The 115343-nt window shown below is 67.3% G+C and carries 95 protein-coding genes, 7 tRNA genes and 1 riboswitch (1 of these 103 running past the window's edge); of the genes, 40 read left to right on the top strand and 62 right to left on the bottom strand.

Annotated elements, in window-relative coordinates; translation table 11 throughout:
• Both ASG86_RS10245 and ASG86_RS10240 read right to left on the bottom strand, forming a co-directional pair.
• Positions 1 to 238 carry the start of a 3-hydroxyacyl-CoA dehydrogenase gene (locus ASG86_RS10245; protein WP_056333439.1) on the bottom strand. It extends 617 nt beyond the left edge of the window, so 238 of the gene's 855 nt are visible here — the first part of the coding sequence; it begins with the start codon at positions 236 to 238; its stop codon lies off the left edge, out of view.
• 24 nt (positions 239 to 262) lie between these two features.
• The gene (locus ASG86_RS10240) at positions 263 to 895 is read right to left on the bottom strand and encodes a TetR/AcrR family transcriptional regulator (RefSeq protein ID WP_056333436.1); all 633 of its coding nucleotides are present in this window, start codon (positions 893 to 895) and stop codon (positions 263 to 265) included.
• Positions 896 to 964: 69 nt separating this feature from the next.
• Here ASG86_RS10240 and ASG86_RS20995 point away from each other — a divergent pair, with 69 nt between their 5' ends.
• Positions 965 to 3373 carry an alpha/beta fold hydrolase gene (locus ASG86_RS20995; protein ID WP_082566748.1) on the top strand — a complete coding sequence of 803 codons (2409 nt, stop codon included), beginning with the start codon at positions 965 to 967 and terminating at the stop codon, positions 3371 to 3373.
• Positions 3374 to 3827: 454 nt separating this feature from the next.
• Here the strand turns inward: ASG86_RS20995 and ASG86_RS10230 are convergent.
• Positions 3828 to 3909: transfer RNA gene (locus ASG86_RS10230), tRNA-Leu, on the bottom strand.
• 201 nt (positions 3910 to 4110) lie between these two features.
• Between ASG86_RS10230 and ASG86_RS10225 the strand changes: the two genes are divergently transcribed.
• On the top strand, positions 4111 to 4716 hold the full coding sequence (locus ASG86_RS10225; RefSeq protein ID WP_009358190.1) for an ANTAR domain-containing response regulator: 606 nt from the start codon (positions 4111 to 4113) through the stop codon (positions 4714 to 4716).
• Positions 4717 to 4786: 70 nt separating this feature from the next.
• Here ASG86_RS10225 and pyk read toward each other — a convergent pair whose 3' ends face one another.
• The 11 genes from pyk to hisI form a co-directional block, all read right to left on the bottom strand.
• Positions 4787 to 6283 carry a pyruvate kinase gene (gene pyk, locus ASG86_RS10220; protein ID WP_056333433.1) on the bottom strand — a complete coding sequence of 499 codons (1497 nt, stop codon included), beginning with the start codon at positions 6281 to 6283 and terminating at the stop codon, positions 4787 to 4789.
• A 64-nt stretch (positions 6284 to 6347) separates the two neighbouring features.
• Positions 6348 to 7805: a glutamate synthase subunit beta gene (locus ASG86_RS10215; RefSeq protein WP_056333430.1), complete on the bottom strand. Its 1458-nt coding sequence runs from the start codon at positions 7803 to 7805 to the stop codon at positions 6348 to 6350.
• On the bottom strand, positions 7798 to 12411 hold the full coding sequence (gene gltB, locus ASG86_RS10210; protein WP_056333426.1) for a glutamate synthase large subunit: 4614 nt from the start codon (positions 12409 to 12411) through the stop codon (positions 7798 to 7800). The genes ASG86_RS10215 and gltB overlap by 8 nt, the downstream gene beginning before the upstream one ends.
• 264 nt (positions 12412 to 12675) lie before the next feature.
• Positions 12676 to 13830, bottom strand: a complete 1155-nt coding sequence (gene lgt / locus ASG86_RS10205; protein ID WP_056333424.1) for a prolipoprotein diacylglyceryl transferase — start codon at positions 13828 to 13830, stop codon at positions 12676 to 12678.
• A gap of 3 nt (positions 13831 to 13833) precedes the next feature.
• Positions 13834 to 14631 carry a tryptophan synthase subunit alpha gene (trpA, locus tag ASG86_RS10200; protein WP_056333421.1) on the bottom strand — a complete coding sequence of 266 codons (798 nt, stop codon included), beginning with the start codon at positions 14629 to 14631 and terminating at the stop codon, positions 13834 to 13836.
• A gap of 11 nt (positions 14632 to 14642) precedes the next feature.
• Complete coding sequence (trpB, locus tag ASG86_RS10195; RefSeq protein WP_056333417.1) at positions 14643 to 15962, bottom strand: tryptophan synthase subunit beta; 1320 nt, start codon at positions 15960 to 15962, stop codon at positions 14643 to 14645.
• Between the two features lie 128 nt (positions 15963 to 16090).
• Positions 16091 to 16912 (bottom strand): indole-3-glycerol phosphate synthase TrpC, encoded by an 822-nt coding sequence (gene trpC, locus ASG86_RS10190; RefSeq protein WP_056333414.1) that lies wholly within the window; start codon positions 16910 to 16912, stop codon positions 16091 to 16093.
• Positions 16912 to 17199: an HGxxPAAW family protein gene (locus tag ASG86_RS10185; protein ID WP_056333411.1), complete on the bottom strand. Its 288-nt coding sequence runs from the start codon at positions 17197 to 17199 to the stop codon at positions 16912 to 16914. The genes trpC and ASG86_RS10185 overlap by 1 nt, the downstream gene beginning before the upstream one ends.
• A 104-nt stretch (positions 17200 to 17303) precedes the next feature.
• Positions 17304 to 17993, bottom strand: coding sequence for a Trp biosynthesis-associated membrane protein (locus ASG86_RS10180; protein ID WP_056333983.1), 690 nt, complete (start codon positions 17991 to 17993; stop codon positions 17304 to 17306).
• Between the two features lie 14 nt (positions 17994 to 18007).
• A complete protein-coding gene (locus tag ASG86_RS10175) occupies positions 18008 to 19570 on the bottom strand; it encodes an anthranilate synthase component I (RefSeq protein WP_056333408.1) in 1563 nt (520 codons plus the stop codon).
• A gap of 105 nt (positions 19571 to 19675) precedes the next feature.
• A complete protein-coding gene (hisI, locus tag ASG86_RS10170) occupies positions 19676 to 20104 on the bottom strand; it encodes a phosphoribosyl-AMP cyclohydrolase (protein WP_056333405.1) in 429 nt (142 codons plus the stop codon).
• 112 nt (positions 20105 to 20216) lie between these two features.
• Here hisI and ASG86_RS10165 point away from each other — a divergent pair, with 112 nt between their 5' ends.
• Positions 20217 to 20861, top strand: a complete 645-nt coding sequence (locus tag ASG86_RS10165; RefSeq protein ID WP_056333402.1) for a TIGR03085 family metal-binding protein — start codon at positions 20217 to 20219, stop codon at positions 20859 to 20861.
• An 81-nt stretch (positions 20862 to 20942) separates the two neighbouring features.
• Here ASG86_RS10165 and hisF read toward each other — a convergent pair whose 3' ends face one another.
• The 14 genes from hisF to ASG86_RS10095 all read right to left on the bottom strand — a co-directional run bounded on the left by hisF (position 20943) and on the right by ASG86_RS10095 (position 32353).
• On the bottom strand, positions 20943 to 21719 hold the full coding sequence (gene hisF / locus ASG86_RS10160) for an imidazole glycerol phosphate synthase subunit HisF (protein ID WP_056333399.1): 777 nt from the start codon (positions 21717 to 21719) through the stop codon (positions 20943 to 20945).
• A gap of 40 nt (positions 21720 to 21759) precedes the next feature.
• Positions 21760 to 22620, bottom strand: a complete 861-nt coding sequence (gene hisG, locus ASG86_RS10155) for an ATP phosphoribosyltransferase (protein ID WP_056333397.1) — start codon at positions 22618 to 22620, stop codon at positions 21760 to 21762.
• 84 nt (positions 22621 to 22704) lie between these two features.
• Positions 22705 to 22968: a phosphoribosyl-ATP diphosphatase gene (locus ASG86_RS10150; protein WP_009358176.1), complete on the bottom strand. Its 264-nt coding sequence runs from the start codon at positions 22966 to 22968 to the stop codon at positions 22705 to 22707.
• Positions 22969 to 23076: 108 nt separating this feature from the next.
• Positions 23077 to 23565 (bottom strand): 6,7-dimethyl-8-ribityllumazine synthase, encoded by a 489-nt coding sequence (ribH, locus tag ASG86_RS10145; protein WP_056333394.1) that lies wholly within the window; start codon positions 23563 to 23565, stop codon positions 23077 to 23079.
• Positions 23566 to 23582: 17 nt separating this feature from the next.
• On the bottom strand, positions 23583 to 24317 hold the full coding sequence (gene ribA, locus ASG86_RS10140; RefSeq protein ID WP_056333392.1) for a GTP cyclohydrolase II: 735 nt from the start codon (positions 24315 to 24317) through the stop codon (positions 23583 to 23585).
• Complete coding sequence (gene ribB, locus ASG86_RS10135) at positions 24314 to 25072, bottom strand: 3,4-dihydroxy-2-butanone-4-phosphate synthase (RefSeq protein ID WP_082566746.1); 759 nt, start codon at positions 25070 to 25072, stop codon at positions 24314 to 24316. Before ribB ends, ribA begins: the two co-directional genes overlap by 4 nt.
• Complete coding sequence (locus ASG86_RS10130) at positions 25069 to 25731, bottom strand: riboflavin synthase (protein WP_056333389.1); 663 nt, start codon at positions 25729 to 25731, stop codon at positions 25069 to 25071. The genes ribB and ASG86_RS10130 overlap by 4 nt, the downstream gene beginning before the upstream one ends.
• Positions 25731 to 26870 (bottom strand): bifunctional diaminohydroxyphosphoribosylaminopyrimidine deaminase/5-amino-6-(5-phosphoribosylamino)uracil reductase RibD, encoded by a 1140-nt coding sequence (ribD, locus tag ASG86_RS10125; RefSeq protein WP_056333388.1) that lies wholly within the window; start codon positions 26868 to 26870, stop codon positions 25731 to 25733. Before ribD ends, ASG86_RS10130 begins: the two co-directional genes overlap by 1 nt.
• Before the next feature lie 169 nt (positions 26871 to 27039).
• Positions 27040 to 27187: riboswitch (FMN riboswitch) on the bottom strand.
• Positions 27188 to 27226: 39 nt separating this feature from the next.
• Positions 27227 to 27904 carry a ribulose-phosphate 3-epimerase gene (gene rpe / locus ASG86_RS10120; RefSeq protein WP_056333386.1) on the bottom strand — a complete coding sequence of 226 codons (678 nt, stop codon included), beginning with the start codon at positions 27902 to 27904 and terminating at the stop codon, positions 27227 to 27229.
• A gap of 105 nt (positions 27905 to 28009) precedes the next feature.
• A complete protein-coding gene (locus ASG86_RS10115) occupies positions 28010 to 29722 on the bottom strand; it encodes an RsmB/NOP family class I SAM-dependent RNA methyltransferase (RefSeq protein ID WP_056333383.1) in 1713 nt (570 codons plus the stop codon).
• Positions 29719 to 30639, bottom strand: a complete 921-nt coding sequence (fmt, locus tag ASG86_RS10110; RefSeq protein ID WP_056333381.1) for a methionyl-tRNA formyltransferase — start codon at positions 30637 to 30639, stop codon at positions 29719 to 29721. The genes ASG86_RS10115 and fmt overlap by 4 nt, the downstream gene beginning before the upstream one ends.
• Positions 30636 to 31238, bottom strand: coding sequence for a peptide deformylase (gene def, locus ASG86_RS10105; protein WP_056333379.1), 603 nt, complete (start codon positions 31236 to 31238; stop codon positions 30636 to 30638). Before def ends, fmt begins: the two co-directional genes overlap by 4 nt.
• A 77-nt stretch (positions 31239 to 31315) precedes the next feature.
• The gene (locus ASG86_RS10100) at positions 31316 to 32176 is read right to left on the bottom strand and encodes a cytochrome (RefSeq protein ID WP_056333377.1); all 861 of its coding nucleotides are present in this window, start codon (positions 32174 to 32176) and stop codon (positions 31316 to 31318) included.
• A gap of 105 nt (positions 32177 to 32281) precedes the next feature.
• Positions 32282 to 32353: transfer RNA gene (locus tag ASG86_RS10095), tRNA-Val, on the bottom strand.
• A 328-nt stretch (positions 32354 to 32681) separates the two neighbouring features.
• Between ASG86_RS10095 and ASG86_RS10090 the strand changes: the two genes are divergently transcribed.
• From ASG86_RS10090 to ASG86_RS10060, 7 genes are all read left to right on the top strand, one after another.
• Positions 32682 to 32754: transfer RNA gene (locus ASG86_RS10090), tRNA-Gly, on the top strand.
• 47 nt (positions 32755 to 32801) lie between these two features.
• A tRNA-Cys gene (locus ASG86_RS10085) sits at positions 32802 to 32872 on the top strand.
• Positions 32873 to 32910: 38 nt separating this feature from the next.
• Positions 32911 to 32982 (top strand) — tRNA-Val (locus tag ASG86_RS10080).
• Positions 32983 to 33036: 54 nt separating this feature from the next.
• Positions 33037 to 33109 (top strand) — tRNA-Gly (locus ASG86_RS10075).
• A gap of 33 nt (positions 33110 to 33142) precedes the next feature.
• A tRNA-Val gene (locus ASG86_RS10070) sits at positions 33143 to 33214 on the top strand.
• 142 nt (positions 33215 to 33356) lie between these two features.
• A complete protein-coding gene (locus ASG86_RS10065; protein ID WP_056333980.1) occupies positions 33357 to 33620 on the top strand; it encodes an antitoxin in 264 nt (87 codons plus the stop codon).
• A 175-nt stretch (positions 33621 to 33795) separates the two neighbouring features.
• Positions 33796 to 35013, top strand: a complete 1218-nt coding sequence (locus ASG86_RS10060) for a benzoate/H(+) symporter BenE family transporter (RefSeq protein ID WP_056333373.1) — start codon at positions 33796 to 33798, stop codon at positions 35011 to 35013.
• Between the two features lie 9 nt (positions 35014 to 35022).
• On the opposite strand, the gene zapE is transcribed toward ASG86_RS10060, so the two are convergent.
• Positions 35023 to 36060 carry a cell division protein ZapE gene (zapE, locus tag ASG86_RS10055; RefSeq protein WP_056333370.1) on the bottom strand — a complete coding sequence of 346 codons (1038 nt, stop codon included), beginning with the start codon at positions 36058 to 36060 and terminating at the stop codon, positions 35023 to 35025.
• 215 nt (positions 36061 to 36275) lie between these two features.
• Here zapE and ASG86_RS10050 point away from each other — a divergent pair, with 215 nt between their 5' ends.
• The 3 genes from ASG86_RS10050 to ybaK are packed head-to-tail and all read left to right on the top strand — an operon-like array spanning position 36276 to position 38208.
• On the top strand, positions 36276 to 37202 hold the full coding sequence (locus ASG86_RS10050) for a sulfurtransferase (RefSeq protein WP_056333367.1): 927 nt from the start codon (positions 36276 to 36278) through the stop codon (positions 37200 to 37202).
• 30 nt (positions 37203 to 37232) lie between these two features.
• Positions 37233 to 37685 carry a SufE family protein gene (locus tag ASG86_RS10045; RefSeq protein WP_056333364.1) on the top strand — a complete coding sequence of 151 codons (453 nt, stop codon included), beginning with the start codon at positions 37233 to 37235 and terminating at the stop codon, positions 37683 to 37685.
• A 10-nt stretch (positions 37686 to 37695) separates the two neighbouring features.
• Complete coding sequence (gene ybaK / locus ASG86_RS10040; RefSeq protein WP_056333361.1) at positions 37696 to 38208, top strand: Cys-tRNA(Pro) deacylase; 513 nt, start codon at positions 37696 to 37698, stop codon at positions 38206 to 38208.
• Between the two features lie 24 nt (positions 38209 to 38232).
• Here the strand turns inward: ybaK and ASG86_RS10035 are convergent, their stop codons facing one another.
• The 4 genes from ASG86_RS10035 to ASG86_RS10020 form a co-directional block, all read right to left on the bottom strand.
• A complete protein-coding gene (locus tag ASG86_RS10035; protein WP_056333357.1) occupies positions 38233 to 40020 on the bottom strand; it encodes a multicopper oxidase family protein in 1788 nt (595 codons plus the stop codon).
• Between the two features lie 89 nt (positions 40021 to 40109).
• Positions 40110 to 40955 (bottom strand): SDR family oxidoreductase, encoded by an 846-nt coding sequence (locus ASG86_RS10030; protein WP_056333355.1) that lies wholly within the window; start codon positions 40953 to 40955, stop codon positions 40110 to 40112.
• A complete protein-coding gene (locus ASG86_RS10025; protein WP_056333352.1) occupies positions 40916 to 42493 on the bottom strand; it encodes a succinic semialdehyde dehydrogenase in 1578 nt (525 codons plus the stop codon). Before ASG86_RS10025 ends, ASG86_RS10030 begins: the two co-directional genes overlap by 40 nt.
• Position 42494: 1 nt before the next feature.
• Positions 42495 to 43766, bottom strand: coding sequence for an alpha/beta hydrolase family protein (locus ASG86_RS10020; protein ID WP_056333350.1), 1272 nt, complete (start codon positions 43764 to 43766; stop codon positions 42495 to 42497).
• Positions 43767 to 43936: 170 nt separating this feature from the next.
• On the opposite strand from ASG86_RS10020, the gene ASG86_RS10015 reads away from it, so the two are divergent.
• From ASG86_RS10015 to ASG86_RS09975, 9 genes are all read left to right on the top strand, one after another.
• Complete coding sequence (locus ASG86_RS10015) at positions 43937 to 44428, top strand: hypothetical protein (RefSeq protein WP_056333347.1); 492 nt, start codon at positions 43937 to 43939, stop codon at positions 44426 to 44428.
• 14 nt (positions 44429 to 44442) lie between these two features.
• The gene (gene msrB / locus ASG86_RS10010) at positions 44443 to 44979 is read left to right on the top strand and encodes a peptide-methionine (R)-S-oxide reductase MsrB (RefSeq protein ID WP_056333343.1); all 537 of its coding nucleotides are present in this window, start codon (positions 44443 to 44445) and stop codon (positions 44977 to 44979) included.
• Between the two features lie 171 nt (positions 44980 to 45150).
• The gene (locus tag ASG86_RS10005; RefSeq protein WP_056333340.1) at positions 45151 to 46518 is read left to right on the top strand and encodes a DUF6421 family protein; all 1368 of its coding nucleotides are present in this window, start codon (positions 45151 to 45153) and stop codon (positions 46516 to 46518) included.
• Positions 46515 to 47276 carry an SDR family NAD(P)-dependent oxidoreductase gene (locus tag ASG86_RS10000; RefSeq protein WP_056333337.1) on the top strand — a complete coding sequence of 254 codons (762 nt, stop codon included), beginning with the start codon at positions 46515 to 46517 and terminating at the stop codon, positions 47274 to 47276. The genes ASG86_RS10005 and ASG86_RS10000 overlap by 4 nt, the downstream gene beginning before the upstream one ends.
• A 40-nt stretch (positions 47277 to 47316) precedes the next feature.
• Positions 47317 to 48414, top strand: a complete 1098-nt coding sequence (locus ASG86_RS09995) for a threonine aldolase family protein (protein WP_056333334.1) — start codon at positions 47317 to 47319, stop codon at positions 48412 to 48414.
• Between the two features lie 58 nt (positions 48415 to 48472).
• The gene (locus ASG86_RS09990; RefSeq protein WP_056333331.1) at positions 48473 to 49156 is read left to right on the top strand and encodes a DUF3000 domain-containing protein; all 684 of its coding nucleotides are present in this window, start codon (positions 48473 to 48475) and stop codon (positions 49154 to 49156) included.
• A 12-nt stretch (positions 49157 to 49168) separates the two neighbouring features.
• On the top strand, positions 49169 to 50503 hold the full coding sequence (locus ASG86_RS09985) for an HRDC domain-containing protein (protein ID WP_056333328.1): 1335 nt from the start codon (positions 49169 to 49171) through the stop codon (positions 50501 to 50503).
• Between the two features lie 120 nt (positions 50504 to 50623).
• Positions 50624 to 51901: a thiolase family protein gene (locus ASG86_RS09980; protein ID WP_056333325.1), complete on the top strand. Its 1278-nt coding sequence runs from the start codon at positions 50624 to 50626 to the stop codon at positions 51899 to 51901.
• Positions 51898 to 54060 carry a 3-hydroxyacyl-CoA dehydrogenase NAD-binding domain-containing protein gene (locus tag ASG86_RS09975; RefSeq protein WP_056333321.1) on the top strand — a complete coding sequence of 721 codons (2163 nt, stop codon included), beginning with the start codon at positions 51898 to 51900 and terminating at the stop codon, positions 54058 to 54060. Before ASG86_RS09980 ends, ASG86_RS09975 begins: the two co-directional genes overlap by 4 nt.
• 64 nt (positions 54061 to 54124) lie before the next feature.
• On the opposite strand, the gene ASG86_RS09970 is transcribed toward ASG86_RS09975, so the two are convergent.
• The 11 genes from ASG86_RS09970 to ASG86_RS09920 all read right to left on the bottom strand — a co-directional run bounded on the left by ASG86_RS09970 (position 54125) and on the right by ASG86_RS09920 (position 69286).
• Positions 54125 to 55693, bottom strand: a complete 1569-nt coding sequence (locus ASG86_RS09970; RefSeq protein ID WP_056333978.1) for an ABC transporter ATP-binding protein — start codon at positions 55691 to 55693, stop codon at positions 54125 to 54127.
• Positions 55694 to 55763: 70 nt separating this feature from the next.
• Complete coding sequence (locus tag ASG86_RS09965) at positions 55764 to 56552, bottom strand: energy-coupling factor transporter transmembrane component T family protein (RefSeq protein WP_056333318.1); 789 nt, start codon at positions 56550 to 56552, stop codon at positions 55764 to 55766.
• 10 nt (positions 56553 to 56562) lie between these two features.
• Positions 56563 to 57453: a hypothetical protein gene (locus ASG86_RS09960; protein WP_056333315.1), complete on the bottom strand. Its 891-nt coding sequence runs from the start codon at positions 57451 to 57453 to the stop codon at positions 56563 to 56565.
• A gap of 186 nt (positions 57454 to 57639) precedes the next feature.
• On the bottom strand, positions 57640 to 58665 hold the full coding sequence (locus tag ASG86_RS09955) for a nucleoside hydrolase (protein WP_056333312.1): 1026 nt from the start codon (positions 58663 to 58665) through the stop codon (positions 57640 to 57642).
• 6 nt (positions 58666 to 58671) lie between these two features.
• On the bottom strand, positions 58672 to 59649 hold the full coding sequence (locus ASG86_RS09950) for an aldo/keto reductase (protein WP_056333309.1): 978 nt from the start codon (positions 59647 to 59649) through the stop codon (positions 58672 to 58674).
• A gap of 9 nt (positions 59650 to 59658) precedes the next feature.
• Complete coding sequence (locus tag ASG86_RS09945; RefSeq protein WP_056333306.1) at positions 59659 to 60219, bottom strand: hypothetical protein; 561 nt, start codon at positions 60217 to 60219, stop codon at positions 59659 to 59661.
• The gene (locus ASG86_RS09940) at positions 60216 to 60833 is read right to left on the bottom strand and encodes a DUF402 domain-containing protein (protein ID WP_200946238.1); all 618 of its coding nucleotides are present in this window, start codon (positions 60831 to 60833) and stop codon (positions 60216 to 60218) included. The genes ASG86_RS09945 and ASG86_RS09940 overlap by 4 nt, the downstream gene beginning before the upstream one ends.
• Positions 60830 to 62803, bottom strand: a complete 1974-nt coding sequence (gene dxs, locus ASG86_RS09935) for a 1-deoxy-D-xylulose-5-phosphate synthase (RefSeq protein ID WP_056333303.1) — start codon at positions 62801 to 62803, stop codon at positions 60830 to 60832. Before dxs ends, ASG86_RS09940 begins: the two co-directional genes overlap by 4 nt.
• Before the next feature lie 130 nt (positions 62804 to 62933).
• The gene (locus ASG86_RS09930; RefSeq protein ID WP_056333300.1) at positions 62934 to 65759 is read right to left on the bottom strand and encodes an aconitate hydratase; all 2826 of its coding nucleotides are present in this window, start codon (positions 65757 to 65759) and stop codon (positions 62934 to 62936) included.
• Positions 65760 to 65924: 165 nt separating this feature from the next.
• Positions 65925 to 67313, bottom strand: coding sequence for a class I SAM-dependent RNA methyltransferase (locus ASG86_RS09925; RefSeq protein WP_056333297.1), 1389 nt, complete (start codon positions 67311 to 67313; stop codon positions 65925 to 65927).
• A complete protein-coding gene (locus ASG86_RS09920) occupies positions 67310 to 69286 on the bottom strand; it encodes an APC family permease (protein ID WP_056333293.1) in 1977 nt (658 codons plus the stop codon). Before ASG86_RS09920 ends, ASG86_RS09925 begins: the two co-directional genes overlap by 4 nt.
• Before the next feature lie 118 nt (positions 69287 to 69404).
• On the opposite strand from ASG86_RS09920, the gene ASG86_RS09915 reads away from it, so the two are divergent.
• Positions 69405 to 70079 (top strand): potassium channel family protein, encoded by a 675-nt coding sequence (locus ASG86_RS09915; protein WP_056333290.1) that lies wholly within the window; start codon positions 69405 to 69407, stop codon positions 70077 to 70079.
• Complete coding sequence (locus ASG86_RS09910; protein ID WP_056333288.1) at positions 70076 to 70831, top strand: potassium channel family protein; 756 nt, start codon at positions 70076 to 70078, stop codon at positions 70829 to 70831. The genes ASG86_RS09915 and ASG86_RS09910 overlap by 4 nt, the downstream gene beginning before the upstream one ends.
• Before the next feature lie 37 nt (positions 70832 to 70868).
• On the opposite strand, the gene ASG86_RS09905 is transcribed toward ASG86_RS09910, so the two are convergent.
• The 4 genes from ASG86_RS09905 to dut form a co-directional block, all read right to left on the bottom strand.
• Positions 70869 to 71639 (bottom strand): DUF3159 domain-containing protein, encoded by a 771-nt coding sequence (locus ASG86_RS09905; protein ID WP_056333285.1) that lies wholly within the window; start codon positions 71637 to 71639, stop codon positions 70869 to 70871.
• On the bottom strand, positions 71636 to 71914 hold the full coding sequence (locus ASG86_RS09900) for a hypothetical protein (protein ID WP_082566744.1): 279 nt from the start codon (positions 71912 to 71914) through the stop codon (positions 71636 to 71638). The genes ASG86_RS09905 and ASG86_RS09900 overlap by 4 nt, the downstream gene beginning before the upstream one ends.
• Before the next feature lie 76 nt (positions 71915 to 71990).
• Positions 71991 to 72704 carry a DUF3710 domain-containing protein gene (locus tag ASG86_RS09895; RefSeq protein WP_056333283.1) on the bottom strand — a complete coding sequence of 238 codons (714 nt, stop codon included), beginning with the start codon at positions 72702 to 72704 and terminating at the stop codon, positions 71991 to 71993.
• A 105-nt stretch (positions 72705 to 72809) separates the two neighbouring features.
• Positions 72810 to 73328: a dUTP diphosphatase gene (gene dut, locus ASG86_RS09890; RefSeq protein WP_056333279.1), complete on the bottom strand. Its 519-nt coding sequence runs from the start codon at positions 73326 to 73328 to the stop codon at positions 72810 to 72812.
• 116 nt (positions 73329 to 73444) lie between these two features.
• Between dut and ASG86_RS09885 the strand changes: the two genes are divergently transcribed.
• From ASG86_RS09885 to ASG86_RS09875, 3 genes are all read left to right on the top strand, one after another.
• Positions 73445 to 73933 carry a DUF3093 domain-containing protein gene (locus ASG86_RS09885; RefSeq protein WP_056333276.1) on the top strand — a complete coding sequence of 163 codons (489 nt, stop codon included), beginning with the start codon at positions 73445 to 73447 and terminating at the stop codon, positions 73931 to 73933.
• Between the two features lie 148 nt (positions 73934 to 74081).
• On the top strand, positions 74082 to 75404 hold the full coding sequence (sepH, locus tag ASG86_RS09880; protein WP_056333273.1) for a septation protein SepH: 1323 nt from the start codon (positions 74082 to 74084) through the stop codon (positions 75402 to 75404).
• Positions 75405 to 75512: 108 nt separating this feature from the next.
• Complete coding sequence (locus ASG86_RS09875) at positions 75513 to 76097, top strand: dihydrofolate reductase family protein (RefSeq protein ID WP_200946236.1); 585 nt, start codon at positions 75513 to 75515, stop codon at positions 76095 to 76097.
• 56 nt (positions 76098 to 76153) lie between these two features.
• On the opposite strand, the gene ASG86_RS09870 is transcribed toward ASG86_RS09875, so the two are convergent.
• From ASG86_RS09870 to ASG86_RS09855, 4 genes are read right to left on the bottom strand one after another with little or no spacing between them, the layout of a single operon-like run.
• The gene (locus tag ASG86_RS09870) at positions 76154 to 76894 is read right to left on the bottom strand and encodes a thymidine kinase (RefSeq protein ID WP_056333268.1); all 741 of its coding nucleotides are present in this window, start codon (positions 76892 to 76894) and stop codon (positions 76154 to 76156) included.
• Positions 76887 to 78125 carry an alkaline phosphatase family protein gene (locus ASG86_RS09865; RefSeq protein WP_056333968.1) on the bottom strand — a complete coding sequence of 413 codons (1239 nt, stop codon included), beginning with the start codon at positions 78123 to 78125 and terminating at the stop codon, positions 76887 to 76889. Before ASG86_RS09865 ends, ASG86_RS09870 begins: the two co-directional genes overlap by 8 nt.
• Position 78126: 1 nt before the next feature.
• Entirely contained in the window at positions 78127 to 78870 is a 744-nt protein-coding gene (locus tag ASG86_RS09860; RefSeq protein WP_056333264.1) for a DUF5998 family protein, read from the bottom strand.
• Positions 78871 to 78911: 41 nt separating this feature from the next.
• A complete protein-coding gene (locus ASG86_RS09855) occupies positions 78912 to 81596 on the bottom strand; it encodes a bifunctional acetate--CoA ligase family protein/GNAT family N-acetyltransferase (RefSeq protein ID WP_056333261.1) in 2685 nt (894 codons plus the stop codon).
• A 76-nt stretch (positions 81597 to 81672) separates the two neighbouring features.
• Here ASG86_RS09855 and ASG86_RS09850 point away from each other — a divergent pair, with 76 nt between their 5' ends.
• Positions 81673 to 84189 (top strand): DNA gyrase/topoisomerase IV subunit A, encoded by a 2517-nt coding sequence (locus ASG86_RS09850; protein ID WP_056333259.1) that lies wholly within the window; start codon positions 81673 to 81675, stop codon positions 84187 to 84189.
• A gap of 34 nt (positions 84190 to 84223) precedes the next feature.
• The gene (locus ASG86_RS09845) at positions 84224 to 84742 is read left to right on the top strand and encodes a DinB family protein (RefSeq protein ID WP_056333256.1); all 519 of its coding nucleotides are present in this window, start codon (positions 84224 to 84226) and stop codon (positions 84740 to 84742) included.
• On the opposite strand, the gene cydD is transcribed toward ASG86_RS09845, so the two are convergent.
• From cydD to ASG86_RS09830, 3 genes are read right to left on the bottom strand one after another with little or no spacing between them, the layout of a single operon-like run.
• Positions 84665 to 88168 (bottom strand): thiol reductant ABC exporter subunit CydD, encoded by a 3504-nt coding sequence (gene cydD, locus ASG86_RS09840; RefSeq protein WP_082566743.1) that lies wholly within the window; start codon positions 88166 to 88168, stop codon positions 84665 to 84667. The genes ASG86_RS09845 and cydD overlap by 78 nt on opposite strands.
• A gap of 1 nt (position 88169) precedes the next feature.
• A complete protein-coding gene (gene cydB / locus ASG86_RS09835) occupies positions 88170 to 89219 on the bottom strand; it encodes a cytochrome d ubiquinol oxidase subunit II (protein ID WP_056333254.1) in 1050 nt (349 codons plus the stop codon).
• A gap of 15 nt (positions 89220 to 89234) precedes the next feature.
• Positions 89235 to 90839: a cytochrome ubiquinol oxidase subunit I gene (locus ASG86_RS09830; protein WP_056333251.1), complete on the bottom strand. Its 1605-nt coding sequence runs from the start codon at positions 90837 to 90839 to the stop codon at positions 89235 to 89237.
• Positions 90840 to 91100: 261 nt separating this feature from the next.
• Here ASG86_RS09830 and ASG86_RS09825 point away from each other — a divergent pair, with 261 nt between their 5' ends.
• Entirely contained in the window at positions 91101 to 91484 is a 384-nt protein-coding gene (locus ASG86_RS09825) for a BlaI/MecI/CopY family transcriptional regulator (RefSeq protein ID WP_056333249.1), read from the top strand.
• Positions 91485 to 91490: 6 nt separating this feature from the next.
• The gene (locus ASG86_RS09820) at positions 91491 to 92483 is read left to right on the top strand and encodes a M56 family metallopeptidase (protein ID WP_056333246.1); all 993 of its coding nucleotides are present in this window, start codon (positions 91491 to 91493) and stop codon (positions 92481 to 92483) included.
• Between the two features lie 26 nt (positions 92484 to 92509).
• Here ASG86_RS09820 and ASG86_RS09815 read toward each other — a convergent pair whose 3' ends face one another.
• Positions 92510 to 94618, bottom strand: a complete 2109-nt coding sequence (locus ASG86_RS09815; protein WP_056333244.1) for a DNA gyrase/topoisomerase IV subunit B — start codon at positions 94616 to 94618, stop codon at positions 92510 to 92512.
• Between the two features lie 256 nt (positions 94619 to 94874).
• On the opposite strand from ASG86_RS09815, the gene ASG86_RS09810 reads away from it, so the two are divergent.
• Positions 94875 to 95096, top strand: coding sequence for a DUF7455 domain-containing protein (locus ASG86_RS09810; RefSeq protein WP_013600696.1), 222 nt, complete (start codon positions 94875 to 94877; stop codon positions 95094 to 95096).
• A gap of 194 nt (positions 95097 to 95290) precedes the next feature.
• On the opposite strand, the gene ASG86_RS09805 is transcribed toward ASG86_RS09810, so the two are convergent.
• The 4 genes from ASG86_RS09805 to ASG86_RS09790 form a co-directional block, all read right to left on the bottom strand.
• Positions 95291 to 96604: an RNA polymerase sigma factor gene (locus tag ASG86_RS09805; protein ID WP_056333241.1), complete on the bottom strand. Its 1314-nt coding sequence runs from the start codon at positions 96602 to 96604 to the stop codon at positions 95291 to 95293.
• 315 nt (positions 96605 to 96919) lie between these two features.
• A complete protein-coding gene (locus ASG86_RS09800) occupies positions 96920 to 98293 on the bottom strand; it encodes a DUF4192 domain-containing protein (protein WP_056333239.1) in 1374 nt (457 codons plus the stop codon).
• 95 nt (positions 98294 to 98388) lie between these two features.
• A complete protein-coding gene (locus ASG86_RS09795) occupies positions 98389 to 99735 on the bottom strand; it encodes an MFS transporter (protein ID WP_056333237.1) in 1347 nt (448 codons plus the stop codon).
• 51 nt (positions 99736 to 99786) lie between these two features.
• Positions 99787 to 100725: a proteasome assembly chaperone family protein gene (locus ASG86_RS09790; protein WP_056333235.1), complete on the bottom strand. Its 939-nt coding sequence runs from the start codon at positions 100723 to 100725 to the stop codon at positions 99787 to 99789.
• 256 nt (positions 100726 to 100981) lie between these two features.
• Between ASG86_RS09790 and ASG86_RS09785 the strand changes: the two genes are divergently transcribed.
• The 5 genes from ASG86_RS09785 (at position 100982) to ASG86_RS09765 (ending at position 107168) form a co-directional block, all read left to right on the top strand.
• Positions 100982 to 102505, top strand: coding sequence for a leucyl aminopeptidase (locus tag ASG86_RS09785; protein WP_056333232.1), 1524 nt, complete (start codon positions 100982 to 100984; stop codon positions 102503 to 102505).
• Positions 102506 to 102771: 266 nt separating this feature from the next.
• Complete coding sequence (gene lpdA / locus ASG86_RS09780) at positions 102772 to 104154, top strand: dihydrolipoyl dehydrogenase (protein ID WP_056333229.1); 1383 nt, start codon at positions 102772 to 102774, stop codon at positions 104152 to 104154.
• Between the two features lie 114 nt (positions 104155 to 104268).
• On the top strand, positions 104269 to 106035 hold the full coding sequence (gene sucB, locus ASG86_RS09775; RefSeq protein WP_056333227.1) for a 2-oxoglutarate dehydrogenase, E2 component, dihydrolipoamide succinyltransferase: 1767 nt from the start codon (positions 104269 to 104271) through the stop codon (positions 106033 to 106035).
• Between the two features lie 161 nt (positions 106036 to 106196).
• Positions 106197 to 106550: a hypothetical protein gene (locus tag ASG86_RS09770; RefSeq protein WP_056333225.1), complete on the top strand. Its 354-nt coding sequence runs from the start codon at positions 106197 to 106199 to the stop codon at positions 106548 to 106550.
• A 189-nt stretch (positions 106551 to 106739) separates the two neighbouring features.
• Positions 106740 to 107168, top strand: coding sequence for an OsmC family protein (locus tag ASG86_RS09765; protein WP_056333222.1), 429 nt, complete (start codon positions 106740 to 106742; stop codon positions 107166 to 107168).
• Positions 107169 to 107250: 82 nt separating this feature from the next.
• Here the strand turns inward: ASG86_RS09765 and ASG86_RS09760 are convergent, their stop codons facing one another.
• A complete protein-coding gene (locus ASG86_RS09760) occupies positions 107251 to 110799 on the bottom strand; it encodes a S41 family peptidase (protein WP_056333219.1) in 3549 nt (1182 codons plus the stop codon).
• Between the two features lie 73 nt (positions 110800 to 110872).
• Here ASG86_RS09760 and ASG86_RS09755 point away from each other — a divergent pair, with 73 nt between their 5' ends.
• Positions 110873 to 111775: a TIGR01777 family oxidoreductase gene (locus ASG86_RS09755; protein WP_056333217.1), complete on the top strand. Its 903-nt coding sequence runs from the start codon at positions 110873 to 110875 to the stop codon at positions 111773 to 111775.
• On the opposite strand, the gene ASG86_RS09750 is transcribed toward ASG86_RS09755, so the two are convergent.
• Entirely contained in the window at positions 111772 to 113409 is a 1638-nt protein-coding gene (locus tag ASG86_RS09750) for a protein kinase domain-containing protein (protein WP_056333214.1), read from the bottom strand. The two genes, ASG86_RS09755 and ASG86_RS09750, sit on opposite strands and share 4 nt — an antisense overlap.
• 136 nt (positions 113410 to 113545) lie before the next feature.
• On the opposite strand from ASG86_RS09750, the gene lipB reads away from it, so the two are divergent.
• Together lipB and lipA are read left to right on the top strand one after the other, a co-directional pair.
• Complete coding sequence (gene lipB, locus ASG86_RS09745; protein ID WP_056333212.1) at positions 113546 to 114214, top strand: lipoyl(octanoyl) transferase LipB; 669 nt, start codon at positions 113546 to 113548, stop codon at positions 114212 to 114214.
• Positions 114215 to 114312: 98 nt separating this feature from the next.
• Positions 114313 to 115343 (top strand): lipoyl synthase (lipA, locus tag ASG86_RS09740; RefSeq protein WP_056333965.1); only part of this gene is annotated, 1031 nt, incomplete at its 3' end.

The raw sequence follows: 115343 nt of genomic DNA, 5'->3' as shown, positions 1-115343 counted from the left end.
CGAGGTCTGCAGTGAGGCGGAGGTTTGCCAGGGCTGCTTCGGTCTTGCCCTCGGAGGCGCCGGCTACCTGTGTCCGATAGATGCCGGCGAGGCGGGTGAAACGGTCCCGCGCCTTGGCAAGCGCGTCCTCGTCGACGTCGTACGCGGTGACCGCGAAACCGTGGAATGCGGCCTGGAAGGCGATCTGGGAGCCGAGCACTCCGGTGCCGAGCACGGTGAGCGTCTTAATGGAGGGCATTATGGTTTCCTTTCGGCGCGGGCCTTAGCGGCCGCCGGGGTTGTCGGACCCATAAATACTGCGGATCCAGATGGTTGACAGGACGTCCAGGGCGGCGGTCTCCGCGATGGCGGGACTCTCCCGGTTGAGGGCAGCAGTAATGACCCGTTCGTTCATCAGGTTCAGGCTCACCGCGAGGTCGTGCGCGCCGATGCCCGCCGGCGCAGCCCCGCGGGCCTGCTCGGCACGGATGACGTCGCTTGAGAAGTCGACCCAGGACTGCATCGATCTGGACCACAGCCCGCGCACCTCGTCATTGCGGGCGCGCGCCCCGATGGCGGCGGTCGACACAGCACGGTGCGAGACAAACACCTCAACGAACATTCCGATGGAACGGGTCCACGCACCCGCGGGGTCGCTCTCGAAATCGCGCGGCAGGTGCCCCACCCGGTGCTCGACCTCGGTGATAACCCGGTCCAGCAGGGCCAGCAGCACGGCATCCTTCGAGGGGAAGTAGAAGTAGAACGTGGGGCGCGAAATGCCGGCACCCCGGGCCAGATCCTCGATGGAGACGTCGTCAAAGGCACGGCCGGCCAGGAGGGCCTCCGCTGTGACCAGGATTGCGTCCTGCCGCTCATCGCCCGAGACCCTCGCGCTGCGTCTTCCTCTTTGAGCCATGCGCCCATCCTAGCCCCGGTTCTCAACACGGTGTTGACTATCTCAACACTAAGTCGATAACTTGGCGGCATGAGTGAGCACGTAGATGTGTTGATTGTCGGCGCCGGGCTGAGCGGCGTGGGTTTCGCCAGCCGGCTGAAGCGCGAGGTCCCCGCAAAAACCTTCACCGTACTGGAGTCGCGGAACGCCGTCGGGGGGACCTGGGACCTGTTCCGGTACCCCGGGATCCGGTCCGACAGCGACATGTACACGCTCGGCTACTCCTTCCGGCCCTGGGCCGGCGCCAAGGCGATCGCGGATGGCGAGTCCATCCGCGAGTACATCGAGGCAACGGTCGCCGACGAGGGTCTGGCGCCGCGGATCCGGCTGAACACCCGGGTCATTTCCGCCGCATGGTCAAGCGAAACCGCGCTGTGGACCGTGACGGCGGTCCACACCTCCGGCGGCGAGTTCCGGTCCGGCGACACCGCCTCCTCCCCCGACCCGGCCACCTTCACCTGCTCGTTCCTGTCCGTCTGTTCCGGCTACTACCGCTATGACGAGGGCTTCACTCCCGCCATCGACGGGGCCGACACCTTTACCGGAACGATCGTCCACCCGCAGCACTGGCCGGCCGACCTCGACTATGAGGGAAAGCAGGTGGTGGTCATCGGCAGCGGTGCCACGGCCGTGACCCTGGTGCCGTCCATGGCAACGTCGGCGGCCAAGGTGACGATGCTGCAGCGCTCCCCCACCTACATCGCCCCCGTGCCCGCGCGGGACCACCTGGCCGACCGCCTCAGGGGCAAGCTGCCCGCGCAACTGGCGTACGACGTCGTACGCACCAAGAACATTCTCTTCTCCATGTTCACCTACCAGCTCAGCCGACGGCGGCCCGAGACGATGAAGGCGATCCTGCGCAAGTCGGCAGTAGCCAAACTGCCGGCGGGCTTCCCGGTGGACACGCACCTGGCCCCGTCGTACCAGCCGTGGGACCAGCGGGTCTGCGCGATCCCCAACGGGGACCTGTTCCGGGCCATCAGTGTAGGCACTGCCGAGATCGTGACCGACACGATCTCCCGGATCACCCCGGACGGGATCGACCTGGCCTCCGGCACAGCGTTGCCCGCCGACGTCATTGTCACGGCCACGGGACTGAACCTGCTGGTGATCGGCGGTATGAAGCTCTCCGTCGACGGCCAGCCCGTGGACGTCGGCAGAACCCTCACCTACAAGGGCATGATGCTGGAGGGGGTCCCGAATTTCTCCCTCACCATCGGCTACACCAACGCGTCCTGGACCCTGAAGGCGGATCTGGTCGCCGGCTACATCTGCAGGCTGATCAAGCGGCTCGACCGCCGGAACCTCCAATGGGTGGTACCCGTGGCACCCGCCGACGTCGCCAACGGCACGCTGTCCTCGCTGATCGACCTGAAGGCCGGCTACATTTTCCGCGGCGCCGACCAGTTGCCCCGGCAGGGCGCAGGCTCGCCGTGGCGGCTGCACCAGAACTACTTCCGCGACTTCGCCCTGCTCCGGGCCGGCAGGCTGACCGACCACGTCCGGTTCGGCCGGCGCGGACAGCCGGTGCGGGAAACAGTCCGGCCGCCCGCGGCCCCGGCCCGGGATCCCCTCGCGCTGCCGGGAATGGGCCATGTCACCGTCGCGGGGACACGCCTGCGCTACCGGAAGACCGGCAGCGGGGATCCGGTCCTGCTGCTGCACGGCATCGGCCAGAGCCTCGAGGACTGGAACGAACAGCACGAGCGGCTCTCGGACCGCCACACGGTCTACAGCGTAGACCTGCCCGGCTTCGCGTACTCCGAACGGCTCCCCGGCACGACGACGCTCGCGAAGCTGGCCGGGATCCTGCCGGCGTTCCTGGACGCCGTCGGGGTTTCCGGGCCGCTGCCTGTGATGGGCAACTCGCTCGGCGGTGCCATGGCCATGAAGCTGGCCGCCGACCATCCGGACCGCGTCTCCGCGCTCGTGCTGGCCAACAGCGCCGGATTCGGCAAGGAAGTGGCACTGGTCCTTCGCCTCCTTGCGGTCCGCCCGCTCGCGGCCCTGCTCCTGCGGCCCGACGAGAAAGCATCACGGCGGACCGTCCAGTCGCTCTTCTACGACAAAACGCTGGTCACGGACGACCGCATCGGCCACGCGCTCACCCTGTCGCAGCGGGAGGCGCACCGCCGGACGCTGCTCGACGTCGCCCGCGACCTGGGAACGATCTCCGGCGTCCGGCCCGAGTGGCGCACCGCTCTGATCGGGGCGCTCGCCAAGTCCGAGGTTCCGGCGCTGGTGGTGTGGGGCGACCACGACCACATCCTGCCGTTCAGCCACCTTGAAGCGGCCGCCGCGGCGCTGCCCCGCGCCGAGTCGCACGTCTTCGCCAAGACCGGGCACATGCCGCAGATCGAACGGCCTGACGAGTTCGCGGCCGTTGTCGAGGACTTCCTCACGAAGGTCTCCGCAGACCGTCAGGCGGCAAGCATCTAAGGGCGCTTCTCGACGTCGGCAAGGACTTCGGGCGCCACGTCCGGCGCCGGCACCGCTCCAAAAGGTCCAGCCCGGTCTGTATAGGTGTGGACACTGTACACACCCTCTTTGATAGGACAAAAGACGCAGGCCATCCTCTCCAGCGGTCCTCCAGGCCGGCATGCGGCAGCGCCTAGAGCAGGTCCGGAACAGTCATGTCGTCCCCGCTTCCCCGGCCCATGAATAGGTGTAGGCCAATACCGGCCCACCCGACAGAACCAAAACGAGGAAGCATTTAACTGCACCACAGCAGGCGGAAGGGCCACCAGCCAGGGACTTGAGCCCGCCACCCCACACACCTGAATAGGCTCCGCGGCAGCCAGGCCACAGCCCGCACACCTAGCGTCAGAGACGCCTCAGCGCACCCTTTGTCAACAGGTTAAAGCAAAAACCCCTCTGACGAGGGGATCTTCTGTGCCCGAGGTGGGACTCGAACCCACACACCTTTCGATACCGCATTTTGAGTGCGGCGCGTCTGCCAATTCCGCCACTCGGGCGCGGAATACATGAAGCCGGAGTACGCCCACAGCTGACTGTGAGCAACGCGATCGCTTCACGTACGCGGAATTACTCTACATGCAGATAGGCTGAATTCCAGAATCGCGCCGCCGTCGCCGCAAACGAACCCTGCAAGCCAAGTACAGCAGCGGTGGCACCTAAGATAGTGATGTCCCGCCGTACCTTTTCAAGGAGATCCCGTGACTGAACAGACGGAGTCCAAGCCCACGTCCCAGCCGGCGCGCCGCGTCATTGTGGCAGAGGATGAAACCCTCATCCGCCTCGACATCATCGAGATCCTGCGCGGCGAAGGCTATGACGTGGTGGGTGAGGCGGACAACGGTGAGAAGGCCGTCCAGCTCGCCGAGGAACTCAAGCCGGACCTGGTGCTCATGGACGTCAAGATGCCCGTCATGGACGGCATTTCCGCGGCCGAGAAGATCGTCAAGGCCCGCATCGCCCCCGTGGTGCTGCTGACCGCCTTCAGCCAGAAGGAACTGGTGGAGCGTGCCCGCGACGCCGGCGCCATGGCGTACGTGGTGAAGCCGTTCACCCCCGCGGACCTCATTCCCGCACTGGAGATCGCGCTCTCCCGCCACGAGGAAATCAAGGCCCTCGAGAGCGAGGTGTCCGACCTTCAGGAACAGTTCGCCACCCGCAAGCTCGTCGAACGTGCCAAGAGCCTGCTGACCACCAAGATGGGCCTGACGGAGCCGGAAGCCTTCCGCTGGATCCAGAAGACCTCCATGGACCGCCGCCTCAGCATGCGCGAGGTTGCCGAAACCATCATCAACCAGGTCAACTAAGCCGCAGCGCAACGAACAAAGGGAGGATCCCCACCAAGCGGTGGGGATCCTCCCTTTGTTATCCTGAAGGCTAGTCCTGGGCCTTCTTCTTCTTTTCCGGCCAGGGGCCGAGCTTCTCGCGGTTGCTGCCAATCTCGCCGGCGCGGGTGGAGTCGGCGAGGTCGCCCACCTTGTGCACCTTCAGCGAGTTGGTGGAACCGGCCTTTCCGGGAGGCGAGCCGGCGGCGATGACCACCAGGTCACCGTCCTGCACCAGGCCCATTTCCTCCAGGCTGCGGTCCACCTGTGCGGTCATGGCGTCGGTGTGGTCCACCATCTGCACCAGCACCGGCTGGATGCCCCACGTCAGAGCCATCTGGTTCCAGACCTGCTCCACGGGAGTGAAGGCGAAGACCGGCTTGATGGGACGCAGGCGGGAAAGGCGGCGCGCGGAGTCACCGGACTGGGTGAACGCACAGATGTACTTGGCGTCCAGCTGGTCGGCGATTTCGACGGCGGCACGGGTGATGGCGCCGCCACGGGTCTTGGGCTTCGTGCCCAGCGGGGGGACGCGCTCCAGGCCGTGGACCTCGGTGGATTCGATGATCCGGGCCATGGTCTTGACCGTCTCGATCGGGTACTTGCCCACGCTGGTCTCGCCGGACAGCATGACCGCGTCCGCACCGTCCAGGACGGCGTTGGCGCAGTCGGAGGCCTCTGCACGGGTGGGACGCGGGTTATCGATCATGGACTCGAGGACCTGGGTGGCCACGATGACCGGCTTGGCCCAGCGGCGGGCCAGTTCAATGGCGCGCTTCTGGACGATCGGCACTTCCTCCAGCGGGAGCTCCACACCAAGGTCGCCACGGGCCACCATGATGGCGTCGAACGCGTCGATGATCTCGGGCAGCTGCTCAACGGCCTGCGGCTTTTCGATCTTGGCGATGACCGGCACGCGGCGGCCTTCCTCGTCCATGATCTCGTGCACGCGGGCGATGTCGGAGGCGTCGCGGACGAAGGACAGTGCCACCAGGTCAACGCCGCGGCGCATGGCCCAGCGGAGGTCATCCTCGTCTTTTTCGCTCAGCGCTGGAACGTTGACGGCCACGCCGGGAAGGTTGATGCCCTTGTTGTTGGACACCATGCCGCCGACGGTCACCTCAGCCACCACCTTGACGTCGTCGACCTCGACGGCGCGCAGCGCCACCTTGCCGTCGTCGATCAACAGGGCGTCGCCCACCTTGACGTCCTCGGTGAGGCTCTTCAGGGTGGTGGAGCAGATTTCCTGGGTACCGGGAACGTCCTCGGTGGTGATGGTGAAGATGTCACCCACGGCCAGCGCGTGCGGGCCGTCCACGAAGCGGCCCAGGCGGATCTTGGGACCCTGCAGGTCGGCCATGATGGCGACGGCCTTGCCAAGGTCGGCTGCTGCCTTGCGGACGTTCTCATAGGTGTTGTCATGCACGGTGTAGTCGCCGTGGCTCATGTTCATGCGGGCGACGTCAACGCCGGCCTCCAGCACAGCCAGGGTGTTCTCGTAGCTGGCAATTGCCGGGCCAAACGTAGCCACAATTTTTGCGCGTCTCATATACCTACCCTATTGGTCTCTTGCATTGGTTAAGTTGTCGGCGAGGTGAACCCTCGGTGCACCCCTAGAGGACGGCGATGGCCCGGTCCGTCGGCGCTACGGGAGCGGGAAGGATGGTGCTTCCCATCAGGTACTTGTCCACGGCGGCAGCGGCGGCACGGCCTTCGGCGATGGCCCACACGATCAGGGACTGCCCGCGGCCGGCGTCACCGGCAACGAACACACCTTCGGTGTTGGTCATGTAGTAGCCGTCGCGGGCAACGTTCCCGCGGCCGTCGAACTCGGCGTGCACCTGCTCGGTGATGCCGGCAGGTTCAGCGCCGGTAAAGCCGAGGGACAGGAACACCAGGTCGGCCGGGATGATCCGCTCGGTGCCGGCCTTGGGGAGGCGCTTGCCGTCGACGAATTCGGTCTCGGCCACTTTGACGCCGGTGAGCTTTCCGTTCTCGCCAACGAACTCGACGGTGGAGGCGAGGTAGGTGCGTTCGCCGCCTTCCTCGTGTGCGCTGGCCATCTCAAAGAGGGTGGGGAACGTGGGCCACGGCTGGTGGCCGGCACGCTCCGACGGCGGCTGCTTGCCGATGGCCAAGGTGGTGACCGAGGCGGCGCCGTGGCGGTGCGCGGTGCCCAGGCAGTCGGCACCGGTATCGCCGCCGCCCAGGATCACCACATGCTTGCCGTGGGCGTTGATCTGGTTCTCGATGGTTTCCCCGGCAACCGCGCGGTTGGCCGGCACCAGGTAGTCCATGGCGAAGTGGACGCCGTCCAGGTCGCGGCCGGGGATGGGCAGGTCCCGGGGAACGGTGGCACCCGTGCAGACCACGACGGCGTCGTAGCGCCTGCGCAGCTGCTCCCAGGTGACGTCGGTTCCCACGGAGACGCCGGTCCGAAAGCGGGTGCCTTCGGCCTTCATCTGCTCGACGCGGCGGTCCACCTGCTCCTTTTCCATCTTGAAGTCGGGGATGCCGTAGCGCAGCAGGCCGCCGATCCTGTCGTCCCGTTCGTAAACGGCAACGGTGTGGCCCACGCGGGTGAGCTGCTGGGCGACGGCCAGGCCGGCAGGCCCGGAACCGACGACGGCAACGGTCTTGCCGGTCAGGCGTGCGGGCGGCAGCGGGCTGACCCAGCCGTTGTCCCACGCCTCGTCGATGATCGAGACTTCCACCTGCTTGATGGTGACGGCGGGCTGGTTGATGCCCAGCACGCAGGACGCCTCGCAGGGTGCCGGGCAGAGCCGGCCGGTGAACTCGGGGAAGTTGTTCGTGGCGTGCAGCCGCTCGATGGCTTCCTCCCCCTTGTCCCGCCACATGAGGTCGTTCCACTCGGGAATGAGGTTGCCCAGCGGGCAGCCCTGGTGGCAGAACGGGACGCCGCAGTCCATGCAGCGGCCGGCCTGCGCCTTCAGCGTGCCCTTTTCCTGCGCCTCATAAACCTCTTTCCAGTCCATGATGCGGACGGGAACGGGGCGGCGTGGCTGGGTTTCACGCTGGCGTACTTTCAGAAATCCGCGTGGATCAGCCACCGGTTACCTCCAGGATTCGAGACCACACTTCTTCGCCGTCGGGGTCCAGGCCCTCTTCAATGGCGTCGAGGCGGGTTTGCAGCACGGCCGCGTAGTCCCGCGGCAGCACCTTGGTGATGCGGGCAGCGGTGTCATCGAAGTTCTCGAGGAGGCGCGCCGCCAGCTGGGAGTCAGTTTCTTCAACGTGCTTGACCAGCAGGCCGTGCACAATGTCGCGGTCCTCGGCGTCCAGCTCACGAAGCTGGAGTTCACCGGACTGCAGGGCGTCCTTGTTGACCTTGGCAGTGTCCAGGTCCAGGACGTAGGCGGTGCCGCCGGACATGCCGGCGCCGAAGTTGCGGCCGGTGCGCCCGATGATCAGCGTCTGGCCGCCGGTCATGTACTCGCAGCCATGGTCGCCAATGCCCTCGACGACGGCGGTGGCACCGGAGTTGCGGACCAGGAAGCGTTCGCCCACCTGGCCGCGCAGGAACAGCTCGCCGCTGGTGGCGCCGTACCCGATGACGTTGCCGGCGATGACGTTGGTCTCCGCCTTGAAGACGTTGGTCCGGTCCGGGCGGACGATGATCCGGCCGCCCGAAAGGCCCTTGCCCACGTAGTCGTTTGAGTCGCCGTAGAGCCGCAGGGTGATGCCGGCGGGCAGGAAGGCGCCCAGGGACTGCCCGGCGGTGCCGTTCAGCGTGATGTCGATCGTGTCGGTGGCCAGCACGTCGGTGCCAAAGGTCTTGGTGACCACGTGGCCCAGCATGGTGCCCACGGAACGGTCCGTGTTGATGACGTCCACCGCGATCTTCACCGGGCTGCGGTCCGTGAGCGCTTCGGTGGCCATGGTGATCAGGCGCTGGTCGAAGTGCTTGTCCAGCTCGTGGTTCTGGCCGGTCATGTTGCGCAGCGGCGCGTCGTCGTCGAACTCCAGGCCGTGCAGGATCGGGTCCAGGTCCAGGCCGTCGGCCTTCCAGTGGTTGATCGCTTCGCGGGTATCCAGGACCTCGGCGTGGCCGATGGCCTCCTCGAGGCTGCGGAAGCCAAGCTCGGCCAGGATCTCGCGGACTTCCTCGGCGAGGAACTCGAAGAAGTTGACCACGAACTCAGGCTTGCCGCTGAAGCGGGCCCGCAGTTCCGGGTTCTGCGTGGCCACGCCCACGGGGCAGGTGTCCAGGTGGCAGACGCGCATCATGATGCAGCCTTCCACCACCAGCGGTGCGGTGGCGAAGCCAAACTCTTCGCCGCCCAGCAGCGCGGCGATCACCACGTCGCGGCCGGTCTTGAGCTGGCCGTCCACCTGCACCACCACGCGGTCGCGCAGGCCGTTGAGCATCAGCGTCTGCTGGGTCTCGGCCAGGCCGAGCTCCCACGGGACACCGGCGTGCTTGAGCGAGTTCAGCGGCGAGGCGCCGGTGCCGCCGTCATGCCCGGAGACCAGTACGACGTCGGCCTTGGCCTTGGTCACGCCGGACGCCACGGTGCCGATCCCGACTTCCGAGACAAGCTTCACGTGGACCCTCGCCGAGGGGTTGGCGCGCTTGGCATCGTAGATGAGCTGCGCCAGGTCCTCGATCGAGTAGATGTCGTGGTGCGGGGGCGGGGAGATGAGTCCAACGCCGGGGGTCGAGTGCCGCGTCCGGGCCACCCACGGGTAGACCTTCTGCGCCATCAGCTGGCCGCCTTCGCCGGGCTTGGCGCCCTGGGCCATCTTGATCTGGATGTCGTCGGCGTTGGTCAGGTAGAGGCTGGTGACGCCGAAACGGCCGGATGCGATCTGCTTGACCGCGGAGCGGCGCTTGGGATCGAGGAGGCGGTCCACGTCCTCGCCGCCTTCACCGGTGTTGGACTTGCCGCCCAGCTGGTTCATGGCAATGGCCAGCGTCTCGTGCGCCTCCTGCGAGATGGAGCCGTAGCTCATCGCCCCGGTGGAGAACCGCTTGACGATGCTGGAGACGGGCTCCACTTCCTCAAGGGGAACAGACGGACGGTCGTTCTTGAACTTGAGCAGGCCGCGGAGTGTCATCAGGTTGGTGGACTGGTCGTCCACGCCCCGGGTGTAGGCCTTGAAGATGTCGTAGCGGCGTTCCCTCGTGGCGTGCTGCAGCCGGAAGACGGTCTCCGGGTTGAACAGGTGGGGTTCGCCGTCGCGGCGCCACTGGTACTCGCCGCCGCCCAGCAGGGGGCGGTGCGGCTGCTCGATGCCGCCCTCGGGGTAGGCCATCTGGTGCCGGGCCGAAACCTCGGCCGCGATCACGTCCAGGCCCACGCCGCCCAGCTGCGAATGCGTGCCTGCGAAGAATTCGTCCACCAGGTCCTGGCCCAGGCCCAGTGCCTCGAAGGTCTGCGCACCCGTGTAGGACGCAACCGTGGAGATGCCCATTTTGGACATGATCTTCAGGACGCCCTTGCCCAGGCCCTTGATCAGGTTGTAGACGCCGTCCTGCGGGGTGACACCGGTGACGTCGCCGGCAGCGATCAGCTGCTCCACGGATTCCATGGCCAGGTACGGGTTGACGGCGGACGCGCCGTAGCCGATAAGGACGGCCACATGGTGGGTCTCGCGGACGTCGCCGGCCTCGACCACCAGGGCAGTCTTGGTGCGGTTGGCGCTGCGCAGCAGGTGGTGGTGCACGGCACTGACCAGCAGCAGCGACGGGATGGGCGCCCACTGGGCGTTGGAGTCGCGGTCGGACAGCACGATGTACTGCACGCCACGGTTGATGGCGCCGGAAACCTGCTCGCAGATTTCGGTGAGCCGGGCACGGAGCGCGTTTTCGCCGCCTTCGGGGCGGTACAGGCCGCGGACCTTCATGGCCACGCGGTTGCCGTCGGCGTCCTCGATGTTGGCGATCTTGGCGAGCTGGTCGTTGTTGATCACCGGGAAGGGCAGCTGGACCTGGGGCTGGCGGACCTGCTTGGTGTCCAGCAGGTTGCCGTTGGGGCCGATGGCACAGGTCAGCGACGTGACCAGTTCTTCACGGATGGCGTCCAGCGGCGGGTTGGTGACCTGCGCGAAGGACTGCACGAAGTAGTCGAACAGCAGCCGGGGGCGCTTGGACAGCACGGCCACCGGGGTGTCCGAGCCCATGGCGCCCAGCGGCTCGGCGCCGGTGCGGGCCATGGGGCCCAGCAGGATCTTCAGTTCCTCGGTGGTGTAGCCGAAGGTGCGCTGGCGGATGTTCACCGACGCGGCGGTGTGCACCACGTGCTCGCGCTCCGGCAGTTCGTTGAGGTCGATCAGGTTGTCCTTGACCCATTCCGCCCACGGGTTGGCGGCGGCGACTTCGGCCTTGACCTCTTCGTCGTCGATGATGCGGCCGGCTTCGGTGTCCACCAGGAACATCTTGCCCGGGGACACGCGGCCCTTCTTGACCACCTTGGAGGGTTCGACGTCGATCACGCCCACCTCGGAGGCGAAGACGATCAGGCCGTCCTCGGTGATCCAGAAGCGGCCGGGGCGCAGGCCGTTGCGGTCCAGGGTGGCGCCCACAAGGTTGCCGTCGGTGAAGGAGACGGCGGCGGGGCCGTCCCACGGTTCCATCAGCAGGGAGTGGTACTCGTAGAAGGCGCGGCGGGCCGGATCCATGGTGGCGTGGTTTTCCCAGGCCTCCGGGATCATCATCATGATCGAGTGGGTGATGGGGCGGCCGGAGAGCCACAGCAGCTCCGCTACCTCATCGAAGGACGCGGAGTCCGAGGCACCCGGGGTGCAGATGGGGTACAGCTCTTCCGGGGAGTCGCCCAGCAGCGGGTTGGCCAGCTGGGACTGGCGGGCCCGCATCCAGTTCCGGTTGCCCTTGACGGTGTTGATTTCACCGTTGTGGGCGATGGTCCGGAACGGCTGAGCGAGCGGCCAGGACGGGAAGGTGTTGGTGGAGAAGCGCGAGTGGACGATCGCGAGCTTGGTCTTGAACCGCTTGTCCGAGAGGTCCGGGTAGAACGGCTCCAGCTGGGCAGTGGTGAGCATGCCCTTGTAGACGATGGTGCGGGAGGACAGCGAGGGGAAGTACACGCCGAACTTGTTCTGCGCGCGCTTGCGGATACGCCAGGCGCGGGAGTCGAGCTCGTTGCGGTCCAGTTCCTCGCCCGTGGCGGATGCCAGGAAGGGCTGGGAGAAGTAAGGCATGCAGGCGCGGGCCATGGCGCCCACGAGGTCGGCGACCACCGGCACCTCACGCCAGCCGAGGACCGTCAGGCCCTCATCGGCGGCCAGGCCCTCAATACCTGCCTTGGCGGCGTCGGCTTCGCGCTGCTCGGCAGGCAGGAAGGCTGTACCGGCAACGTACTGGCCGGGAGCGGGCAGCTCGAACTCGGTGACTGCACGGAAGAACTCGTCCGGGATCTGCATGAGCAGGCCCGCGCCGTCGCCCGTACCCTCGTCGGCACCCACGGCACCGCGGTGCTCCAGGTTGCGCAGGGCGGTCAGGGCGGCGTCGACAATGTCGTACCCGGGTTCGCCGCGCAGGGTTGCGATAATCGCGAGTCCGCAGGCGTCCTTCTCCTGTTCCGGGTTGTAGAGCCCGGCGGCCTCCGGCATGGCTGCGAAGCGCTTGAACGGCGACATTGCAGTCTCAGGCTGGTCCGGTTCGGACCAGCTGGGAGTGTTAAGAGTTTGGGTCATGGGAGACGTCCTTCCTCCTGATCGTGCGTATGGAAGGGACACCGTTGGCCCCACTCGTCGGGCGCCGCTGCGGTGGGCACAACAAAGTGTTGATTACTGGAAATTGTAGGTCAGCGCAGCCTGCTGAACTAACGGTTACGCAGGCCCCTGCCCGAGGCATCACCGGCCAGCAAATTGATGCTGGACGGATGGTGCCCCATGCCACGACATTGTGGTTTGCGGGCGCTTCGAGCGGTGGCTCTGCTGCCCTGACTGGCCTGCGCCCTACTTGCCGGCGCCGGCCTCCGGTGCGGATCCTGTGGCTGTGCTGCCGGAATGTCCGGCAGCCGTTGCATCCGTTCCGGGCTTTGAGCCGGCCGGTGCCGCCGCGGCTTCTTCCGTGGGGTCGGAAGCATGCCTGGAACCGCTGTGGTTATCAGGGAGATTACCACGCGAATCACTATCTGAGACAACATTGTCCGGATCACGGACTTCATGACTGTGCCCCGCATCAATCCCCGGCTCTGCAGTCTTCTCCGGTTCGCGGCCCGGGAGGTACACAGTGTCCGGGTCCGGCCGGCCCTTGAGTCCCAGGAGGATGAAGGCGGTCAGGGCCGCCAGGAACACGAAGATGCTGGTCCACACGTTGAGCCTGGTGGTGATGCCCAGGATGCCGATCTGTTCGGCATCGTCGATGCGCATTGCCTCGATCCAGACCCGGCCCAGGGTGTAGTACATGGCGTACAGCCAGAAGAGCCGGCTCCGGCGGAAGTTGAAGCGCCGGTCCAGGGCGAGCAGGATCACGACGCCGGCCAGGTTCCACAGCGATTCGTAGAGGAACGTGGGGTGGAACAGGGTCTCCGCGGGCATGCCCGCAGGAAAGTTGGGGTTTTCGGCATCGACCTGGAGGCCCCACGGCAGGGTGGTGGGACCGCCGAAGAGTTCCTGGTTGAAGTAGTTGCCCCACCGGCCGACGGCCTGGGCCAGGAGCAGGCCCGGCGCCGCGGCGTCGACGAATGCGCTCAGCTTCACGCCACTGCGGCGGCAGCCGATCCAGGCACCCACGGCACCAAGGACGACGGCGCCCCAGATGCCCAGCCCGCCGCGCTGGATCTGCGGAATCAGCGAGAGGTCCCCGGTGCCGTCGAAGCCAGGGCCGAAGTAGGCATCCGGTGACGAGACCACGTGGTACAGCCGGCCCCCGATGATGCCGAAGGGGATGGCCCAGATGACGATGTCCCAGACACTGCCTTCAGGGGCACCGCGCTTGGCCCAGCGAACGGACGTCAGCCACAGGCCCACGACGATTCCGGCGAGGATGCACAGCGCGTAGGCGTGGATCCGCAGGCTGCCCCATGGCAGGGGAATGTCGAAGCCGGACCAGTCCGGGCTGGGGATGCTGGCGGGCACCAGCGCGGCTGCCTGAAAGAGTGGCTGCATGCTTTAGGCCCCGGTTTCCTGCGTCAGGCCCGTGCTCAGGTCTTTGGTAAGGGCACCGACGGCGTCCACTCCCCCGTCGCGGAGGGCTGCCACCAGGGCGGTGCCCACGATGACGCCTTCGGCGTAGGCTGCGATCTCCCGGACCTGGTGCGCTGTGGAGACGCCCAGCCCAACGCAGACGCGTTCGGCACCGGCGCCGTGCGCGGCGGCGACAACATCCTTGGCCGCTGTGCTGACAGATGTCCGGGCTCCGGTGACGCCCATGATGGATACGGCGTACACGAAGCCGCGGCTTGCATCCACGGTCCGCTGCATGCGTTCCGCGGTGGAGGACGGCGCCACGAGGAACACCCGGTCCAGGCCGTACTTGTCCGAGGCTGCCATCCATTCGGCGGCCTCGTCCGGAATCAGGTCCGGGGTGATGAGCCCGGCTCCCCCGGCCTCGGCCAGCCTGCGCGAGAACTCGTCCACGCCCATCCGGACCACCGGATTCCAGTAGGTCATGACCAGGACAGCGGCGTCGGTCCTGCTGGTGATGCCGGCAACGACGTCGAACACCTGGCTGACGTGGAAACCCTTGGCCAGTGCCTCGGTGGTGGCGGCCTGGATGACCTGGCCATCCATGACGGGATCCGAGTAGGGAATGCCGATCTCGATCAGGTCCGCACCGTTCTCCGCCAGGGCAATGCCCGCGGCGATGGTGTCCTCCACGCTGGGGTAGCCGGCGGGGAGGTAACCGATGAGGGCGGAGCGCCCCTGGGACCGTGCCCGGTCAATGGCTGCTGCCGACTTGCTGGTCATCTCTGCGCTGCTCACAGCTGTTCCCCCTCTTTGCCGATTTCGGATTCGGCGGAATTCTTGTCCAACAGGTCAAACCATTCGGCGGCGGTGGCCACGTCCTTGTCACCGCGTCCGGACAGGTTGACGATGACGATCTTTTCAGCCGCAGAGGCCGGGTCTTCGGCGGCAAGCCGCTGGCCCACCTTCATGGCCCCGGCCAGCGCGTGCGAGGACTCGATGGCGGGAATGATGCCCTCGGTGCGGCACAGGAGGCGGAAGGCCTCCATGGCTTCGCTGTCCGTGATGGGCTCGTAGCTGACCCGTCCGATGTCCGACAGGTAGGAGTGCTCGGGGCCGACACCCGGGTAGTCCAGGCCCGCGGAAATGGAGTGCGACTCGATGGTCTGTCCGTCATCGTCCTGCATCAGGTAGGACCGTGCGCCGTGGAGGACGCCAGGCTTGCCAAGCGTGATGGTGGCAGCGTGCCGGCCGGTTTCGACGCCGTCGCCGCCGGCCTCGAAGCCGTAGATCTTGACGGAGGGATCGTCCAGGAACCCGTGGAAGATGCCGATGGCATTGGAGCCGCCGCCGATGCAGGCGCAGACGGCGTCCGGGAGCCGGCCTTCCTGCTCCAGGATCTGGGCGCGGGCTTCCTCGCCGATGACCTCGTGGAAGTAGCGGACCATGGCGGGGAACGGGTGTGCGCCCGCCGCGGTGCCCAGGAGGTAGTGCGTGTTGTCAACGTTGGCCACCCAGTCCCGCAGGGCGTCGTTGATGGCGTCCTTGAGGGTCTGGGATCCGCTGGTGACGGGGATGACCTTGGCGCCCAGGAGTTCCATCCGGGCCACGTTCAGCGCCTGGCGGCGGCAGTCCTCGGCGCCCATGTAGACCACGCATTCGAGCCCCATGAGGGCCGCGGCGGTGGCGCTGGCCACGCCGTGCTGGCCGGCGCCGGTCTCGGCGATGACGCGGGTCTTGCCCATCCGCTTGGCGAGCAGGGCCTGGCCAAGGACGTTGTTGATCTTGTGCGAGCCCGTGTGGTTGAGGTCTTCGCGCTTGAGGAAAATGCGGACTCCGCCGGCGTGCTGGGAGAACCGCTTGGCTTCTGTCAGCAGCGAGGGCCGGCCGGAGTAGTTCTTATTCAGGTCCGCGATCTGCGCCCGGAATTCGGGATCGTCCTTGGCTTTGTTGAAGGTCTCTTCAAGTTCGTCCAGGGCAGCGATGAGGGACTCGGGCATCCATCGCCCGCCGTAGTTGCCGAAGTACGGCCCCGGGGCGTGGCGGAGGGATCCGCCCTGCAGGAATGCTTCCGCGGTGTTGTTGTCAGCGTTTCCTGAGGGTGCGTCAGCCATCAGTCCTGTCCTGTTCGGTGGTGGTTGGTCAAAAGTCTGCGGGTCCGGTGTGCCCGGAACCGGATGTCTATCCTGCGGGGCCGGCATGCTGCAGGCCCCGCAGGAAGCCGGAGGGTGTGGTGCGTGCCTCAGCCGCGGGCGGCAATGGCGGCGGCACCCGCGGCGGTGAACTCGGCGATGCGTTCCCGGGGCGTGGCATGGCTTACCAGTGCCTCACCCACGAGTATGGCGTTGGCACCGCTGGCGGCGTAGTGCGTGACGTCGCCGGCGTCACGGACGCCGGATTCGGCAACCACGACAGCCTCCGCCGGAATCAGCCCTGCCAGTGAGGCAAAGACGGAACGGTCGACGTCGAGCGTTTTGAGGTTGCGCACGTTGACGCCGATGATGCGGGCGTTGGCCGCGACGGCACGCTCGATTTCCTCTTCCGTGTGGGTCTCGACGAGCACGTTCATTCCGAGGTCCCGGCTGAGGGCGCTGAATTCGGCGAGCTGGGCGTCGGAAAGGGCGGCCACGATGAGCAGGATGAGGTCGGCGCCATGGGCACGGGCCTCCCAGATCTGGTACTCGTCGAGCGTGAAGTCCTTGCGCAGCAGCGGAGTGTCGACGGCGGCGCGCACGGCGTCGAGGTCGGCCAGGGATCCGTTGAAGCGGCGCTGTTCGGTGAGGACGCTGATGACGGAGGCACCGCCGTCGGCGTACTGCCTGGCGAGCGACGCCGGATCCCCGATGCTGGCGAGATCTCCCTTGGAGGGGCTGCGGCGCTTGATTTCGGCAATGACTTTCAGCTGTTCCCGGGTAGGGGAGGTCCCGCCGAGGGCCGCCCAGGCGTCACGGGCTGGTGCCGCGGCCTGGGCCAGGTCCTTCAGCTCGGCCAGGGAAACCAGCCGCTTCCTGGCCTCCATATCCTCCCTGACACCGGCGTTGATGTCATCGAGAACAGTCGCCATCAGTGGCCGGAGTTCTTCAGCTTGCTGCCTTCGACGCCGTAGCCTGCCTTGCGCATGACGTAACCGAGGATCAGGCCGATGACCATGACAACAGCGCCGCCGATGAAGATGGGCGTGCTGGCGATGACGAAGGCGATGGCGGCGATGAGCGCGCCTACCAGCATGACGATGACGCAGGTCCAGGCGGCCGGGCTGTTGCCATGGCCCAGTTCCTGGCTGTGGTCAATGGCGCCGGGGGCCACCGTGCGGGTGCCTGACTTGGAAACGGACGCAGGTGCTTTGCTCATGGAAATCTCCTCAGGATGGATACTGCTTACATTCTGCCATTTTTTGGCTGCCGCCCGTGTACCGCAGGGCTTGCCGCCAATGCCGGTCCAGGCGCCCGCCGGGGTTAGGTGGGGTCCTCGCCGCGGGAAAGCCGGTCCCAGCTGTCGATTTCGTCCACGGGCCCGGCCGGTGGCGTTGCGCCCGCAGCTGCGGTCCCCGCGGCGCCGGCGGCGTCATATTTGGTGCGCGCCTTCCAGTAGCGGGAGGCGGGCAGGATCAGCAGGGCTGCCAGGGCGAGAAGGCAGCCGGCGACGACGGCGAGTACCGGGAACGGGGTCAGCTCCACGTGCGCCTGGCTGCCGGAGACTCCGGTGGCCGCTGCAATGGACCCCTGCGCCGCCGTGAGCGGGTCGGCCAGGACGGTGGCCGCGGCGGCCACCACCCCGGCCGCGGCAAGGACAATAATGGCGGTGATGACCCACCGGGCGATCCTGCCCGCAATGGCCGCTGCGAGCCCGCCGGCCAGGGCCACCAGTGCAAGTGCCGTCACGGTGGTGGCGGCTTTGCTGCCCTGTACCTGGATGACACTCTGGGCCGGTCCGGACTGTCCCACCTGGTTGGGGTCCAGGGTGGCAGTCATCCAGGTCTGGGTGGTGGTGCCGAATGCGGCCAGCGCCAGGAGTGCGATCAGCAGGACCAGCGTGGACTTGCGCGCCCAGGCCGGTACGGCCCGGTTCTTCGCAGGCTTGCCCGCCTTGGCCGCCGTATCCGCCGCTCCTGCCCTGGCCGCGTCGCCAGGCCGGTTTGGCGCCATGTCAGAGTCCGGCATCAGGACGCTGTCCCGCCGGGAAGGGATTCCGCGGAAATGTTGTGCAGCGATCCGGCCGTGTGCACAGCGCGCAGCGGGGCGGCGGCCTTGTTGACGGTTTCCAGCGCCTCGGTGGGGTTCACCGAGTCAGCCACGATGCCGCCGCCGGCCTGGACGTAGGCCCGTCCTTCACGGATCAAGGCGGACCGGATGGCGATGGCCATGTCCATGTCGCCGGCAAAGTCGAGGTAGCCCACCACGCCGCCGTAAATGCCCCGGCGGTGCGGTTCCAGTTCATCGAGGAGGCGAAGCGCCCTGGGCTTGGGGGCACCCGAGAGGGTGCCGGCCGGGAACGTCGCTTTCAGGACGTCGTACGCTTTGGCCTGCGGGGCCAGCCGGCCCACCACGGTGGATACCAGGTGCATGATGTGGCTGAACCGCTCCACCTCCATGAACTGGGTGACATCCACCGTGCCGGCCACGCAGACCTTGGAGAGGTCGTTCCGGGAGAGGTCCACGAGCATCAGGTGCTCTGCGCGTTCCTTCTGGTCCGCCAGGAGCTCCTCGGCGAGGGCCTTGTCCGCTTCGACCGTCTTTCCGCGCGGACGCGAGCCGGCGATGGGGTGGGTGATGACTTCCTCGCCCGTGACCGTCACCAGCGCTTCCGGCGAGGACCCGACAATCGAGTACTCGCGGCCGTCGGCGTCGGCCAGGCTGAAGATGTACATGTAGGGGCTGGGGTTGGTGTTCCGGAGGACGCGGTAGACGTCCAGCGCGGAGGCTTTGCACTCCATCTCGAACCGGCGCGAGATCACCACCTGGAAGACCTCGCCGTCCACGATGGCTTCCTTGCCGCGGTCCAGCGCGGCAAGGTATTCAGCCTCGTCCCAGCGTTCCTGGACGCTGGACGCAAAGTCCAGGGCTGCCGGTGCCAGCACGGAGACCGGCTGCACCACGGGCGCGCTGATCTTGGCCAGGAGTTCCTTGACCCGGGCGACGGCGTCGTGCCAGGCCTCGTCCACGCGCTCGGAGCTGTTGTCGAAGTTGATGGCGTTGGCAATCAGCAGGACCGTGCCGTCCACGTTGTCGTGCACGGCCATGTCGGTGACCAGGTTCAGGGCCATTTCCGGCAGCTGCAGGTCATCCTCGGGCGGGCTGACCAGCCGTTCCCAGTGGCGGACCGTCTCCCAGCCGAGGAAGCCCACCAGGCCGGAGGTAAACGGTGGCAACCCCTCGAAGCGGTCGGTACGCAGTGCCTCGATGGTGTCGCGGATGGCGTCCACGGGACTGCCGCTGACCGGGACGCCTGCAGGCGGTTGGCCCAGCCAGTGTGCCTGGCCGTCCCTGGTGGTCAGGGTGGCGCGCGACCTGGCGCCGATGAAGGAGTACCGCGACCAGGCTCCGCCCACGGCTGCCGATTCCATGAGGAAGGTGCCTGGCTGCCCCTGCGCCAGCTTCCGGTACAGCCCGATGGGGGTTTCGGCGTCGGCGAGGACCTTGAGCCTGACGGGAATGACGCGGCTGTGGCCGGCGAGTTCCCGGAATTCCTCGAGGCTCGGGCTGATGGTTCCAAGGTCCTGCATGGTTATGCTTGTCCGCCTGTTCTTCAAAAGGGCCGGCAGTACCGGGCACCTTGGTGTTCTTGCTGGGGTGGCCGTGGAGGGAGGCCGGCCGGGCAGCGTACCGGGTTAGCCTGCCTGGCCCGCCACCACGTCGAGGGCCCGGCCGTCGAAGCAGGTGCGGGTACCCGTGTGGCAGGCCGCGCCCACCTGGTCAACGCGCACCAGCAGTGCGTCGCCGTCGCAGTCCAGGGCCACGGACTTGACCCACTGGACGTGCCCGGAGGTATCGCCCTTGCGCCAGTACTCCTGCCGTGAGCGGGAGTAGAAGGTGACGCGGCCGGTGGTCATGGTGCGGTGAAGCGCTTCGTCGTCCATCCAGCCAAGCATCAGGACTTCGTTGGTGTCGTACTGCTGCACCACTGCGGCCACCAGGCCGGCGCCGTCGCGCTTGAGCGCAGCGGCCACCTCCTGGGGAAGAGGGCTGGCCGGCACGGATTCCACGGGCGGGGACACAGCGGATCCGGCGGTTGGGACGGGGGTTGGCTGCTCAGACATCGGGTCAAGTCTAGTGCCAACACGCGCCCGTACTCCCGTTGTGAACAACGGCACGCCACCGGCCGCTGAAGTGCTGCCCAACTCCGCGCCTCTCGTGCTAGTTTCACAAGTGATGCATTTCGTCGAACCGTCCCGAGAAGTCCTGGCCGAAACCCTGCTTGCGGCCGGCCCTGATGCGCCCACTCTCTGCAAGGGCTGGCGTACCAGGGACCTTGCCGCGCACCTGTACCTGCGCGAGCGGAAGGCCGCTGTCGGACTTGGTTTGATCATCAAGCGCCTGGCCAAGGCCTCAGACCAGGCGACCGCCAGGCTGGCGGCAAAACTGACCAGCAACGACGACTATGCCCGGCTGGTCAACACCTTCCGCGCCGGTCCCCCGGCGCTTTCGCCGATGAGCATCAAGGCCCTGGACGAAAGTGCCAACCTCATTGAGTACTTCGTGCACACGGAGGACGTCCGGCGGGCCGTGGACCGGTGGGCGCCCCGGGCACTTGATGAGGCATACTCGGACGCCCTGTGGGATGAACTGGTCAAGCGCGCCGCCATTTTGTACCGCGGCGTGGACCTGGGCATTGTCCTGGTCCGTCCGTCCGGTCCGCGCCACGTCGCCAAACGGGCACCCGTTTCGGTGGCGATCGTCGGTGAGCCGGGCGAACTGCTGATGCACGCCCACGGCCGAACCCGCCATGCCCTGGTCACCTTCGAAGGCCAGCCGGACGCCGTCGCCCTCCTCCAGTCAGCCGAAGTAGGTTTGTAGTCCCCACCCGCTCCCTAACCTCGCAAGCTCGGTCAGGGAACCCTGCGGGCGTGGGCCCACCCACCCGCTCGCGGGCGGGAATTACCGGACTTCGAAGCCAGCTTCCCGGATGGCTTCCTTGACCTGGGACATCATGTCGTCCGGTCCCCAGTGGAAAATCGAGGCGGCCAGGACTGCGTCCGCACCTGCTGCAACGGCCGGCGGGAAGTGCGCAGGCTCCCCCGCCCCGCCGGAGGCGATGATGGGAACCTTGACGGCAGCCCGGACCAGCTTGATGAGTTCGAGGTCGAAGCCGTCCTTGGTGCCGTCGGCGTCGATGGAGTTCAGCAGGATCTCCCCCACCCCGCGGTCCGCTGCTTCCCGGGCCCATTCGATGGCGTCGATACCGGTGCCGGTGCGGCCGCCGTGGGTGGTCACTTCGAATCCCGACGGCGTGGGCTGCGAGCCCGGCCGGGTGCGGCGGGCGTCAACGGACAGGACCAGCACCTGGGAACCGAAGTGGCGGGTAATTTCGTCGATGACATCGGGCCGGGCCACGGCCGCGGTGTTGATCGAGGCCTTGTCCGCACCGTAGCGCAGGAGCTTGTCCACCTCGGCCACGCCGCGGACGCCGCCGCCCACCGTCAGCGGGATGAACACTTCCTCTGCGGTGCGCCGGACCACATCGAACGTGGTCTCGCGGTTGCCGGAGGACGCCGTCACGTCAAGGAACGTCAGTTCGTCGGCCCCGGCGTTGTCGTACCGGTGGGCGAGTTCCACGGGGTCGCCGGCATCGCGCAGGCCCTCGAAGTTGACGCCCTTGACGACGCGTCCGGCGTCGACGTCAAGGCAGGGAATGACGCGTACTGCTACTGCCATGGGAACTCCTGGATATTCGGTGGTGCTGGGGTGCCGGTTATCAGATGCGGCAGGCGTGGATGCTGCTGACCAGGATGGCGCGCGCGCCGAGGTCATACAGTTCATCCATGATCCGGTTGGTTTCCTTCTTGGGCACCATGGATCGGACGGCCACCCAGTCCGAGTCGCGCAGCGGCGAGACCGTGGGCGATTCGAGGCCGGGCGTCAGGCCGGCCGCCTTTTCCACGAGCTCCTTGCGGATGTCGTAGTCCATCAGCACGTACTGGCGCGCCACCAGGACGCCCTGCAGGCGGCGGATGAGGACGTCGATTTCCTTGGCGGTGCCGTTGGCGGCGCCCCCGTTGCCGGTACGGCGGATCAGGACGGCCTCGGATTTGAGGATGGGATCGCCGAAGATTTCCATGCCGGCGGCCTTGAGCGTGTTGCCGGTTTCCACGACGTCGGCGATGGCGTCCGCGACGCCGAGCCGGACCGAGGATTCGACGGCCCCGTCCAGGCGGACCACTTTGGCGTTGATGCCGCGTTCGGCCAGGTAGCTGCGGAGCAGGCCGTCGTAGCTGGTGGCAAGGCGCTTGCCTTCAAGTTCGGCGGCAGAGGCGAAGTCGCCCACCGGCCCGGCAAAGCGGAAGGTGGAGGCGGCGAATCCCAGCGGGAGCAGCTCTTCGGCTTCCACCCCGGCGTCCAGCAGCAGGTCGCGTCCGGTGATGCCGACGTCGAGCGTTCCCTGACCGACGTAAACGGCAATGTCGCGGGGGCGAAGGAAGAAGAACTCGATGTCGTTGTCGGGGTCCACCATGACCAGTTCGCGGCTGTCGCGGCGCTGGCGGTATCCGGCTTCAGAGAGCATGGCGGAGGCGGCTTCGGACAGGGAGCCCTTGTTGGGGACGGCTACTCGCAGCATGGGAAATTCTTTCTGGGGTGGAAGGTCTGGGTTTCAGGCAATGCAGGCCACAGCGTGCCCGGCGTCAGCGCGCCGGACCGGTGGCTACAGATGCTTGTAGACGTCTTCCAGGGTCAGGCCTTTGGCGAGCATCAGAACCTGCAGGTGGTACAGCAGCTGGGAAATTTCCTCGGCCGCGGCTTCATCGGATTCATATTCGGCAGCCATCCATACTTCGGCTGCTTCCTCAACGACTTTTTTGCCGATGCCGTGAACACCGGACTCCAATTCAGCGACGGTGCGGGAGCCCTCCGGGCGGGTGGCTGCCTTCTCGCTGAGCTCAGCGAACAGCGTCTCGAAATTCTTCACGCCCTCCAGCCTACTTGCTGCGGCCGTACCGGCGCTTCCCGGGCCGTTGCATGACGGGCGCGATGTGAGCGAATACACACCGCGCCCGCGCAGCAGGCTGGCTGGCTCCTAGCTCTGGTACTGCTTGAGCACCACGGCGGTGGCCAGCGCCGCCGTCACGGCCTCATGGCCCTTGTCTTCCTTGGAGCCGGGCAGGCCGGCGCGGTCCAGTCCCTGCTGTTCGTTGTCGCACGTGAGCACGCCGAAGCCCACCGGCACGCCGGTGGAGACGCTGACATCGGTGAGCCCCGACGTCGCCGCCTGGCAGACGTAGTCAAAGTGCGGGGTTCCGCCGCGGATCACCACGCCGAGGGCAACGACGGCGTCAAAGTGCGGTGCCAGGCGCGCTGCAGCAACCGGCAGCTCAAAGCTGCCGGGAACCCGCAGCACGGTGGGCTCGGCAATGCCGGCATCCTTGGCGGCCCGGAGCGCGCCGTCCAGGAGCCCGTCCATGATCTGCGTGTGCCAGCTGGCTGCGACGATCGCGAGCTTCAGCTGCGAGGTCTCGGCCGGGTTAAGGGTGCTGAGGTCGATGTCGGGGGCGCCGTGTCCACTCATGGGTTCTTCTGTTCCGTTCAGTCTTGTTCGTGGTCGAAAGGGGATTCGGGGGCCGGCACGGGCACCGGGGCCACCTGGGTATCCAGCAGCAGCCGGTGTTCCATGCGGTCCTTCTTGGTGCGCAGGTAGCGGATGTTCTGTTCGCGGGACGGGACCTCAGTGGGCACCATCTCCACGACGTTCACGCCCGCCTTGGCCAGCCTGTTCTGCTTGTCCGGGTTGTTGCTGAGCAGCCGCACCTCGTGCAGGCCCATTTCGGCAAGGATCTGGGCGGCGGCCTTGTAGCACCGCGCATCCACGGGCAGGCCCAGCTGTTCATTGGCCTCCACCGTGTCGAAGCCCGCCTCCTGCAGCGCGTAGGCCTTGATCTTGTTGGCCAGGCCGATGCCGCGGCCCTCCTGGCCGCGCAGGTAGAGCAGCGTGCCGCCATTGTCCCGGATCAGTTCCAACGCGTACGCAAGCTGTTCACCGCAGTCGCAGCGGTAGGAGCCAAAAACATCGCCGGTGAGGCACTCGGAGTGCAGCCGCACCAGGGGGGCCTTACGGTCAGTGGGGGCATTGGGGGAACTGACGGCCAGGTGTTCCACACCGGTCACCAGGTCAGTCCATGCCTGGGCCACGAAATCGCCGAAGGCGGTGGGCAGCTGCACGACGGGCCCTCCGCTGACGGGATGGGGTGCCTCGCCGGATACTGCGTGGTGCTTCCGGTGGCCGTTCTGCTGGCTGTCTTCGCTGGCTGCCGCTGCCGTCATCGTTTCTCCTCCTGTACGCCCGGCATTACCCGGACATCCTCACGCTGGGTTCCCCCGGCCCCGGCTTCAAGATACGCCACCAGGTCCTCAATGGAGATCAGGGGACATCCATGTTCCGCTGCGAACGAACGCAGGCCGTCCAGCCGCATCATTTCACCGTCGTCGTACACCACTTCCGCGATCACCCCGACCGGCTCCAGGCCCGCAAGGCGGCACAGGTCCACGGCGGCCTCGGTGTGGCCCTGGCGTTCCCGCACACCACCGTCAACCGCACGGAGCGGGAAAATATGCCCCGGGCGGGTCACGGAGGCCGGGCTTGCCTGCGGGTCGGCCAGGATGCGGGCGGTCAAGGCCCGGTCCGTGGCGGAGATTCCCGTGCTGACGCCGATCGCTGCGTCGCAGGACACTGTGTAGGCCGTGCCTTTGGCGTCCTCGTTGACGGCAGTCATGGGCGGCAGCGCCAAGGCGTCCGCGCGTTCGCCGGTCAGCGGCACGCAAATCACCCCGGAGCTGTACCGAATGGTCCAGCCCATCAGGGCGGGCGTGGCGTGCTGGGCGGCGAAGATGATGTCGCCTTCGTTTTCGCGGTCCTCGTTGTCGACGACGAGCACGGGCCGGCCTGCGGCCATGGCGCGCACTGCGTCTTCAATGGAGTCCAGTCCTTTGGCCGGCGCGGCCGCCCGGCCGCCGGAGGCACCGTCGGTGTTGACGGCATCCGCGGCAGCGGCGGATTCCAGGTGGACTGCGGCGTTCACCGTGCACCTCCTGCAACCGCGGTGCCACCGGTACCTGCTGCTGCGCCGGCATCGCGGAAGGCAAGCAGCCGTTCGGTGTACTTGGCCAGGACATCGACCTCCAGGTTCACCCGGCTGCCGGCGGTTTTGGTGCCCAGGCCTGTTTCGGCCAGGGTGGTGGGGATCAGGCCCACTTCGAACCAGGGCTCCTGCTCCGATGCCGGGCTGACGGCCGTCACAGTGAGGGAGACCCCGTCAATGGCGATGGAGCCTTTCTCGGCAATGTAGCGGGCCAGGTTGGCGGGGACACCAAAGCGCAGCCGCTCCCAGTTGCCCAGGGGTTCGCGTTCCAGCAGGACTCCCACGCCGTCAACGTGGCCTTGCACGACGTGCCCGTCCAGGCGTCCGCCTGCAGGAACACAGCGTTCCAGGTTGACCGAATCCCCGGCAACGAGTTCGCCGATGGTGCTCCGGACCAGGGTTTCCCCCATGACATCCACGCTGAACTCCTTGCCGTCAATCGCGGTTGCCGTGAGGCAGACCCCGTTCACGGCAATGGAGCCGCCAAGTGGCAGGCCCTCGGTGGAGCCAGGGGCGTGCAGCCGTACGGTGGCGCTGGTGTGCCCGTCGCGCTCCACGGACAGCACCTGCCCCTGCTCGGCAATAATTCCGGTGAACATCAGTAGCCTCCCTGGGCTTGCTCCGCGCTGCCGCGGGTTGGTGGGTGGTCGAGTGCAACTTTCCGTTGCGGTCTGAGGTGAAGCCTGAGGTCCCGGCCGAGCGTGCGGACGGCGCCGCCGTCGGCCTCGTCCCATTCCCATTGCTGGGCGTCCGGGAGGCTGGTAATGCCCAGCCCGTTAAGGGCGGAGGTGCCGGATCCCAGCAGGGTGGGCGCCAGGTACACGATGAGTTCGTCCACCAGGCCTGCCGAGAGGAAGGCGCTGAGGATCCTTGAGCCGCCTTCGACCATAACGTGCCGGATGCCGGCTTGATACAGCATGGTCAACGCCTCGCGCGGGTCCCGGGTGGGAAGGTGGACCGCCAGTCCGTCATCGCCACGGATCGCGGCGCCGTCCGGGATTCCGCGCAGTCCCATGACAGCCCGTACCGGCTGTTTGGGTGCGGGGCCGCCGGAGGGTTCCCGGGCGGTCAGTCGCGGATTGTCCACCAGCACGGTCTGGCTGCCCACCAGGATGGCGTCGATGCGGCTGCGGATTCCGTGGTTGTCTGCCAGCGACTCCGGGCTGGAGATCCATTGGCTGGTGCCGTCTTCGGCAGCTATCCGGGCGTCCAGGGTCTGGGCGATGTGGAGGGTGACGAACGGGCGCTTGGCGGCTACGGCCTCAAACCACTGGCGGTTCATGTCCAGGGACTCGTCGGCACCGAGGCCGCTGCGGACCCGGACGCCGGCCGTCCGCAGCGTTGCGGCGCCACCGGCGGCGGGGTCATGCGGATCGTCGACCGCGTACACGACGTCGGTGATGCCGGCTTCGATGATTGCTTCCGTGCACGGCCCGGTGCGGCCCACGTGGTTGCAGGGTTCCAAGGTGACCACCATGGTGCACCCGGAAAGATCCAGGCCGACGGCGGCGGCCTGGGCAATTGCGTCCGCTTCGGCGTGCGCGGTGCCGGCGCCGCGGTGGTAGCCGGTGACAAGGTGGCGTCCGTCAGGACCGACGACGACGGCCCCCACCAGTGGGTTCGCGCCGCGCGGCCCCAGCAGGGCTGCCTGCAGGGCCAGCTCCATGGCCCGGGTTTCATCGGCGCTGAAGGCTGTGACCACCCCGGCGGCGGGTGTCAGTTCCACGGCGCGCGTCATGCGGCGGCCGGGACGGGTTGGGTGGCTGCCTTGGAGGCAGCAGTATTTTCGGCGTTTAAGAGCCATCGCTGGGGGTTCATGTGCGTGTCGTTCCTTCCCTGTCGAACCGCGATGGCTCCGGGGATACGACAGCAGAACGTTGCGGGCCCAAGGGCCCACAGATACAGCTGTACGTGCTTCTCTCATCCAGACTTTAACTGTCGGTACCGGAATTCCACCGGTTCAACCGTCTGCCGGATCCTCGTCAGAGAAAACCGGCTCGCGGGTCGCGGACTGTCACCGCCGGTTCGGACTTACACCGACCCCGGAGCACGTATGTGTGTTGTTATTGTGCCACAACCGGCAGGGGCTCCCGCTTATTCCGTCGCCCCGCGTAATGTCCGGCTGCCCTTGCCCCGCAGCAGGTCGATGGCTGCCGCGGGGTCGTCGGCGCCGTAGACGGCGGAGCCGGCCACAAAGACGTTGGCCCCGGCTTCAGCCGCGCGGGCGATGGTGTCCTCCGTGATCCCGCCGTCCACCTGGATGGCCACTCCCAGTCCGGAGCCTTCCACGGCTTCACGGGCCCGCCGGATCTTGGGCAGCGTGACGTCCAGGAATGCCTGGCCGCCGAATCCCGGTTCCACCGTCATGATGAGCAGCATGTCCAGCTCGGCCAGCATGTCCAGGTACGGCTCCACCGGGGTGGCCGGGCGCAATGCCATGCCCGCTTTGGATCCCCTGCTGCGCAGTTCCCGTGCCAGCTTGATGGGGGCAATGGATGCCTCTGCGTGGAACGTGACCGAGGCCAGGCCGGCGTCGGCGAAACCCGGCGCCCACCGGTCCGCGTCGGAGATCATCAGGTGGGCGTCCAGCGGAACCGGGCTCACCGCCTGGATGCGCTGCACCACGGGCAGCCCGATGGTCAGGTTGGGGACGAAGTGGTTGTCCATGACGTCCACGTGGACGGCGTCGGCGTTGCTGATCCGTTGCAGTTCGGCCTCAAGGTTGACGAAGTCGGCGGAGAGGATACTCGGGTTGATGCAGCATTGCGTCACAGGGGTGCCTTTCGCTGAAGGTGCTTGGTGTCGTAAAAAGCCTCCGTCGCAGCCTGGAACAGCCGGACCGGGAGCCCAGGTTAACGAATCAGGGATTCTTTCCTGTCAGGTTTTCTTGTGGATCAGGGCCAGGAACATGGCGTCGGTGTGGTGGATATGGGGCCAGAGCTGGGCGGTCAGTTCATGGCCGGCGCCCAGGTTTCCGGTGAGGCTGACGGCGTCCAGCGCGGCGCCTGCGTCCAGGAGTTCCAGGTCGGTGCGTTTCCGGAGGACGTCGGCCACCACAGCCGTGGTTTCCGCCGGGTGCGGGGAACAGGTCACATAGGCCACCACTCCCCCGGGGCGGACCGCGGCCAGGGCGGAGTTCAGCAGTTCGCGCTGCAGCGGCCCCAGGTCTGCAATGTCCTTGGGAGAGCGCCGCCACCGGGACTCGGGCCTGCGCCGAAGAGCTCCCAGGCCAGTGCAGGGAACATCCACCAGGACGCGGGAATACCGTTCCGGCTGTTCCGCGCCCACCTCCCGGCCGTCGCCGGTCCGGACCTGCCAACTGCCCGGCGGTACGGCCGACAGCGCCTGGCTGACCAGTTTTGCGCGGTGCGGGGCGGGCTCATTGGCCAGGAGCGTGGCGCCCCGCTGGTGGGCCAGCGCACCAAGGAGGGCCGCCTTTCCCCCGGGGCCGGCGCAGAGATCAAGCCACGCTTCACCGGCACCGGCACCGGTACCGGCACCCGCCCCTGCATCCGCCGCACTTTCGGCGCCGGGACTGCGGCCCGCACCGTCGCCTGCCCGGCTGGGGCCCGGGTTGGGAAGGTCCACCGCGGCCAGGGCCCTGGCCACCAGCTGTGAACCAACGTCCTGGACCCTGAGGCTGCCGGCACGCACCGACGCCAGGCGTCCCAGGTCCCCGCCGCTGGACAGCGCGGAGCCTTCCACCAGTTCACCGGGCGTGGCACCGTTGTCCAGCGCTTCGTCCAGGCTGCCCAGCCCCGGCAGGGCCACGAGGTTAACCACCGGGGCGGCGTTGTCCGCCTCCAGCAGGTCGTTGATTTCGCCTGCGGGCCGGCCGTGGGCCACCAGTGACTGGCGCATGGCCCGGACAATCCACTCGGGGTGGGCGTACCTCAGCGAGGCAATCTTCGTCTCGTCGGTTTCGCCCTCCACCAGCAGGTCCAGCCATTCCTCAAGGGAGTGGGCGGAAACCTTGCGGAGGACGGCATTGATCAGTGCCGAGGGGCCGGCTCCGATGACGGCACGGGCAAGTCCTACCGTCTGGTCCAGTGCGGCGTGCGCCGGGACCCGCATGGCCAGCAGTTGGTGGGCACCGATGCGGAGGGCGTCGAGGACGGCCGGATCAAGCTTGGCCAGGGGCCGGTCCACGCACCGTGCCAGGATGGCATCGTAGGTTCCCTGGCCGCGCAGGGCGCCGTAGCTCAGTTCCGTGGCGAACCCGGCGTCCCGTTTGTCCAGGTGGTGATGCCGGATCCGCGCGGGCAGCACCAGGTTGGCGTAGGCATCCTCCTCTGCCACAGCGCGCAGCACTTCGAAGGCCACCAGGCGGGCGGGGTCGGCTCGCCTGGTCCGCTGCGACGGCGCCTGTTCGGTAAAGCCCCGCTGCGGTCCGCGGTTGCGTTCGCGGCCTTTGGCGTCCCTCCTGCTGGCGTCCCGGGGACCGCCGTTGCCCCGGCCGCTGCCGGCGGGCGCGCCGCTGCCGCCCTGCCCGCTCTTCCCGCCGCGGCCATATCCCCCGACGCTTCCCCCTCCGCCAGTGTTGGGCCGGCCGGTATTCCGTCCACCTGTATTGCCGCCGGACCCGCTCATTCGAACACCACACCCTCCAGTGAAGCCATGCCGCGCGCCCAATCAGCGGCAGCCATCATCTTTTTCCCTGCGGGCTGGACCCGGGTGAGTTCCACGGCGTGCGAGCCTGTACCCACCACCACGGTTTTCCCCTCCAAGGCCACTGCCCCGGGGGCAAGTCCTGCGATATCAGGCCGGAGCAGGACAGGCTCGAGCTTGACCCGCTGCCCGTCCAGCAGGGTCCAGGCGCCGGGCTCGGGAGTGACTCCCCGTGCCTGCCGGTTGATGGCAAGGGCAGGATGGGACCAGTTGATGCGTCCATCCTCCAGAGTCAGCTTGGGTGCCAGCGAGACGTCGCCGGCCTGCGGCTGCGGCGACGCTTTTCCGCCCTCGATGGCGGACAGTGTCTGCGCCAGCAGGACCGCACCGCTGCGGGACAGCCGCTCCAGCAGGTCTCCGGCAGTGTCCTGTGGCCTGACGGCCTCGGTCAGCGTGCCAAAAACGGGGCCGGTGTCCAGTCCTTCCTCCAGCTGGAAGGTAACGGCACCGGTGACATCGTCGCCAGCCATGACCGACCGCTGGACCGGCGCCGCGCCACGCCAGGCGGGCAGCAGCGAGAAATGCAGGTTGACCCAGCCGTGCCGCGGTATGCGCAGTGCTGCAGGGGGAACCAGTCCGCCATAGGCGACGATTGCCGCGACGTCCGGCCGCGCGGCGGAGACAGCGGCAATGGCCTCGGCGTCGACCCGCGCGGCGCGGATGACATCAATGCCCAGTTCCGCGGCGCGTTGTGCCACCGGCGAGGGTGTCAGCACGCGTTTGCGGCCTACCGGCGCATCGGGACGGGTCAGGACCGCCACCACGTTAAAGCCGGCGTTGACCAGGGCGTCCAGGGACGGCACAGCGACGGCGGGGGTCCCCGCGAAGAGGACCCTCACCCTGCTGTGCCAAAGCTGGAGCCGGGGGTGCTGGTTCCGCCAAAGCTGGCCCCGCCGAAACTCGACCCGACACTCTTGGCGCGCTTGGCTGTGGTGCGCCCGGTGACGGCGTCGTAATTGGCGTTGCGGATGGACCGCAATGCAGCCTTCCGGTCTTCGCCCTCAAGGCGGTCGGTGTAGAGAATGCCGTCCAGGTGGTCATTTTCATGCTGGAAGCACCGTGCGAGCATCCCCTCCCCATCGACAGACACCGGATTTCCGTGCATGTCCACACCGGTGACCCGGGTGGCGCGGAAACGGCGGACGGGGAAGCCGAGGCCGGGAATGGACAGGCAGCCCTCCACGTGGTCCGGCTGGTAGTCCTCACTGTTCTCCAGGACGGGGTTGATGATGTGCCCCTCCACCCCGTCGATCCGGTATGTGAAGACGCGCTTGCTGATGCCCACCTGCGGAGCGGCAAGCCCTGCGCCGTCCACGTCCTCCATGGTTTCGGTCATGTCGGCCACCAGTTTGGCAAGCTCGGGTCCGAATTCCGTCACGGGATCGGCAACTGTGCGCAGCACAGGATCACCGATGATGCGGATATTCAGAATAGCCATGCGCTGTTTGTCCTCACGGTTGGCGGCAAAGGGAACCTATCCAGTTTAGGTGCAGTCTCTCGAGGTCCTCCCGCCGCTTACGCGGTGCGGGCCTGTGCCAGCGGCGGGGGTGCGATGGGCAGCAGCGCGGTGCCGGCACTGATGGTGTCCGCGGACAATTCCCAGACCCGTCGCAGGGCGCAGAACTTCCACCAGTGGTGCTTGAGGACCTCGGGGTTGGCCCGGACAGGACGGACCTCGGTCTCGCCAATGGCAACGGCCAGCAGGACAGGGCTTTCGCCGTATTTCCAGGGCTCCCAGGTGCCGGCCTCCGCATCCACCAGGCTTTCCTCGGCCTTCATGCCGGCCACCAACTGCATCACAACCTTGTCATCCAGTGGTTTGACCAGGCCATCCCGCGTTGTGCCCTTGGTCTTGTAGTCGATCAGGCAAATGCGTCCGTTGATCCGGGCTACAAGGTCAAGGGTGCCCGCGTAACCCACGGTGTTGTTCCAGACAGTGATTTCGGGGGCGATGGGCTCCACTTGGAAGAGTTCCCACCATTCGTCGAAGCGGACGGCGAAGGCCTCTTCCCCATTGGCAGCCAAGGCCTCGCGGGCTTCCTTCATGCCGTGGGGGCGCCCGAGCGCCCGGAGCGCCACCTGCTCGCAGTAATTGTGGACGCGGTCCCCGCGCCTGGCGGCATCGTCCCGGTAGGTTTCGGCAGCTTTGGCGGCACGGTTGATGGCCTGCTTGATTTTGGCGGGACTGCCCAGGCAGTCCGAGAGCAGCGGATCATTGGCCAGGCTGCTGGCACCCATGTAACCAAACCAGCCATCCAGGCCGTGCGGCTGCTGGCTGATCACCGTGGTGATGGAAGGTACCGAAAACTGCTCAGACGTTGACCGTGCATACATCCGGCCGTATTCGGTGGCGTGGGCGAGAAGCGGATCAGTCATACAAAAGACTCTTTCACAGGGGGCCGACAAAAGCTCCGGGAGGCAGGAGCTGCACGCAAAAGAGGCCCGTCTCCGCTGCTGATGAGCGGAAACGGGCCTCTGCGGTGGGCGATACTGGGTTCGAACCAGTGACCTCTTCGGTGTGAACGAAGCGCGCTACCACTGCGCCAATCGCCCCGATGCATTTGAATGCTAGCCCACCTCTGCCCTATTTCAAAAATCGAACGGGGCACCTCATGAACCGGCCCCAAAGGCGCACCCTCTGCCTGGCCGCCAACAACTGAAAGCAGCCCGGCGGACGGCAGCATGGCGCACCAGCGCCCGCTGCCGGCGTCGGGAATTACACGCTTGTAACTCTCAAAATCCGCGCAGTTACAGGGATCGGGAGGTCATAGTGCCGGGCCGGGTCGGGGCGATTTGGAGAATCCCCGAACCTCCTATATTGTTTTTACTCGTTGGAACGCGAGGAAATGCCGGAAACGGCAAGGAATCAACCCTCCAAAATGCGGACGTAGCTCAGCTGGTAGAGCACCACCTTGCCAAGGTGGATGTCGCGAGTTCGAATCTCGTCGTCCGCTCGCAGGACACTGTCACAGCAAACATTCTTCGGAATTGACGCTAACACGGTGGGTTGGCCGAGAGGCGAGGCAGCGGCCTGCAAAGCCGTATACACGGGTTCGAATCCCGTACCCACCTCGGTGAAAACCATGGTTTCCGGATGTTTCGGATTCAATGGGCGATTGGCGCAGCGGTAGCGCGCTTCCCTGACACGGAAGAGGTCACTGGTTCGATCCCAGTATCGCCCACTGGCAAGGCAACTTGCCCGCAGTACCACCGGTTTACCGGTTCAACCTGCACACGCGGACGTAGCTCAGCTGGTAGAGCACCACCTTGCCAAGGTGGATGTCGCGAGTTCGAATCTCGTCGTCCGCTCTCTTACATCCCATTAGCCGGTCTTCCGGTTCCGGGCGATTGGCGCAGCGGTAGCGCGCTTCCCTGACACGGAAGAGGTCACTGGTTCGATCCCAGTATCGCCCACATGAACAGCAGCTCTTACGGAGCTGCTTTTTTCGTTTCCCCCGTATCCGCTGCGGGCGAACTCCCTTGGCACACCTTTCACCCCCGGATAGGATCGAAGGCGCGAGGAGCGACCTGGCTCCGCGATCGAAGGGAGGTGCTCGTGGGTTTGATTGACGATCTAAAGGGCAAGGCTCAGGGTCTCATCCGCGGCAACGAGCAGGCCATCAAGAACGGCATCAGCAAGGCCGGCGATTTCGTCGACACCAAGACCGGCGGCAAGTACACCGGCCATGTCGACAAGATCCAGGATGGCGCTTCCAAGCTCATTGACAAGAACGGAACCCCGGGCCAGGCACCTGCCGCCGGGCAGGTTCCGCCGGCAGCTCCTGAAAATCCGGTTCCACCGGTCGACAGGGCTCCGTAAAGGATTTGGCCAGGGCTTTGCCCCAGCACGTCAACGGGGCGCGGGTCCCGCCGGGAGGCGGCGCCCGCGCCTTTGGCGTTTAAAGGCACTGATGGCACTAAGGCAGTTAGCACTTGTCACCGAGCCGGTGCCAACGGATTCCCGATTCCCGGACGCCCGCCAGTAACCTGCCTGTATGCCCAACTCCCCCGCACCCTCCGAGGCAAAGACCACCCGGGCTCGGATCGATTCCCGGCCCGTCATCGCCGGGATCGTCACCGCGTTGGTGGGCTTCACCTCCTCCTTTGCCGTGGTCCTGGCCGGACTCAAGGCGGTGGGAGCCGATTCCGCCCAGGCCGCGTCCGGCCTGCTGGCACTGACCATGAGCGTCGGCCTTGGCGTCCTGGTTCTCGCCTGGCGCTCCAGGGTTCCTGTGACACTGGCCTGGTCAACACCGGGCGCGGCGCTGCTGGCTGCATCGGGAATTCCCGACGGCGGATGGCCGGCCGCCGTCGGGGCCTTCCTCACGGCGGGCCTGCTGTTGGCCCTGACCGGCATGGTGCCGGCGCTTGGCAGGCTGATGGCGCGCATTCCGTCCTCCCTGGCACAGGCGATGCTGGCCGGGGTCCTGCTGCAGCTGTGCCTGGCCCCCTTCAAAGCCCTGGGCACGGTCCCCGTGTTTGTTGCGCCGGTCATTTTGTGCTGGCTGCTGATGATGAAGTTCGCTCCGCGCTGGTCGGTTCCTGCAGCATTGCTGGTGGCCCTGGGCGTGATCGGAACTTCCCTGGCGTACGCCGGGACGCCAGTGGATCCGGCAGGATTCATGCCCACACTGGCCTGGACCACTCCCACGTTCGGCCTGCAGGCCATCGCCAGCATTGCCGTCCCCTTGTTCGTGGTGACAATGGCATCGCAGAACATTCCCGGAGTGGCTGTGCTGCGTTCCTTCGGATACGGGACACCGTGGCGGCCGGCGATGCTGGTTACGGGAGCGGGCACCGTTCTGGGAGCGCCCTTCGGCGGCCACGCCATCAACCTTGCAGCGCTCAGCGCGGCCCTGGCCGCCGGTCCCGAAGCAGGCGGGGACCGAAGCAGGAGGTGGATCGCCGGCTTCACGTCCGGCCTGGCCTACCTGGTGCTGGCTGCCTTTTCCGCAGCCCTGGTGTCGGTCGTTGACCAGGCGCCCGCGGGGATGCTCGAAGCCGTGGCCGGACTGGCCCTTCTGGGCACCCTGGCATCGGCCATTTCGGCTGCCCTTGCTGACGCCGAAGAGCGCATTGCCCCGGCGGTCACGTTCCTGATGGCGGCATCGGGGCTGGTTTTTGCCGGAATCGGTTCCGCGTTCTGGGCGCTGATTGCCGGGCTGGCGGTTCAATGGGCGCTGAAGCCCCGGCGCAGCCCAACCTCCTCTTAGGGGTTGCCGCTAGGACGGCTCGTGGTTCTGGCCTTCACGGGCCAGGGCGGTCAGGCGGGAGACGGCGCGGAAGTATTTCTTCATGTACCCGCCGGTCATCATTTCCTCCGTGAACAGCTGGTCGAAGGGGACGCCGCTGGCCAGGATGGGAACATCCTTGTCGTAGAGCCTGTCCGCCAGAACCACGAACCGCAGCGCCACCGCCTGCTCCTTGATGGTTTCCACGTTGCGCCACACCACGCCGTCAATGCCGTCGATCAACTGGCGGTAGCGGCTGGGGTGCACGCCGGCCAGATGGTGGATGAGGGTGGAAAATTCGTCCTGGGCAACCGTCTTGCCGTCGAACTCCGCTTTCATGTGGGCATTGAGTTCGCTGTTCCTCAGCGGGGCCGGCGCGGCGGGCAGGCCGCGGTGCCGGAAGTCCTCGCCGTCGATCCGGATGACCTCGAACTGGTCGGCCAGGACCTGGATTTCGCGCTGGAAGTCCACGGCGGCAAAGCGGCCGTCCCCCAGCGAGCCCGGCAGGGTGTTGGAGGTGGCTGCAAGCTTGAGCCCGGCGTCTGCCAGTTCCCGCATGAGCCGGGACATCAGGACGGTATCGCCCGGATCGTCAAGCTCGAATTCGTCGATGCAAACGAGCTTGTAGCCGCTCAGGGCATCGACCGTCTTACGGAAGGACAGGGCGCCCACGAGGTTGGTGTACTCCACGAAGGTACCGAAGGCTTTGGGGCCCGGCGACGCGTGCCACAGGGACGCGAGCAGGTGGGTCTTGCCCACGCCGAACCCGCCGTCAAGGTAGATGCCGGCGCGTGATTCGTCCTTCTTGCCGAACAGCTTTTTGAAGAGCCCTCCCCCGTTACCCGACCCCACGCCGTCGGCAAACCCCTGCAGTTCCCGCACGGCCGTGGCCTGGCTGGGCTGCTTGGGGTCCGGGCGGTAGCTCGCAAAGGAGACCTCCCCGAACCGCGGCGATGGGTAGAAGCCCTTGAGGAGTTCGTCCACCGAAACTGCCGGGGTGCGGGCGGCAAGCTGTTCGATCTGTACCAAGGTGGTCCGTTCTGCTGGTGGTTGGTCCCCAGAAAGGATACCGGCAAGGCAGGCTGAATCCGGGCCGGCTGCCTTCCTCCAGGCGCATCGAGTGACGAAGGCAACATTTCGCCCTATTAACGGAATACGGACAACGTCAGGGGCGCTGGCTAGTGTGGGAACAGGTTCCAATGCATGTTCCATGGATTCCCGTGCTCTTACTGAAAGGCCAAGCAATGCCCTACCCGGTTGACCAGAATGAGAAGTTTGCTGCCTATGCCCACCCGGAACGTCTCGTTTCCACGGAGTGGCTGGCGGCTGCCATCAAGGACGGCGCGGTGGCGGACGGCGGCATCGTGGTGGTGGAATCCGACGAGGATGTGCTCCTGTACGAAACAGGCCACATCCCCGGCGCGGTGAAGATTGACTGGCACACGGACCTGAATGACGAAGTTGCCCGTGACTACATCGACGGCGCAGCCTTCGCGGAGCTCGCGGCCTCCAAGGGAATCTCGCGGGACAGCACCGTGGTCATCTACGGCGACAAGTCCAACTGGTGGGCCGCGTACGCACTTTGGGTCTTCACGCTGTTTGGCCACCAGGATGTCCGGCTGCTCGACGGCGGCCGGGACAAGTGGATTGCCGAGGGCCGCGAACTGACCAAGGACCGGCCGGCCCCCGCCGCGGGGAGCTACCCCGTGGTTGAGCGCGACGATGCCCCCATCCGCGCCTTCAAGGACGACGTCCTGGCCCACCTCGGCACCCGCCCGCTCATCGACGTCCGCTCGCCCGAGGAATACACCGGCCAGCGCACCCACATGCCGGCCTACCCCGAGGAAGGCGCCCTCCGCGGCGGCCACATCCCCACCGCCGCATCCATTCCATGGGCCCGCGCCGCTGCCGCCGACGGCACCTTCAAGAGCCGCGGGGAACTGGAGGCGATCTACCTTGGCGAGGCCGGCCTGTCCGAGGGTGACGACGTGGTGGCGTACTGCCGGATTGGGGAGCGTTCCAGCCACACCTGGTTCGCCCTGAAGTACCTCCTGGGCTTTGATTCGGTCCGCAACTACGACGGATCCTGGACCGAGTGGGGCAATGCGGTCCGCGTACCGATCGTCAAGGGCGCCGAGCGGGGTTCCGTTCCGGCCACCGTCGGAGCCTGACGCAGCACCCGCCCGCGTAGACTTGACACGATGACTACTCAAGCTTTGCCATCCGCCCTTGCGGCGATCGTGGACGACTTCCAGGCCCTGTCCGAACCCGAGAGGCTGCAGCTGCTGCTGGAGTTCTCCGAAGGACTGCCCGAGCTCCCCGACCGGCTCAAGGACCACCCCGAACTTCTGGAGCAGGTGGTGGAGTGCCAGTCGCCGCTGTTCCTCACCGTTGAGACGGGGAACAACGACGACGGCGCGGTCCACCTGTTCTTCAAGGCACCTGCCGAGGCACCCACCACGCGGGGGTTCGCCGGCGTGCTGCACGAGGGCCTGGACGGCCTGTCCGCAGACGAGATCCTGTCCGTGCCGGACGACATGCCGGAGCTGCTGGGGCTCACCCGGGCCATTACGCCGCTGCGCATGCGGGGCATGACCGCCATGCTGGGAAGGATCAAGCGCAAGGTGGCGGCAGAGTCCCGCGCCCAGGCCTGACCCCGTACCCATGGCACGGAAGACCAGTTCCCAGGGAACCCCGGCAACAGCGGCCCTGACCGCTGCCGGGGTTCCATTTGTGCTGCACCCGTACACCCACGATCCATCCGCGCAGAGCTATGGTGCTGAAGCTGCCGAAGCCCTTGGCATCGATCCGTCCCGTGTCTTCAAAACCCTGATGGTGGACGTGGAGGGCCGGCTCGCAGTGGGGATCGTACCGGTCAGCGGAAGCCTTGACCTGAAGGCAATGGCTGCCGCGCTCGGAGCCAAGAAGGCCGCCATGGCCGATCGCGCCGCAGCCCAGCGCCGCACCGGCTATGTCCTGGGCGGCATCTCCCCCATCGGGCAGCGCCAGCCCTCCCCCACCGTGCTGGATTCCACCGCCCTGGGGCTGGATTCGATCCTGGTGTCCGGAGGCCGCCGCGGCCTGGACATTGAGCTCGCCCCGGCAGACCTGGTCCGGCTGACGGACGCCATCGCCGCACCCATCGGCTCGCCGGCCGCGGGCGGCTCCCGACCATAGCAGCGCGAAGTCCGGGAGCGCAGGTTACTCGATCACATAGTGCTGCATCATGTCGTTGTCCTCGTGCTCCAGGATGTGGCAGTGCCACACGTATTCGCCTTTGAAGGACGAGCCGATGGCGAGCGGGTCTCCGCCGGCTGCGGCTGCACCAAAGGGAACCCGGATCCTGGTGACCTCGCCCGGCATCGCCACCACGGTGTCCTTCCAGCCCTGTTCATTGGCAGGTGCTGCCTTGGGCCGGCCGATCAGGTGCGGCCCGACGTCGACCGCTTTGCCCCGCCCCGGCGTGACCAGGCCGGTGGCCGGATCGATGAAATCCGTTTCCTCCAGATAGGCATCGACGTCGAACTTCTGCCGGTTGAGCACCTGGAACTGGGTGAAATGCAGGTGAATCGGATGCGCGTCCACGGTGGTGTTGATGAGCTCCCACTGTTCCAGGGTGTCGCTCTTCACCACCGTGATGTCCGGGCTGTCGAACATCCTGTTGTTCAGCAATGCCATCACCGGAACGTCGTCCGCGTTGGCTACTTCCACCAGCGCCATGGACCTCGTTGCCTTGACCGGCCGTTCCCCTAGCCTGGTTACGGCTTGGGACCGGAGTTGGGCCGGCAGGGGCACCGTGTAGCCGGGCTCGGAGAGGACGGTGAACTGCATGATCTGCGGAAGCGGGAGTCCGCCCTGCCGGACGGACTCGGGCCCGTCCGGGTAGGGCACCCGGGCGCTGTTGGCCAGGACTACCCTCGAGCCGGCCTTGAGCCCGGCGAAGTCCACCACGATGTCTGCCCGTTCCCCCGGTCCCATCACCAGCCTGTTGAGCCGGACCGGAGCGTCGAGCAGGCCGCCGTCGGACCCTATCTGGTCGAAAGGGACCGCCGTGCCGCCGGCGAGCAACCTCAAGTCGTAAAACCGGGCGTTGGAGCCGTTGAACATCCGGAAACGGTACTTCCCGCGGGCCACGTCCAGGTTGGGCCAGGTCTTTCCGTTGACGGTGGCCACATCGCCGAAGAACTCCGGGGCCCAAGGCCGTGCCTTGCCGTCCGCCGCCACCAAATCAGGGTTCGGCGGGTAGGCGAACGAGCCGTCAGGGTTGAACATGCGGTCCTGGATAATCATCGGGACCTCGTACGGCGGCGGGGGCAGGTGCGTGCCATCCCCCGTGTCTATCCCGGTTCCTCCCGGCCCCGGGGTATCCCGGAGCAAGTACCCTCCGGCCAGTCCTGCGTAGACATTCAGGCGGGTCATGCCCAACGCATGGTCGTGGTACCAAAGGCCGGCGGCATCCTGGTTGTTGCCGTAGTGGTACGTGTAGGAGGCGCCGGGACCGAATGCCTGGTCCGGGCCGCCGTCGGACCGCACGCTGGTATTGCCGCCGTGAAGATGGACGGACGTCCGCGGCCGCACGGCATCGTTGCTGCCCGCCGGAACCAGTTCGGGGTCGATGGCAAAGGCCAGGGGATGCCGTCCGGCCCGGTTGTGGACCGTCAGCTCGAAGGGCGTTCCTTTCCGGGCAATGATCACGGGGCCAAGGTACGTCCGGCTTGAACCGGCCTCCTGGTAGGCCAGGGTGTCCGTCAGGCCCATGTGTTCCTGGAACCGGTGGCGGGCGTTGCGCACCCAGAGCGACTTGCTGCCGCCGGCCCGCATGTCCAACACTCCGAGCTCATCCAGGGTGGGAAGCTGCTCGGTAAACATACCGGCTGCGGCACCAGGAGCTGCGAGCGCCCGGCCCGCACCTGGCCCGTAACCCTGGGTCAGGACACCTGCGCCGGCTACGGCGCCCGCCTGCAGAAGTTGCCGCCTCGTCAAGTGCATTTTGGGCCCCGTTTCGCTTGCTGCCAGGTCCCCCCTAGCAGCTGACGCTAAGGCAGCCTCCCCGCGGACGGTAGGGCCAACAGTCCCTGTCAGGCGCCGGGACCAACGGTTTTCTCTTCGGCCCGTGTGGCATCCCGGCCGGTGAAGTGGTCCATGGTCCGGTTGACTCCCAGCACGTCCATGAGCCCGTCAAAGACTTTGACCGGAAGAATCCGGAGGGCGGGCAACAGGTTCACAATAGGCGGCAGGACAAGCTTTCGGCGCCCGGCTTCGATGGCGTCAAGGGTCCTGGTTGCCACCTGCTCTTCCTGGAGGATGGGGAGGAGCAGGGGCCAGCGGGTCCGGACGCCGTCGAACATCCCGGTGTCGATGTAGTACGGGCAGACCACCAGCGTGTTGACACCGGTTCTTCCGGCGCGGAGCTCGGCACGGAGTGATTCGTTGAAGCCGAAAGCGGCAAACTTGCTGGCGGAATAGTCGGTCTGGCGGGCCACACCCACCAGGCCGGCAGCACTGGCAATGGTGACCACGGTTCCCCGACGGCGGTTTGCCATTCCACCGAGGAAGGCGCGGGTGACCCAGTACAGGGCCATGACATTGACGTTCATGGTCCGTTCGATGGCTTCATCCGTGGCTTCCAGGAGTGGCCGGCCGCTGACCACGCCGGCGTTGTTGACCAGGACATCCACCGGTCCGGCAACACCCGCGGCAGCCTTCACCGCCTCACGGTCCGTGACGTCAACAATGTGGGCTTCGGCAAAGCCGCCGGCGGCGCGGATCTCATCGCGCACTGCTGCGCCCCGTGCAGCATCCAGGTCCCAGATGACCACCCGGCTGCCGCGCCGGGCGGCTCCGAGCGCCAGGCGGCGGCCCAGCCCGCTGCCACCTCCGGTGATCAACAGTGTTGCGCCGGAAAGCGGGGTTCCTGTGGGCATATGGTTCTCCTGGGTTTTGACGGCGTGGAGCCCGGCGGCGCGGGCGCAACACGGAGCAGCCGCTGCACGGCAATGGTCTGCGGCTCGGTGTATTTGAGGATGCCTTCCCGGCCGTGGCGGCGGCCCGCGCCGGACTCCTTCATGCCCCCGATCGGTGCATCGTGGGACGCCCAGGTGGCTGCATAGCCTTCATTCACGTTGACTGTGCCCGTCAGGAGCCTGCGCGCCACGGTCTCACCCCGGCGGCCGGACCAGACGCTGGCGTTCAGCCCGAAGTCGGAATCGTTGGCCAGGGCTACGGCTTCGTCGTCGTCCGCTGTCCGGTAGACGGCCACGACGGGCCCGAAGGTCTCCTCCCGGGCCACGAGCATCTCCTCGGTGACTCCGGTGAGGACCGTTGGCTCGTAGAACAAGGGCCCCAGGTCCGGCCGCCGCCGGCCGCCGGTAACCAGTTGCGCGCCTTTGGCCAGCGCATCCTGGACATGGCGCTCCACCCGTTCGAGTTGTGCCGCGCTGATGAGGGACCCCATGCCGATGTCCCACTCCGGCCCTGGAGCCAAGCGGATGCCCTTTGCCCCGGCTGCGAAGGCGGCCAGGAAACTGTCGTGGACGTCCGTGTGCACGTAAATCCGTTCGATGCTGACGCACAGCTGTCCGGAGTTGGAAAAACAGGCGTGCACCGCGCCGGCGGCGGCCTTGCCAATATCCGCGTCAGCCAGGACCAGCATGGGGTTCTTGCCGCCGAGTTCGGCGGAAAAGCCGATCAGCCGCTCACCGCACTGCCGGGCCACCGTCTTGCCGGTCTTAGACGATCCGGTGAACATCAGGAAATCGACCCGCTCGATCAAAGCGGGCCCGATCGCAGTGCCCGGCCCCGTGACCACCTGGAACAGGTCTGCGGGAAGGCCCGCCTGCCGGAGCAGCCTGAGCATCAGCAGGGCGGTGAAGGGTGTCTGTGAATCCGGCTTCAGGACGATGCCGTTTCCGGCCAGCAGGGCAGGGATGGCATCCGAGACCGCAAGGGTCAGCGGGTAGTTCCAGGGACTGATGACGCCCACCACGCCCTTGGGAATGCGGTGCTCGGTGGTGCGGGTCAGGACCGGAGCGGCTCCTCTCCGGCGGCGCGGCCCAAGGAACCGTTCAGCGTTCCGCACATAGTAGTCCGCGGTCAGGACAACGTCCGCGAACTCCTCGAAGGCGCTCAGCCGGGACTTGCCGCTTTCTGCCTGCACCAGGTCCAGGATGTCCTGCTCCCGGTCCAGCACCAGCCCGCGGAAGCGCCGGACCACGGCACAGCGTTCAGCCACCGGAACATCAGCCCAGTGCCGCTGCGCCAGGCGGGCCGTACCGACGGCGGCATCAACGTCATGCGTGGTGCAGACAGGCACTTCACCAATCACTGTGCCGTCAAAGGGTGCGTGCGATGCCTGGGTCTGTCCGCCCGGGGCAGCTGTGACAAGTCCTTGAAGTCCCGCGGCAAGGTCCCGCCCACGTGCGCCCAACGTCCCTGTTGTTCCCCGGTGCAGTTGTTGCGCCATGTCACGCCCCCGCAGACGTTTGTCCGGCCAGTGTCCCCGGCCTGGGCCCCGATCCTGGGTTGAGGCGGGGTGCGAGCTGCTGCCGAAGCCAGGCCTTGACCAGCCGCTCCCAACGCTCTGGGTCCACGTTCCATTCCTTGGTGTGACGTGCGTGCCTGAACGTTTCGAACGTGACCATTTCCGGGTTCCGCTCGGCCAGGAGGGCGGAGGGCCCGTAGGGGACGTACTCGTCGTCAACGCTGTGGATGATCAGCGTGGGTGTCCGCAGTTCGACGGCCCTGGACACCCAGTCCATGACCTTCAGGTCCACCGGCGCCGAAAGGCCGGTCAGACGGCGGCCCAGCGGGTGACCCAGCATGAGCTGCCCGTAGCGGCCCACCAGCGACGGAATCCGGTTCAGCTGCGCATGGTGCGCCAGCACGGTGACCCAGTCGATCACCGGGGCGTCGAGCACCATGGCCCGTATCCGGTGCCGGTGGCGGGACAGGTCCGCGGTCTGCAGGCAAATGGCCCCGCCCATGGACCAGCCGAACAGGACGATTTCCTCGGCACCATTGGCCAGCGCATACTCAATGGCAGCTTCAATGTCCTGCCATTCCGTGGAGCCCAGGCCGTAGCGTCCGTCATCGGCCGAAGGCGCCAGTCCGTCATTGCGGTAGGACACCAGCAGGCTGGTCAGGCCCAGCTCCAGTGCCGGTCCCACCGCGCGCAGAGCCTCCTGCCGGCTGGCCCCGCGTCCGTGCACCATAATCGCCCAGGTGCGGGCCGTCCCCTTCGCCCGGACCAGCCAGGCCGGCGCTTCCCCGCGCTCCACCGGAATCGGCACGTCCTCGGCAGGAATTCCGACGGCGGCCGGGTCCGGGTAGATGGCACCGCTCCACCATCCCCAGCGGGCCGTGGACAAGTCACCGCTGTAGACGGCTTCCACCTCGCGCAGGACCGTCCGTTCGGCGGGCGAGTAGGAAATTATGCGGCCAATGCGCACGTGCCCCTTGCCGCCGTCGAAAAAGAACCCGTAGACCCCGTCCACCGTGGTGTCGTCGTCGGCAGCGAGGATCACCTGCTGCTTGTGCCCGTCCCGGATCACGGCCAGCAGTTCCTTGTCGGCAGTCCGTTGCCTTGCCGGCGTGATGACGCGGCGGGCAAAGTACAGCGCGAGCGCGGAAGAGCCTGCTCCCAGCAGGCTGGCTACGGATCCGCCGGCAATGGCGCCGCCGATGGCCCACTTTGCTCCGGGAGACATCCCGCCGGAATCCCGGATGGTTGCAGTCATTGCAGGGCGCGCTCGCCGGAAAGGTGCCATGGAACTATTCTTACCGGCGTTGCCGCCGATACCCGCATTCCCGGGCAGCACCGGCACGGCGCCACGCAGCCCACCGGGCCTGTTCCGGCACTTTCTTTTGCTGCCGTGCGGGCATCCGCGGGCGGCGCTAGGCTAAGGCCATGAGTGATCCCATCATCATCCTGACCGAAGAACCCCTGGGCGCGGACGACCGCGTGAACATTGAACGGCTGGTGGATGGGGCGGACAACCGGCTGCTGGTCCTGGTGCCGGCAAACACCGAGCGGCACCTGCTCGTGGACTTCCTGGAAAACCTCTCCATGCTTGACGTTGCCAAGGCGTTCCGGGAACTCGGAGCGCGCAACCCGGACCCCGCCACAGAGCGGGCGCACGCAGATGAAATCCTCAGCGCGTCGCTCGCAGCACTGGAGGGCCTGGGCTCGGGTGTGAGCGGCCAGGTGGTGGAGGGCAAGGCAGTGGAGGCCCTGGTGGCAAAGGTCCGGGAAACCGGAGCCTCCCAGGCCGTGGTGATCACCAGGCCGCATGCCGTGTCCGATACCTTCCACACGGACTGGGCCAACAAGGCGCAGGACCAACTCGGTGTCCCCGTGCTCCACCTGTACGCGGGCTCGGGATTTATCGGCGACTCCTGAGCGTTGGGAATGCTATGAGCATCTTTGGAAACAGCATTTTCGGAAACAAGGCGGCAGGCGTTGTTGGTGGGGCTCCGGCCCCCGGTACTCCGGAGACCGGCAAGCAGGACACCGGCAAGCAGGAAAACACCGTCACGAAAAGTGATGCCCAGTGGCGGGAAGAACTGACGCCGGAGGAGTACCACGTGCTGCGGCAGGCCGGGACCGAGCGCCCGTACACCGGCGAATACTGGGACACCCATACCGAAGGCGTGTACCAGTGCCGGGCCTGTGGCGCCGAACTCTTCACCAGCAACGAGAAGTTTGACTCGCACTGCGGGTGGCCTTCCTTCTGGGCTCCTTTGGCTGAGGGCAACGTGCGCTACATCCATGACAGGACCCTGGGCATGGACAGGATCGAGGTGCGCTGCGGTTCCTGCGACTCGCACCTTGGCCACGTCTTCGAGGGCGAGGGCTATGGAACGCCCACCGACCAGCGCTACTGCATCAACTCCGTGTCCCTCCGCCTGGTGGCAAAGGACGCTGGACCGGAAGGGACCCTGCAAAGCTAGGGCACCGGGAAGGGCGTCCCGGGGCCTATCCCACAGGGAAGGACCTGTCTCGATCCTGCCGGGAAAGCAGCAAGGCTAAGCTTTTCTTACGAAAGGGACGTTTTGGCATAAGTCCTGCTGGTTGCTTGTTACGCTCGCCAGAGAAGCAAGCAACCAGAAAGGCAGCCGACGATGACAGAGACCCTGACCACCGCCGTTACCGGGATTTCCGCACAGAACCAGGACTGGCTCCGGCTCAAGGCCGCCGCCACCGCACTGCAGGGGCTCCAGGTCCAGGACGGGTCTGTCCCCAATCCGGCGGACCACCCGGAGGCAGCCCGGCACGTGGAGGTCATCGTGGCCGCAGTCCAGGCCCTGGCCCCTGCTTTTCCGCACGACGCCGACTACCTGGGCGCCTGCTGCGCAGACTTTGAGGCGTGGGCTGCCGGCGGCTTCGGAGTCCCCGACTTCCTCTCCTCGCTCCTGGAGTTCCAGCCGCAGGAGCAGCGCCGCGACGGTCTGCAGCACCTGGTGGTGTTCCCCATGTACACCCAGAACGGCAGCAGCAACCGGCTGGTGGAGGCCGTGCTGGTCGAGGTCATCTGGCCCGAATTCATTGCCGGGCTGGAAGCCGGGGACTACTCGAATAAACTGTTCGTCCCCATCCGCTTCGTCGACTTCACCCCCGGCTACGACACCAACTCGGCCGTGCTCTTCCCCGAAACGGTGGCCGTCGGCCGCACGCCCACCTTCACCTGGGGCGCCATCTTTGCCGACCGGGAAGCCGCCCGGTTCCGCCGCGTCCTGAAGGCTGCCGCGGAGATCACGTCCCTGGAGTTGCCGGAGGGCGCCGCGGAACTGCTCGCGGACCAGGACCTCACCGAGGCCACGTTCGTGATGTGGGACCTGATCCACGACCGGACGCACATGCGCGGGGACCTGCCGTTCGATCCGTTCATGATCAAGCAGCGGATGCCCTACTTCCTGTACTCGCTCGAAGAGCTGCGCTGCGACCTCACCGCGTTCCGCGAATCGGTCCGGATCGAACAGGACGACGACGCCGACCCTGAAGCCCGGCGGCACGCGAAGCTCGTGCAGTACGCCATCATTTTCGACCGGATCTTCCGCTTCGCCATCACCGGCAGCCGGGTCCGCAATTACGATGGCCTGGGCGGCCAGCTGCTCTTTGCCTGGCTGCACCAGCAGCACGTGCTGCACTGGACGGATACCCGGCTTACCATCGACTGGGATGAGGTGGCGGACGCTGTGATCGCCCTGGGAGCCAGCATCGACGAACTGTACTGGCGCTCCATCGACCGCCCCAAGACCGCGCACTGGCTGGCGGCGTACCGGCTGGTCTCGGCCACTGTCACCCCCAACCCGGCCTCCGTGTGGGCCAAGGGCCCGGACGCACTGCCGTTGGCGGGAACGCCCCGCGGCCTCACGGACCAGGTGCTGGACGACGAATTCCCGCTGTCCATGTTCTACGAGGCTTTGGAGAAGAAGATGCGCCCCGTCATCGAGTCCACCGCCGGGATCACCGGCCGCTCGGCACTGTGAGCAGCTCCGGCCCCACAGAAGGCGCCCAGGGCGGCCAGAGCGTCAGTGCCCAGCCGCTCACCGTCCTGGTGGCCGGCGGCAGCGGCGCCTCCGGAATCGCCGTGGCGCGGGCACTGGCTGCGGCCGGCCACCGGGTGGCCACGGTGGGATCAGACCAGGCCCGGATCGGCGAGGCAGCGCGGAAAGCGGGCGACGGCGTCACGCCCTTCACGTGCGACCTCGCGGTTTTGGCGGACGTCCGGCAGCTGCGCGAGGACGTCACCGGCGTTTTGGGGGCGGTGGACGGCGTGATCCACCTGGTGGGCGGCTGGCGCGGGGCCAAGGGCATAGCGGACCAGTCCGACGACGACTGGGACTTCCTGGAGCGCGGTGCCATCACCACGCTGCGCAATGTCTCACGCGTCTTCTTTGACGACCTCGCCGCATCCGCCTCGGGGCGGTTTGCGATGGTCTCTTCCACCGCCCTGGACAACCCCACCGCAGCCGTGGCCAGCTACGCGGCAGCGAAGGCAGCCGCCGAAACCTGGACCGTGGCCATGGCCGATGGTTTCCGCCGGGCCTCCGGCGCCGGCGGAAACCCGGCCGCCGCCACCATCCTCGTGGTCAAGGCACTGGTGGACGATGAACTCCGCCTGGCCCACCCCGAACGGAAGTTCCCTGGGGCGACCGACGTGGCTGACCTTGCTGCCGCCGTCGTACGGCTTTTCGGCACTCCGTCCACCGAACTCAACGGTGCCCGCCTCAGGCTGGCCGACTGACGGCCCCGGCTGTCCCTAAACTGAAAGCGTGAGCAACCCTATGACGACAACAGCAGAAACCCGCACGGGGCTGCGGCTGCACGATCCCAACGTGCGCGGCTTTGCCTCCGACAACTACTCAGGCGTCCACCCCGAAGTCCTCGCGGCACTTGCCGCCGCCAATGACGGGCACCAGGTCTCGTACGGCGAAGACGACTACACGGCGCGGTTGCACGAACTGATGGTTGACCACTTCGGGCCCGGCATCGAATGCTTCCCGGTCTTCAACGGCACCGGCGCCAACGTCCTGTCACTGCAGTCCCTGCTTCCCCGCTGGGGTGCCGTGGTGTGCGCCTCCACCGCCCACATCAACATGGACGAGAACGGCGCCCCCGAACGCATCGGCGGACTCAAGCTCCTGCACGTCCCCACGCCGGACGGCAAGCTGACCCCCGACCTGATCGACCGGGAGGCCTGGGGCTGGGGCGACGAACACCGCGCCCAGCCGCTCGCCGTCTCCATCACCCAGACCACCGAACTGGGCACCTGCTACACCCCCGAAGAAGTGCGTGCCATTGCCGACCATGCGCACGCCAAAGGCATGAAGCTGCACATGGACGGGGCGCGGCTGGCCAACGCCGCCGCACACCTGGGCGTGCCCCTGCGGGCCTTCACCCGTGACGCCGGCGTGGACATCCTCTCCTTTGGCGGCACCAAGAACGGGCTGCTCTTCGGCGAAGTGGTGGTGGCCCTGAACCCCGAGGCAGCCCACGGCCTGGTCTACCTGCGCAAGATGGACATGCAGCTTGCCTCCAAGATGCGGTTCATGTCCGCCCAGTTCATCGCGCTGCTCGAAGGCGACCTGTGGCTGCGCTCCGCCGCGCATGCCAATGCCATGGCCGCCCGCCTCCGTGCCGCCGTCGACACCATTGACGGTGTCCGGCCCACCCAGAAGACTGAATCCAACGGCGTCTTCGCCGTCCTTCCCCCCGGCACAGCGGACAGGCTGCGACAGTCCTTCCGGTTCTACGACTGGGATGAGGCGGCAGGGGAAGTCCGGTGGATGTGTTCCTTTGACACCACAGAGGAGGACGTCGATACCTTTGCTGCCGCGATCCGCCATGAACTTCGGGAGTACCGGGCCGGCCAGGCCGGGTGAATGTCCGCTGGCGGCGAGCCTTCCCGCCCCGGCCCGTCCCGCCCCGTAATCTGCCAAGGTGAACGCACTTGACCAGGTTCCCCCGGATTTTCTCCACGCCTTGGGAACCCTCAGGAAAGCCCGGTGCCGGAAGGAACTGCGCCTCGCGGAGATCCCTGCCCCCGCGCGGCTGGCACCCTTCGCCGTGGCACTGGGCGCAGAAGTGATGGCGCCCGGCGCCGGCTCCCCCGCCACGCCCGTCCACGGACCCGCGGCCATGGCCCTTGCCGCCGCTTCCGCTTCGGAGCCGGCGGACGAGGACGAAACGGAGCTCGCCACCGGACGCTTCATCCTGCTGCATGATCCGGACGGCTCGGCAGTCTGGGACGGCGAGTTCCGGATCGTCACCTACATCCGTGCCGAACTGGAACCGGAAATGGGCAACGACCAGATGCTGGGAACCGTGGCGTGGACCTGGCTGGTGGAGGCACTGGAGAACCACAATGCGGCATACCGGGCCGCGGGCGGCACCGCCACCCGCGTCCTGTCCGAAAGCTTCGGGACCCTGGCCGGGCGGCCCGGGTCCATAGACATCGAACTCCGGGCCTCCTGGACCCCCGCTTCCGCCGACGTCCAGGCCCACCTCGAGGCCTGGTCCGACATGGTGTGCACGTTCGCCGGGCTCCCGCCACTGCCCGACGGCGTCACCGCACTCCCGCCCCGGCGGCGAAGCCAGCAGAACGGTTATGGGGCAGCCCGGTAAACTGGGGGCATCATGACCCCAAACATTCCGGAAAACACCACAGCCGGCGTCCCGGCTGCTGCTGCCGCACCCCACATCACGGTGGAGGGCTTTGACAGCCCCATCCCCGAAATCATCGACCTCGACTCGCCCCGGGAGGGCGTTCCGCTGGTCATCGAGACGCAGTCCGGCCTGGAGCGCTGTGCCGCTGCCATTGCCGCCGGCACCGGGCCCGCCGGCGTGGACGCCGAGCGTGCCTCCGGCTTCCGTTACGGGCAGCGCGCCTTCCTGGTCCAGATCCGCCGCGAGGGCGCCGGGACCTGGTTGATCGATCCCGAGCCGTTCGGGAACCTGGACATCATCAACGACGCCCTCCGCGGCGTCGAATGGATCCTCCACGCCGCCACCCAGGACCTGCCCTGCCTCTCCGAACTCGGAATGTGGCCGGACAAGCTGTTCGACACAGAACTCGCCGCGCGCCTGGCCGGGCTGCCCCGCGTGGGCCTGGCCGCCGTCATCGAGCAGCTGCTGGGATTCGGCCTTGCCAAGGAACACTCCGCGGCCGACTGGTCCACCCGCCCCCTGCCGGAGCCCTGGCTGCGCTACGCCGCACTGGACGTCGAAGTCCTCACGGAGCTGCGCGAGGAACTCATCGAACTGCTCCAAGCGGACGGAAAACTGGAATACGCCCAGCAGGAGTTCGCGGCCATCCTCCAAGCGGGCATCGCTCCCCCGCGCGTTGACCCATGGCGGAAGACCTCCGGCCTGCACCAGATCCGGGACCGCCGCCAGCTTGCCGCCGTCCGCGAGCTGTGGCTGGAACGCGACTCCCTGGCGCAGAAACGCGACGTGGCACCCGGGCGGCTCCTCCCGGACTCAGCCCTCGTAGCCGCGGCAAAGGCCATGCCCGCCACCGTCCCCCAGCTGCTCAGCACCAAGGGCTTCCACGGCCGGGCCGCGCAGCGCGAAGCTCCCCGCTGGCTGCGCTGCATTGCCGCGGCCAGGGACCTGGCGGAACTGCCGCCCCTGCACCTGGCCACCAATGCCCCGCCGCCGCCGCGGGTCTGGGCAGACCGCGATCCCGAAGCCGCCGCCCGCCTGGCCACGGCCCGCCCCCTGCTCCAGGAGAAGGCCGGGGAGTTGAACCTCCCGCTGGAAAACCTCCTGACGCCCGACTACCTACGGCGTGTGGCGTGGCGGCCGCCGGCTGACGTCACTGAAGACTCGATTTCCGCCGAACTGCGGGCGCTCGGTGCCCGCCCATGGCAGGTGGAACTCACGGCCCCACTGATCACCGCCGCTTTCCTGAACCCGCAGCCGCTTCCGCCCAAGGAACCCAAACAGGTTGCTGCCGCTGGCGGCCAGTAACCCTTTCACGTCAGCCCTTGCAGGCTAAGTTACTCACGAGTAACATCGGTGTGACCGACGCCAGTTAGTGCCGCACTCCGGCATGCACCCGGCGCGCTACGTCTCGATGAGGAGTTACACGTGAGCCAGCACGGAAGCGGCGCATCACCGCGCACTGTCCGCGACGTCGTCTTTGTGGACGGCATCCGCACACCCTTCGGCAGGGCCGGCGAGAAAGGAATCTACGCCGGGACCCGGGCCGACGACCTGATCGTGAAATGCATCCGCGGCCTGCTTCGCCGCAATCCGTCCCTGCCGTCGGAGCGGATCGACGAGGTAGCCATCGCCGCCACCACCCAGACCGGCGACCAGGGCCTTACCCTCGGCCGGACCGCGGCCCTGCTGGCCGGCCTCCCCCGGACGGTCCCCGGCTTCGCCATCGACCGCATGTGCGCCGGTGCCATGACCGCCGTCACGACGACGGCGGGCGGCATCGGCTTTGGCGCCTACGACGTGGTGGTTGCCGGCGGCGTGGAGCACATGGGCCACCACCCCATGGGATCCGGCGCTGACCCGAACCCGCGCTTCATGTCCGAACGCCTGGTGGACCCGGCAGCTTTGAATATGGGAAACACGGCCGAGAACCTGCACGACCGCTTCCCCGCCATCACGAAAGAGCGCACCGACGCCTACGCGGTCGCCTCGCAGGACAAGCTGGCCGCCGCCTACCGGGACGGAAAGATCCAGCCCGACATGGTTCCCGTAGCCGCCCGCAAGCCCGGTGAGGGCTGGACGGTCCACAGCAAGGACGAACCACCGCGCCCGGGGACCAGCATGGCTGACCTCGCCGGCCTGCGCACGCCGTTCCGGGCCCATGGCCGGGTCACTGCCGGAAACGCCGCCGGCCTGAACGATGGCGCAACCGCCGCAGTCCTTGCGTCCTCCGACGCCGCGGCGGAGCTCGGTCTTCCCGTGAAGATGCGGCTGGTCAGCTACGCGTACGCCGGGGTGGAGCCGGAGGTCATGGGCATCGGCCCCGTCCCCGCGACCGAAAAAGCGCTGAAGAACGCCGGGCTCACCATCGACGACATCGGCCTGTTCGAAATCAATGAAGCGTTCGCCGTGCAGGTCCTGAGCTTCCTTGACCACTACGGCATCGCCGACGACGACCCCCGGGTCAACCGGTACGGCGGCGCCATCGCGGTGGGACACCCCCTTGCCTCCTCCGGCGTCCGGCTGATGATCCAGCTCGCCCGCCAGTTCGAAGAGGACCCCTCGGTGCGGTACGGAATCACCACCATGTGCGTAGGCCTTGGCATGGGCGGCACCGTTATCTGGGAGAATCCGCACCACCCCGACTACAGTGGAACCCCTTCCGGGGAGTCCGCCGCTACCGTTTCCGAAGGAGCCATGGCATGAGCGCCGCAGATTTCCGCAAGTTGGCGGACCTTTTCCCCAACGAAACCGTGACCCACTCCTACGTGCAGGACATCGCCCTGCCGGGCACGGTGGGCCGGCCAGGTCCGGGTACCTTCGCCCTGGTCACCCTGGACAACGACCTCGACCACACCAAGCCGACCACCCTGGGCCCCAACACCCTGGTGGAACTCGGCACGGTCCTGGAAGGCCTGCGCGGGCGGGCCGCCCGGGGCGAGATCGTGGGCGTGGGCGTGACCGGCAAGCCGCACTACCTGGTGGCGGGCGCCGATCTTTCCGCCGTGAAGTCACTGGAACAGCGTGAGCACGGGCTGTGGATGGCGCAGCTGGGCCACGACGTCTACGCAACGCTGGCAAACCTTGGCGTCCCCAGCTTCGCCTTCATCAACGGCGCAGCCCTGGGCGGCGGGCTGGAAATCGCCCTGCAGTCCACGTACCGCACCGTATCCACGGGCGCCGGGGCCCTGGCACTGCCGGAAGCGTTCCTCGGTTTGGTGCCCGGCTGGGGCGGCGTCTACATCCTCCCCCGCCTGGTGGGCCCGGAGAATGCCGTCAAGGTCATGATCGAGAACCCGCTGAGCAACAACCGGACACTGTCCGGTGCGGAGGCTTTCAAGCTGGGCATCGCCGACGCCCTCTTCGAGCCTGCCGACTTCCTGGAGCAGTCGCTTGCCTGGGCCGCCGGTGTCATCTCCGGTGACGTGGTCCCGGAGCGGGCCAACGCCGTCGACCCCTCCTCCCCTGAGGCGGCAACCCGGTGGGCCGCTGCGGTGGAGGCTGGACGGGCGTTCGTAGAGGCCAAGACCTCCAACGCCTCCCCCGCACCCGCCAAGGTCCTGGATATCCTCGAAGTGAACCGCACCATGACGGCAGCGGAATCCGCCGCGCTGGAATGCGAAACTCTGGCTGAGCTGATGCAGACCGACGAGTTCCGCTCCACCGTCTACGCCTTCCTGGACCTGGTGCAGAAGCGTGCCAAGCGCCCGGCGGGTGCCCCTGACCGCAAGCTGGCCCGCCCCGTCACCAAAGTGGGCGTGGTGGGCGCCGGACTGATGGCCGGCCAGCTGGCCCTGCTCTTCGCCCGCCAGCTGAAGGTGCCCGTGGTCCTGACCGACATCGACCAGGCCCGTGTGGACAAGGGCGTGGCCTACGTCCACGCCGAGGTGGACAAGCTGCTGGCGAAAAAGCGCCTCAGCCAGGACGCGGCCAACCGTACCAAGGCCCTGGTGACGGGTTCGGTGTCCAAGGATGTCTTCGCCGACGCCGACTTCGTGATTGAGGCGGTCTTTGAGGAACTGCACATCAAGAAGCAGGTCTTCGCCGAGCTGGAAGGCATTGTGGGTACGGAGTGCATCCTGGCCACCAACACGTCCTCGCTCTCCGTGACGGAAATGGCCGCCGACCTGCAGCACCCCGAACGCTTGGTGGGTTTCCACTTCTTCAACCCCGTGGCCGTGATGCCGCTGCTGGAGATCGTCCGGGCCCCGCGGACCGACGACGCCGTGCTGGCCACCGCGTTCGAACTGGCCAAGTCCCTGAAGAAAACCGGGGTGCTGGTCAAGGATGCCGCCGCGTTCGTGGTCAACCGCATCCTGCTCCGGCTCATGGGGGAAGTCACGGCCGCCTTTGATGAGGGCACGCCGGCAGAGGTAGCGGACAATGCGCTCCGGCCCATGGGGCTCCCCATGACGCCGTTCACGCTGCTGGCCATGGTGGGCCTGCCCGTGGCACAGCATGTCCAGGAATCGCTGCACGCCGCGTTCGGCGACCGTTTCCCGGTCTCCACCAACCTCAAAAAGCTCATCGACAACAACGTCAAGGCACTGTGGGAGACTTCCCCGGATGGTACCCGGGCCATCCCCGCCTCCACGCTGGAAATGCTCTCCTTTGGCTCCAGCCCGTCCACCGGCGGGCAGGTGCTGCGCCGCGTCCAGGATGCCTTGGCTGAGGAAATCGGCCACATGCTGGACGAGGACGTCGTGGCCGGTCCGGCGGACATCGACCTCTGCATGATCCTTGGCGCCGGCTGGCCGATGTTCCTGGGCGGCATCATCCCCTACCTGGACCGGGTGGGGGCCTCCGAGCGGGTGAACGGCAAGCGCTTCCTGGCGCCGGGCGTCGCGTCCCCCGCCGCAGGCTAGGCGGATTTGCGCGCCGCCCGCCCACTGGCGGGCGGCGCACTGCCGGCCGCCGTCATGCCGGCGGTCAGGCCGTTGCCAACCGGCCGCCGTCGAGCGTCAGGATGCGGTGCGCCACCGTGCGTGCGTAGCCCAGGTCATGGGTGACCAGCACGACGGCGGCGCCCTCCGCTGCGGCCGAGCCGACGGCGGCGTCCAGCAGGGCCAGTCCGTCGCCGTCCAGTGCCACGGTGGGCTCGTCCAGTGCCAGGACGGCGGGCCTGCGCGCCAGGACGGTGGCCAGCGCCAGGAGGCGCTGGGCTGAGGCCGGCAGCTCGGCGGGGTGCCCGTGGGCGGCCTTCGCCAGGCCGACTGCCTGAAGGGCTGCAACGGCCCGTTCTGCCGCCATGTCCGGACCCACCAGGCGGTCCAGCCCGAAGCTGACCTCCCGCAGTACGGTGCGTTCAAACAACTGGTCGCGCGGCTGCTGGAACAGGAGGCCCACGGCGGCCGCGGTGCGTCCAACGGGCGCGCCGGAAATGTCATTGCCGCTGACCAGGACAGTTCCCGCGGTGGGTTTCAGCAGGCCGTTGAAGTGGCGCAGGAGCGTGGATTTTCCGGCGCCGTTGGGCCCGGTGACCGCCACGATTTCCCCGGATTGGACCGTTAGGTGGACGTCCTGCAGCACGGGTGTACCGGGGGTCGAGTCCCCGGTCCGTACCGCCTTGACCCATCGTTTGCGGCGTCTTTCACCGTGGGTTTGTGGGGCCGGGTACGCAAAGGACACACCGCGGAGCTGCAGTGCCGCCGGTCCGGCCTGCGGCCCTGGAGGCGGCTTTGGCGGCGCCGCAGCGTTCCGTTCGGCTGGACGCCGGATTGCCCTGGGCAGCATGCCTGCGCCATTGCTGCCTTCGGCATGTCCGGCCCCCATGCCGGCAGGAGGCCCGCACGCGGTGACTGTGCCACCCGACAGCACCACCCAGGTGTCGGCGTCCAGCAGCAGCGGGTCCACCATCTGGCTGAGGATGACGACGGCGGTACCCCGCTTCAGCAGGTCCCGGACCAGGGTGGCAAGATCGTCCGCGCCTGCCGTGTCCAGGGAGGCGAAGGGCTCGTCCATGACCAGCACGGGCGGTCCGGCGATGATGGTGCAGCCGATGGCGAGGCGGCGCAGCTGCCCGCCGGAGAGCCGGGCGGGGTCCTGGTCCAGCTGGTTCCGAAGTCCCAGCAGCCCGGCTGTGCGCTCCACAGCCACCTGCATGTCAGCGCGCTCCGTGCCGGCGTTTTCCAGCCCGAACGCGAGTTCCTCGGCCACTGTGGCCCGCACGGTGGACAGGACGGAACCCGGGTCCTGCGGGACAAACCCCACGTGCCGGCCCCACTGGGCGGCATCGATCCGGGGGTCCCCCGGGCCGCCGTCGAACTCCAGCCGCGTGCCGGACAACTCAAGGAACCCTGCCAGTAGGCCGTGGCCGCCCGGAGGCAGCCAGCCGGCCAGCAGCCGGCCCAGGGTGGACTTGCCGCTGCCGGAGGCACCAAGAATGGCCGTGAAGGAGCCGGGCGCAAAAGACACGGTCACATCCTGCAGGGCCGGGGTCTGGCCGTCGTGGAACGTGAACTGCCGGATCCCGGCTGCCAGGACCGGTTTGCCTGGCACGCCGGCATTGCTGTCTTTGCCGGCATTACTTGCTTTGCCGGCATTGCCTGGGCTGCTGGTCACCACGGGCTCAGCCACCTGCGCCCGCCTGGGCCACCCGGAGAACCACTGCCGCCAGGGCCGCCAGCACCAGGACTGTCCGGGCTGCCCGCTGCAGGCCCGAATCAGCCACCTCGCGGTAGCTGGTCCGCGGCCCGGTATTGCTGAGTCCCCTGGCCTCGAGAGCGGCGGCGCGGGTACCGGCATCCTCGATCAGGGAGAGGACCAGCGGAACGGCCTGCAGCCGGAAGGCGCGCGCCCTGGACACCAGGCTGCCGGAGACCACCAGGCCCCGTGATTCCTGGGCCTGTCTGATCCGCTGCGCCCGGGCCGCGATGGCAGGCAGCAGGGTCAGGGTGGAGGCCAGGACGAAGGCGAACCGGCCCTGTACCCCGCGGGCGGACAAGGCCGCCACGAGGTCGGGGACGCGGACGCTGAAGGAAAACAGGAGCAGCACCAGGACCACGGCGGCCAGCTGCAGGATCCGCTGCCCGGCGAACTCCAGGCCTTCCTGGGTGATCCGGGCAGGTCCCCACGCTGCCAGGACAGTCCGTCCCTCGGGGAAGAACAGCCCGTGCAGCCACAACAGTGACAGGCCAAGCGGAACCAGGACTGCAGCACCAGCCGGGAGCACCCGGCGGGCGGTGCCGCCCGCCACGGACAGGCCAAGGCACGCGGCAACCACGGCGAGGGACAGCGGCCAGCTGCCGGCCGCCGTCGTAATGACCGCCGTGGCCGCCGCAGCGGTCAGCGACGTCAGCGGGTTAAGCCGTTCCCGCCTGGCCGGCGCTGCCGTCCTGCCTGCCGATGATGCCGTCACAGGGGTAGGGTCATCCCTTCCGTGTGGAATCCTGGGCGGGTCCCTCTGCCGGCCCCTGGACCGGATCCTGGGCGGGTCCCTGCGCGCGGGCGTCAGCCGCAGGCGTAGTGCCGGCCAGCACGCGGTGGCGCCTGATGAAGGGGAACTGCTGGCGGGCCCGGCGGGGCAGGGCATAGACCAGGATGGCCACGATGGTGAACACGATGGCCTTGTCCATGGGGTCGGAGATCAGCGCCTGCTTGGTGATGGCGGCCAGGAGGGTATCGCCCATGGCCCGGAAAGCACTCACGATCGCCCCTGTGGCCACGCCCGAGGTTCCGCCGAAGACGAACGCGGCCACCGGGGCGGAGACCACACCGGCGATGATCCCCGTGGCGAAGCCGGCCACGGGAGCCAGGTAGAAGCGGCGGAAGAGGCCGTAGCGTGCTGCCAGCCCGGCCAGGCACCCGATGAGCGCGGCGCCTGCGGCGAACGGAAGCACGGTGGGGTTGAAGAAGGACCAGACGATGCTGCTGAGTGCGCCCGTGGCGGCGCCGGCAGCCGGGCCGGCCAGGACGGCAATCAGCACCGTGCCGATGGCGTCGAGGTAGAAGGGAACCAGGGTGCTGCCAACGAACTGGCCGAGGACGATGTTCAGGACCAGGGCCACCGGGATCAGCACCAAGGTGGATGCCGGCAGCGTGGGCAGGACGGCGACGATCAGCAGGACCGCGCCTGCCAGGAAGCCGGTGAGGGCGATCAGGGCCGATGCGCTGCCCGGACCTCCGGTGATGTCTGCGGGCTGGTTGAGCACCAGGTAGACATAGGTGGCCGCGATGGCCAGGGCGCCGAGGATCTCCAGGAGCCGGCGGCGGGCCGCGGGGCGTTCCTGGGACGGGAGCGTCAAAGAGGGCGATGACATGGGGAAAGTTCCTTTGGGTGCAGGCAGTGGCCCGGCAGTGCCGGGACGAGCGTGTGGCTGCCTATGTCACCTCGGCAGCAGCCGGCGGCAACTGCGCCGGGCCGGTCCGTGCCCCATTCTACCGGGCATCCCGGACGTCGTCCCGTGCGGAATGCACTGGTCGCACGGCGCCCCGCGCCTGCCGTTTCATCCCACCCGGCCGGCCAGGCTTCCGACGGCGGACACCAGCTCGCGGAACGCCTGATCCGGGTTGTTGCCGGACACGATCCGGGCGTTGGGAGGTGTGCCCCAGAGCCCGCGGAAGTCGGCAACGGTGGTGCCGGCCAGGAGCGGCGACTCTGTTTCGACGTCCACGGTGGCGGGGCGGGCCGTATACTCGAGCGTGCCTGCCGCCACTCCTGCGGCGAAAAAGTCGTGGACGTGGGCCAGGTAGCCCTGGTCGTAGAGCCGGTGGAATTCGAAGTAGAAGCGCAGGGCATCCGAAAGGTGCCTGATGAGGGTGTTGTCGGAGCTGCTCCGCTGGCCTTCCGGCTGTTCGGGGAGCACCAGTTCGGGAACGGCGGCACCGGCAGCGCGGGCCAGCGCCGTGACGTGGGCTGGGCGGAGCTCCATGCGTTCGGTGGTGTCCAGCGAGCAGACGATGGGCAGTTTCTCCAGCGGCTTTCCCTGGTACGCGGCGTAGACCTCCTTGGCGGCGTGCGGGTCCACGTGCGTGTTCCATTCGGCGGTGGGGGTGGTGTTGCCCTGGTGGTAGAAGGCGCCGCCCATGATCACCACCTTTGCCAGGAGGTCGGGAAGTTGCGGTTCCCTGCGCAGCGCCAGGGCGAAGTTGGTCAGCGGGGCGGTGATGAGCGCGGTGAGCTCCCCCGGCCTGGCCCTGGCGTGTTCGATCCACAGGTCCACGGCATCCCGTTCGCTGATCCGGCCGGCGGGCTGCGGCAGGACGGCGTAGCCGATTCCTTGTGGTCCGTGGGTCTCCGGGGTGGTCTGCAGCGGGATGGACAGGGGCTTGCGGGCCCCCACGGCCACCTGGACCCCGGGCCGGCCGCACAGTTCCAGCAACGCCAGGGTGTTGCGGGCCACCTGGTCCGCGTCCACGTTGCCGGGGGTGGCAGTGACTGCCACGAATTCCGTGTCCGGGAGGGCCGCCAGGTAGGCCAGGGCCAGGGCGTCGTCGATTCCGGTATCAACGTCCAGGAGGTAGGCGGGCACGGCTGCCTAGAAGAGCGCGACCTTGGGCACGGCCGGGAAGATCCCGTCCAGGGCGGCCAGGTCTTCGGGGGTGGGGATCCAGTTCGCCGCTTCCGCGTTCTGCCTGACCTGCTCCGGCCTGGTGGCCCCGGCGATGACGCTGGCCACCGAGGGCTGCGCGGCGAGCCAGGAGAAGGCCACCTCAATTTCGGTCAGCCCGCGTTCCTTCGCGAAGACACTGAACCGGCCCAGCTGGTCCCAGTCGGCGTCGTCCACCATATTGGTGCGAGTGTGGCTGAGCCGGGATCCTTCCGGCGCATGGCCCGGGGCGTACTTGCCGGTCAGGAGGCCGTTGGCCAGCGGGAAGTACGGAAGGACGCCGAGCCCGAACTCCTCCGCGGCCGGGGTCACTTCAAGCTCGGCACGCCGGTCCAGGAGGTTGTAGTGGTTCTGGGTGGAGATGAAGCGGGCGGTGCCCAGTTCGCGTGCCACGTACTCGGCCTGGGCGATCTGCCAGCCGGACCGGTTGGAGTGGCCGATGTAGCGGACCTTGCCGCTGCGGACCAGGGTGTCCAGCGCGGCGAGGGTCTCGTCGATGGGGGTCAGCGGGTCCGGGGTGTGGAACTGGTAGAGGTCGATCCAGTCCGTGCCCAGCCGCCGCAGCGAAGCCTCAACCGCCTGGATGATGTAACGCCGCGACCCGCGGGCACCGAAGTCCGGCCCGCTGGCGCCCTTCATGTCCATGCCGAACTTGGTGGCCAGCACCACGCTGGAGCGCCGGTTTCCGAGGGCCTTGCCAAGCATGGTTTCGCTCAGCCCGGGCTCGCGGCCGTAGGTGTCGGCGACGTCGAAGAGGGTGATGCCGGCATCGACTGCCGCGTGGACGACGGCGTCCGTTGCGTCCTGCGATTCGGTGGCGGTGTTGGCGCGGCCGAGGTTGTTGCAGCCAAGCCCCACGGTGGAGACGGTCAGGCCTGATTTTCCAACGCGGCGGTAACTGGTCAAGGACGCCTCCTAGAGGGTGAAGCTGCTGGCCGGCTTGGCTGAGTGCTTGAGTTTGTAATGGTCGGGGTTGCTGTACGGGGCGGCACCGATGCTGAGCTTGGTGAAGTCCAGGTCTTCGCCGCGGGCGCAGACCTTGATGGCATTCACGGCCTTGTTCACATCCGGGCAAAGGCAGAAGATGTTGAGTTTGTAGTCCGTGAATTCGGAACGCTCCACCGTGCCAAGGCCCCGCCAGGCGAGGTGGCTGATCAGGGCGTCGGTGGCCTTCTCCTCCAGGTAGCGGTCCCGCTCCGTCCCTTCCCGGGTCTTGAGCGCGAACTGCGCCACCACCCAGAACTGCTCCTCGGCGGGGATCTCGGCGAATCCGTCCTCAGCGCATTGGGCTGCGAAGGCGTCCAGGAGGCCCTCGGCGGCGGCAGCGTCGGGAACGTCGGTTTCCTCGGTCTTGCTCTGGTGCCCCACAGCGCCGAAATTCATGACGAACTGCGAGTAGTCCTCATCGAACCAGGCCTCCCGGAAGTGGAGGGTGCCCTCGTCGTCGCGCTTGTAGACCCTGACAATGCCGCTCATGTGCGTCCTTTTGTAAACCATTCGACGTCGGTGCCGTCGAATGGAGCTTGCTGTGCCTTCACGGCGTGGTACAGAGTGTCCGCGGAGGACTGGATGTCTTCGATCAGTTGCTGCGGGTAGCGCATGGAGACGCTGTGGTCGGCGAATTCGTCCTGGTCGTCGATGAAGACGCCGCGGTCAGCGGTCCGGATGACGTCCAGGTCCATGTCGATGACGTGGAACTCGGTGACGGCCGGCCGGATCTGTGTCCATTCGTGGCCGACCGCCAGGTCGATGTACACCCGTACGCCCCCCGGGTGGGCAGAATCGTAGAACGTGGCCACCCAGTCGCCCTGGCGCGGCACCAGCAGGACGGCGTCGGAACGCGTGTAGAACGCGGCCCCGGGGCGGGAACAGAACTCGTTGGTGCCCTGGAAGATCCACCACCCGTGCCGGTCTTCGCCAAGGTACCGGCCCGGCACCACCCAGTGCGCCTTGCCGTTCCATTTCCGGTTCCGGGAAACCACCAGCTGTCCGGGCTGCAGTCCATTGGGAACACGCGTGGTGGTGGTGTGCAGGACCGGTCCGGACTCCCCCGCGGGTCCGGGGTACTTCAGCTCGTCCTCGTCCCTCACAGGATCGGAAGGCTGCCGGTGGTGGGGTGCTGCTGCCCGGGCAGGGGCCGCGCGAACGGAACCTTGGTTCCCAAAACCTGCGCGACGACGTCGTGCGTGATCTGTTGGGCGGTCAGCCCAACGCGCTCCAGCACCTGGTTGCGGGTGCCGTGCTCCAGGAACTCCACGGGCAGGCCCACCTCATTCAGGGCGGTGTCCACGCCTGCGGCACGCATTTCCTGACGGATGCGCGATCCGACTCCGCCGGCGCGGACGCCGTCCTCGATGCAGATGACCAGCCGGTGGTGGGAGGCCAGCGCAATGATGGAACGGCGGACCGGGAGGACCCAGCGTGGGTCCACCACGGTTGTGCTGATGCCCTGCGCCCCGAGCCGGTTGGCGACGTCGAGGGCCAGCTCTGACATGGCGCCGACGCTGACGATCAGCACGTCGTTCTCGGTGGAACCGGAGGGGCGGCGGGCCAGGACGTCCACGCCGTCGCTCAAGCGTTCCAGCGCCTCCACGGCCGGACCCACGGATCCCTTGGAAAAGCGGACCACGGTGGGGGCATCGCTGATGGCCACCGCCTCACGCAGTTCCTCGCGGAGCCTGGTGGCGTCGCGGGGTGCGGCCAGGTGCAGGCCCGGGACGATCTGGACCATGGCCATGTCCCACATGCCGTGATGGCTGGCGCCGTCCGGGCCGGTCACGCCCGCGCGGTCCAGGACGATGGTGACGCCGGCCTTATGGAGGGCGACGTCCATCAGCAGCTGGTCGAAGGCACGGTTGAGGAAGGTGGCGTAGACGGCCACCACCGGGTGCAGCCCGCCGAAGGCCATGCCGGCGGCCGCGGTGAGCGCATGCTGCTCGGCGATGCCGACGTCGATGACGCGCTCAGGGTGCTTGGCTGCGAACTTGTGCAGGCCCACCGGAATCAGCATGGCCCCGGTGATGCCCACGATGTCGTCGCGCTCGTCCGAGATGGCTGCGATTTCGTCGGCGAACACGGAGGTCCAGGACTGTGCCCCGCCGCTGCCGGTTGGTTCGCCGGTTTCCGGATCGATGATGCCCACCGCGTGGAACTGGTCGGCTTCATGGGCGCGGGCGGGGGCGTAGCCGTGCCCCTTCTCCGTCATGGCGTGCACAATGACCGGGCCGCCGTAGTTCCTGGCGGTGGAGAGGGCGTGTTCCATGGCCTGGAGGTTGTGGCCGTCCACGGGGCCTATGTACTTCATGCCGAGGTCCTCGAACATGCCCTGCGGCGCCCACCAGTCCTTGATGCCCTTCTTCATGGCGTGCAGGCTCTTGTACGTGAACTGGCCCATGGGGCCGCCGTTCTGGAGCTTCTTCTTCCACCAGTCCAGTGCCACCTCATAGGCGGGCGCGGCGCGGAAGGAGTCAATGGTGGGGCGCAGCGAGGCAAGGTAGTCGGCGAATCCGCCGACAGTGGGGGCGTAGGAGCGGCCATTGTCGTTGACCACGATGACGACGCGGCGCTTCTTGTCCGCGGCGATGTTGTTGATGGCTTCCCACGCCATCCCGCCGGTGAGCGCGCCATCGCCAACGACGGCAACGACGTGGCGGTCGCCTTCCCCGGTGAGCTGGCGGGCGCGGGAGATACCGTCGGCCCAGGACAGGGAGGAGGAGGCGTGGGAGCTCTCGACGATGTCGTGCTCTGACTCGGCCCTGGCGGGATAGCCGGAGAGCCCGCCTTCCTGGCGGAGGGTGCTGAAGTCCTGGCGCCCGGTCAGCAGCTTATGGACGTAGGACTGGTGGCCCGTGTCGAAGACGATGCTGTCGCGGGGAGACTCGAAAATGCGGTGCACGGCCAGCGTCAGTTCCACGACGCCGAGGTTGGGTCCGAGGTGGCCGCCCGTCTGGGAAACGTTCGTGATCAGGAAGTCCCTGATCTCCGAGGCCAGCTGTGCCAGCTGTTCCTCGGTCAACTCGTTCAGGTCCTGCGGATTCCGGATGGTGTCCAAGATTCCCAATGACCCCTCCTTCGGGTGGTAGACGTGCCGTTTAACTCTAACGCCTTGGTTTTGACTGCAAAGCCGAAGCCCCGGCTGGTCGGTGACCGGCCGGGGCTTCGGGAGGATGTTGCCTGCTGGGCAGAAACCGCTAGTTCGCGGAGATCTGGCGCAGCACGTACTGCAGGATGCCGCCGTTGCGGTAGTAGTCCGCTTCACCCGGGGTATCGATGCGCAGGACGGCGTCGAACGACTTCGAGGAGCCGTCCTCTGCGGTGGCGTTGACCTTCAGGGTCTTGGGCGTGGTGCCCTCGTTGAGGGCGGTGACGCCCTCCACTGAGAAGGTTTCCGTGCCGGTCAGGCCCAGGCTGGCAGCGTTCTCGCCGGCCGGGTACTGCAGCGGCAGGACGCCCATGCCGATGAGGTTGGAGCGGTGGATGCGCTCGTAGCTCTCGGCGATGACGGCCTTGACGCCCAGCAGTGCGGTGCCCTTGGCGGCCCAGTCACGGGACGATCCGGAACCGTACTCCTTGCCGGCCAGGACCACCAGCGGGGTGCCGGCTGCCTGGTAGTTCTGCGCGGCGTCGTAGACGTAGGCCTGCGGGCCGTCAGCCTGGGTGAAGTCGCGGGTGAAGCCACCCTCAACGCCGTCCAGGAGCTGGTTCTTGATGCGGATGTTCGCGAACGTACCGCGGATCATCACCTCGTGGTTGCCACGCCGTGAGCCGTAGGAGTTGAAGTCCTTGCGCTCCACGCCGTTGGCCAGCAGGTACTGGCCGGCAGGGGTGTCGGACTTGAACGAACCGGCCGGGGAGATGTGGTCGGTGGTGACGGAGTCGCCGAGCTTCAGCAGCACGCGGGCGCCCGTGATGTCCTTGACCGGCTCCGGCTTCGCCTGCATGCCCTCGAAGTACGGGGGCTTCCGGACGTACGTGGAGTTTGGATCCCAGGCGAAGGTGTCGCCGGCCGGGGTGTCCAGGGCCTTCCAACGGTCGTCCCCGTCGAAGACGCCCTCGTAGCCCTTGGCGAACATTTCCTTGTCAATCGAGGAATCGATGACCTGCTGGACCTCAACAGGGTTGGGCCAGATGTCCTTCAGGAAGACGTCGTTGCCGGCCTCATCCTTGCCGAGGGCGTCGGTTTCGAAGTCGAAGTCCATGGAACCGGCCAGGGCGTAGGCGATGACCAGCGGCGGGGAAGCCAGGTAGTTCATCTTGACGTCCGGGTTGATCCGGCCTTCGAAGTTGCGGTTGCCGGACAGGACGGCGGCGACGGCGAGATCGTTGGCCTGGACGGCCTCGGAGATCTCAGCTTCCAGCGGACCGGAGTTGCCGATGCAGGTGGCGCAGCCGTAGCCCACGATGTAGAAGCCCAGCTTCTCCAGGTACGGGGTCAGGCCGGACTTCTCGTAGTAGTCCGTGACAACCTTCGAGCCCGGGGCAACGGAGGTCTTGACCCACGGCTTGGCGGTGAGGCCCTTTTCGACGGCGTTGCGCGCCAGGACGGCGGCGGCCAGCATGACCGAGGGGTTGGACGTGTTGGTGCAGGACGTGATGGAGGCGATGGTGACCGCGCCGTGGTCCAGTTCGAACTCGCGGCCGTCAGCCATCTTCACGGGGACCGGGTTGGAGATACGCCCCGCGCCGCCGTGTGCTGCCGAGTACTTCGGCGGTTCACGGTCGGTGTCGGAGATGTGGGTTGCACCACCGGTGAAGGACGGCGCGTCCGAAGCCGGGAAGGACTCCTCCAGGGACTCGTCCAGGGTTCCCGCGTTGGCGTCGTGCGAGACGTAGTTGAGCAGGTCGTGGCGGAACTCGTCCTTGGCCTCGGTCAGCTCAATGCGGTCCTGCGGGCGCTTGGGGCCGGCGATGGACGGGACAACGGTGGACAGGTCCAGTTCCAGGTACTCCGAGAACTTGATGTCGCGGGAGGCGTCGTGCCACAGGCCCTGTTCCTTGGCGTAGGCCTCCACCAGGGCGACGTTCTGCTCGGACCGGCCGGTGAGGCGCAGGTAGTCAAGGGTGACGTCGTCGATGGGGAACATGGCGGCGGTGGAACCGAACTCGGGGCTCATGTTGCCGATGGTGGCGCGGTTGGCCAGCGGCACCGCTGCGACACCTTCGCCGTAGAATTCGACGAACTTGCCCACAACGCCGTGCTTGCGCAGCATTTCGGTGATGGTCAGCACCACGTCGGTTGCGGTGGCACCGGCGGGGATGCTGCCGCTGAGCTTGAAGCCCACGACGCGCGGAATCAGCATGGAGACGGGCTGGCCGAGCATTGCTGCCTCGGCTTCAATGCCGCCCACGCCCCAGCCCAGCACGCCCAGGCCGTTGACCATGGTGGTGTGCGAGTCGGTGCCGACGCAGGTGTCGGGGTAGGCGCGGAGCGCACCGTCCACCTCGCGGGTCATCACGGTGCGGGCCAGGTATTCAATGTTGACCTGGTGCACAATGCCGGTTCCCGGGGGAACCACCTTGAAGTCGTCGAATGCGGTCTGGCCCCAGCGCAGGAACTGGTAGCGCTCACCATTGCGCTGGTATTCGATCTCCATGTTGCGCTCCAGTGCGCCGGAGTTGCCGAAGGCATCGATCTGCACTGAGTGGTCGATGACCATCTCGGCCGGTGCCAGAGGGTTGACCCGCTTGGGGTCCCCGCCCAGGTCCTTGACCGCTTCACGCATGGTGGCAAGGTCAACCACGCAGGGAACGCCGGTGAAGTCCTGCATGATCACGCGCGCCGGCGTGAACTGGATTTCTGTATCGGGTTCCGCATTCGGATCCCAGCCTGCCAAGGCGCGGACGTGATCGGCAGTGATGTTCGCGCCGTCCTCTGTCCTCAACAGGTTTTCAAGCAATACCTTGAGGCTGAACGGAAGGGCTTCTGCACCTTCAACGGAGTTCAACCGGAAAATTTCGTATTCGGTTCCGGCTACATTAAGTTTGCCTTTTGAACCGAAGCTGTCCACAGTGCTCATCGCAGGACTCCTCTCGCAACAGTTTCATCTTTGTCGCGCGGTTGACCGCCTGCTAGTTAGGACGCCCTAAGTAGTTACAGGGCCCGAAAATTGCACACGGCCGGCCGAGAATACGGGCGCGACGTGGGACTACTATGGCCATCGTAGTCCAAAACCCCCGCGGCATCATGGAGCCGGAGCCAGCAGTGCCACCGTCTCGAGGTGGTGGGTATGGGGGTACAGGTCGAAGGCCCGGAGTCCGGCCAGGTCCCACCCTGAGCGGCGGAAGTAACCCAGGTCACGTGCAAACGACGCCGGGTCGCAGGACACATACGCGATGGCCCGGGGTTGCGACGCAACGAGCTGGCCGACGACGGCTTTCCCGGCTCCGGCCCGGGGCGGGTCCAGGAGCAGGGCGTCGAAGTTCCGCGGTTTCTGGCGCAGGACCCGCTCCACGCGGCCCTGGACCACCTCCACCTGGGGTGCCGAGTGCAGGTTCTTCCGGGCGTCCCGGCTGGTTCCCGGCGCCCCCTCGACCGACAGCACGGCCCCTGTCTCCCCCACGGCGTCGGCCAGGACTGCGGTGAAGAGGCCGGCGCCGGCGTAGAGGTCGGCAACCACGGCCCCGGCGTGCAGGAAGTCGCCCTCCCGCAGGAATTCTGTGACAGCCCCCACAAGCGTCCCGGGCGCGTCGCGGTGGATTTGCCAGAAGCCCTCCCCGGTGACCCGGTAGTCGTGGCCCACCGCGGATTCCTGTACCCAGGTCCGCCCCCGGAGCTGGGTCACACTGCCCGTCAGCGGATCAAAGACCGCGACCGAGGCATCCTCCGGCACTCCCGCAGCGATTGCCCGCAGCCGTTTGTCCCTGGTTCCGGGCGCCGGGGCCAGGAGCACCAGGGGCCGGGACCCGTTGGCCGGAGCCGCCACCTCGACCCGCTCGATGCCCTGGAGGTCCAGGTCCCACAGGCGCAGGGCGTTGATGGCGTCGCTGGCCAGGGGCATCTCCCGAATGGGGATGATGTGGTTGGAGCGGTGCGCGTGCATGCCCAGCCTGCCCCCGGGGGTGACCGAAAAGCTGGCCCGTGTGCGCCACCCGAGCCCGCTGCCGCCGTCGTGGTTCTCCCCCACGGCTTCCACGCCGCCGGTCCAGGCGGGCGGCACCTGCTCAAAGCCGGCCAGCCGCGTGAGCTGTTCTGCCAGGACGTCGGCCTTCAGGCTGCGCTGCTTTGCCAGCGTCATGTGCCCGAACTCGGCACCTCCCACCGGCGGGTGGCCGTGGCTCCATGCCCGGGGGGAATCCGCCGGGCGCCAAAAGTGCTCCACCCGGTCCGGGGAAGCCTCAAGCACCTCGATCACATCCGCCCGCCAGAACTTCGCGTCGTCTCCTGCGTCGGTGAGCCGCACCCGGACTTTCTCCCCCGGAACGGCGTGCCGGACAAAGACCACCCTGCCCCCGTGGCGCGCCACACAGTGCCCGCCATGGGCTACGGGCCCGACGTCCAGCACCGCCTCTTCGCCTGCATGGCCGGCGGTTTCGGGTGCCTGCGGGGCGTTGGTGGAAGTTCTTGTGGTCACTGCACGTCCTGGAGGTTCTTTGCTTCTTCGGATGATTTGAGCTGCCAGGGAACGCTGGCCACCATGACCCCCGGTTCAAAGTGCAGGCGGGTCTTGATGCGCAGCGCGGTCTGGTTGTGCACCAGCTGCTCCCACCACTTGCCCACCACGTATTCCGGGATGTAGACCACGATGAGGTCCCGCGGGGAGTCCAGGCGCATCTGCTTGATGTAGTCCATGATGGGCGTGACGGTCTCGCGGTAAGGGCTGGCGAGGACGGTCAGCGGGACGGGGATTTCGAGCTTTTCCCAGTCGGCGATGGTATGTGCCGTTTCCTCCTGGTCGATGTCCACCGTGATGGCGTCCAGCCGGGAGGGCCTGGACGCACGTGCATACGCCAGCGCGCGCAGGACGGGCTTGCGGACGTGCGACACCAGCAGCACGGCGTGCACCCGGGTGGGCAGGGCCCGGGGCGAGGAGTCCTCGTCCACCGCAAGTTCCTTGGCCACGTTGTCGTAGTGCGCCCGGATGCTCCACATGATCAGGAACAGGATGAACATGGCCAGCAGGGCGATCCATGCGCCCTGCTCGAACTTGGTGATCAGGACGATGACCAGCACCAGCGCCGTCATGCCGAAGCCGATGCTGTTGATGGTCCGGGACTTTATCATCCGGCGCCGGACGGCCTTGTCCTTGGCGAGCTTCAGCTCGCGCCCCCAGTGCCGGATCATGCCCAGCTGGCTGAGGGTGAAGGAGATGAAGACTCCCACAATGTAGAGCTGGATGAGCTTGGTGACGTCCGCGTCGAACGAGATGATGAGCACCAGGGCGCCCGCCGCGAGGGCCAGCACGCCGTTGCTGAACGCGAGCCTGTCGCCGCGGGTCCGGAGCTGACGGGGCAGGTAGCCGTCCTGGGCCAGGATGGAGCCCAGGACCGGGAAGCCGTTGAAGGCGGTGTTGGATGCGAACACCAGGATGACGCCGGTAGCGGCCACCACGATGTAGAACGGAATCGAGCTGGCGCCGAAGATGGTCTGGGCGATCTGGCTGATGGCGGGGTTCTGGACGTATCCCTCCGGCAGGGGGTTTCCGTTCAGCAGGAATTCCGTGGCGGGGTCCAGCACGATGTGGACCTTGGTGGCGTTGGCCAGGTAGATGATGCCGGCCAGCATTGCCGCGCCGATCATGCCCAGGAGCAGCAGCGTGGTGGCCGCGTTCTTGCTCTTGGGGTGCTGGAAGTTGGGGACGCCGTTGCTGATCGCTTCCACGCCGGTGAGCGCCGCGGCGCCCGAGGAGAAGGCCCGGAGCAACAGGAAGGCACCGGCCAGGCCCACCAGGCCCTGGTCGAAGCCCTCTGCCGGGACGATGGTGAAGGCCGCGGAGGGCGCCTCCCCGAGTGTCCCCGTTGCCGCCTGGAACACGCCCACCGCGGTCATGCCAAAAATGGATGCCATGAAGATGTAGGTGGGGACAGCGAAGACGCTGCCCGCTTCCTTGATGCCGCGCAGGTTGACCAGGGCAAGGATGACGACGCCGATGGTGGCGATGACGGCCTGCTCACCGTGCAGCGACGGTACCGCAGTGGTGAGGTACGCCGCTGCCGAGGACATGGACACGGCCACCGTCAAGACGTAGTCCACCAGGAGGGCAGAGGCCACCGTCAGGCCGGCGTACTTGCCAAGGTTCACGTTGGCGATCTCGTAGTCACCGCCGCCTGACGGATACGCGTGGACGTTTTGCCGGTAGGAAGCGACGACGGTCAGCAGCACCACCATCACGGCCAGGCCCACCAGCGGCGAGATGGCCACGGCGCTGACGCCTGCAAGGGCAAGGGTCAGGAGGATCTCATCCGGCGCGTAGGCTACGGAGGAAAGGGCGTCGGAGGCGAAGATCGGCAGTGCGATCTTCTTGGGAAGCAGGGTATGGGCCAGCCTGTCGTTCCGGAACGGCCGGCCCACCAGCACGCGTTTGACGGCGTTCAGTATTGTCAACACCCCACAAAGCTAGTCTGAATCACGGACGATGTCATGACGGGCCCGGGCCAGGCCGAACAAGGGCCGTGCCGGTAGAGTTCTAGCTGCACGATCCTGACTTACATATGGAGGAGATACGGTGGCGCATTTCGTGATCATGGGATGTGGCCGGGTGGGGGCAACGCTGGCGCACACGCTGGAGGATGCCGGGCATTCCGTGGCCATCATCGACCAGGACGACCGCGCCTTCCGCCGGCTCCGCCAGGGCTTTACCGGACGGAAAGTCACCGGCGTTGGCTTTGACCGGGACACCCTCAAGCAGGCGGGGGTGGCTGAGGCCTACGCCTTCGCCGCCGTCTCCAGCGGTGACAACTCCAACATTCTGGCCACCCGCGTTGCCCGTGAGACCTTCCACGTGCCGCATGTCGTCGCCAGGATCTATGACCCGGGACGGGCCGAGATCTACCAGCGCCTGGGCATTCCCACGGTGGCCGCGGTCCGGTGGAGTGCCGACCAGGTGCTGCGCCGCATCCTTCCCGAACAGCACCTCGCAGGCGACTTCCGCGAACCCTCCGGACGCCTTGTCCTCGCCGAGCTGGAACTCGACGCCGGCTGGGTCGGGCACCGCGTCAGCAGCATTGAGAAGGCTGCCGACGTCCGCGTGGCGTACCTGACCCGCTTCGGCGAGGGCCTGCTGCCCGACGCCGGGACCGCCTACCAGGACGGCGACACCGTGCACGCCATGCTGCAGGTGGACCGCAGCGCCCAGATCGCCCAGATCCTCGCCAAAGCCCCCGCCAAGGAGTACCAGTGAAAGTCGTTATCGTCGGCGCCGGCAGCGTCGGATCCTCCATCGCCAGGGAGCTGCTGGCGCACAAGCACGAGATCCTCCTGATCGACCTCAAACCCGAGGTGATCGGGCGCAGCGGCCTGCGGGGCGCCCACTGGCTGGTGGGTGACGCCTGCGAGCTCTCCACACTCCAGGGGGCCAAGGTGGAGGACGCGGACGTGGTGGTCTCCGCCACGGGCGACGACAAGGTGAATCTGGTGGTGTCCCTGCTGGCCAAGACCGAGTTTGGGGTCGGGCGCACTGTGGGCCGGGTGAACAACCCGAAGAACGACTGGATGTTCAATGATTCATGGGGCGTCGACGTGGCCGTGAACACCCCGCAGCTGATGACCGCCCTGGTGGAGGAGGCGGTGGAGATTGGCGACCTGGTCCGCCTGCTGACGCTGCAGACGGGTGTGGCGTCCCTGGTGGAATTTACGGTTCCGCACGATTCCCACGTCATCGGTATGACCGTGGGCGACATCCACTGGCCGGAGGACGCAACGCTGGTGGCGATCCTGCGGGACCAGGCACCCATCACGCCCAGCCGGGACGACGTGATCGACGGCGGCGACGAGCTCTTCTTCGTCACCACCATCGCCGCTGAGGACGGGCTCCGGGAGCTGCTCTCCTCCGCCCCCGGCAGCATCGAGACCGGTGAGGCTGCGGACAGTGCCCAGCCCGCTGCCGCCGGCAGCCACGGGCACGCTCAGGACGACGACGGTTTCGACGGCTAGGTCCGCCGCCGCACCCGTGCCGCAGCGCACCTGGGCGTCACGCGGTCTGGTCTGCGCCGGCTTCAGGTTCCGCCGCCGCAGGCCGGGTCACCAGCCAGGCCACCCAGACTCCGAGGATGTACAGCGGGGCCCCCATAATGAGGCGGGTGGTGGCGAGGGCAGCCAGTCCGTCCGTGCCCATCAGGTAGAGGGGCACCTGCACGATGAGCCGGAGCGCCAGGACAGCCACGATGATCCAGGTGCCCAGGCGGTACGCCCTGACGCGGTCAGGGTTCTTGCGCCACTCCACCCCTTCGTTGCGGATGAATCCGAAGAGGAGCCCGGCCACCGGCCACTTGACGGCAATTGAGATGACCATGGCCAGGATGTAGGCGGCATTCGTGAAGAACCCGGGCAGGTAGAAGTCCTCGGCCTTGCCGGTGGTGTTGGCCAGCCAGGCGGAAATGCCCACGCCCACCACGCCCGCCAGGGCCTGGGTGAGGGGGCGCCGCTGCATCAGGCGGACAACCGTGAACACGGCCGCGGATGCCAGTGCTGCCACCAGGGACAGCGTGAGCTCGCGGGTGATGGTGAACGCCACCAGGAACACGAGGCCGGGAACGATGCTCTCGGCAATGCCCTGCACTCCCCCGGCGCTGCGCAGGACGTCCACCCGGCCGTCGTGGGTGCGGTGGAGCCCGGCCTTTGCGGCGTACCCGGCAGCGAGCCCCGCAACCGGGGACGGACCGGGAACCTGCGGCGTGCCCTGCTGTGCTCCGGCCGGCTGTGCAGGACCGGAAGGCTGTTGTTCGGGCTCTTGGGCGGTCATTCGTGCTCCTGGCGGGACAGTATCTCGTAGCGGGGATTGAAGATGGTGGGCACGTCTTTGCCCCGGGCCAGCATCCCCTCAACCCGGATCTGCGCGCCTGCTTCGATGCCGGGCACACGGTGGCGGCCCAGCCAGACGACCCGGAGCCGCGGCGGCCTGCCCCGCCTCGGACCCGGGGCGGGACGCCCGGCATCATCCTCGGAAAGGATGGCGCTGAATTCCGGGGTCCGGTCCGCAGGAACAAAGGTTACTGACTCAACATGCCCCTGGCACATGACGCGTCCCTTGTCCGGAAGTTGCCCCAGCGGGGTGATCCCGCCGGACGCCTGGACCGGGTTGTCGTGGGGAGGTTCAGCCGATCTGGGTAATTTCGGGACCACGTTCGGGCTCCTCCAGGGTGGGCGCGGCGGGCGGAGGAGTGGCGGATGCGTCCTTGGGCAGCCTCAGCTGCAGGAGGTCGCGCGGCGGCATGGGGCTGTCACCGCGGACCACCACCACCTGCCGGAACAGTGCCTCCAGCGGTTCCGCGGCGGGGCGCTCCAGCGCCGCAGGTCCGCCCAAGACGCCGCGCAGGAACCAGCGGGGACCATCGACGCCGATGAAGCGCGCCACGCGGTAGCCCTGGCTGCCGTCCGGTAGCCCGGCGGGCAGCTTGGCCACGAGTTCGGTACCGAAAGCCCCGTCCACCTCTTCAACCTGGCCGCCCTGCGCACCCACCGACTGGCCGATCTGTTCGCGGATCTCGTCCCACAGGGTCTCGGTCTTGGGCGCCGCGAAGGCCTGCAGCTGAAGGCTGGAGCCGTTGAGGTCCAGGGTCACTGCCACCACCCGCTGCGTGGCCTCTTCCACCTCGAGGCGGAGCTGGAGGCCCTCGCTGGGCGTGATCAGCAGGGCGCCAAGGTCCACATAGCCGTCCCGGCCGCTGATCTCGGCCTCGTCGAAAGGTCCGTCCTGGCGGCGGGCGCCGGTGGCGGATGCGCTTTCTTCGCCCTCCGCAACGGTGAGCTCGTCGGCCGGCTCTGCCGGCTCTTCCTTCTTATCTTTCCTGCCGAACCCAAAGACCATGGGTGACTCCTTAATTCTGAAAATGTGCCAGTCCTGAAACCTGCCGCCGGAACATTGGGGGTTCCGCCGTCGTGCATGCCGGCGTGGCAGCGGTGCAGCCTAAGGTCAGGCTCCGGGGACGTTGAACCCGCCGGTGGAGCCGAAGCCGCCCGCGCCGCGCACGGATCCGCTCAGTTCGCTGACAGGAATGAATTGGGCATGCTCCACCCGCTGGATGACCATTTGGGCAATTCTATCGCCGCGCCGGAGCTCTATCGGCTGGGACGAATCGGTGTTCAGCAGCGTTACCGAGATCTCGCCCCGGTAGCCGGCATCAACGGTGCCGGGGGCGTTCACGATGGTCAGGCCGTGCTTGGTGGCCAGGCCCGACCGGGGGTGGATCAGGGCCACGAACCCGTAAGGAAGTGCGATGGCGACGCCGGTGGGAACCAGTTTGCGTTCCCCGGGCATCAGGACCACGTCCTCGCGGGCACGGAGGTCCGCCCCGGCGTCGCCCGGATGTGCATAGGACGGCGCCTCCAGCTCCGGATCCAGCATTTTCAACTGGACCTGCAGGGTGGGAGCTGCGGGGGCGGGCATTGCGGCGTCCGGGACAAGGTCTACCGTGGCGGGATGATCAGTCACAGTCACTCACTCTAACCCGCGCCCCCAAATCACTCCTAGGGAGGCCGCCGCCTGAAGCCGGGCGGGGATGCCTGTCCCAAGGTGAAATAGCGGGCCAAAGGTGGAAAGCTGGGGCTATGCCCGATTCAAGCCCGTCTGCGTCCGTTCCCAGCACACCCTCTGCCGGGACAGCTGTTATCTACAGGGAGAAGCTGTGGCCGAATGCCTGGATCTGGATTATCGCAGCCGGCGTCTCCGCCGCGGGCATCCTGGTTTTCGCCCCGATCAGCATGGCGGCGGGCTACACCGCTGCATTGGTGCTCTTCGCCATCATCACTGTCCTCCTGGTTCTTTCCACCCCCGTCATCATGGTCACGGCGGACACCCTCACCGTCGGCAGGGCCACCATTGAACGACGTTTTGTCGGCGCCGTGGAGCACTTCGAGGCCGGCGAGGCGACGGCGGAACGGGGCACCCGGCTTAACGGGCTCGCTTACCTGTGCATCCGTGGCTGGATCGACCCGGTCGTGAAGATCGAGATTACCGATCCCGCCGACCGGACCCCCTACTGGCTGGCCTCAACGCGCCATCCGGATCAGCTGACGGCCGCCCTGGCCCGGCGCTGACGCTGCCGGGCTGCCTGGCCGTAGCCTGAACCCGCCTTTCCGGCCTGGTTCCAGCGGAAAATCACGGCGCGCCCTGCTCCTTGAGCCAATTCCCCGCCGCCGGGTGGCAGAGTTTCGATTGATAGTAATGCCAGGGTGGAGGATTTGTATGCAGGATCTACGGCTTGTAGGCGTGCACGACGACGGGACGCATCTCCTGTTGAGCGGGGCCGGCGGCGAGATGTTCCAGCTGCCGATCGATGAGGCCCTCAGGACGGCCAGCAGGTCCACGGCCAAGCCGCGGGCGGAACGGCCCGCCGTTCCCATGTCCCCAAGGGACATCCAGGCGCGGATTCGCGCCGGAGCGACGGCTGCGGATGTGGCTGAGCTGTCCGGAATGCCGCTGGCCAAGGTTGAGCGCTACGAGGGCCCTGTCCTCGCCGAGCGCGAATACGTTGCCCAGCAGGCGCGGAAAGTCGAAGTCGCGGCACCCTCCCCCGGCCACGACATCTACCGTTCCGCCTTCGGTGACAACCCGGCGACCCTGGGCGACATGGTGGCCCACCGCCTCTCCGCCCACGGAATCGACCCAGCAACAGTGGAATGGGACTCCTGGCGGCGCCAGGACGGGACATGGACTGTCTCGGCAAGCTTTGAGGCCAAGTCAGGCGGCACCTCGGGCATTGGCGAGGAGCCTCCCGCGCTGTGGACCTTCAATCCGGGGCGGAAGTCACTGCAGAACACCAACCGCTGGGCGCAGCAGCTGAGCGAACTTGAGCCGCTGGACGGACCCGTTCCTGCCCGCCGGCTCACCGCGGTTTCCGACCGCCCCTTTGATTTCGAGACTGACGCGGATGCGGCCAGGACCCCGTCCGGCAGCCAGGGAGGGCCCGCCCCGGATTCCGGCAAGGAGTCCGACGGCCTCCTGGACATGCTCCGGTCCCGCCGCGGCCAGCGGCTGGGCGTGGATGAGGACTCGGACGACGCCCTGGCGCTGCTGCTCACGCATGGCGTGCCCGCCGCCCACCCCCGCCCTTCCGAGGTGCCGGCCGAACCTGAGGCAGAGGAGCCGGAACCGCAGGATGACCAGCGGGAAGCGCCGGCAGCCCAGGGAGACTCCTTCATCAAGCGCAGGGACACCAGGCCTTCCATGCTGTCCAGGCTCAGCCTCATTCCGCCGCACCGCGACAACCACGATGATGGGTTGCGGCTTCACGACGGCGTGAGTACCGACACGAGGGAAATCACCATTGCGGCGTCCCCGCAGAAACCCTCCGGTTCCACTCCCGCGGCAGGTTCCGGAACGTCCGGCGGAGCCGGGCTGGATGAACTGCTCGGCAGCAATCCCCGGCGCCCGGCCGCAAAGCAGGACGACGCTTCCCCCTCCACCGGACAGCTGCCGGAGACTGAGGCGCCGGAACGGCCTGCACGGCCCAAGCGGTCCAGCGTACCGTCCTGGGACGAGATCGTTTTCGGTACCCGGAGCGACTAGCCGTCCCAGGCTCCCTTATGGCTTAGGTCACGTGCTACGCTGCCCAGCACGTGCCGCACGCAAGGCACCAACACCAGGAGGTTTGCGGTGCCGGACACAACCTGCCACATGTCAATCTCGCTCGACGGTTTCGTCGCCGGGCCGGACCAGAGCCGGGACAACCCGCTGGGCCGACGGGGGCTGGAACTGCATGCCTGGCACATCGGCGACCCCCGGGCGAACGATGCCGACAAGGTGGCCAGCGAATGGCTGATGCGCCCGCGTGGCGCATATGTGATGGGCCGGAACATGTTCGGCCCCATCCGCGGGGACTGGGATGAGGAATGGAGCGGTTGGTGGGGCGCCGAACCGCCGTACCACGCCCCTGTCTTCGTTCTGACGCATCATCCGCACGGCCCCATCCAGATGGAGGGCGGGACCACCTTCCACTTCATCACCGGCGGGTTCGATGCAGCGTACGCTGCAGCCAGGGAAGCCGCCGGGAACAACGGCGTGGATATCGCCGGCGGAGCCTCCACAGTCCGGCAGGCGCTGGCCGCCGGCGTGGTTGACGAACTCACCCTCGACATCGCACCGGTCCTGCTCGGTTCAGGGGAACGGATTTTCGACGGCGTTGAATCCTTCGGTTTCGAGACCGTCGAGGTGCTCCACTCGCCGCTGGCAACCCACATCCGCTACCGCCGGGTGAGTTAGCAACTACCGTCGCGCGCGATGACACTTAACGGCAATGGTCTGCGCCAGGGCTGCTGCTAAGTGCCACCTCGCGGGCTCTCCCCCGGTCCGCCTGAACCCCGCCACAGGCAGGCATCCACCTCGAACGGCAGCAACTGGTCCTGCTGGGCCATCAGGCTGGCGCCGTGCGCCGTCACCCGCCGCATGAAGTGGCGCCGGCACAGCGTCTCGTAGCCCACCACCGGCAAATGCGCAGCGGCTTCCGGGGCGGCGGGAGAATCAACCACCATGTCCACGTCGCCCACCACTACCTGGGCACCCTCGGTGACCATGACGCCGTCGACCGTCCTGGCGTTGTGCGTGGCGCGCCGTCCGCACCAGCACAGCGCCTCAACCTGGAGCACCTGTACGCGGTCGGCAAGCTCGATGAGCCGTTGTGAACCGGGGAACAGCCGGGTGCGGAAGTCGGCCGTGATGCCGAAGGCAAAAACGTCGACGTCGATTTCGTCCACCACCTTGGCCAGCTGCTCCACCTGCTCCGGAGTGTAGAACTGGGCTTCGTCGCAGATCAGGTAGTCAACGCGCTGGCCCTGGGTGCGGCGGAGCATGACTTCCTCCCAGAAGTCGGTGCTGTCCAGCACCTCCACGGCGTCCGTCTCCAGGCCCAGGCGGCTTGAGATGCGGGACTCTCCGGCCCGGTCGTTGCGGCTGAAGCGCACGCCGCCGCGGCCGCGGGCCCGGTGGTTGTAGTCCATCTGCAGGGCCAGGGTGGATTTGCCGCAGTCCATGGTGCCGGAGAAGAAGATGAGTTCAGCCACGCCGGCGGTTCCTTCCGTCAGCCGTGAAACACAGCAGCGGGACCTCCCGCTCCGCCTTGGTCAGCGAGCCGTGCTGGCCCACCACTTCCATGGCGGTGGGCCGCATCCGCCGTCCGTCGTAAAGCGCGACGGCGTCACGGGCCGCGATCATCACGTCACCGATCCTGCCGGCAACAGCGGGCCGGACGTCACCAAAGAGTCCCCCGGCAATGGCTTCCTCGCGCGTGAAGGCCCAGACCCGGTCACCGAACCGCGCCTTCCAGGCGGCAAGCAGCCTGTCCCGCACGCCCGCATCCGCTTCCAGATCCGCGTCGTCCAGGTACAGGTGCACCATGCGCGGTTCCCCGGCCGTGTGGCGGACGCCGTCCACCAACTCCGGATAGGTGGAAAAATCCATCCGCTGGGTTTCCGGGACGTCCAGCATCCCGTGGTCTGCGGTGAGCACAACGGTGGTGCCGGCGGGGAGCGAGGAGTTCAGCCGCTTTACCGTGGCATCGAGCTCTTCCAGCTGGTGTTCCCACTGCTCGGAACGGCAGCCGTAACGGTGGCCCGCCTTGTCCAGCTCATTGACGTAGAAGTACATGAGGGACGGGCCGGACCCTGCCATGGCCTCGGCAGCGGCGGCAGTCCGGGCGTGGGCTGTGATTCCGGAAATGAACCTGCCGCCGCGGAGCGCGGCGCGGGTCATGGGCGAGCCGTCGAACTGGGCGAGGCTGACGGTGCTGACATCCACCTGCTGGGCGATTTGTTCGAAGACGGTGGGAAAAGGCTGCCACGTGGCCGGGTCCACGCCCGGATCCCAGTTCCCCAACAGGTTGACCACCTTGTCCTGGCCGGGGTCCAGGACGTCATAGCCCACCATGCCGTGCTGGCCCGCAGGAAGGCCGGTCCCAAAGCTGGACAATGCCGCTGCCGTGGTGGAGGGGAAGGCGGAATCCAGCCACACCGGGACCTCGCCCTGACCGGCCTGCATCACGGACCGCAGGAAGGGTGTGTGGGCCGCCTTCTGCTTCAGCAGGTTCCGGCCCAGTCCGTCAGCGAGGACTACGCAGACCCGTGAGGCGGCCGGGAATCCCAAGGCGTTGGTGAAGCCCTCCACGCCGATGCTGGCGGCGGCGCTGGTGAGGACTTCCGCGACGGAACGCTGTCCGTAGGCGGGTGCGGCTGGGAGATCGGAAGTGCGGCCGGTGGCTGTGGTTTCCTGGAGGGCGGAGTGGCGTTCTTCCGGCATCTCAGCGCTGCTGGTGCCCACGGCTGAGCCGGTTGCCGAACACCCCGGCACGGGGCCGCGGCGCCATGGACTGGGCGTGGGATACGGGAGTTGCGGAACCGGTGTTGACCGCGCGCAGGGCCCTGGCGAAGAGCTTGGCGTCCTGCACTGCCTGCAGCCCGTCAGCTTCGGCACTGATGCGCAGCACGATGTCTTCCTGGGCGATGGTTCCGGTGTAGCCGTGGTCAGCTTCGCACTGCGGATCGCCGCAGCTGGCCGGCCCCATGTCCAGCCGCTGGCCACCGGACCAGGCAATGGACAGGGTGAGTTCCCGGACCGGGTCCGAGGGCTTGTAGTTCTGTGGCTGGGCGTACATGTAGCTCAGCACCACGGACCGGATCTGGGCCACGGGCACGGACTCGGTGGAGATCTGGGCGACGATCTGCTCCCCCGCCTCGTCCAGCTGCTGGTCGTCCACGTGGGTGATCACCAGCATGTCAGCGGTAAGGACCAGCACGGTGATGTGGCGGCGCACCTCCGCACGGTCAAAGTGGGTTTCCAGGTGCACCAGGTGGGCCACGCAGTCGCGGCCGTCCAGCGCGTCATCGACGACGTCGGACACCAGGCGCGGGTAGAACCCTGCCTTCTGCAGCGCATCTTCCAGGCTTTGGCCCTGGATTCCGTGGTTGTGTGAGCTGTGCTGGCGGACTGCCTGGTTTTCATTTCCGGGCGTTTCGGGCGCCGAAGCGGGAGGCTGGAAGCTCATGCCCCCATTTTCACAGATCGTCCGGTCACTTGCTAACCGCGTCAGCCCAGCATGGCCCGGCGGGCGCTGTCGGTGCGCTGCGCGGCGTTGCCGATGCGCACGTCGGCGGCGAGGATAGTGACCCCTGAGGTGCCGCACAAGACGGGGTTGAATTCCACCAGCGCGATCTCCGGGTGGTTGTCCTTCATCCAGGCCAGCCGCGCGGCGAGGTCCTCCAGCGCCTGCACGTCCACGGCCGGCAGGCCCTGGTAGCCGAAGAGCTTCCGGGACGCCCGGGGGGCCCGGACGAAATCGTGGACGTCCGCCGCGGAGAGCGGCGGTACCCGGTGCGACCAGTCATCCAGGAGGTTGACGGCGTCACCGGCGAGGCCAAACGAGATGACCGGGCCCAGCAGCGGATCCTCGATGGCGCGGAAGGTACAGGCCTGCCCCACGGGCGCCATGGCCTGGACCTCCAGGACCGGATCGCCGTAGGCCGCGAGCGCCCGCCGCATCTGTTCGATGTTGAGCCGCAACGATTCCGCGTCCTCGATGCCGAGGCGCACCCCGCCAAGGTCCAGCCGGTGCCGCAGTGCGGGGTCGGTGGTTTTCAGGACCACCGGCCAGCCCAGTGCATCTGCTGCGGCCACAGCCTCATCCGGGGTGGTGAAGCCGGCAGAGGGCAGGACGGAGATGCCGTAATGCCCCAGCAGGGAAGCAGCCGCAGCGGGGTCCAGCCGCTTGAGCTGTTCGCCCGTGACGTCCCCGAGCAGCGCGTCGAGTTCGGCTTCGGCCTGCCGGGGGTCGCAGCCGGCGGGTTCGACGAACTGCCCCTGGTCGCGGGCCGCCCACTCCGCGTACCTGACCACGGCCGCGAGCGCGGCCACGGCGGCGCCGGGGTTGGAAAAGCAGGGGACGGTACAGTCTTCCGCCCCCACCAGGCCTTCGACGTTGATGGCGGGGTCCAGGATTCCGGTGAAGGCTGCCACCACCGGCTTCCCGGCACTGGCCGAACATTCCGCCAGGACCTGTGCCACGGCGTCGGCAGTCAGCCCGCGGGCCGGCAGCAGTGCGGCGACGGCGGCGTGCACGGCATCCGAGGCCAGGGCGTCAAGGAGGGCCTTCCGCAGTGCGGGCAGGGCCACGGACTGGCCGGCATCGAGGTCCAGTCCGGAAACCACCCGGGCCACTCCCAGCCCATGGGCTGCGGCGCTGTCCGCGACGACGTTCCCCAGCGCCTGGGAGTTGCTGAAGATCGCCACGTCCGGTCCTGCGGGCAACGGCTGTCCTGATACCACCTGGGCCACATCCACCAGCTGTTCCACCGTTTCCACCCGGATCACGCCCGACTGGCGCAGCATGGCATCCAGCGCCCCGGCCGGCGCCTGGGTGGTCCGGACAGCGTGTCCGGGCGGCAGGCGGAGTCCCATGGTGTCCGACTTGGCCACGATGACCGGCTTGGTGCGGGCCAGGCGGCGCGCGATGCGGGAGAACTTGCGCGGGTTGCCGATTGATTCGAGGTACAGGCCCACCGCGGAGGTGTCGGCGTCGTCCTCCCAGTACTGCATCATGTCGTTGCCGGAGACGTCGGCCCTGTTGCCTGCCGAGAGGAGGCTGGACAGTCCCAGCCGGCGCCGGCTGGAAGCGGCGTAGAGCGAGACGCCGATGGCCGCCGACTGGCTGAACAGGCCCAGGCCGCCGCGGCGCGGCATGGTGGGTGCCATCGAGGCATTCAGGGACACGTCCGGGTGGGTGTTGACGATGCCCAGCGATGCGGGGCCGATCACCCGCATCCCGTTGGCCCTGGCCTGGCGCACCAGGGCGCGCTGGCGCAGAAGGCCCCGCCCGCCGTCGTCCGCAAAGCCTGCCGAGGCAATCACCACGCCCTTGACCCCCGCTGCGGCACACTCAGCCACGACGCCGGCCACTTCCTCGTAGGGGACGGCGATGATGGCCAGCTGGACGGGTTCGGGAACTTCGGAGAGCTTGCCGTAGGACATCATCCCCGCCAGCTCCAGCGCTTCGGGGTTGATGGCGTACACGGAGCCGTGGAAGCCACCCTCGATGATGTGCTCCAGCAGCTGGTACCCCACGGTGCCCCACTTGCGGCTGGCACCGATCACAGCAACGGACGACGGCGCCAGCAGCTCCCGGACGCTCCTCGCCTCGGCGCGGTGCTCGCGGGATTCCATCACGGCGCGTGATTTCTCGGTGGGGTCGATGTTGAACTCGAGGGACACGACGCCGTCGTCGAAGTGGCGCTTGACGTCATAGCCGGCGTCGGAGAAGACCATCAGCATCTTGCGGTTTTCCGGCAAGACCTCGGCGGTGAACTTCCGGATCCCGTTTTCGTGCGCAGCGGCGGCCAGGTGCTCCAGGAGGATTGACCCGATGCCCCTCCCCTGGTGGGCGTCGGCGATGTTGAAGGCGACCTCTGCCTCGGTGGGATCGGCAAGCCGGTCATACCGGCCAATCCCGATGATTTCCCCATGGATGGTGATGACGAACGCCACCCGGTCCTTGTAGTCCACTTCCGTGAAGCGCTTGAGTTCCTTGGCGGATAACCTGGCCTTGAAGGCAAAGAAGCGCATGTAGATTGAGTTCTGCGACTGTCCGGTGTGGAAGGCCTGCACCGCGTCCGCGTCCGACGGGTGGATGGGCCGCAGGTGCGCTGTCCCGCCGTCGCGCAGGACGACATCGGCTTCCCAATGTTCCGGATATTCGCCGTCCCCGGGCTGATCCACCATAGGCTTAGCCTAGCCAAAAACTATCGCAGCACACCCCAAGGCTGCGCAGTAACCCCAGAAGGATTTACCAAACCCCATGGCACGCCGCCAAAGTTCACAGCCAATCGTTGAGAGCGACTACACGGAAAACATCGTCGATATCGATGTGACGTCTGAAATGCAGGGCTCCTTTCTGGAGTACGCGTATTCGGTGATCTACTCCCGTGCCCTCCCCGACGCCCGTGACGGGCTGAAGCCGGTGCAGCGCCGCATCCTGTACATGATGAGCGACATGGGCCTGCGCCCGGACCGGGGCCACGTCAAGAGCGCCCGCGTGGTGGGCGAGGTCATGGGCAAGCTGCACCCGCACGGGGACGCCGCCATCTATGACGCCATGGTGCGCATGGCGCAGGACTTCTCGCTGCGGCTGCCGCTGATTGACGGGCACGGCAACTTCGGCTCGCTCGACGACGGCCCGGCAGCGCCGCGGTACACCGAAGCAAGGCTGGCGGCGGCCGCCCTCACCCTCACCAACCACCTCGACGAAGACGTGGTGGACTTCGTCCCCAACTATGACAACCAGCTGACCCAGCCGGACGTCCTTCCCGCCGCGTTCCCCAACCTGCTGGTCAACGGTGCCACCGGGATCGCCGTCGGCATGGCCACCAACATGGCCCCGCACAACCTGGTGGAGGTCATCTCCGCCGCCCGGCACCTGATTGCCAACCCGGACGCTACCCTCGATGACCTCATGCGGTTCGTCCCGGGCCCTGACCTGCCCAGCGGCGGCCGCATCGTTGGCCTGGACGGCATCCGCGATGCCTACGCCACCGGCCGCGGCTCCTTCAAGACCCGGGCAAAGGTGGAGGTGGAACAGCTCTCCGCACGCCGTACCGGCCTGGTGGTCACCGAACTGCCGTACATGGTGGGCCCGGAGAAGGTGATCGAGAAGATCAAGGATGCCGTCAACGCCAAGAAACTGACCGGCATCAGCGACATCGTGGACCTGACGGACCGCAAGCATGGGCTGCGGCTGGTCATTGAGCTCAAGAACGGCTTCAACCCGAACGCGGTCCTGCACCAGCTCTACCGGTACACGCCGATGGAGGACTCCTTCGGCATCAACAACGTCACGCTGGTGGACGGCCAGCCGCAGACGCTTGGCCTGGTAGACCTGTTGCGCGTCTACGTCAACCACCGCATCAACGTGGTCCGGCGCCGGACCGTCTTCCGGCTCGGGAGGAAGAAGGACCGCCTGCACCTGGTGGAGGGCCTCCTCATCGCCATCGTGGACATCGATGAGGTCATCCAGATCATCCGGTCCTCCGACGAGGCCTCAGCAGCGCGTGAGCGCCTGATGTCCATCTACGACCTCACCGAGATCCAGGCGAACTACATCCTGGAACTGCGCCTCCGCCAGCTCACCAAGTACTCCCGGATCGAGCTGGAGAAGGAACAGGACGAACTCCGCCGCGAAATCGCGGAACTGCAGGCCATCCTGGACTCCGAGGAACTGCTCCGCACCGTGGTCTCCGACGAACTCGGTGCCATTGCCGAGGAACATGGCACCCCGCGCCGCACCGTGCTGCTGGAATCCGAGGCCGTAGCCCCCACCGTTGCGTCCGCCGAACTGGTGGCGGCCAATGGCAAAAAGGGCAAGGCCGCGCCGCTGGCACTGGAGATCGCTGACGACCCCTGCTGGGCCATCCTCACCGCCTCCGGGCAGGTGGCCCGCACCAGCAACCAGGAGCCGCTGGCCGAGGCCGGGCCCCGGAGCAAGCATGACGTGTACGCCTCCGTGGTGAAGACCTCGGCCCGCGGCGAAATCGCGGCCGTCACCTCGCTGGGCCGCATGCTGCGCCTGCAGGTCATGGACATGCCGGTCCTGCCGCCGGTGACCGGCCTGCCCAACCTGGCGGGAGGCGTCCCGGCCAAGGAGTTCCTCACCCTGGTGAAGGGCGAAACCCTGGTGGCGTTCGTGCGCCTCGACGAAGTCCTGGCCATCGGTACGGCGCAGGGTGTGGTGAAGCGCGTCCAGCCGGACTACCCGCTGAACCGCGAGGACTGGGAAGTCATCACCCTCAAGGACAAGGACGTGGTGGTGGGGGTGGCCCCCGCCGGAGACGACGACACCGAACTGGTGTTCCTCACCCGGGAGGCCCAGCTGCTGAAGTTCCCCGCCGCCGTCGTCCGCCCCCAGGGACGTACCGCCGGCGGCATGGCCGGGATCAAGCTCGCCGCGGGCGACCAGGTGATCTTCTTCGGCGCCGTCCAGCCCAAGGACGAGGCCGCCGTCGTGGTCACCATCGCCGGCACCAACGGCGCCCTGCCGGGCACCGCCCCGGGCACGGCCAAGGTCACGGCCTTCTCCGAGTATCCGGCCAAGGGGCGTGCCACCGCCGGGGTCCGGTCACACCGGTTCCTCAAGGGTGAGGACATGCTGCTGCTCGCCTGGGCCGGGCATGGTCCGGCCAAGGCTTCATCCGCTGCGGGCGTGGCGCGGTCGCTGCCGCAGGAACACGGCCGCCGCGACGGTTCGGGCGTCCCGCTCTCCCAGGCGGTTGAAGCGGTGGGTCCGGCGATGGCATGGACGGACGGCCCGGCAGAGGCGTAGCTTCGGGCGCATGGACACCGCTTAGACTGCTCCCATGCCTATCGTTCCTGATGCCAAGGACTGGACCTGGGTCCTGTCCCGCCCCTGCCCGGACTGCTCCTTCGACGCCTCCACGGCCACGCCGGCAACGGTTCCCGGGAGCATCGAAAGCATGATCCCCCGGTGGCGGGCCGTCCTCCGCCGGCCGGACGCCGCGCAGCGCCCCGACGACGACACATGGTCGGCCCTGGAGTATGCATGCCATGTGCGGGACGTCTTCGCACTCTTCGACCAGCGGCTGAACCTGATGCTGGCCGAAGACGGCGCCCGTTTCGAGGATTGGGACCAGGACCGGACGGCCGTCGAGAAGGACTACGCCAACGCCGAACCATCCGAGGTGGCCCGCGAACTGACGGCGGAAGGCCACCAGGCTGCTGAGGCCTTCGCCCGCGTCCGGGAAGAGGACTGGGGACGCAGGGGGCTGCGCAGCAACGGCTCAGAGTTCACTGTCCTCACGCTCTCCCAATACTTCCTGCACGACGTCGTCCACCACCTTCACGACGTCGACGGCTAAAGAACCCCAGCCAGTCCGGGCCAAGCGGGAAGCGGCCAGCGATCCGCGGCGCTGTCCGGATGACGCCGAAAGATCCAGCCGGGCGTCGCCGGCCAGGATATCTGCCGGGTTGTGGGTGACCAGCACCACGGTGCGGTCCCGCAGCCCTGCGCGCAGGTCCGCCAGCATGGCGGCCGCGGACTCCGCGTCCAGGTGGGCGGTGGGTTCATCCAGCAGGATCACCTCCGCACCGGTCAGCAGTGTCCGTGCCACGGCCAGACGCTGGCGCTCGCCGCCGCTCAGGAAGGCACCGCCGGGACCGATCCGGGTGTCCAGTCCCGCCGGGAGCCGGCCCACCAGGCCGGCAAGTCCGACGGCGGCCAGGACGGCTTCCAGCCCGTCATCCGCCAGCGGTGGTGCAGCGTTCCCTGACGGCCTGCCCACCATCAGGTTGCCACGGATGGTGGAGTCGAAAAGGTGCGCCTCCTGCGGGCACCACGCCGCCCGGCCGGTGACCCGCACCTGGCCCGTGGCCGGCGGCAGGAACCCCAGCAGCACCGAGAGCAGGGTGGACTTTCCCGAACCCGACGGCCCGGTCACTGCCAGCCACCGCCCCGGAGCTGCCACCGCGTCCACGCCTGTGAAGACCGGGGAGCCGCCCGGCCACGCCGCGGCAAGGTCCACCAGTTCAACGCCGGGCAGACCGCCCGCCCGGCCGGGAACGGACTGCAGCCCATCGGATGCCTCGCCGCCGCTCTCAAGGGCCCCCGACTCCCCCACCCTGCGCATGACGGTACGGAGCGCCGGGAACTGCCGGACCGCCGTCGTCATCGCTGCGTACGGTTCCACCAGCGCAAGCAGCAGGAGCACCACGACGGCTGCCGTGGCCGGGGCCACCTGGGCCGCGAGGACGCCGGGAGCCGCCAGCCATGCGGCGGCCAGCGCCGCGGTGCCGCAGGCGGCGGTGGCGACGGCATGTCCCAGGCCGTCGGCCCAGGCTGAGCGCTGGGATGCGCGCGTGGCGCGGCGGTCCTCTGCCAGCAGCGCCTCAAGCACGCGGGGTGCCACGCCGTTTGCGTGCAGTTCGGCGCGCGCGTCCAGGGCCGCCGTGACGCGGCGCAGGACGCCGGAGCGAAGTAACTGCTCGGCGCTGGCGGATTTTCGGTCGCCCCACAGTGCCGCCGCGGGGGCCAGCAGCAGGCCGCTGATGGCCGCGCCCGCAACCGCGGGAAGGGCTGCCGGGACCAGGACGGCGGTGGCGGTCACGGCCAGGACGGATACTGCCAATGCCGTGATGGGCGGCAGGACCACGCGCGGAAGCAGGTCGCGGACCGTGTCCACGTCGTCAATGACCGTCCCCAGCACGTTGCCGCCCTGCAGGAGCCGGCGCAGCGACAGGGCCCTGCGGCTCAGTGACTCCCAAAGCCGGCCGCGCAGGCGGGTGAGTGCGGCAAAGACGGCATCGTGCAGCAGCAGCCGCTCCCAGTAGCGGAAGACGGCCCGGCCGATGCCGAAGAACCGGACGCCGACAATGGCGGTCAGGAGGTAGAGGATGGGCGGCTGCTCGCTGGCGCGGATGATGAGCCAGCCGGACAGGCCGGAAAGCGCGACGGCGAAGACGGCCGCCAGGGTGCCGACCAAAGCGGCCGCGGCAAACTTTCCCCGCACCGGTGCCAGGAGGGCGGCGAGGAGGCGGACCGGGCCAGGTGCGGCCTGGGCGGGCTGGCTGGTGCCGGCGTTGTTGCCTGCGTTGCCCACGGCCGCCACTGCTGGGGCAGGGTCCGCGGCGGCAGCGGGCAGGAGCTGCTCACCGCTGTCATCCCGGAGTGTTGCCGGCGCGGCCTGGCTCCCCGTTCCCACCGGCACTAGGAGGTCTGCGAGCTGGCGGGTGCGCTGGTTGTGGGCCACCAGGATGACGGTGGCCTGGCCGCGGAGCCGCCGGATGGCGTACTCCACCACGAGCGCGGAAGTATCGTCCAGATGGGCCGTGGGCTCGTCCAGCAGCAGGAGGGTGGCACCGGCCTCGATCCTGGCCAGCCCGCGGGCCAGGGCCACGCGGCGCAGCTCGCCGGGGCTCAATTCCGCCTGGTGCTTCGCGGCCAGGTGGGCTGCTCCGGCGCGGTCGAGGCAGCGGCGGGCAGTCTCTTCGGCGGCCAACCGGTCCGTCCCCCGGCCGGGGTCCGGCAAAAGGTACAGCAGCACCTCGTCCAGGACGGTGCCTGCCACCATGACGGGGTGCTGCGGCACCCAGGCCACGGCACGGCGGTCCAGTCCGCTGACGGATCCGGTGATGACCGTCCCGCCGCCGGCGCCGATGGTTCCGGCCAGCACGCCCAGGATGGTGCTCTTGCCCGCGCCGCTGGGTCCGTCCAGGGCGGTGATCCTGTCCTGCGGCGCGGTGAAGGTGAGGGGTCCCACGGCTGCTTCGGACCGTCCGGGGTAGGTCACAGTAAGTCCGGTGACCTCCAGCGGGGCACCGGGCCTGCCGGCCTTTGCCGCCGGCAGGGGTGTTGGCTCGGGGGCGCCGGTCACGGCGGCGGTTTCCGCGAGCGCCACCCGGCCGTCGTCGCTGGCGTGGTGGGCGGTGCCCAGTTCACGCAGCGGAAGGTAGCAGTCCGGTGCGAGGAGGAGCGCCAGCAGGCCGGCTTCCAGTGGCATGTCGCCGTGGACCAGCCGCACCCCGATGAAGACGGCAACGACGGCCACCGAAATGGTGGCGATGAGTTCCAGGGCCAGGGCGGACAGGAAGGCGGTCCGCAGGGTGCCCATGGTGCGGGTGCGGTATTCGTCGGAGATTTCCTCCAGGGCCTTGCGCTGGGCGGTGGCCCGGCCCAGTCCCACCAGGACCGGCAGGCCTTTGGCCAGCTCCAGCATGTGGGCGCTCAGCCGGGCAAGCGACGCCTGCGCCTCGCGGACGCTGTCCTCGGTGTACCGGCCGATCAGCACCATGAACACCGGGATCAGGGGCACGGTGAGGACAATAACCAGCGCGCTCACCCAGTCCGCGAAGAGGATCCGGGCCCCCAGCAGCAGTGGCACGGCCGCGCAGTTGACCAGCGCGGGAAGGAACTGGGTGTAGTAGCTGTCCAGGGCGTCCAGTCCGCGGGTTGCCAGTACTGCCAGGCCGCCGTCGGCAGGGCCTGAGGACCGGACGCCCGTGCGCAGGGCACGCGCCAGCAGCTCCGCCCGGAGCTCTTCCTTGACTCCCAGGGCAGCGCGGCGGGCGGCGACGGCCTGGCCCCAGACGGTCAGCGATCGGAGGACGACGCCGGCGAGTCCGGCCGTAAGCTGGGTTGCCCAGGCAGGGTTCCCGGCTACAAGGCCGGCCAGGACGGAGGCCACCGCCTGGCCGATCAGGACCAGGGACAGGGCTTTGAGGGCGGCCAGGACTCCCAGCCAGTAGATGGCGGAGCGGGTTGCCGGACCGGCAGGAAAGGTGGGCCGCACGTCAGCCCTTGGTGGTGAACGCCTTGGCGGCCACCGCCGGGAGGAAGCTGTGGGCTTCCGGGATGTGGGCGGCACTGACGCGGCGGCGGAACACCCAGTAGGTCCAGGCCTGGTAGGCGATCACCAGGGGAAGGCCGACAGCCGCCACGATGCTCATCAGTCCCAGGGTGTAGTCCGAGGAGGACGCGTTGGAGATGGTGAGGTCGAAGGCGCTGTCCAGCGTGGAGGGCAGCACCACGGGGAACACGGCGCCGAAGATGGACGCCGTGCCGAGCACCAGGAAGGCGCCCAGGGCCAGGAAGGACCGGCCTTCAGAGCCGTTCCGGGCCAGCAGCCAGGCAGTAACGGCAGCAGCAACGGCCAGGATGACGGCGGCCCAGGTCCAAAGCTTGCCGTCCATGAACTGGATGGCGAGGGCCCACGCGGCGATGGGCAGGAGCAGGACCGGAAGGAGCCGCACGAACCACTCGCGGGCACGGTGCCGGACCTCCCCATCGGTTTTGAGGGCCAGGAATGCCAAGGCATGGAGCAGTGCGAAGCCCACCACCGCGATGCCGCCCAGCAGGGCGTAGCCGCTGAACCAGGCCATGGGGCCGCCTTCACGGTCGCCGTTGGCGTTCAGCGGGAGGCCGGTGGTGGTGAGGGCCAGGGCGGCGCCGACGCCGAAAGCCGCGAAGAACGAGCCCAGCGCGATGGCCCAGTCCCACCGGTTCCGCCAGCTGTCCGTGTCCACCTTGCCGCGGTATTCGAACGCCACCGCACGGAAGATCAGGGCCAGCAGGACCACCAGCAGCGGGAGGTAGAGCGCGGAGAACAGCGACGCGTACCAGAGGGGGAAGGCTGCGAAGGTGGCGCCGCCGGCGGTCAGGAGCCACACCTCGTTGCCGTCCCAGACAGGTCCGATGGTGTTCAGCAGCACCCGGCGCTCGGTGTTGTTGCGGGCGAAGAGCTTCATCAGCATCCCCACGCCCAGGTCGAAGCCCTCCAGGAAGAGGTAGCCGGTCCACAGCACCGCGATGGCGATGAACCAAATGGTGGGAAGCAGTTCCATTGTGTGTTTCCTCTGCTAGTAGGCGAAGGCCAGGACGTCGTCGGCGGGTTTGGTATCGCCGGGGCCGCCGGGGCCCGGCGTCGCGTCCTCGTTCTCGTCCACCGGTGCATGGCCGAGTTCGGGCATTGCGGAGACCACGCCGCCGCGGATGTATTTGACCAGCAGTTTGACTTCCACCACCAGCAGGACTGCGTAGACGGCGGTCAATGCCACCAGCGAGGCGATCAGTTCCCCCGCAGAGACACCCGGTGAGACGGCGGCGGCGGTGAACATGAACACCTGGTCGATGCCGCTGGGGTCAGGGTTGGGAGCCACGACGAACGGCTGGCGGCCCATTTCGGTGAAGATCCAGCCGGCGGCGTTGGCGCCGAACGGGGCCAGGATGCCGAAGACAGCCAGCCGCATGAGCCCCCGCGACTCCGGCACGGTTCCCTTGCGGGTGAGCCAGAGCGCCACCAGTGCGGCCAGGGCGGCCAGGCCGCCAAAGCCGATCATCATCCGGAACCCCCAGTAAGTGACTTCCATGACGGGCACGTATTCGATCTCCTGGCCCGCGCGCTCACCGTAGATGGGGTTGTCGGGCAGGTTGGTTCCGTAGTTGGCCTTGTATTCGGGCAGCAGGCTGTTTACGCCCTTGACCTCGGTGGTGAAGTCGCCCTTGGCCAGGAAGGACAGGATGCCCGGGACCTCGATCACTGCCACGACGTCATCGCAGTTCCTGGACCCCACGTTGCCGATGCTTAGGACGGAGAAGCCGGTGCCGTCGTGGCAGGCCGCCTCCGCGGCTGCCATCTTCATGGGCTGCTGCTGGAACATCAGCTTGCCCTGCAGGTCGCCGGTCACCGCGGTGCCGGCGAAGGAGATCATGGCCACCACGGCGCCGATCCGCAGGGAGCGGATCCATACGCTGTGGTCTGCACGGTCACGGCCTGGGATGCGGACGTCTTCACCCGGGATGACCTTGCCGTCGGCACCCACGGTGTCAACGCCGTCGTGCCGCCTCCGCCAGAGGTGGTACCAGGCGATGCCCAGGAGGAAGCCGCCGGCCACGGCCAGGGCACCGAAAAGGGTGTGCGGGACGGCCACCAGCGCGGTGTTGTTGGTGAACACGGCCCAGGCATCGGTCATGACGGGCCGGCCGTTGATCATTTCCACGCCTACCGGATGCTGCATCCAGCTGTTGGCCACGATGATGAAGTAGGCGGAAAGAGCCGACCCGATGACGGCCACCCAGAGGCAGGCAAGGTGGATGGCGGGCTTGAGCTGCTTCCAGCCAAAAATCCACAGGCCCAGGAACGTCGATTCAACGAAGAAGGCCAGGAGGGCTTCAAGGGCCAGCGGGGCACCGAAGACGTCCCCCACGAACCGGCTGTACTCGCTCCATGCCATGCCGAACTGGAATTCCTGCACGATGCCCGTGGCCACGCCCATGATGAAGTTGATGAGGAACAGCTTCCCCCAGAACTTGGTCATGCGCAGGTACTCGGGCCTGCCGGTGCGGTACCAGGCGGTCTGGATAACCGCGACCACCAGGCCCAGGCCGATGGTCAGCGGCACCATCATGAAGTGGTAGACCGTGGTGATACCGAATTGCCAGCGTGCGATTTCCAAGGCGTCCATGGCGGTCCCTACTGTTAGCCAATGAAGTTTTCTACACGTCGTAGAACTATAACTTCTACAAAGTGTAGAACATTGGCGCCGGCGGGTGAAAACCAACCACCCTCCCCAAGCATGGACCGGGAGGCGCCGGCGCGCCACTGTTCTACCCCATGTAGAACCCGGGACGTTTTCGGGGTAGATTTAGTGGTGTAGTTGAACAAACCTGGTGAGGTCACCGTGCATCCAAAGAGCACGGTGCGGGGAATTAAAAGGAAAAGTGAAATGGCTAGTCTTGGTGAACTGGAACGGGCAGTCATGGACCTGCTCTGGGCGGGCCAGGAAGCGGCTACGGCCAATACCCTGAGGGACCAGCTGGCGCGCACGTCCGCAGCGCAGGGCGGGCAGGGCCACGAAGGCAAGGAGCTGGCCGTCACCACGGTGCTCACCGTACTCTCCCGCTTGGAAAAGAAGGGGCTGGTGGAACGCGAACGCGGAACCCGCCCGCACCGCTACCAGGCGGTGTCCAGCCGCGCGGACCACACCGCCGAACTCATGCATGAAGTCCTGGGCTCAGCCCCGGACCGCGAGGCCGTCCTGGCCCGCTTCATCGGGTCCGTGTCCGAAGGTGAAGCCGAGACGCTGCGCAAACTGCTGGGCCACCTCTAACACACCATGTTCTGGGCCTCATACCTGCTGGCGGTCCTTGCGATAATCCTGGCCTGGCCGGTGCCGATCCTCCTGTCACGCGCACAATGGCCGGCCAGGTCGCCGTTCACGGCCATGCTGCTGTGGCAGGCGATCGCGCTTGCAGGTGGACTGTCCATGATCGGCGCTATGTTGGTCTACGGCCTGGAACCCATCGGGGACAACCTCATCGCGGGGCTCCGCGCACTGGCAGGAATGGTGCTCTTCAATGCCCCCACCACTGCCCTGGGCTTTTGGCATATCTTTGCGTTGTCCACGGCTGCCCTGCTCACGGCCCACCTGGTGTTCACGCTGCTGCTGACGTACTACAAGATCCAGCGGCAGCGGCGCCGGCACCGCGAACTGCTGGCCCTGCTGGCCTCCCCGTCGGCCCAGGATGCAGGGACGCTGGTCATCAGCCACGACTCCCCCGTCGCGTACTGCCTTCCCGGCGGCGCCCGCTCGGTAACCGTCCTGTCGGACGGCCTGATGGCTGCCCTTGAGCCGGCCGAACTGCGGGCCGTCCTGATTCACGAAAACGCCCACTTGAGCCAACGGCACCACCTGCTGCTGTGGGCCTTCGCTGCCTGGCGCCAGGCGCTCCCGTGGCTGCCCACCACCCGGCTTGCCCAGGAGGCCGTCAATTCGCTGATCGAGATGCTGGCCGACGACGTTGCATTGCGGACCGAGAGCAAGGCGACCCTCATCAAGGCGATCGCCATCGTGGCCAGCGGCTCGGCGGGAAACGCCGGCGCCGGTGACATCCGGCCGTCCTCGCCCACGCTGGCCCTGTCAGGGCTGGAGGCGGCGTCGGGCGGACCGGGTTCGGACGCCGTCAGGACCGCGGCCTCGCGGGTCAGCCGCCTCCTGACGCCGCAGCCCCAGCTTCCCGCCGCCGTCCGCAGCGCCGTCCTGGCCGGCTCCGTCCTGCTGCTGGCGTTGCCCACGGCGCTGCTGGTGGTTCCCGGGCTGCTCGGCTGACGCCGGCGCGCTGGACCTGCCTTCAATCAGGCGTCGATGCGCTCCCGGTCAAGGCTTGAGGCACCCGCGATGATGAAGTCCTTGCGCGGGGAAACGTCGGAGCCCATCAGGAGGTCGAAGATCTCCTCTGCCTGCTGCGCGTTTTCGATCCCCACCTTGCGCAGGGTGCGGTGCCGCGGGTCCATGGTGGTTTCCGCCAGCTGCTCGGCGTCCATCTCCCCCAGGCCCTTGTACCGCTGGATGGGTTCCTTGTACCGCTTGCCCTCCTTGGCCAGGCGGGCCAGCAGGACGTGGAGTTCGGCCTCGGAGTAGGTGTAGATCATTTCGTTGGCCTTCTGGCCGGCGTTGATGACCTCCACCCGGTGCAGCGGCGGAACCGCGGCAAACACCCTGCCCTCCAGGATCATGGGCCGCATGTAGCGGAAGAAAAGGGTCAGCAGCAGGGTCCGGATGTGGGCCCCGTCCACGTCGGCGTCGGTCATGAGGATCACCTTGCCGTACCGCGCGGCACTGATGTCGAAGCTGCGGCCGGAGCCCGCGCCCACCACCTGGATGAGGGCGGCGCATTCGGCGTTGGAGAGCATGTCCCCCACTGACGCCTTCTGGACGTTGAGGATCTTGCCGCGGATGGGCAGGAGCGCCTGGAAGTCGGAGGAGCGGGCCAGCTTGGCGGTGCCGAGTGCGGAGTCGCCTTCCACGATGAACAGCTCGGAACGTTCGACGTCGTCCGTCCGGCAGTCAGCGAGCTTGGTGGGCATCGAGGAGGTTTCCAGCGCATTCTTGCGCCGTTGGGTCTCCTTGTGCACACGTGCGGAGATGCGGGACTTCATCTCGCTGACGATCTTTTCCAGCAGCAGGGCGGACTGGGCTTTGTCGTTCCGGTTGCTGGAGGACAACTTGGCGGAGATTTCACGCTCCACCACCCTTGCCACGATGGCACGCACCGCGCTGGTGCCCAGGATTTCCTTGGTCTGGCCCTCGAACTGCGGTTCCGCGAGCCGAACCGTCAGCACCGCCGTCAGGCCGGCGAAGATGTCGTCCTTTTCGATCTTGTCGTTTCCGGCCTTGAGTTTGCGGGCATTGGTCTCGACCGCTTTACGGAATGTCTTGACCAGCGCCTGCTCGAACCCGGACTGGTGGGTGCCGCCCTTGGGGGTGGCGATGATGTTCACGTAGCTGCGCACGGTGCTGTCGTAGCCGATGCCCCACCGCAGCGCCACGTCCACTTCACAGTCACGTTCAACCTCGGCCAGCTGGCTGTGCCCGCGTTCGTCAAGGACCGGGACGGTCTCCTTGAACTTCCCCGATCCGTGCAGCCGCCATACGTCGGTGACGGCCGGGTCCGCGGCGAGGAACTCGACGAACTCGGAGATTCCACCGTCGTGGTGGAAGACCTCTTCATGCGGGCCCGCTTCGCCCGGGGTTCCGGGGAGCTTGCGTTCGTCCCGCACGGTGAGCTTGAGGCCCGGCACCAGGAAGGAGGTCTGGCGGGCACGGGCAACGAGGTCCTCGTAGGAGAACTTGGCATCGGGGGTGAAGATCTGCCGGTCCGCCCAGTAGCGGATCCGGGTTCCGGTGACGCCGCGCTTGGCCTTGCCCACGATGTCGAGCACCGAGTCATCGACGAACGGGGTGAACGGCGCTGAGGGGTCCAGGCGGGACCCGGTGTCCTTGAAGCGGCCCGGCTCGCCGCGGCGGAAGGACATTTTGTACGTCTTGCCGCCGCGGTCCACCTCGACGTCCAACCGGGATGACAGGGCGTTGACCACTGACGCGCCGACGCCGTGCAGGCCGCCCGAGGCGGTGTAGGAGCCGCCGCCGAACTTTCCGCCGGCGTGCAGCTTAGTGAACACCACTTCGACGCCGGTGAGGCCCGTCTTGGGTTCCTTGTCGATGGGGATGCCGCGGCCGTCGTCGTGGATCTCCACGGAGTTGTCAGCGTGCAGGATGATGCGGATGTCGTGGCCGAACCCGGCCAGCGCCTCGTCAACGGAGTTGTCGATGATCTCCCAGAGGCAGTGCATGAGGCCACGCGAGTCGGTTGAGCCGATGTACATGCCCGGGCGCTTGCGGACCGCTTCGAGGCCCTCCAGTACGGAAAGGTGCCGGGCGGTGTACTCAGAGCTTGGTGCCACTGGTGATGAACTCCTTCAGGGACGTGGAAGCGGCGCTGGGACCGCACCTTCCAGAGTAGTCGGCGGCAGCGGCCACAGGCGCCTGCCACACCCTCAACGCCATGTGCGGCGCGCCACCAGCCCTTGTGATGCACGGGACTGGGCAATTCTTGACCTAACCTTGCGGATACGCGGACAGCGAACTTGCCCCATCCTTGCGATGGTTCGGATACGAATACTGGTTATATAGATGTACTGATCTACTAAGGAGGCCGACATGACAACAGCAGTGGCAGACCGCACACTAAACGCACTCGACCGGTGCGACCGTTGCGGAGCTCAGGCATATGTCCGGGTTGTACTCGAGTCCTCCGGCGGTGAGCTGTTGTTCTGCGGCCACCACGCCCGTGCAGTCGAGGCGACGCTCAAGCCGTTGAGCTCCGACTGGCACGACGAGACGGGAAAGCTTCACGAGAAAGCTGCCGTGGAAATCGACTAGATGAGGCATCGGTAACAACGAACCTGCGGGGCCCTTCCATTCAGGAAGGGCCCCGCAGCCGTTTAGGCCCCGCAGCCGTTTAACGGCACAGAGACAGACACTGCCGGCAGCAGCTGGCAACAAAACAGGGGCCGTCCCGAAAACCACCTCGAGTGGGTTTCGGAACGGCCCCTGCTTTGATGTGCGGAAGAGACCTAGTCCAGGTAGTCCCTGAGCACCTGCGACCGGGAGGGGTGGCGGAGCTTGGACATGGTCTTGGACTCGATCTGGCGGATCCGCTCGCGTGTGACGCCGTAGACCTTGCCGATTTCGTCTAAAGTCTTCGGCTGTCCGTCAGTGAGGCCGAACCGCATGGCCACCACGCCGGCCTCGCGTTCGGAAAGGGTGTCCAGGACCGAGTGCAGCTGCTCCTGCAGGAGGGTGAAGCTCACGGCGTCGGCCGGAACAACAGCTTCGGAGTCCTCAATCAGGTCGCCGAACTCGGAGTCGCCGTCCTCACCCAGGGGGGTGTGCAGCGAAATCGGCTCGCGGCCGTACTTCTGGACCTCCACCACCTTTTCCGGGGTCATGTCCAGTTCCAGTGCCAGCTCTTCGGGCGTGGGTTCGCGGCCCAGGTCCTGCAGCATCTGGCGCTGGACGCGTGCCAGCTTGTTGATGACCTCAACCATGTGAACCGGGATACGGATGGTGCGGGCCTGGTCGGCCATGGCGCGGGTGATGGCCTGGCGGATCCACCACGTGGCGTAGGTGGAGAACTTGAAGCCCTTGGTGTAGTCGAACTTCTCCACGGCGCGGATCAGGCCAAGGTTGCCTTCCTGGATGAGGTCCAGGAACAGCATGCCGCGGCCGGTGTAGCGCTTGGCCAGCGAGACCACCAGGCGGAGGTTGGCCTCCAGCAGGTGGTTCTTGGCGCGCTTGCCGTCGTGGATGATGAATTCGAGTTCGCGCTTGTACTTCGGATCCATGGATCCGTCGTCCGCGGCAATCTTCTCCTCGGCGAACAGCCCGGCTTCGATCCGCAGTGCAAGGTCGACTTCCTGCTCCGCGTTGAGCAGCGCCACCTTACCGATCTGCTTCAGGTAGTCCTTGACGGGGTCAGCCGTGGCGCCGGCAGACATGACCTGCTGCACTGGGGCGTCATCGTCGTCCGCATCAGAGTAGACGAAGCCCTTGCCGCTGCCGGCGGCACCCTTGACGGGATCGGCGTCGGCGTCCTCTGCTGCGTCCGGACCCTCGAGGACGATGTCGTCGAGGTCTTCCTCGACGTCTTCGACCTCATCGGGGTCAACGTCACCGGCGGCCTTTCCCGCAGCCTCGGCTGCGGCCTTGGCACCGGGCTTGGGCCCACGCTTCTTGGGCTCGCGCTTGCCGTCGCCTGCAGCCTCGCCGGCCGAAGCCTTGTTGGCTGCCCGCGTGGCTGCCCGCTTGGCATTGGTCGCGGCCTGCTTCTCCTCAGGGGACAAGACATCCTGGGCGGCGGAATCCTTCTTCGTGGAAGACGGGGTCACAGAAAACCTTTCTAGCGGTGGTCTGTGGAATCACCATACGGGCAACACCACTATGACCCTGTCAAGTCCGTGGTGAAAACCAAGCACCACCACGGCCGGCAGAGTCACTTAAGACAACTCCCGGAGCGGCTGTAATGTTCCCTTGCGGGGACGGTTACAAGCACTCGATACACGGACCCAACCGGGTCTCGGCATCTATTGTCTCACGATTTGCCCGGATCCGGCCTCCCGTGCCGCCATCCATTCCTTCTGCCCTTGGCCGGCCCGTCCCGGCCGGTCCCATGTCCTCCGCGCTTCAGGCCGGTTGACCCCGCTTCACAACGTTTCCTTTTGCCCTGCGGGATCCGTCCGGAATTTCTGCCAGGCGGCGTCCTTCCGCCCGGCCCAGCCACAGAGCGTTCCCCTGCCCACGAGGTCCAGCAGGAGTTCGGCCAGCCGGTATTCCGGCTCGATTTCAAGGGCCTGCCCCAGATGGGCAGCAGCGTAGGAGCCGCGGCCGCGGCACCACGCCACCCAGCCTCGGAGCGTCAGCGCCGCGGCAGCCGGCGGACCTCCGGGCACCGCCAGCTGCCCGAGGACCCGGTCCAGCGCGTCAAGGCGCGCCCAGTCCGGCACGTCCGGCGCCAGTCCCATGAGGACCTCGCCGTAGCCGGCAGGAACAGCGCCGGTAACGTCACCCGGCATCCGGCGCCGCGTCCCGGCCGCGCGTCTCGATGCCCGCGGGGCTTTCGCCCCCGGTTCCGTTGTCCCCCGTCCCGTTATCCCCGGTTCCGTTATCCCCGGTTCCGTTGCCCCCTGCCGCCGGCCGCCGGATTCCGCCGGCGGCAGCAACGGCACCGCCACTACGCAATGGTCGCTGCCGTCCCCAATTCCGTCCGAGAGGACGCGAAACTGTTCCGCGCCTGCCTCCGCGGCCGCCCTGCCCGCTGCAGCCATTACGAGCACGGCATCGCGCCAAGTGGGAACGAGCAGTGTGGCGCGCAGGAAGGCATCCCGCTCAGCGTCCGGAATCCAAGGGCCCGCGTGGGTCCGGTCAAGCAGCATCTCCCAGAAGTCGAGCACGGCAGTGAAGTGCGCCCTGCTCCGCGACCGCCCGCCAAGCTCAGCCTCCCAGCCGGCCTCCGCCTCAAGGACGGCCGCCAGGTGAAGGGCAGGGACCGGAGCCTGGGGGCCTTCGGACCCGCCCGCGGATCGTGGCGCGGGTCCGACACTGCTGCCCCGGTACACCATTTCCGTATTCAGCATGCTGTCCCTGATCTCCTGCAAGGACCTTCCTGGAAGCGGACAGCAGGTGGTGTCGCTGCACAAGGCGTCCCGCCAGTACTCATCGCCCACGAACCAGGCATCACGCACGGGCATCCCGGCCTGGTCCAGCACACTCTGCACTGCGGCGACCAGAAGGTCATGCGCAGATGGCCTGCCCATTCCGGCGTCGTTGGTGAAGACCGCCAGCAAAGCGCCGTCAGCGTCCTGGTCTGATTCGAGGTAGCGGCGGACGGCACGGGCAAACACGGCCAGGTCCGCCATTGTTCCCGGCCCGGGCAGGTCAAGCCGCAGCGTGGCTCCAAGCCTGGTGCCGTGCAGCGTCATGGCCACCAGGCTTGCCTCTGGCCAGTACCCCAGCGAGTGTGGAATGAAGCCAAGGATGTCTTCCGGCCCGCGGACTATTAATCGTTCTGAAGCTGTCATGGCTCAAGCATTCGCCGCCGGCGATGGTGCAGGCAGAGGCCAATCCGGTTATGTGTGTAACCAGCGTGCAGTGGAGGAAGAGTGGCCGGACAGGGTCAGTCGTCGGAGGGCGTCCGCTGGCCGCGGCGGGCAAGGTTTTCCCGGCGCTGCCGGGCGATGGCGCTGCGCAGCGGCGGAACCACGATCCCCTGCGCGGCCATTTGCCGGCGCACCTTCCGCCGGGAGGCCAGGATGGCCCCGGAACCGACGGCCAGGAGCAGGAACTGGACACTCAGGGCCAGCCGGAAGGGGGCCAGGCCGTACAGCACCCCCTGTGAAAATCCGGTGGCGTAGAGGACGTCCAGCACCAGGCCAATCAGGAAGATGGACACCAGGGCAGCGATGAAGCCGCCCACGTTGACGATGCCTGTGGCGGTGCCGATCCGGTGCGCGGGGTTGAAGGTCCGCGCGAAATCGAAGCCGATCATTGAACCGGGGCCGCCGATTGCGAGCACCACCACCAGGCCGGCCAGCAGCCACAGCGGGGCGCGTCCGGGCAGCACCAGCACCGCGGCCCAGGCTGCAGCGGTGCCGGCTGCGATCAGCAGCACCATGGTGGAGCGGCGAAGCGGGTGGCGTGAAACGAAACGCCCAATGAAGGGACCGACCGCCATGGCGGCGGCGACGTAGAGCGCCATCAGGGCGGCAACAGTGCCGGCTTCCAGGCCCTGGCCGGAGATCAGGAACGGATAGCCCCACGTCATGGCGAACACGGTGCCGCTGAACTGGATGGTGAAGTGGCTCCACATCCCCAGCCGCGTGCCGGGCTGGCTCCAGGCGCGGGCCAACGAGGCGCCGGTGGCCCTGAGCCCCTGCCGGGCGTGCGGCCTCTCGGTCCCCGGTGGGGAATCCTGCAGGAGCAGGAGTACCAGCACGACGGCGAGGGCGGACATCCCTGCCAGCATCAGGAACGCGGGGGTCCAGCCGGACAGGTGCAGGACCAGCGCGAAGGGCAGGACACTGAAGAGCTGCCCCAATTGTCCGGACATGCCGGTCAATTGGGTGACCAGGGGGACGCGGGCCGGGGCGAACCACAGCGGGATGAGCCGGATCACTGAAATAAAGGTCATGGCGTCACCGGCACCCACCAGGACACGGCCCAGGACTCCCCCGGGGATACTGTCGGCGAAGGCCAGCTGCAGCTGTCCGAGTCCCATCAGGACTGCGCCGCCGGCGATCATGGCACGCGACCCGAACCTGTCCACCAGCAGGCCCACCGGGATCTGGAGCCCGGCGTAGACCAGCAGCTGCAGGACTGTGAAGAAGGAGATGGCGGACGCGCTGGCATGGAACCGCTCGGTGGCCTCAAGCCCCACCACGCCGAAAGACGTCCGCTGTGCCACGGCCACCAGGTACCCGAAAATTCCAATGGTCCAGATAAGCCAGGCGCGGGGAGCAGTCACTACTTCATTATGCCCGGCCCGCACCCGCGGCCCGGATGCTGTGACGCCCTGCTACTGACCGGGGTTCTCCCTGGCCAGGTAGGCCTCCACGGCAGCTCCAAGGTCGTCCGCGTCGGGAAGCTCGTCATTCTCATTCGCCAGGAGCGACCTGCGCACCATGCCGTCCGCCTTCTCGTCGTACCGCGTCTCGAGGCGGGAGACCACCTGCTGGACCTCCTCGGACGCCTCGATCTGCTGCGCAATCTGGCGGCTGACCTCACGGCCGGACTCGCGGAGCCGGTCGGTGGGCAGCATCAGCGACGTTGCGGCGCCAAGGTATTCCAGTCCGGCGACGGCGGCGGTGGGGTACTCGGCTTCAGCCAGGTAGTGCGGCACGTGGATGACGTATCCGGCAACGTTGCGTCCTGCCTCTACCAGGCGCAACTCCAGGATGTGGCCGACAGCAGCCGGAACTTCAACGGTGGGCTTCCAGACGGAGATGCCCTCGATCAGCTCGGGCCGGTTCCCATGCACCGTCACGCCGACGGGCCGGGTATGGGGCACGGGCATGGGGATTGAGTGGATCCAGGTGACCAGGTTGACGTCCAGCTTTTCCACGATGTTCACCACGGCACGGGCGAACCGTTCCCACTGCAGGTCGGGTTCGAAGCCGGCCAGGAGGAGGAATGGCTTCCCCAGCCCATCCACCAGCCGGTACAGGGCCAGGCGCGGCTCCTGGTAGTCCTGGATGTGGTCTTCCACGAAGCTCAGGTGCGGCCGCCGGGACCTGTAGTCAATTAATTGGTCGGCATCGAAGACAGCAACGGGCTGGGCATCGAGGGTGTCCAGCAGCTCGGCGTTGATCTGCTTGACCACATGGCCGGCGTCGGCGAACCCCGTGAAACCCATCACCAGGTCCAGTCCCTGCAACTCAGGGCTGTGGAACAGCTCGATGTTGCTGGCATAGAGCGCGTCGGGGTCCAGCAGGGTGCCGGAAATCCGTTCAAGCACGGCGTGTTCCTTTCAGGGGTACGGGTGGACATCCTGCATAACGCGGCAGGGGCAGCCGGCATTCCGCGGCACGCTGTGGCGCACATCTCAGGAAATTCAACGGCCATGCAGGGGAAGGGCTACGATCGGAACTGGCCTGCCAGGCGGGCTTGCACGTACCCGGGCGCCGTCCAGAACGGCCGGATCCCGGCCACCATGGCAGGGCGCCCAACATGCATCCCTGCCCGAACGTTTCGAGAATTGAGGACTCATCCCTGTGGTCAAGAATACTGAAATCAACCTTAGTACCGTCTCGCGGGACCTTAAGAAGAACCCCAGCGACGCAGTGGTCATCGGGGTGGGGCAGGGAAGCGACGGACCAGTCCTGCTGGACAACCCCCTCACGGCGAAGTCCGCGGAGGCCCTCGCTGACTCGCTCAAGGCACTTGGTATGACCGGCGCGGCGGACCAGCTGGTCCGCCTCCCCGGCCTGCCTGAGACCGGCGCCGGCATCCTGGTCCTCGCCGGGGTGGGAAAAGTGGCTGACGGCAGCCCGCCCGGGGGCGAATCCCTCCGCCGCGCGGCAGGATCGGCCATCCGGCAACTGGCCGGCCTCCCCACGGTGACGCTGGCATTCCCGACGGCGACCGTCCAGGATGTCACGGCTGTCGCCGAAGGTGCCGCGCTGGGCGCCTATTCCTTCACCGAGTTCCGGACTTCCACCGACGGGCTCAAGGATCCCGTCCGCAATGCCGTCATCTTCACGGAACTGGCAGGCAACACTGGCGTGGACTCCGCCCTGAAGCGGGCCGGTCTGCTGGCGAAGGCCGTCAACGCCACCCGGTCCCTGGTCAACACGCCGCCGAGCCACCTGTACCCGGAGTCCTTCGCCGAGGCCGCCAAGGACCTCGCCAAGGGCCTGCCCGTCAAGGTCACCGTCTGGGATGAGAAGCGCCTTGAAAAGGAAGGCTTCGGCGGCATCATGGGCGTCGGCAAGGGATCCACCCGGCAGCCGCGGCTGGTCAAGGTCGAGTACTCCCCCGCCAAGGCCGCCGCCAAAATTGCCCTGGTAGGCAAGGGCATCACGTTCGACACCGGCGGCATCTCCCTCAAGCCGGCCCTGAACATGGGCGACATGAAGAGCGACATGGCGGGCGCCGCCGTCGTCCTTAATACTGTCCTGGCCCTCGCCGGCCTGGGCCTGCCGGTGAAGGCCACCGCCTGGCTGTGCATCGCAGAGAACATGCCCGGCGGCGGCGCGTCCCGCCCTGCCGACGTGCTGACCATGTTCGGCGGCAAGACGGTGGAAGTCCTCAACACCGACGCCGAAGGCCGCCTGGTGATGGCGGACGGCATCGTCGCCGCCAGCCGCGAATACCCGGACGCCATCATCGATGTGGCCACGCTGACCGGCGCGCAGCTCATCGCCCTGGGCAACCGCACTGCCGGTGTCATGGGCTCGGAGGAAGTCACGGGCGCCCTCAAGGCAGCGGCGGACCGCGCCGGCGAGCTCGTCTGGCCCATGCCCCTGCCGGAGGAACTGCGGCCCAGCCTGGATTCCCAGGTGGCGGACCTGGCCAACATTGGCGAACGCCACGGCGGCATGATGACCGCTGCCGTGTTCCTGCGCGAGTTCGTGGGTAAGGACAAGGCAGGCGACCAGATCCCCTGGGCGCACATCGATATCGCGGGGCCGTCCTTTAACAACGGCAGCCCCTACGGCTACACCCACAAGCAGGGCACCGGATGCACCGTCCGTACCCTGGTCGCCTACGTCGAGGACATCCTGGCCGCGGCCTGAAAAGCTGTCCGGACGAAGGTTGCAGCGCCTGTGTCACGCGGTTCTGAAGTGCAGTGATTCCTGTACCACAGAGCCGCGTGACACTGGACACAAGCGCTCCACAAACACAGCGCCAAGGTGGAGCATGGATAGGTGGTTCGCTAAGGTGAACCACGGTAGTCACAAATGCAAGAGAGTTGCCCTGCTGACATAATCACGGCAGTGCAAGTTCCAAGACCAGATGATGCGCGCAGAACGCGTCATCGTTCACGCGAGGGAGCGTTTTAGTGGCCGATCAGGCAACTGCGCAAGAATTCGACATCCTGGTACTCGGTGGCGGCAGCGGCGGATACGCTGCGGCGCTGCGCGGGGTACAGCTCGGCCTCACCGTCGGCCTCGTGGAGAAGGGCAAGCTGGGCGGCACCTGCCTCCACAACGGCTGCATCCCCACCAAGGCCCTGCTGCACTCCGCAGAGCTGGCCGACCACGCCCGTGACTCCGCCAAGTACGGCGTGAACGTCACCCTCGACGGCATCGACATCAACGCCGTCAACGCGTACAAGGACGGCATCATCGCCGGCAAGTTCAAGGGCCTGCAGGGACTCATCAAGTCCAAGGGCATCACCGTCATCGAGGGCGAAGGCAAGCTGCAGGGCACCGACACCGTTGTGGTGAACGGCACCGCGTACAAGGGCAAGAACATCGTCCTGGCCACCGGCTCCTACTCGCGCACCCTCCCGGGCCTGGAAATCGGCGGCAAGGTCATCACCTCCGACCAGGCCCTGACCATGGACTTCATCCCCAAGAGCGCCATCATCCTGGGCGGCGGCGTCATCGGCGTCGAATTCGCCTCGGTCTGGAAGTCGTTCGGCGTGGACGTCACCATCGTCGAAGGCCTGCCCTCCCTCGTTCCCAACGAGGACGCCACGATCGTCAAGAACTTCGAGCGCGCCTTCAAGAAGCGCGGCATCAAGTTCTCCACCGGCATCTTCTTCCAGGGCGTGGAGCAGAATGACGACGGCGTCAAGGTCACCCTGGTGGACGGCAAGACGTTCGAAGCGGACCTGCTGCTGGTCGCCGTCGGCCGCGGCCCCGTCACGGCCAACCTGGGCTACGAGGAAGCCGGCGTCACCATCGACCGCGGCTTCGTCATCACCAACGAGCGCCTGCACACCGGCGTGGGCAACATCTACGCCGTGGGCGACATCGTCCCGGGCGTGCAGCTGGCCCACCGCGGCTACCAGCAGGGCATCTTCGTGGCCGAGGAAATCGCCGGCCTGAAGCCCGTAGTGGTCGAAGACATCAACATCCCCAAGGTCACCTACTCCGAACCCGAAATCGCCACCGTCGGCTACACCGAAAAGGCTGCCAAGGAAAAGTTCGGCGAAGACCAGGTCCAGACCCAGGAATACAACCTGGCCGGCAACGGCAAGAGCTCCATCCTGGGCACCTCCGGCCTGGTCAAGCTGGTCCGCCAGAAGGACGGCCCCGTGGTGGGCGTCCACATGATCGGCGCACGCATGGGCGAGCAGGTGGGTGAGGCCCAGCTGATCGTGAACTGGGAAGCCTACCCGGAGGACGTGGCACAGCTGGTGCACGCCCACCCCACCCAGAACGAAGCCCTCGGCGAAGCCCACCTGGCGCTGGCCGGCAAGCCGCTGCACGGCTAGGTTTCCCCAGCATTACCAGGCCCGGTGCACCCGGTCGTCCAGACCGGGTGCACTAGGCTTCCAACAAGGCAGCAATCATTCGCACTAAAGATCAATAAGGAGAACGGGGACGACATGTCTGAATCCGTTAACTTGCCCGCCCTCGGTGAGAGTGTCACCGAAGGAACCGTCACCCGCTGGCTCAAGCAGGTAGGTGACCGGGTAGAGGTGGACGAGCCGCTGCTCGAAGTCTCCACCGACAAAGTAGACACTGAAATCCCCTCTCCCGTAGCTGGCGTGATTGAAGAAATCCTGGTCGCAGAAGACGAGACCGCCGAGGTAGGCGCACCCCTGGTGCGCATCGGTGACGGCTCCGGCGGCGGCTCCGCACCCGCCGAAGAAGCTCCCGCTGCCGCACCGGCCCAGGAGGCTCCCGCGGAAGCAGCTCCTGCGCAGGAAGCACCGGCTGAAGCAGCTCCCGCCCAGGAAGCACCGGCACAGGAAACCCCCGCACAGGAGCCGCCGGCTGCCGGCGGCGGCGAAAGCCACGAGGTAACCCTCCCCGCACTGGGCGAAAGCGTCACCGAAGGAACCGTCACCCGCTGGCTCAAGGCCGTTGGCGACCAGGTGGAGGTCGACGAACCCCTGCTGGAGGTCTCCACGGACAAGGTGGACACCGAGATTCCGTCCCCGGTTGCCGGCACGCTGCAGGAAATCCGGGTCAACGAGGACGAGACCGCTGAAGTCGGTTCCGTGCTTGCCGTGATCGGTTCCGGCGCAGCCGCTGCTCCGGCACCCCAGGCTGCACCGGCCCCGGCTGCCGCTCCGCAGCAGGAAGCACCCAAGCAGGAAGCACCCAAGCAGGAAGCCCCGGCTGCAGCTGCCCCGGCACCCGCCCAGGAAGCCCCCAAGGCGACCCCCGCTCCCGCCGCTGCTCCCGCAGCCCAGGAGGCGGCACCGGCCGGCGGCTCCGAGTCCGGCTACGTCACTCCCCTGGTCCGCAAGCTGGCCAACCAGCACGGCGTGGACATCTCCTCGCTCTCCGGCACCGGCGTTGGCGGCCGCATCCGCAAGCAGGACGTCATGGCCGCCGCTGAGGCCAAGGCCGCTCCCGCTGCCGCTCCGGCCGCAGCTCCTGCCGCGTCCGCACCGGCCGCATCGGCTGCAGCTGCTTCCTCGCTGCGCGGCACCACCCAGAAGGCTCCCCGCATCCGCCAGGTCATTGCCCGGCGCATGCGCGAATCCCTGGAGATCTCCACCCAGCTGACCCAGGTCCACGAGGTGGACATGACCAAGGTCGCCAAGCTGCGTGCCCGGGCCAAGAACTCGTTCCAGGCCCAGAACGGCACCAAGCTGACGTTCCTGCCCTTCATCGCCAAGGCTGTTGCCGAGGCCCTCAAGCAGCACCCCAAGCTCAACGCTGCGTACGACGAGGAAAAGCAGGAAATCACCTACCACAACGCCGAACACCTGGCCATCGCCGTCGACACGGACAAGGGCCTGCTGGTTCCGGTCATCGCCGACGCCGGCAACCTGAACCTCGCCGGCCTGGCCGGCAAGATCGCTGACGTTGCCTCCCGCACCCGCGACGGCAAGATCGGCCCGGACGAGCTGTCCGGCGGCACGTTCAGCATCACCAACATCGGTTCGGTGGGCGCGCTGTTCGACACCCCGATCATCAACCAGCCGCAGGTGGGCATCCTGGGTACCGGCGCCATCGTCAAGCGGCCCGTTGTGGTTTCTGACGAAAACGGTGACGACTCAATCGCCATCCGCTCCATGATGTACCTGTCCCTGACGTACGACCACCGCCTGGTGGACGGTGCCGACGCAGGCCGGTTCCTCCAGACCCTGAAGGCACGCCTCGAAGAAGGCGCCTTCGAAGCGGACCTGGGACTGTAACCTTCAGAGCAGTACAACGACGGCGGTGCCGGCACGGGTGGGAAACCTCCCGCAGCCGGCGCCGCCGTCGCGGTTTTAAGCTGAAGCAGCCCGGGGCCGCCGGAGCTGACGTCCGCGTGGCTTTGCTACGGGCCGTAGAACTGACTGGCTAAGCTGGAGCCATGAATATTCTCTTCAACATCCTGGTCTTCCTGCACGTCGTGGGCGCCGCCATGATCGTGGGCTACTGGATCGCCACGATGCGGACCCCCACGGTGCACCCGCGCCAGCGTGACGGCGCCTTCCTGCAGCTCCTCACCGGCATCGCCATGATGGGCATCCTGCCGTTCCTGCCGGACTCCGACCCCAACTACGCCAAGCTGGGCATCAAGTTCGTCATTGCCGTCGTGGTTGCCGTCCTGGCAGTCATTGGAACCCGCAAGGTCAAGAACGGGCAGCCTGTCTCCACCGGCCTCGCGCACGGCGTCGGCGGACTGGCGTTGGTCAACATCGCCATCGCCACCTTGTGGCAGTAAGCGGCTCCATCCGCACCCTACGCCGGCGGCGCCCCCTTCACAGGGGCGCCGTCGGCGGCGTTTTAACGCCATGGTCACAATCCTCTGACAGCGGACAACCCGTGCGCCTGCGGTGCCGAATCCCTAGGATGGGTAGCGGCGGGGTCCTGGCAGCAGCCTGCCCCGGTAAGGATCAATCTGAGGAGTGACATGGCAGCAACACGTTCAGCAAACGCAGTATGGAACGGCAACCTGACGGAGGGTTCCGGCACCACCAGCCTGGCCACCTCAGGCCTGGGCACCTTCGATGTCACGTGGAAGGCCAGGACTGAAGCGGCCAACGGCAAGACGAGCCCGGAAGAGCTGATCGCTGCAGCCCACGCTGCCTGCTTCTCCATGGCCTTTAGCAATGAACTGGCCAATGCAGGCCACACACCGGAGGAAGTGCGCACCAAGGCAGATGTTACTTTCGTGCCGGGCACGGGCATCACCGGCAGCCACCTGACCATGTCAGCCCGCGTCCCCGGCATCTCAGAGGATGAGTTCCAGAAGATCGCAGCGGACGCCAAGGTGGGCTGCCCCGTCTCCGGCGCCCTCGCCAGCATCGACATCACGCTGGACGCCACGCTGGAGGCCTAGGCCCCGCCCCGCGCTAACCAAAACGCCCTGCCCGGCCGGAAGATTTTCCGGCCAGGCAGGGCGTTTTAGTTACCGTCTGGAGCTACGGCTGCTGGCTCCCCTGCCGGCGGGCCGGCAGGGGTGCGGGCTTCAGGCGGCGGTAGCCCGAACGGGCCGGCGGCCGGTCGGTGGGCAGTTCCTGGATCATTTCCTTCAGCGCCCCGATGCCGTACTCCAGCTGCGGATCGCGGCCCGCCGCGTAGGCGTGGGGCGGGTAGGTCACTTCGATGTCCGGATCCACGCCGTAGTTTTCCACGCCCCAGCCAACGCCGCCGCTGAACCAGTTGGCGTAGCGGGGCTGGGTGACGCCCGTGCCGTCCGCCAGCGCAAACCGGTTGTCGATGCCCACCACACCGCCCCACGTCCGTGTTCCAATGACCGGGCCGATGCCCCGCAGCTTCGACACCTGGGTGATGATGTCGCCGTCGGATCCGGCAAACTCGTCCGCAAGGATGATCACTGGCCCCCTGGGCGCGTGGTGCGGGTACGTGCGCGGTTTCTCCCCGCGCGGCATGCTCCATCCGGTGACCTTGCGGCCGATCAGTTCCGCCACCAGCTGCGACGTATGTCCGCCACGGTTGCGGCGGACGTCGACAATCAGGCCGTCGAGCGCTGTTTCCGTATCGAGGTCGCGGTGCAGCTGGGCCCAGCCGTTGGCCATCATGTCCGGAATGTGGAGGTAGCCGAAGGTTCCATTGGAGGCCTCCCGGACAGTCCGCCGGTTGCCGGCAACCCATTCCTGGTAGCGCAGGCGTTCCTCATCCTTGATGGGCACGACGGCGACCCGGCGCTGGGTGCCTTCAGCAGCACCGTGCCCAGGGCCGTTGAGGAGGGTCAGCTCCACGGCGCGGCCTGCTGCGCCCACCAGCTGCATGGCCGGGGTGACGACTTCGGACAACGGGACGCCGTCGATGGCCAGCAGGATGTCCCCCGCCCTGGCACCGACGCCAGGCCTGGTGAGCGGGGAGGTCGCGAGGGGGTCGGAGGACTCGCCCGCCAGGATGCGGGTAATTTCCCAGCCGCGGGCAGTGTGCGCGAGGTCCGCGCCGAGCCTGCCTTGTCCCCGGCTGCCACGTTCGGTAACAGGGGCGGGGCGCACGTACGCGTGGGAGGTCCCCAGCTCGCCGTGGAGTTCCCACAGGAGGTCCACCAGGTCATCGTGCGAACCCAGCCGTTGAACCAAGGGCCGGTAGCGGGCATGGATGGAGTCCCAGTCCTGCCCGGCCATGTCCTCGGTCCAGAAGAAGTCCCGCTGCAGCCGCCAGGCCTCATCAAAGGCCTGGCCCCAGACGCTGAGCGGGTCCATGAGGACGCGGATCCGGCCAAGGTCCACCTTGACCACCTTGCCGGAGTCTTCGTCCGCCTTGGCGTCCGATGGAACCACGGTGACCTGTTTGTCGGCAACGACTGCCACCTTGCTGCGGTCGCCGGAGAGGCGGTAGCTGTCCACGGCATCCACCAGGGTGGTCTGTTTGCGCCGTGCGATGTCATACCGGACCAGGCTGGGCCGGGCATCCTTGTCCTCCTGGCTGGCTTTTCCGTCGCCGGTTACGCCGGCCAGGGCGGAGTCGAGCCAGAGGAGGCCGCCGTCAACGGCCTTCAGCGAGGTGTAGTTGCCCTGCGGCACGGGGACACTGATGACCCGGTGCGCCAGTCCCTCCGCGTCCACGTGAACGGCAGGCACGGCATCTTCCCGTCCGTCGCCGCCTGCCGCGGCATCCGCGTTCGATGCGGTTTCCGGTTCCACGCCGGCAGGATCAACCGACGGGCCAAAGGGCGACGGCGTCTCTGCCGAGAGTGCCACCAGGTACGGCTTGATGGGGCTGGGGAACGAGAGGTCGAACGAATGTCCGTCGTACACGGGATCGAAGCTGCGGTTGGACAGGAAGGCGAGGAACCTGCCGTCCGGGGTGAAGGCCGGCGAGGCGTCGCGGAAACGGCCGTCGGTAACGTCCACCGGTTCGGCGTCGAGCCGCTCCACAGTAGCCAGCCGCAGCCGGCTGCGCGAACCAAAGGACGTGACCGGCTCGGACCAGGCCAGCCAGCGCGAGTCCGCGGACCATGCCAGTTCGGAAATGCTGCCTTCGCCGATGCTTGCCACCTGCGTGAGCTGGCCGCTGCGGGTGTCCAGGACGTAGACGTCGCCAAAGGATGTCCCGAGGGCAAGCCAGCGTCCGTCCGGGCTTGCTTCCAGCGAACTGGCACGTGACGGCGTGGGGACTATGATGCCTGTCCCTGCCGCGGGTTCCGGGGCGTCAGCTGCGGGTGCCGGAGCCGGGGCCACATCTGCCTGCTGTTCGTCGTCTGCGGCAACGTGGGGCGCACGTCCCTCCAGTACCGCCGCGCCGGCCGCGGGAACAGGCTGCGGCAGGCTCACCGTTTCCGTCCCTGCCGCGCCGGTCTCTGCTGTGTCTCCGGAACCGGGAGTTGGTGACGCTGGTGTTTCCGATGCTGCGGCGGCCTGGGTGGCGCCTGCCCCCGTGTGCCCGGCAGTGTGCGGAACCGGCGCGGCAATGTCCTTGATGTGCAGTGCTTCCACGTTGTCGTGGTCAGCGATGTAGGCGATGCGGCCGTCCCCCAGCGGCCGCGGCAGCCGGCCGCGGACTCCCGGGGTGGCCTCGATGATGCGGGACGGACCATCCTTGTGCCTCAGCCAATGGATGGTCCCGTGCGACTCCACCGCGCTGGCGGAACCTGCCACGTCCGGCGCCACCGCACCAAGGTGCTTGACGGCATCAAGGAGGGCAGGACGCCTGGTCTGCGTGGCCGAGCCGAGGGTGATGTCCAGCTTTACGGCTTCCGAGCCAAGATCACGGAGGATCCAGAGTTCCCCGGCGGATTCGAAGATGACCCGCTTTCCATCCGTGGCGGCGTGCCGGACGTAGAAGTCCTGGTGGTCGGTATGGCGGCGCAGGTCCTTTCCGCTGGGAAGGACCGAGTACAGGTTGCCGTACCCTTCGTGGTCGGACAGGAAGGCGATCCGGCCGTCCACCCACAGCGGATCGGTGAGGTTGCCGTCAAGGTCCGGCACCAGGCGCTCGAACTCGCCGTTGCCGTCGCGGTCGATCCACAACTTGCCGGCCGTCCCGCCCCGGTACCGCTTCCACCATGCCGGTTCACGCGACAGCACGCTTGCCAGCACCACGGGCCGTTCATCGCCGACCTCGGGGCCGAAGGCTACGGACTCCACCGGACCGTATGGAAGCTCCTGCGCCCAGCCGCCCTCCAGGGGGACGCTGTAGGCGTGGGTGTGCCGGCTCTCAGCCTGGCGGAAGGCGCTGGTGACCACGACGGAACCACCGGCGGTGAACCCCTTAACCTTTGTGGTGCTGTGGCCGAAGTAGGTGAGCTGCCGGTATCCGCCGCCGTCGACCTGTGCCGACACGACTTCCGGCGCCGTTCCCTGCACAACCGTCCACACCAGGCGCTTGCCGTCAGGGGTGAAACGCGGGTTGCGGGCGGGAAGCTGGAGCGACGAGACACGCCAGGCGCGGCCGCCGTCCAGGGGCGCAATCCACACGTCGTCCTCGGCCACGAAAGTGACCAGATCGCTGTGCACATGCGGGAAACGGAAGTAGCTCGAAGAGGTCATCGTTCGATCATAGTCAACCCCCCACCTGCGCAGCGGGAGGTACACAACGCGCGCTGCCATGGTGAGATGGACCATGCATATCGTCATGGCCGGCGCCTCCGGGCTCATCGGCACTTCCATGTCCGCAGCCTTCCGCAGCGCAGGCCACTCGGTGTCGACCCTGGTCCGCCGGCCGCCAGCCGGCCCCGCCGAAATCCGCTGGGACCCCGCCGCCGGCATCCTGGATCCAGGCGCGCTGGCCGGGGCAGATGCTGTGGTCAATCTCTCCGGTGCAGGCATCGGAGACAGGCCGTGGACGCGGAAGCGGTTGGAGGAACTGTTCAGTTCCCGGTTGGGGCCCACCAGGACTTTGGTGCACGCCATGGCGCAGCTGGATGCTCCGCCGGCAACCTTCATCAGCCAGTCAGGTTCGGGCTACTACGGCGATGCGGGTTATACGGTCCTGCGCGAAGACGCGCCCGCGGGTTCCGGGACGCTGGCGCAGATCTGCATTGAGTGGGAGCAGGCTGCCCACACGGCTCCGGCAGGGGTGCGGGTGGTAACGCCCCGCACCGGGGTGGTGTTCAGCCGTTCCGGTGGAGCACTGGGGAAGCTGCTTCCGCTGCTGCGTTTGGGCGTTGGAGGTCCGTTCGGCAACGGCCACCAGTTCTGGCCCTGGGTGACGCTTCCGGACGTTACCGCCGCCTTCCTTTTCCTCCTCGGCTCACCGGTCTCCGGCCCCGTGAATGTCAACGCACCGGAGCAGGCGGACGTCACCACGATCATCGGGGCCCTGGCCCACGCCATGCACCGGCCGGCCGTGCTGCGGGTTCCGGCACCTGTGCTGCGGACCGTCATGCCGGGCCTCGGCGAGGAGCTGCTGCTGTACAGCCAGCGGATGGAACCTGCGGTCCTGTCATCGGCCGGGTTCCAGTGGCAGCACGGACGTTTGGAAGATGCAGCCCGCTGGGTGGCCGGCAAGGGCGGCAGCGCCTAGCCGGAACCGGATGCCGCAAGGATGTCGCTAACGCGCCACCGGCCATCGACCATCACCAGGACCAGCCGAAGGGGCTGTGGCGGACTGGGAGCACCCGCTGCCAGCACCGTGCCATCCGCGCTGACTGTGTGGTAGCCGGAGGCGGCTGAGGTGACCCGGACTACGGCCTGGTGCGCGGTTCCCCCGTCTTCCACCACCATCCCGGACAGGGTGCTGGTAAAGCCGTCAAGGCGGCGCCTGGAAGCATGAAGTTCGCCGGCGGTGCGCTCGTCGGCGGCCGCTGCAGCAGACCCGGACGCGTTCACCTCCGACAGCAGTTCCAGCCTGCCGCTGCTGAAGGCATAGTCCCGCAGCGCCGCCAGCCCCTGCACGGCAAGTACGGGATCAACTGCGCCGGCCCGCTGCCGGGCACCGTCAACAGATGCAGCTGCGCCCGTTCCGACGGCGACCGCCCCGGATGGGTCCGCAGACACCGGCGGCGATACGTTTGCCGAGGCCCATATCTCCTGCCCTGACCCCGCGGACAGCCACCACATTCCCGCCGCGGCGGCGGCAACGGCCGGGACCATCACAGGCAGAAGCATGCGGGTACCCCGGGAGGCAAGGGGCGCATCCGCATGTTTACCCCGGGACTGCACCGCCTTTGACTGCCGCCGGTTCCTGTTCTCTTGTGGCACGGGCCGGGCGGACCAGCGGGATGTCACCGCCCGCCGCCGCACGCCCTGGAGTTTCGCCCGAAGGCTGCCGCCTTTTGGGGTGGCGGGAACGTGGCGCCGCGTCAGCAGCTCCGGCAGGACGGTGGGATGGACGGCATCCGAAAGATCCACGGGCTGGGGTTCGGCACTGCGGTAAACGGCCGTGGCCAGGGCCAGCGCGTCAGGGCGCAGCCGCCGGTCCTCGTTCAGTCCTGCTTCCAGGGCGGCCGCAAGATCCTTGGGGACGCCGGGAACCAGGAGGGACAGCGGCGGACGGTCGGCGGTGCGGCCAGGGGCCTCACCCGTCAGGCAGAACCAGCCCAGGGCGGCCACCGCGTAGACGTCCCGTCCCGGCTGGAGTCCGGCGCGGACGGCATCCACCGGCGACGGATCCAGGAAGCCCCCCGTACCAACAGTCCCTGTGCTGCCCGGATCGCCAAGCATCCGCGCAACACCCAGGTCGGACAGCATCGGTTTCCCCTGCCCCGTGAACAGCACGTTCCCCGGCGACACGTCCGAGTGCGTGAACCCTTTTCCATGCAGGTAGCCAAGTGCCTGGGCGATGGGGGTCAGAACGGTGACCGTCTCCCCCACGCTGAGCCTGCCACGGGCAGCCACCAACTGGGCCAGCGAGCCGCCGGCGGCATAATCCATGCTCAAGGCCGTGCCGCCGCCGGGTCCCGCCACGCGCACCGCGTCGTGGGCCTTAATGAGGTGCTGGTGCTCCAGGACGGACAGGATCCGGATCTCCCGCCTCACGTCCTCCTCGCTGAGGGCTGCGCTGCCCCGGATTCCACTGCACCCGGAGCGGAAGCACTTGAGCGCGAAATCCCTGCCGCTGCCTTGTTCCCTGGCCAGCCATACGTCGGCGCTGCCGCCCCTGCCCAGCAACCGCCCGACGTCGTAACCGGGAACCTCCGGCGCCTGTGCATCGTCCATACTGCATGTCTAGTCGAGTTTCGGCCGCGCCGCAGAAGTTATCCACAGGCCCGGCTGTTGCGGTCACAAAGCGGGCAGCCGGTGAGCTTGGACACTAAACCCGGCCGGCACGGCTTCGGGGTCTAAGCTGGATGCCATGACTCTTGAGTTTTCACGGCTGGGTCTTGCCCCTGACTTCGTTGATTACATGGAAGGCTGGGATGCCCAGCGCGAACTCCATGACAAGGTTGTCGCCGGAGTTGCGCCCAGCACAGTCCTGCTCTTGGAGCACGCCGCCGTATACACGGCCGGCAAACTGACCGAGGACCACGAGCGGCCGTTTGACGGCACGCCGGTTGTCGCCGTGGACCGCGGCGGCAAACTTACCTGGCACGGACCGGGCCAGCTGATTGCCTACCCCATCCTGAAGCTGAAGAACCGCGCCGGCATCCGTGATTACGTGGAGCGTCTGGAAGAGGTCATGATTTCCGTCATGGCGGACTACGGCATCACTGCCGAACGCATCAAGGGCCGCGCAGGTGTCTGGATCAAGGCCGATGCCAAGGGTCCGGACCGCAAGATCGCCGCCATCGGCATCCGCGTCCTGAACGGTGTCACCATGCACGGCATTGCCATCAACTGCAGCAACGACCTGGCACCCTACGGCCAGATCATCGCCTGCGGCATCACAGACGCCGGCGTGACCACCATGTCCCAGGAGACAGGCAGGGACATCCGGCCCGCGGATATCGTGGACCGGTTCGTGGAGGAATTCCGCAAACATGAAGAAGCATTGGTTTCGAGCCCTGAAGGAGCTCTACTGTGACATTGGCACCTGAAGGCCGGAAGATGCTGCGGATCGAGCAGCGAAACGCTGCGGTCCCGGTGGAACGCAAACCGGAATGGATCAAGGCCAAGGTCCAGATGGGCCCCGAGTTCGTCGGCCTGAAGAACCTACTGGCACCTGAAGGCCGGAAGATGCTGCGGATCGAGCAGCGAAACGCTGCGGTCCCGGTGGAACGCAAACCGGAATGGATCAAGGCCAAGGTCCAGATGGGCCCSGAGTTCGTCGGSCTGAAGAACCTGGTGAARAAGGAAGGCCTGCACACGGTCTGCGARGAAGCCGGCTGCCCCAACATCTTCGAATGCTGGGAAGACAAGGAAGCCACCTTCCTGATCGGCGGSTCCGAATGCACCCGCCGCTGCGACTTCTGCCAGATCGACACCGGCAAACCCTCCCCCGTGGACATGTTCGAACCCACCAAGGTGGCCCGCTCSGTCCAGTCCATGGCCCTGCGCTACGCCACCGTCACCGGCGTGGCCCGCGAYGACCTCGAAGACGAAGGCGTCTGGCTCTACGCCGAAACCGTCCGCAAGATCCACGAACTGAACCCCGGCACCGGCGTGGAACTGCTCATCCCGGACTTCTCCGGCAACCCCGACCACATCAARGCGATCTGCGACTCCGCCCCCGAGGTCTTCGCGCACAACGTCGAAACCGTCCCCCGGATCTTCAAGCGGATCCGCCCCGCRTTCCGCTACGAACGGTCCCTGGACGTCATCACCCARGGCCGGRACCTGGGCATGGTCACCAAGTCCAACCTCATCCTGGGCATGGGCGAAACCCGCGAMGAAATTTCAGAGGCCCTCCGCGACCTCCAYCAGGCCGGCTGCGACCTGATCACCATCACCCAATACCTGCGCCCCTCCGAACGGCACCTGCCCGTGGACCGCTGGGTCAAACCCCAGGAATTCGTGGACCTCCAGCACGAAGCCCAGGACATCGGCTTCCTCGGCGTCATGTCCGGCCCCCTGGTCCGCTCCTCCTACCGCGCCGGCCGCCTCTGGGCCACCGCCATGCGCAAAAAAGGCCGCGACATCCCCGCCGAACTCGCCCACATCGCCGACGGCATCCAGGACTCCGGCACCACCCGCCAGGAAGCCGCCACCCTCCT

Origin of the sequence: Arthrobacter sp. Soil764 (genome assembly GCF_001428075.1) — a bacterium.
Classification (GTDB): Bacteria; Actinomycetota; Actinomycetes; order Actinomycetales; family Micrococcaceae; genus Arthrobacter.
This window is presented reverse-complemented; position numbering and strand designations above follow the sequence as displayed.

Excerpts from the sequence above, each read along its gene's own strand:
- ASG86_RS10240 (WP_056333436.1), bottom strand. The coding sequence starts at position 895 with ATGGCTCAAAGAGGAAGACGCAGCGCGAGGGTCTCGGGCGATGAGCGG.
- ASG86_RS20995 (WP_082566748.1), top strand. The coding sequence starts at position 965 with ATGAGTGAGCACGTAGATGTGTTGATTGTCGGCGCCGGGCTGAGCGGC.
- pyk (WP_056333433.1), bottom strand. The coding sequence starts at position 6,283 with ATGAGACGCGCAAAAATTGTGGCTACGTTTGGCCCGGCAATTGCCAGC.
- gltB (WP_056333426.1), bottom strand. The coding sequence starts at position 12,411 with ATGACCCAAACTCTTAACACTCCCAGCTGGTCCGAACCGGACCAGCCT.
- lgt (WP_056333424.1), bottom strand. The coding sequence starts at position 13,830 with ATGCAGCCACTCTTTCAGGCAGCCGCGCTGGTGCCCGCCAGCATCCCC.
- trpA (WP_056333421.1), bottom strand. The coding sequence starts at position 14,631 with ATGACCAGCAAGTCGGCAGCAGCCATTGACCGGGCACGGTCCCAGGGG.
- trpB (WP_056333417.1), bottom strand. The coding sequence starts at position 15,962 with ATGGCTGACGCACCCTCAGGAAACGCTGACAACAACACCGCGGAAGCA.
- trpC (WP_056333414.1), bottom strand. The coding sequence starts at position 16,912 with ATGGCGACTGTTCTCGATGACATCAACGCCGGTGTCAGGGAGGATATG.
- ASG86_RS10185 (WP_056333411.1), bottom strand. The coding sequence starts at position 17,199 with ATGAGCAAAGCACCTGCGTCCGTTTCCAAGTCAGGCACCCGCACGGTG.
- ASG86_RS10180 (WP_056333983.1), bottom strand. The coding sequence starts at position 17,993 with ATGGCGCCAAACCGGCCTGGCGACGCGGCCAGGGCAGGAGCGGCGGAT.
- ASG86_RS10175 (WP_056333408.1), bottom strand. The coding sequence starts at position 19,570 with ATGCAGGACCTTGGAACCATCAGCCCGAGCCTCGAGGAATTCCGGGAA.
- hisI (WP_056333405.1), bottom strand. The coding sequence starts at position 20,104 with ATGTCTGAGCAGCCAACCCCCGTCCCAACCGCCGGATCCGCTGTGTCC.
- ASG86_RS10165 (WP_056333402.1), top strand. The coding sequence starts at position 20,217 with ATGCATTTCGTCGAACCGTCCCGAGAAGTCCTGGCCGAAACCCTGCTT.
- hisF (WP_056333399.1), bottom strand. The coding sequence starts at position 21,719 with ATGGCAGTAGCAGTACGCGTCATTCCCTGCCTTGACGTCGACGCCGGA.
- hisG (WP_056333397.1), bottom strand. The coding sequence starts at position 22,620 with ATGCTGCGAGTAGCCGTCCCCAACAAGGGCTCCCTGTCCGAAGCCGCC.
- ribH (WP_056333394.1), bottom strand. The coding sequence starts at position 23,565 with ATGAGTGGACACGGCGCCCCCGACATCGACCTCAGCACCCTTAACCCG.
- ribA (WP_056333392.1), bottom strand. The coding sequence starts at position 24,317 with ATGACGGCAGCGGCAGCCAGCGAAGACAGCCAGCAGAACGGCCACCGG.
- ASG86_RS10130 (WP_056333389.1), bottom strand. The coding sequence starts at position 25,731 with ATGTTCACCGGAATTATTGCCGAGCAGGGGCAGGTGCTGTCCGTGGAG.
- ribD (WP_056333388.1), bottom strand. The coding sequence starts at position 26,870 with ATGACGCGCGCCGTGGAACTGACACCCGCCGCCGGGGTGGTCACAGCC.
- ASG86_RS10115 (WP_056333383.1), bottom strand. The coding sequence starts at position 29,722 with ATGAGCGGGTCCGGCGGCAATACAGGTGGACGGAATACCGGCCGGCCC.
- def (WP_056333379.1), bottom strand. The coding sequence starts at position 31,238 with ATGGCTATTCTGAATATCCGCATCATCGGTGATCCTGTGCTGCGCACA.
- ASG86_RS10100 (WP_056333377.1), bottom strand. The coding sequence starts at position 32,176 with ATGACTGATCCGCTTCTCGCCCACGCCACCGAATACGGCCGGATGTAT.
- ASG86_RS10060 (WP_056333373.1), top strand. The coding sequence starts at position 33,796 with ATGCCCAACTCCCCCGCACCCTCCGAGGCAAAGACCACCCGGGCTCGG.
- ASG86_RS10050 (WP_056333367.1), top strand. The coding sequence starts at position 36,276 with ATGCCCTACCCGGTTGACCAGAATGAGAAGTTTGCTGCCTATGCCCAC.
- ASG86_RS10045 (WP_056333364.1), top strand. The coding sequence starts at position 37,233 with ATGACTACTCAAGCTTTGCCATCCGCCCTTGCGGCGATCGTGGACGAC.
- ybaK (WP_056333361.1), top strand. The coding sequence starts at position 37,696 with ATGGCACGGAAGACCAGTTCCCAGGGAACCCCGGCAACAGCGGCCCTG.
- ASG86_RS10035 (WP_056333357.1), bottom strand. The coding sequence starts at position 40,020 with ATGCACTTGACGAGGCGGCAACTTCTGCAGGCGGGCGCCGTAGCCGGC.
- ASG86_RS10030 (WP_056333355.1), bottom strand. The coding sequence starts at position 40,955 with ATGCCCACAGGAACCCCGCTTTCCGGCGCAACACTGTTGATCACCGGA.
- ASG86_RS10025 (WP_056333352.1), bottom strand. The coding sequence starts at position 42,493 with ATGGCGCAACAACTGCACCGGGGAACAACAGGGACGTTGGGCGCACGT.
- ASG86_RS10020 (WP_056333350.1), bottom strand. The coding sequence starts at position 43,766 with ATGACTGCAACCATCCGGGATTCCGGCGGGATGTCTCCCGGAGCAAAG.
- ASG86_RS10015 (WP_056333347.1), top strand. The coding sequence starts at position 43,937 with ATGAGTGATCCCATCATCATCCTGACCGAAGAACCCCTGGGCGCGGAC.
- msrB (WP_056333343.1), top strand. The coding sequence starts at position 44,443 with ATGAGCATCTTTGGAAACAGCATTTTCGGAAACAAGGCGGCAGGCGTT.
- ASG86_RS10005 (WP_056333340.1), top strand. The coding sequence starts at position 45,151 with ATGACAGAGACCCTGACCACCGCCGTTACCGGGATTTCCGCACAGAAC.
- ASG86_RS09995 (WP_056333334.1), top strand. The coding sequence starts at position 47,317 with ATGACGACAACAGCAGAAACCCGCACGGGGCTGCGGCTGCACGATCCC.
- ASG86_RS09985 (WP_056333328.1), top strand. The coding sequence starts at position 49,169 with ATGACCCCAAACATTCCGGAAAACACCACAGCCGGCGTCCCGGCTGCT.
- ASG86_RS09975 (WP_056333321.1), top strand. The coding sequence starts at position 51,898 with ATGAGCGCCGCAGATTTCCGCAAGTTGGCGGACCTTTTCCCCAACGAA.
- ASG86_RS09960 (WP_056333315.1), bottom strand. The coding sequence starts at position 57,453 with ATGTCATCGCCCTCTTTGACGCTCCCGTCCCAGGAACGCCCCGCGGCC.
- ASG86_RS09945 (WP_056333306.1), bottom strand. The coding sequence starts at position 60,219 with ATGAGCGGCATTGTCAGGGTCTACAAGCGCGACGACGAGGGCACCCTC.
- ASG86_RS09930 (WP_056333300.1), bottom strand. The coding sequence starts at position 65,759 with ATGAGCACTGTGGACAGCTTCGGTTCAAAAGGCAAACTTAATGTAGCC.
- ASG86_RS09905 (WP_056333285.1), bottom strand. The coding sequence starts at position 71,639 with ATGACCGCCCAAGAGCCCGAACAACAGCCTTCCGGTCCTGCACAGCCG.
- ASG86_RS09900 (WP_082566744.1), bottom strand. The coding sequence starts at position 71,914 with ATGTGCCAGGGGCATGTTGAGTCAGTAACCTTTGTTCCTGCGGACCGG.
- ASG86_RS09895 (WP_056333283.1), bottom strand. The coding sequence starts at position 72,704 with ATGGTCTTTGGGTTCGGCAGGAAAGATAAGAAGGAAGAGCCGGCAGAG.
- ASG86_RS09885 (WP_056333276.1), top strand. The coding sequence starts at position 73,445 with ATGCCCGATTCAAGCCCGTCTGCGTCCGTTCCCAGCACACCCTCTGCC.
- sepH (WP_056333273.1), top strand. The coding sequence starts at position 74,082 with ATGCAGGATCTACGGCTTGTAGGCGTGCACGACGACGGGACGCATCTC.
- ASG86_RS09875 (WP_200946236.1), top strand. The coding sequence starts at position 75,513 with ATGTCAATCTCGCTCGACGGTTTCGTCGCCGGGCCGGACCAGAGCCGG.
- ASG86_RS09865 (WP_056333968.1), bottom strand. The coding sequence starts at position 78,125 with ATGCCGGAAGAACGCCACTCCGCCCTCCAGGAAACCACAGCCACCGGC.
- ASG86_RS09860 (WP_056333264.1), bottom strand. The coding sequence starts at position 78,870 with ATGAGCTTCCAGCCTCCCGCTTCGGCGCCCGAAACGCCCGGAAATGAA.
- ASG86_RS09855 (WP_056333261.1), bottom strand. The coding sequence starts at position 81,596 with ATGGTGGATCAGCCCGGGGACGGCGAATATCCGGAACATTGGGAAGCC.
- ASG86_RS09850 (WP_056333259.1), top strand. The coding sequence starts at position 81,673 with ATGGCACGCCGCCAAAGTTCACAGCCAATCGTTGAGAGCGACTACACG.
- ASG86_RS09845 (WP_056333256.1), top strand. The coding sequence starts at position 84,224 with ATGCCTATCGTTCCTGATGCCAAGGACTGGACCTGGGTCCTGTCCCGC.
- cydB (WP_056333254.1), bottom strand. The coding sequence starts at position 89,219 with ATGGAACTGCTTCCCACCATTTGGTTCATCGCCATCGCGGTGCTGTGG.
- ASG86_RS09830 (WP_056333251.1), bottom strand. The coding sequence starts at position 90,839 with ATGGACGCCTTGGAAATCGCACGCTGGCAATTCGGTATCACCACGGTC.
- ASG86_RS09825 (WP_056333249.1), top strand. The coding sequence starts at position 91,101 with ATGGCTAGTCTTGGTGAACTGGAACGGGCAGTCATGGACCTGCTCTGG.
- ASG86_RS09820 (WP_056333246.1), top strand. The coding sequence starts at position 91,491 with ATGTTCTGGGCCTCATACCTGCTGGCGGTCCTTGCGATAATCCTGGCC.
- ASG86_RS09810 (WP_013600696.1), top strand. The coding sequence starts at position 94,875 with ATGACAACAGCAGTGGCAGACCGCACACTAAACGCACTCGACCGGTGC.
- ASG86_RS09800 (WP_056333239.1), bottom strand. The coding sequence starts at position 98,293 with ATGACAGCTTCAGAACGATTAATAGTCCGCGGGCCGGAAGACATCCTT.
- sucB (WP_056333227.1), top strand. The coding sequence starts at position 104,269 with ATGTCTGAATCCGTTAACTTGCCCGCCCTCGGTGAGAGTGTCACCGAA.
- ASG86_RS09770 (WP_056333225.1), top strand. The coding sequence starts at position 106,197 with ATGAATATTCTCTTCAACATCCTGGTCTTCCTGCACGTCGTGGGCGCC.
- ASG86_RS09765 (WP_056333222.1), top strand. The coding sequence starts at position 106,740 with ATGGCAGCAACACGTTCAGCAAACGCAGTATGGAACGGCAACCTGACG.
- ASG86_RS09760 (WP_056333219.1), bottom strand. The coding sequence starts at position 110,799 with ATGACCTCTTCGAGCTACTTCCGTTTCCCGCATGTGCACAGCGATCTG.
- ASG86_RS09755 (WP_056333217.1), top strand. The coding sequence starts at position 110,873 with ATGCATATCGTCATGGCCGGCGCCTCCGGGCTCATCGGCACTTCCATG.
- ASG86_RS09750 (WP_056333214.1), bottom strand. The coding sequence starts at position 113,409 with ATGGACGATGCACAGGCGCCGGAGGTTCCCGGTTACGACGTCGGGCGG.
- lipB (WP_056333212.1), top strand. The coding sequence starts at position 113,546 with ATGACTCTTGAGTTTTCACGGCTGGGTCTTGCCCCTGACTTCGTTGAT.